Source organism: Herbiconiux dendrobii (genome assembly GCF_052048175.1).
GTDB lineage: Bacteria > Actinomycetota > Actinomycetes > Actinomycetales > Microbacteriaceae > Herbiconiux.
Window position 1 is genome coordinate 109,206 of sequence record NZ_JBLZQV010000002.1, and the last position, 101,955, is coordinate 211,160.

At 69.7% G+C, this 101,955-nt stretch carries 91 protein-coding genes and 1 tRNA gene (1 of these 92 cut by a window edge); 33 read left to right on the top strand and 59 right to left on the bottom strand.

Annotation, left to right across the window (positions count from 1 at the left end; genetic code table 11):
* The 5 genes in view from pxpA to ACN4JJ_RS05550 are tightly spaced (at most 10 nt apart) and all read right to left on the bottom strand, a layout consistent with a single transcriptional unit that may run on beyond the window.
* Positions 1-686: the 5' portion of a 5-oxoprolinase subunit PxpA gene (gene pxpA / locus ACN4JJ_RS05530; RefSeq protein ID WP_440708915.1), read on the bottom strand. It extends 94 nt beyond the left edge of the window; 686 of the gene's 780 nt are visible here — the first part of the coding sequence; its start codon is at positions 684-686; its stop codon lies off the left edge, out of view.
* On the bottom strand, positions 683-2,170 hold the full coding sequence (locus tag ACN4JJ_RS05535; RefSeq protein WP_440708916.1) for an amidase: 1,488 nt from the start codon (positions 2,168-2,170) through the stop codon (positions 683-685). The genes pxpA and ACN4JJ_RS05535 overlap by 4 nt, the downstream gene beginning before the upstream one ends.
* Before the next feature lie 10 nt (positions 2,171-2,180).
* Positions 2,181-3,179, bottom strand: a complete 999-nt coding sequence (locus tag ACN4JJ_RS05540) for an ABC transporter permease (protein ID WP_440708917.1) — start codon at positions 3,177-3,179, stop codon at positions 2,181-2,183.
* Complete coding sequence (locus tag ACN4JJ_RS05545; protein WP_440708918.1) at positions 3,176-4,768, bottom strand: sugar ABC transporter ATP-binding protein; 1,593 nt, start codon at positions 4,766-4,768, stop codon at positions 3,176-3,178. Before ACN4JJ_RS05545 ends, ACN4JJ_RS05540 begins: the two co-directional genes overlap by 4 nt.
* A 2-nt stretch (positions 4,769-4,770) precedes the next feature.
* Positions 4,771-5,859: a sugar ABC transporter substrate-binding protein gene (locus ACN4JJ_RS05550; RefSeq protein ID WP_440708919.1), complete on the bottom strand. Its 1,089-nt coding sequence runs from the start codon at positions 5,857-5,859 to the stop codon at positions 4,771-4,773.
* Between the two features lie 150 nt (positions 5,860-6,009).
* Here ACN4JJ_RS05550 and ACN4JJ_RS05555 point away from each other — a divergent pair, with 150 nt between their 5' ends.
* Entirely contained in the window at positions 6,010-6,828 is an 819-nt protein-coding gene (locus tag ACN4JJ_RS05555) for a FadR/GntR family transcriptional regulator (protein WP_440708920.1), read from the top strand.
* A 19-nt stretch (positions 6,829-6,847) separates the two neighbouring features.
* Here the strand turns inward: ACN4JJ_RS05555 and ACN4JJ_RS05560 are convergent, their stop codons facing one another.
* Entirely contained in the window at positions 6,848-7,744 is an 897-nt protein-coding gene (locus tag ACN4JJ_RS05560) for a MoaF C-terminal domain-containing protein (RefSeq protein WP_440708921.1), read from the bottom strand.
* 190 nt (positions 7,745-7,934) lie between these two features.
* On the opposite strand from ACN4JJ_RS05560, the gene ACN4JJ_RS05565 reads away from it, so the two are divergent.
* Positions 7,935-9,446 carry a GMC family oxidoreductase gene (locus ACN4JJ_RS05565; protein ID WP_440708922.1) on the top strand — a complete coding sequence of 504 codons (1,512 nt, stop codon included), beginning with the start codon at positions 7,935-7,937 and terminating at the stop codon, positions 9,444-9,446.
* Between the two features lie 63 nt (positions 9,447-9,509).
* Here ACN4JJ_RS05565 and ACN4JJ_RS05570 read toward each other — a convergent pair whose 3' ends face one another.
* The 6 genes from ACN4JJ_RS05570 to ACN4JJ_RS05595 all read right to left on the bottom strand — a co-directional run bounded on the left by ACN4JJ_RS05570 (position 9,510) and on the right by ACN4JJ_RS05595 (position 17,103).
* Positions 9,510-10,475: an AraC-like ligand-binding domain-containing protein gene (locus ACN4JJ_RS05570; RefSeq protein ID WP_440708923.1), complete on the bottom strand. Its 966-nt coding sequence runs from the start codon at positions 10,473-10,475 to the stop codon at positions 9,510-9,512.
* Between the two features lie 130 nt (positions 10,476-10,605).
* Positions 10,606-12,096 carry an NAD-dependent succinate-semialdehyde dehydrogenase gene (locus ACN4JJ_RS05575; RefSeq protein ID WP_440708924.1) on the bottom strand — a complete coding sequence of 497 codons (1,491 nt, stop codon included), beginning with the start codon at positions 12,094-12,096 and terminating at the stop codon, positions 10,606-10,608.
* Entirely contained in the window at positions 12,093-13,184 is a 1,092-nt protein-coding gene (gene hpaD / locus ACN4JJ_RS05580; protein WP_440708925.1) for a 3,4-dihydroxyphenylacetate 2,3-dioxygenase, read from the bottom strand. Before hpaD ends, ACN4JJ_RS05575 begins: the two co-directional genes overlap by 4 nt.
* 112 nt (positions 13,185-13,296) lie before the next feature.
* Positions 13,297-14,838: a 5-carboxymethyl-2-hydroxymuconate semialdehyde dehydrogenase gene (gene hpaE / locus ACN4JJ_RS05585; RefSeq protein WP_440708926.1), complete on the bottom strand. Its 1,542-nt coding sequence runs from the start codon at positions 14,836-14,838 to the stop codon at positions 13,297-13,299.
* A gap of 2 nt (positions 14,839-14,840) precedes the next feature.
* Positions 14,841-15,554, bottom strand: coding sequence for a GntR family transcriptional regulator (locus ACN4JJ_RS05590; protein WP_440709559.1), 714 nt, complete (start codon positions 15,552-15,554; stop codon positions 14,841-14,843).
* Between the two features lie 13 nt (positions 15,555-15,567).
* Entirely contained in the window at positions 15,568-17,103 is a 1,536-nt protein-coding gene (locus tag ACN4JJ_RS05595) for a fumarylacetoacetate hydrolase family protein (RefSeq protein ID WP_440708927.1), read from the bottom strand.
* A gap of 127 nt (positions 17,104-17,230) precedes the next feature.
* Here ACN4JJ_RS05595 and hpaH point away from each other — a divergent pair, with 127 nt between their 5' ends.
* Both hpaH and ACN4JJ_RS05605 read left to right on the top strand, forming a co-directional pair.
* Positions 17,231-18,016: a 2-oxo-hept-4-ene-1,7-dioate hydratase gene (hpaH, locus tag ACN4JJ_RS05600; protein ID WP_440708928.1), complete on the top strand. Its 786-nt coding sequence runs from the start codon at positions 17,231-17,233 to the stop codon at positions 18,014-18,016.
* A 53-nt stretch (positions 18,017-18,069) separates the two neighbouring features.
* Positions 18,070-18,876: an HpcH/HpaI aldolase family protein gene (locus ACN4JJ_RS05605; RefSeq protein ID WP_502263998.1), complete on the top strand. Its 807-nt coding sequence runs from the start codon at positions 18,070-18,072 to the stop codon at positions 18,874-18,876.
* Positions 18,877-18,987: 111 nt separating this feature from the next.
* On the opposite strand, the gene ACN4JJ_RS05610 is transcribed toward ACN4JJ_RS05605, so the two are convergent.
* Positions 18,988-19,266, bottom strand: a complete 279-nt coding sequence (locus ACN4JJ_RS05610; protein WP_440708929.1) for a hypothetical protein — start codon at positions 19,264-19,266, stop codon at positions 18,988-18,990.
* 240 nt (positions 19,267-19,506) lie between these two features.
* The gene (locus ACN4JJ_RS05615; RefSeq protein WP_440708930.1) at positions 19,507-19,662 is read right to left on the bottom strand and encodes a hypothetical protein; all 156 of its coding nucleotides are present in this window, start codon (positions 19,660-19,662) and stop codon (positions 19,507-19,509) included.
* 134 nt (positions 19,663-19,796) lie between these two features.
* Here ACN4JJ_RS05615 and ACN4JJ_RS05620 point away from each other — a divergent pair, with 134 nt between their 5' ends.
* The 3 genes from ACN4JJ_RS05620 (at position 19,797) to ACN4JJ_RS05630 (ending at position 21,957) form a co-directional block, all read left to right on the top strand.
* Complete coding sequence (locus tag ACN4JJ_RS05620; protein ID WP_440708931.1) at positions 19,797-20,123, top strand: hypothetical protein; 327 nt, start codon at positions 19,797-19,799, stop codon at positions 20,121-20,123.
* A gap of 142 nt (positions 20,124-20,265) precedes the next feature.
* Positions 20,266-21,042 carry an aquaporin Z gene (gene aqpZ / locus ACN4JJ_RS05625; RefSeq protein ID WP_440708932.1) on the top strand — a complete coding sequence of 259 codons (777 nt, stop codon included), beginning with the start codon at positions 20,266-20,268 and terminating at the stop codon, positions 21,040-21,042.
* Positions 21,043-21,204: 162 nt separating this feature from the next.
* Positions 21,205-21,957: a GntR family transcriptional regulator gene (locus ACN4JJ_RS05630; RefSeq protein WP_440708933.1), complete on the top strand. Its 753-nt coding sequence runs from the start codon at positions 21,205-21,207 to the stop codon at positions 21,955-21,957.
* Between the two features lie 55 nt (positions 21,958-22,012).
* On the opposite strand, the gene ACN4JJ_RS05635 is transcribed toward ACN4JJ_RS05630, so the two are convergent.
* From ACN4JJ_RS05635 to ACN4JJ_RS05650, 4 genes are all read right to left on the bottom strand, one after another.
* Positions 22,013-23,377 (bottom strand): FGGY-family carbohydrate kinase, encoded by a 1,365-nt coding sequence (locus tag ACN4JJ_RS05635; protein ID WP_440708934.1) that lies wholly within the window; start codon positions 23,375-23,377, stop codon positions 22,013-22,015.
* A 150-nt stretch (positions 23,378-23,527) separates the two neighbouring features.
* A complete protein-coding gene (locus tag ACN4JJ_RS05640; RefSeq protein WP_440708935.1) occupies positions 23,528-24,958 on the bottom strand; it encodes an FGGY family carbohydrate kinase in 1,431 nt (476 codons plus the stop codon).
* Positions 24,955-26,451 (bottom strand): FGGY-family carbohydrate kinase, encoded by a 1,497-nt coding sequence (locus ACN4JJ_RS05645; protein WP_440708936.1) that lies wholly within the window; start codon positions 26,449-26,451, stop codon positions 24,955-24,957. Before ACN4JJ_RS05645 ends, ACN4JJ_RS05640 begins: the two co-directional genes overlap by 4 nt.
* A 47-nt stretch (positions 26,452-26,498) precedes the next feature.
* On the bottom strand, positions 26,499-27,341 hold the full coding sequence (locus ACN4JJ_RS05650) for a class II fructose-bisphosphate aldolase (protein WP_440708937.1): 843 nt from the start codon (positions 27,339-27,341) through the stop codon (positions 26,499-26,501).
* A 207-nt stretch (positions 27,342-27,548) separates the two neighbouring features.
* Between ACN4JJ_RS05650 and ACN4JJ_RS05655 the strand changes: the two genes are divergently transcribed.
* The 7 genes from ACN4JJ_RS05655 to ACN4JJ_RS05685 all read left to right on the top strand — a co-directional run bounded on the left by ACN4JJ_RS05655 (position 27,549) and on the right by ACN4JJ_RS05685 (position 34,283).
* The gene (locus tag ACN4JJ_RS05655) at positions 27,549-28,622 is read left to right on the top strand and encodes a sugar ABC transporter substrate-binding protein (protein ID WP_440708938.1); all 1,074 of its coding nucleotides are present in this window, start codon (positions 27,549-27,551) and stop codon (positions 28,620-28,622) included.
* Positions 28,623-28,763: 141 nt separating this feature from the next.
* The gene (locus ACN4JJ_RS05660; protein WP_440708939.1) at positions 28,764-30,272 is read left to right on the top strand and encodes a sugar ABC transporter ATP-binding protein; all 1,509 of its coding nucleotides are present in this window, start codon (positions 28,764-28,766) and stop codon (positions 30,270-30,272) included.
* A 5-nt stretch (positions 30,273-30,277) separates the two neighbouring features.
* The gene (locus ACN4JJ_RS05665) at positions 30,278-31,321 is read left to right on the top strand and encodes an ABC transporter permease (protein WP_440708940.1); all 1,044 of its coding nucleotides are present in this window, start codon (positions 30,278-30,280) and stop codon (positions 31,319-31,321) included.
* Between the two features lie 62 nt (positions 31,322-31,383).
* Positions 31,384-31,944, top strand: a complete 561-nt coding sequence (locus ACN4JJ_RS05670) for an SIS domain-containing protein (protein WP_440708941.1) — start codon at positions 31,384-31,386, stop codon at positions 31,942-31,944.
* Between the two features lie 199 nt (positions 31,945-32,143).
* Positions 32,144-32,482 (top strand): DUF7882 family protein, encoded by a 339-nt coding sequence (locus tag ACN4JJ_RS05675; protein WP_440708942.1) that lies wholly within the window; start codon positions 32,144-32,146, stop codon positions 32,480-32,482.
* Positions 32,483-32,529: 47 nt separating this feature from the next.
* The gene (locus ACN4JJ_RS05680; RefSeq protein ID WP_440708943.1) at positions 32,530-33,555 is read left to right on the top strand and encodes a DUF4432 family protein; all 1,026 of its coding nucleotides are present in this window, start codon (positions 32,530-32,532) and stop codon (positions 33,553-33,555) included.
* Positions 33,552-34,283, top strand: coding sequence for an SDR family oxidoreductase (locus tag ACN4JJ_RS05685; RefSeq protein ID WP_440708944.1), 732 nt, complete (start codon positions 33,552-33,554; stop codon positions 34,281-34,283). The genes ACN4JJ_RS05680 and ACN4JJ_RS05685 overlap by 4 nt, the downstream gene beginning before the upstream one ends.
* A gap of 68 nt (positions 34,284-34,351) precedes the next feature.
* Here ACN4JJ_RS05685 and ACN4JJ_RS05690 read toward each other — a convergent pair whose 3' ends face one another.
* From ACN4JJ_RS05690 to ACN4JJ_RS05710, 5 genes are all read right to left on the bottom strand, one after another.
* Entirely contained in the window at positions 34,352-35,635 is a 1,284-nt protein-coding gene (locus ACN4JJ_RS05690; RefSeq protein ID WP_440708945.1) for a DUF445 domain-containing protein, read from the bottom strand.
* A 122-nt stretch (positions 35,636-35,757) separates the two neighbouring features.
* Entirely contained in the window at positions 35,758-37,098 is a 1,341-nt protein-coding gene (locus ACN4JJ_RS05695) for an MFS transporter (RefSeq protein WP_440708946.1), read from the bottom strand.
* Between the two features lie 57 nt (positions 37,099-37,155).
* Entirely contained in the window at positions 37,156-38,790 is a 1,635-nt protein-coding gene (locus ACN4JJ_RS05700; protein ID WP_440708947.1) for a hydantoinase B/oxoprolinase family protein, read from the bottom strand.
* A complete protein-coding gene (locus ACN4JJ_RS05705; RefSeq protein ID WP_440708948.1) occupies positions 38,787-40,799 on the bottom strand; it encodes a hydantoinase/oxoprolinase family protein in 2,013 nt (670 codons plus the stop codon). Before ACN4JJ_RS05705 ends, ACN4JJ_RS05700 begins: the two co-directional genes overlap by 4 nt.
* A 27-nt stretch (positions 40,800-40,826) precedes the next feature.
* Positions 40,827-41,405 carry a helix-turn-helix domain-containing protein gene (locus tag ACN4JJ_RS05710; RefSeq protein WP_440708949.1) on the bottom strand — a complete coding sequence of 193 codons (579 nt, stop codon included), beginning with the start codon at positions 41,403-41,405 and terminating at the stop codon, positions 40,827-40,829.
* 107 nt (positions 41,406-41,512) lie between these two features.
* Between ACN4JJ_RS05710 and ACN4JJ_RS05715 the strand changes: the two genes are divergently transcribed.
* Positions 41,513-42,871, top strand: coding sequence for an NAD(P)/FAD-dependent oxidoreductase (locus tag ACN4JJ_RS05715; protein WP_440708950.1), 1,359 nt, complete (start codon positions 41,513-41,515; stop codon positions 42,869-42,871).
* Between the two features lie 246 nt (positions 42,872-43,117).
* On the opposite strand, the gene ACN4JJ_RS05720 is transcribed toward ACN4JJ_RS05715, so the two are convergent.
* Genes ACN4JJ_RS05720 through ACN4JJ_RS05765 form a run of 10 tightly spaced genes read right to left on the bottom strand, consistent with a single transcriptional unit; the run spans position 43,118 to position 55,070 of the window.
* Positions 43,118-44,134 carry a sugar ABC transporter substrate-binding protein gene (locus tag ACN4JJ_RS05720; RefSeq protein ID WP_440708951.1) on the bottom strand — a complete coding sequence of 339 codons (1,017 nt, stop codon included), beginning with the start codon at positions 44,132-44,134 and terminating at the stop codon, positions 43,118-43,120.
* Positions 44,135-44,150: 16 nt separating this feature from the next.
* Positions 44,151-45,143 carry an ABC transporter permease gene (locus tag ACN4JJ_RS05725; protein WP_440708952.1) on the bottom strand — a complete coding sequence of 331 codons (993 nt, stop codon included), beginning with the start codon at positions 45,141-45,143 and terminating at the stop codon, positions 44,151-44,153.
* Complete coding sequence (locus ACN4JJ_RS05730; RefSeq protein WP_440708953.1) at positions 45,140-46,120, bottom strand: ABC transporter permease; 981 nt, start codon at positions 46,118-46,120, stop codon at positions 45,140-45,142. The genes ACN4JJ_RS05725 and ACN4JJ_RS05730 overlap by 4 nt, the downstream gene beginning before the upstream one ends.
* Positions 46,117-47,661, bottom strand: a complete 1,545-nt coding sequence (locus ACN4JJ_RS05735; protein WP_440708954.1) for a sugar ABC transporter ATP-binding protein — start codon at positions 47,659-47,661, stop codon at positions 46,117-46,119. Before ACN4JJ_RS05735 ends, ACN4JJ_RS05730 begins: the two co-directional genes overlap by 4 nt.
* Before the next feature lie 10 nt (positions 47,662-47,671).
* The gene (locus tag ACN4JJ_RS05740; RefSeq protein WP_440708955.1) at positions 47,672-48,757 is read right to left on the bottom strand and encodes a phosphotriesterase family protein; all 1,086 of its coding nucleotides are present in this window, start codon (positions 48,755-48,757) and stop codon (positions 47,672-47,674) included.
* Positions 48,758-48,770: 13 nt separating this feature from the next.
* Positions 48,771-49,877, bottom strand: coding sequence for a mandelate racemase/muconate lactonizing enzyme family protein (locus tag ACN4JJ_RS05745; protein WP_440708956.1), 1,107 nt, complete (start codon positions 49,875-49,877; stop codon positions 48,771-48,773).
* Complete coding sequence (locus ACN4JJ_RS05750) at positions 49,874-51,361, bottom strand: aldehyde dehydrogenase (RefSeq protein WP_440708957.1); 1,488 nt, start codon at positions 51,359-51,361, stop codon at positions 49,874-49,876. Before ACN4JJ_RS05750 ends, ACN4JJ_RS05745 begins: the two co-directional genes overlap by 4 nt.
* 9 nt (positions 51,362-51,370) lie before the next feature.
* Positions 51,371-52,630 carry a D-arabinono-1,4-lactone oxidase gene (locus tag ACN4JJ_RS05755; RefSeq protein ID WP_440708958.1) on the bottom strand — a complete coding sequence of 420 codons (1,260 nt, stop codon included), beginning with the start codon at positions 52,628-52,630 and terminating at the stop codon, positions 51,371-51,373.
* Complete coding sequence (locus ACN4JJ_RS05760; RefSeq protein WP_440708959.1) at positions 52,627-53,553, bottom strand: dihydrodipicolinate synthase family protein; 927 nt, start codon at positions 53,551-53,553, stop codon at positions 52,627-52,629. The genes ACN4JJ_RS05755 and ACN4JJ_RS05760 overlap by 4 nt, the downstream gene beginning before the upstream one ends.
* Complete coding sequence (locus tag ACN4JJ_RS05765; protein ID WP_440708960.1) at positions 53,550-55,070, bottom strand: APC family permease; 1,521 nt, start codon at positions 55,068-55,070, stop codon at positions 53,550-53,552. The genes ACN4JJ_RS05760 and ACN4JJ_RS05765 overlap by 4 nt, the downstream gene beginning before the upstream one ends.
* A gap of 98 nt (positions 55,071-55,168) precedes the next feature.
* Here ACN4JJ_RS05765 and ACN4JJ_RS05770 point away from each other — a divergent pair, with 98 nt between their 5' ends.
* Positions 55,169-55,930 carry a FadR/GntR family transcriptional regulator gene (locus ACN4JJ_RS05770; RefSeq protein WP_440708961.1) on the top strand — a complete coding sequence of 254 codons (762 nt, stop codon included), beginning with the start codon at positions 55,169-55,171 and terminating at the stop codon, positions 55,928-55,930.
* Between the two features lie 28 nt (positions 55,931-55,958).
* Here the strand turns inward: ACN4JJ_RS05770 and ACN4JJ_RS05775 are convergent, their stop codons facing one another.
* Genes ACN4JJ_RS05775 through ACN4JJ_RS05785 form a run of 3 tightly spaced genes read right to left on the bottom strand, consistent with a single transcriptional unit; the run spans position 55,959 to position 58,743 of the window.
* The gene (locus ACN4JJ_RS05775) at positions 55,959-57,512 is read right to left on the bottom strand and encodes a serine hydrolase domain-containing protein (protein ID WP_440708962.1); all 1,554 of its coding nucleotides are present in this window, start codon (positions 57,510-57,512) and stop codon (positions 55,959-55,961) included.
* Between the two features lie 35 nt (positions 57,513-57,547).
* On the bottom strand, positions 57,548-58,150 hold the full coding sequence (locus ACN4JJ_RS05780; RefSeq protein ID WP_440708963.1) for a hypothetical protein: 603 nt from the start codon (positions 58,148-58,150) through the stop codon (positions 57,548-57,550).
* Between the two features lie 8 nt (positions 58,151-58,158).
* A complete protein-coding gene (locus tag ACN4JJ_RS05785; RefSeq protein ID WP_440708964.1) occupies positions 58,159-58,743 on the bottom strand; it encodes a DUF6790 family protein in 585 nt (194 codons plus the stop codon).
* A 192-nt stretch (positions 58,744-58,935) separates the two neighbouring features.
* Here ACN4JJ_RS05785 and ACN4JJ_RS05790 point away from each other — a divergent pair, with 192 nt between their 5' ends.
* The 3 genes from ACN4JJ_RS05790 to ACN4JJ_RS05800 all read left to right on the top strand — a co-directional run bounded on the left by ACN4JJ_RS05790 (position 58,936) and on the right by ACN4JJ_RS05800 (position 61,137).
* Positions 58,936-59,598, top strand: coding sequence for a response regulator transcription factor (locus ACN4JJ_RS05790; protein ID WP_440708965.1), 663 nt, complete (start codon positions 58,936-58,938; stop codon positions 59,596-59,598).
* Positions 59,595-60,839: a sensor histidine kinase gene (locus ACN4JJ_RS05795; RefSeq protein ID WP_440708966.1), complete on the top strand. Its 1,245-nt coding sequence runs from the start codon at positions 59,595-59,597 to the stop codon at positions 60,837-60,839. Before ACN4JJ_RS05790 ends, ACN4JJ_RS05795 begins: the two co-directional genes overlap by 4 nt.
* 97 nt (positions 60,840-60,936) lie before the next feature.
* Complete coding sequence (locus tag ACN4JJ_RS05800; protein ID WP_440708967.1) at positions 60,937-61,137, top strand: hypothetical protein; 201 nt, start codon at positions 60,937-60,939, stop codon at positions 61,135-61,137.
* A 65-nt stretch (positions 61,138-61,202) separates the two neighbouring features.
* Here the strand turns inward: ACN4JJ_RS05800 and ACN4JJ_RS05805 are convergent, their stop codons facing one another.
* Entirely contained in the window at positions 61,203-61,460 is a 258-nt protein-coding gene (locus ACN4JJ_RS05805; protein ID WP_440708968.1) for a hypothetical protein, read from the bottom strand.
* A 172-nt stretch (positions 61,461-61,632) separates the two neighbouring features.
* Between ACN4JJ_RS05805 and ACN4JJ_RS05810 the strand changes: the two genes are divergently transcribed.
* Positions 61,633-61,989: a hypothetical protein gene (locus ACN4JJ_RS05810; protein ID WP_440708969.1), complete on the top strand. Its 357-nt coding sequence runs from the start codon at positions 61,633-61,635 to the stop codon at positions 61,987-61,989.
* 42 nt (positions 61,990-62,031) lie between these two features.
* Here the strand turns inward: ACN4JJ_RS05810 and ACN4JJ_RS05815 are convergent, their stop codons facing one another.
* A complete protein-coding gene (locus ACN4JJ_RS05815) occupies positions 62,032-62,919 on the bottom strand; it encodes an NAD-dependent epimerase/dehydratase family protein (protein WP_440708970.1) in 888 nt (295 codons plus the stop codon).
* Positions 62,920-63,077: 158 nt separating this feature from the next.
* Here ACN4JJ_RS05815 and ACN4JJ_RS05820 point away from each other — a divergent pair, with 158 nt between their 5' ends.
* Both ACN4JJ_RS05820 and ACN4JJ_RS05825 read left to right on the top strand, forming a co-directional pair.
* Positions 63,078-63,632: a GNAT family N-acetyltransferase gene (locus ACN4JJ_RS05820; protein WP_440708971.1), complete on the top strand. Its 555-nt coding sequence runs from the start codon at positions 63,078-63,080 to the stop codon at positions 63,630-63,632.
* 65 nt (positions 63,633-63,697) lie between these two features.
* Positions 63,698-65,329, top strand: a complete 1,632-nt coding sequence (locus tag ACN4JJ_RS05825) for a S8 family serine peptidase (RefSeq protein WP_440708972.1) — start codon at positions 63,698-63,700, stop codon at positions 65,327-65,329.
* A 316-nt stretch (positions 65,330-65,645) separates the two neighbouring features.
* On the opposite strand, the gene ACN4JJ_RS05830 is transcribed toward ACN4JJ_RS05825, so the two are convergent.
* The 4 genes from ACN4JJ_RS05830 to ACN4JJ_RS05845 form a co-directional block, all read right to left on the bottom strand.
* Positions 65,646-66,497, bottom strand: coding sequence for an alpha/beta hydrolase (locus ACN4JJ_RS05830; RefSeq protein WP_440708973.1), 852 nt, complete (start codon positions 66,495-66,497; stop codon positions 65,646-65,648).
* A 134-nt stretch (positions 66,498-66,631) separates the two neighbouring features.
* Positions 66,632-67,810 carry a PucR family transcriptional regulator gene (locus ACN4JJ_RS05835; RefSeq protein ID WP_440708974.1) on the bottom strand — a complete coding sequence of 393 codons (1,179 nt, stop codon included), beginning with the start codon at positions 67,808-67,810 and terminating at the stop codon, positions 66,632-66,634.
* A 58-nt stretch (positions 67,811-67,868) separates the two neighbouring features.
* The gene (locus ACN4JJ_RS05840; protein ID WP_440708975.1) at positions 67,869-68,300 is read right to left on the bottom strand and encodes a hypothetical protein; all 432 of its coding nucleotides are present in this window, start codon (positions 68,298-68,300) and stop codon (positions 67,869-67,871) included.
* A 510-nt stretch (positions 68,301-68,810) separates the two neighbouring features.
* Positions 68,811-70,112 carry an ABC transporter substrate-binding protein gene (locus ACN4JJ_RS05845; RefSeq protein WP_440708976.1) on the bottom strand — a complete coding sequence of 434 codons (1,302 nt, stop codon included), beginning with the start codon at positions 70,110-70,112 and terminating at the stop codon, positions 68,811-68,813.
* 232 nt (positions 70,113-70,344) lie between these two features.
* Between ACN4JJ_RS05845 and ACN4JJ_RS05850 the strand changes: the two genes are divergently transcribed.
* The 3 genes from ACN4JJ_RS05850 to ACN4JJ_RS05860 are packed head-to-tail and all read left to right on the top strand — an operon-like array spanning position 70,345 to position 71,937.
* Entirely contained in the window at positions 70,345-70,521 is a 177-nt protein-coding gene (locus tag ACN4JJ_RS05850; RefSeq protein ID WP_440708977.1) for a hypothetical protein, read from the top strand.
* Positions 70,518-71,183, top strand: a complete 666-nt coding sequence (locus ACN4JJ_RS05855) for a DUF1989 domain-containing protein (RefSeq protein WP_440708978.1) — start codon at positions 70,518-70,520, stop codon at positions 71,181-71,183. Before ACN4JJ_RS05850 ends, ACN4JJ_RS05855 begins: the two co-directional genes overlap by 4 nt.
* A gap of 1 nt (position 71,184) precedes the next feature.
* Complete coding sequence (locus ACN4JJ_RS05860) at positions 71,185-71,937, top strand: glutamine amidotransferase (protein ID WP_440708979.1); 753 nt, start codon at positions 71,185-71,187, stop codon at positions 71,935-71,937.
* A 36-nt stretch (positions 71,938-71,973) separates the two neighbouring features.
* Here ACN4JJ_RS05860 and ACN4JJ_RS05865 read toward each other — a convergent pair whose 3' ends face one another.
* The 5 genes from ACN4JJ_RS05865 to ACN4JJ_RS05885 all read right to left on the bottom strand — a co-directional run bounded on the left by ACN4JJ_RS05865 (position 71,974) and on the right by ACN4JJ_RS05885 (position 79,220).
* The gene (locus ACN4JJ_RS05865) at positions 71,974-73,008 is read right to left on the bottom strand and encodes a LacI family DNA-binding transcriptional regulator (RefSeq protein ID WP_440708980.1); all 1,035 of its coding nucleotides are present in this window, start codon (positions 73,006-73,008) and stop codon (positions 71,974-71,976) included.
* A 103-nt stretch (positions 73,009-73,111) separates the two neighbouring features.
* On the bottom strand, positions 73,112-74,152 hold the full coding sequence (locus tag ACN4JJ_RS05870; RefSeq protein WP_440708981.1) for a phosphotriesterase family protein: 1,041 nt from the start codon (positions 74,150-74,152) through the stop codon (positions 73,112-73,114).
* A gap of 17 nt (positions 74,153-74,169) precedes the next feature.
* Positions 74,170-75,024, bottom strand: a complete 855-nt coding sequence (locus tag ACN4JJ_RS05875) for a carbohydrate ABC transporter permease (protein WP_440708982.1) — start codon at positions 75,022-75,024, stop codon at positions 74,170-74,172.
* 2 nt (positions 75,025-75,026) lie between these two features.
* Positions 75,027-75,947 carry a carbohydrate ABC transporter permease gene (locus ACN4JJ_RS05880; protein WP_440708983.1) on the bottom strand — a complete coding sequence of 307 codons (921 nt, stop codon included), beginning with the start codon at positions 75,945-75,947 and terminating at the stop codon, positions 75,027-75,029.
* Between the two features lie 303 nt (positions 75,948-76,250).
* Positions 76,251-79,220, bottom strand: a complete 2,970-nt coding sequence (locus ACN4JJ_RS05885) for a beta strand repeat-containing protein (protein ID WP_440708984.1) — start codon at positions 79,218-79,220, stop codon at positions 76,251-76,253.
* 176 nt (positions 79,221-79,396) lie between these two features.
* On the opposite strand from ACN4JJ_RS05885, the gene ACN4JJ_RS05890 reads away from it, so the two are divergent.
* From ACN4JJ_RS05890 to ACN4JJ_RS05900, 3 genes are all read left to right on the top strand, one after another.
* The gene (locus tag ACN4JJ_RS05890; protein ID WP_440708985.1) at positions 79,397-81,097 is read left to right on the top strand and encodes a DUF4832 domain-containing protein; all 1,701 of its coding nucleotides are present in this window, start codon (positions 79,397-79,399) and stop codon (positions 81,095-81,097) included.
* A 20-nt stretch (positions 81,098-81,117) separates the two neighbouring features.
* Positions 81,118-82,644 carry an FAD-dependent monooxygenase gene (locus ACN4JJ_RS05895; protein ID WP_440708986.1) on the top strand — a complete coding sequence of 509 codons (1,527 nt, stop codon included), beginning with the start codon at positions 81,118-81,120 and terminating at the stop codon, positions 82,642-82,644.
* A gap of 110 nt (positions 82,645-82,754) precedes the next feature.
* Positions 82,755-84,503: a helix-turn-helix transcriptional regulator gene (locus ACN4JJ_RS05900; RefSeq protein ID WP_440708987.1), complete on the top strand. Its 1,749-nt coding sequence runs from the start codon at positions 82,755-82,757 to the stop codon at positions 84,501-84,503.
* A 228-nt stretch (positions 84,504-84,731) separates the two neighbouring features.
* Here ACN4JJ_RS05900 and ACN4JJ_RS05905 read toward each other — a convergent pair whose 3' ends face one another.
* Positions 84,732-85,661 (bottom strand): DMT family transporter, encoded by a 930-nt coding sequence (locus ACN4JJ_RS05905; RefSeq protein ID WP_440708988.1) that lies wholly within the window; start codon positions 85,659-85,661, stop codon positions 84,732-84,734.
* 31 nt (positions 85,662-85,692) lie between these two features.
* On the opposite strand from ACN4JJ_RS05905, the gene ACN4JJ_RS05910 reads away from it, so the two are divergent.
* Positions 85,693-86,253, top strand: a complete 561-nt coding sequence (locus ACN4JJ_RS05910; protein ID WP_440708989.1) for a helix-turn-helix domain-containing protein — start codon at positions 85,693-85,695, stop codon at positions 86,251-86,253.
* A 293-nt stretch (positions 86,254-86,546) separates the two neighbouring features.
* A complete protein-coding gene (locus tag ACN4JJ_RS05915) occupies positions 86,547-86,825 on the top strand; it encodes a recombinase family protein (protein WP_440708990.1) in 279 nt (92 codons plus the stop codon).
* On the opposite strand, the gene ACN4JJ_RS05920 is transcribed toward ACN4JJ_RS05915, so the two are convergent.
* From ACN4JJ_RS05920 to ACN4JJ_RS05955, 8 genes are all read right to left on the bottom strand, one after another.
* A tRNA-Ser gene (locus tag ACN4JJ_RS05920) sits at positions 86,807-86,896 on the bottom strand. The genes ACN4JJ_RS05915 and ACN4JJ_RS05920 overlap by 19 nt on opposite strands.
* A gap of 68 nt (positions 86,897-86,964) precedes the next feature.
* The gene (locus ACN4JJ_RS05925; protein WP_440708991.1) at positions 86,965-87,945 is read right to left on the bottom strand and encodes a LacI family DNA-binding transcriptional regulator; all 981 of its coding nucleotides are present in this window, start codon (positions 87,943-87,945) and stop codon (positions 86,965-86,967) included.
* Positions 87,946-88,049: 104 nt separating this feature from the next.
* Positions 88,050-88,952 (bottom strand): hypothetical protein, encoded by a 903-nt coding sequence (locus ACN4JJ_RS05930; protein WP_440708992.1) that lies wholly within the window; start codon positions 88,950-88,952, stop codon positions 88,050-88,052.
* A gap of 95 nt (positions 88,953-89,047) precedes the next feature.
* The gene (locus ACN4JJ_RS05935; protein WP_440708993.1) at positions 89,048-90,454 is read right to left on the bottom strand and encodes an FGGY-family carbohydrate kinase; all 1,407 of its coding nucleotides are present in this window, start codon (positions 90,452-90,454) and stop codon (positions 89,048-89,050) included.
* A 455-nt stretch (positions 90,455-90,909) separates the two neighbouring features.
* Entirely contained in the window at positions 90,910-91,677 is a 768-nt protein-coding gene (locus ACN4JJ_RS05940) for an SDR family oxidoreductase (protein ID WP_440708994.1), read from the bottom strand.
* Between the two features lie 108 nt (positions 91,678-91,785).
* The gene (locus ACN4JJ_RS05945; protein ID WP_440708995.1) at positions 91,786-92,547 is read right to left on the bottom strand and encodes an SDR family oxidoreductase; all 762 of its coding nucleotides are present in this window, start codon (positions 92,545-92,547) and stop codon (positions 91,786-91,788) included.
* Positions 92,544-93,392, bottom strand: coding sequence for a class II aldolase/adducin family protein (locus tag ACN4JJ_RS05950; RefSeq protein WP_440708996.1), 849 nt, complete (start codon positions 93,390-93,392; stop codon positions 92,544-92,546). The genes ACN4JJ_RS05945 and ACN4JJ_RS05950 overlap by 4 nt, the downstream gene beginning before the upstream one ends.
* Entirely contained in the window at positions 93,389-95,374 is a 1,986-nt protein-coding gene (locus ACN4JJ_RS05955) for a rhamnulokinase (RefSeq protein WP_440708997.1), read from the bottom strand. The genes ACN4JJ_RS05950 and ACN4JJ_RS05955 overlap by 4 nt, the downstream gene beginning before the upstream one ends.
* Before the next feature lie 197 nt (positions 95,375-95,571).
* Here ACN4JJ_RS05955 and ACN4JJ_RS05960 point away from each other — a divergent pair, with 197 nt between their 5' ends.
* The gene (locus tag ACN4JJ_RS05960; protein WP_440708998.1) at positions 95,572-96,333 is read left to right on the top strand and encodes a DeoR/GlpR family DNA-binding transcription regulator; all 762 of its coding nucleotides are present in this window, start codon (positions 95,572-95,574) and stop codon (positions 96,331-96,333) included.
* A 194-nt stretch (positions 96,334-96,527) separates the two neighbouring features.
* On the opposite strand, the gene ACN4JJ_RS05965 is transcribed toward ACN4JJ_RS05960, so the two are convergent.
* From ACN4JJ_RS05965 to ACN4JJ_RS05975, 3 genes are all read right to left on the bottom strand, one after another.
* Positions 96,528-97,508, bottom strand: a complete 981-nt coding sequence (locus ACN4JJ_RS05965) for a 1-phosphofructokinase family hexose kinase (RefSeq protein WP_440708999.1) — start codon at positions 97,506-97,508, stop codon at positions 96,528-96,530.
* Entirely contained in the window at positions 97,505-98,362 is an 858-nt protein-coding gene (locus tag ACN4JJ_RS05970; protein ID WP_440709000.1) for a DeoR/GlpR family DNA-binding transcription regulator, read from the bottom strand. Before ACN4JJ_RS05970 ends, ACN4JJ_RS05965 begins: the two co-directional genes overlap by 4 nt.
* A 104-nt stretch (positions 98,363-98,466) precedes the next feature.
* On the bottom strand, positions 98,467-100,038 hold the full coding sequence (locus tag ACN4JJ_RS05975) for an FGGY-family carbohydrate kinase (protein WP_440709001.1): 1,572 nt from the start codon (positions 100,036-100,038) through the stop codon (positions 98,467-98,469).
* A gap of 170 nt (positions 100,039-100,208) precedes the next feature.
* On the opposite strand from ACN4JJ_RS05975, the gene ACN4JJ_RS05980 reads away from it, so the two are divergent.
* Complete coding sequence (locus ACN4JJ_RS05980) at positions 100,209-101,006, top strand: DeoR/GlpR family DNA-binding transcription regulator (RefSeq protein ID WP_440709002.1); 798 nt, start codon at positions 100,209-100,211, stop codon at positions 101,004-101,006.
* A gap of 62 nt (positions 101,007-101,068) precedes the next feature.
* Positions 101,069-101,887, top strand: a complete 819-nt coding sequence (locus tag ACN4JJ_RS05985) for a class II fructose-bisphosphate aldolase (RefSeq protein ID WP_440709003.1) — start codon at positions 101,069-101,071, stop codon at positions 101,885-101,887.
* The last annotated feature ends 68 nt before the right edge of the window (positions 101,888-101,955 follow it).

Here is a 101,955-nt window from a genome sequence, read left to right on the forward strand (position 1 = left end):
AACGATTCCACCCGCACCGGCAGCGTAGCGCCCCCGACGGTGGTCGTCTCGCCGTCCTCCAGCGCGCGGCGGGCACGGGCGGTGACCTCGCCGATCGAGCGCTCGGCACCGGTGCGGCGCACGATCACGGTGTGGTCGTCGTCATAGTCGAGATCGACGTAGTACTCCGCCACGAACGCCACGCCGCGCTCGGCCGCCACCCACTCGTGCGGCGTGCCGGCGAGACCCAGCACCGGCACCGAGTACTGCAGCGCCACATCGCAGAGTGCGTGCACGAGCGCCGGGCTGCGCGACATCATCCCGAACAGCGCGCCGTGCGGCTTGATGTGGTGCAGCGGTGCACCCGCGGCATCGAGGAAGCCCACCAGCGCACCCACCTGGTACCGGATGAGGTCCCTGGCCTCCTCGGGTTCCAGGGCCATCTCCCGCCGGCCGAAACCGGCGATGTCGGGCAGGCCCGGATGCGCGCCGATCGTCACACCCGCCGTGACCGCGCGCGCGACGACCTGCCGCATGGCGCTGGGGTCACCCGCGTGCATCCCGCAGGCGACGTTGATGGTGTCCACGAATTCGAGCAGCTGCTCGTCGTGCCCGAAGGAGTGGATGCCGACCGATTCGCCCATGTCGGAGTTCAGGGTGACCGTGCCGTGCGACGCCGCCGCTGCCGCTGCCGAGCCCGTGCTCACTGCTCGAAGCGCGGAGCCCGGCGCGCCGCGGTGGCCGCTTCCGCCGCCGAGGCCGTGCGCAACAGCGTCTTCTCGCCGTAGGGCAGCGCCATCAGCTCGATGCCCACGGGCAGTCCCCCCGGCGTGAATCCGGCCGGCACCGTCGCGGCGGGCAGGTGCAGCTGCGAGGCGATGACGGTGTTGGTGGGATAGGTGAGGCAGGTCCAGCGATCGGAGAAGACGTCGGTGTGCAGCGGGGCCGGCAGCTTGGTGTCCGGGAACACGATGACGTCGAGTTCTAGCTCGGCCATCAATCCCACCACCGAGCGCTGGAACGTTCCCTGCGCCACGATCCGGTCGAGGTAGTCGGGATCGTCCTTCGGTGTGGCCGGGCCGTCGGCGATGCCCTCGAAGAGGTCGAGCTTCTCGTGGTACGAGCCACTCGCCCGGAGCGACTGGATCGACTCGATGCCGAGGGTGGGGCGGGCGGCCACGAAGGCGTTCATGTCTTCGAGCGAGCGGCTGTAGTACACCGAGGTGAAGCCCACGTAGTGCCCGAGGTCGGGGATCGAGACGTCGACGAGCTCGGCGCCCGCCTCGGCGAACGCGGCGAGCGCCTCCTCGATCACGGCGTCGACGGCCTCGCCGTCGGGATCGCCTGCGCCGGCGAAGGCCTCGCGCAGCACACCGATGCGGGTGCCGGAAAGGGAGGCGCCCTCCAGGGCGTCGCTGTACGAGCCCTCCTCGGCGGCCACCGCGTACGCGGCGGTGTACGGGTCGGCCTTGTCGTATCCGACGAGCACGTCGAGCAGACGGGCGGCGTCGGCCACCGTGCGCGTCATCGGGCCCGCGGTGTCTTGCGGCACGACCAGCGAGGACATGCCGCTGCGGCTGATCAGGCCGGGTGTCACGCGCACGCCCACCAGGTTGCAGAACGAGGCGGGCAGACGGATCGAGCCACCGGTGTCTTCACCGATCCCCACCAGGGCGAGATTGGCCGCCACGGCTGCGGCGCTGCCGCTGGACGAGCCACCCGGGTCGCGCGCGAGGTCGTACGGGTTCTTGGTGACGCCGCTCTTGGAGGAGGTGGAGAACCAGGAGGTGGCGAAGTCGGGCATGGTGGTCTTCGCCAGCACGATGGCGCCCGCCGCCTTCAGGCGGCCGATCGCCGTGGCGTCCGTCTCGGGCGTGTAGTCGCCGCTCGCGCTGCTGCCGAAGCTGGTGGGGATACCCGCGGTCTCGATCTGGTCCTTCACCACGATCGGCACGCCGTGCAGGGCGCCCCGCAGCTCGCCGTCGGCGGCGAATGCGGCGTCGAGGGCATCCGCCTCCTCGAGCGCCGTGGGCGAGACGGTGATGATCGAGTTCAGGGCGGGGCCCGAGCGGTCGATCGCGTCGATGCGGTCGAGGTAGGCCTCCACCACCTCGCGCGCGGTGAACTCTCCGCTGCGGTAACCCTCCTGCACCCGGGCGATGGTGGTCTCTTCGAGGTCGAAGCTGGTCATGGTGTTCTCCTTACTGGTGGATGCTAGCGCCCCGGGTACGACCGAATCGGCGGGAGAGCACCCGCCAGTCGACCGTCGCGAGTGCGGCGATGATGATGAGGCCCTTGATGATGTTCTGGTAGTAGGCGTCGATGTCGAGCAGGTTGAAGCCGTTCTGCAGGGTCGCGAGGATGGCGATGCCCACGGCCGTGCGCCAGATCGCACCGCGCCCTCCGCTCAGCGAGGTGCCGCCGACGATCACCACCGTCAGCACGTCGAAGACGAGGTTCGGGTTGGTGCTGGGTTGCGCCGAACCGAGCTGTGAGGCCGTGATGATGCCGGCGATGCCCGCGCACAGCCCCGAGATCGCATAGCTCGACGCCGTGACCAGCCCGGTGCGGATACCGGCCAGCCGGCTCGCCTCGGTGTTGCCGCCCACGGCGTAGATGCTCTGGCCGAACGGCGTGTAGGCCAGCACGAGCCCCGCCACGATGAGCAGCAGGATGAGCAGCATGCCCGAGAACGGGATGCCGAGCAGCCGGCCGGTGCCGAGAACGCGGAACGGCTCGAAGTCGACCACGAAGGCCACGTTGCCGGTGAGCACCAGCGTGGCCCCGCCGATCACGAGCGACATGCCGAGCGTGGCGATGAACGGATTCACGCGCAGGCCTGTCACTACGAAGCCGTTCACGGCACCCACCAGGAGGCCGACGCCGATGGCCGCGGCGAAGGCGACGAGCGGCGCCTGGGTCTGCCCGAGGGCGGCGGCCACCACGGCGCAGAGCGAGTAGATCGCCCCGACCGAGAGGTCGAAGCCGCCCGTGATCACCACGTAGGTCATGCCGATGCCCATGATGCCCACCGGCGCCCACTGGCTGAGGATGTTCATCAGGTTGCCGCCGGCGAGGAAGCCGGGCTGGGCGATCGCGATCACGGCGACCAGCACGGCCAGCGCCACGACGATTCCGTAGCGGCGGAGCACGGCGGCGAGCGGATGCGCCCGGCCCGCCGGGAGGGATGCGGCGGTCATGCTGCTGTCCTTTCCTGGTTCGGGGCGCCCGAGGCGCCGGTGCTCGCGGTACCCGCGGCGAAGGCGATCTCGAGCACCTGGTGCACGGAGCATCCGGCGGGCAGCTCGGCCACCACGCGGCCGGACGCCACCACGAGCACGCGATCGCTGTGGCTGACCACTTCGTCGAGGTCGCTGCTGGACCACACCACGGCGCGGCCCTCGGCGGCGATCCGTCGAGTGGTCTCGAAGATCTGCGCCTTCGCCCCGATGTCGATGCCGCGGGTCGGTTCGTCCAGCAGCAGGCAGCGCACCGGGCGGCTGAGCCAGCGGGCCAGCACGAGCTTCTGCTGGTTGCCGCCGGACAGCTCGCCCGCGGCGCCACGGAGCCGCTCGGGAGAGAAGCCGACGGCCGAGGCGCCGGCGCGCGCCCAGCGGGTGAGGCGGGACAACCGTACGGGGCCACCCCGAGACGCCGTGCCGAAGCGGCCGAGCGCCACGTTCCAGGCGGCGGGCCGGTCGAGCACCAGTCCCTGTGCCTTGCGGTCCTCGGGTGCCAGCGCGATCCCGAGCCGGGTGCCGGTGGTCGGCGAAGCCGGCCAGCGTACGGTGCGGCCGTCGAGCGCCATCGCGCCGCCGTCCACGGGATCGGCGCCGGCGAGCGCCCGGAGAAGCCGGGTGCGCCCGGAGCCCACCAGCCCGGCGAGGCCGACGATCTCTCCGGCGTGCACTCGCAGGTGGTCCAGGCTCACACCGGGCGCACGCAGGTCGCGCACCTCGAGCAGCGGTTCACCGAGCGGACCCGACTCGCGGGGCGCGGCGATCTGCTCGAGCTCGACCCCGCCCAGCATGGCGCGGATGAGGCCCGGCTTCGTCCAGGCATCCGCCGGCCGCGACTCCACCACGGCGCCCTCGCGGAGCACTGTGACCTCGTCGCAGACCTCGAGCACCGCATCGAGGTCGTGCGAGACGTAGACGATGCCGCAGCCCTCGGCCTTGAGCCCCCGGATGACCTCGTGCAGGTGGGCGATGTCCTCGGGCCCGAGCGAGGCTGTGGGCTCGTCCATCATCACGAGGCGGTGCCCGCTGTCGACGGCGCGCATGATCTCCAGGAGCTGCTGCGCGGCGGTGGACAGCGTGCCGGCGAGCGCCGAAGCGGGTACCGCGGTGCCGACCGCCTCGGCGGCGGCGCGGTAGCGGGCGGCGGCCCGGCGGCGGTCGACGATCCCGAATCGGGTGGGCAGGCGCCCGAGCAGCACGTTGGACTGCGCCGTCATGTCCGGGACGATGGTGAGTTCCTGGTAGATCGTGGCGACGCCGGCGGCCGAGGACCGCTTCGGATCACCCCCGCCCACGGGCACGCCCCAGACCAGGATCTCGCCCTCGTCCTCAGCGATCGCGCCCGCGATCATCTTCATCAGAGTGGACTTGCCGGCGCCGTTCTCGCCCACGAGGCCGTGCACGCGCCCGGCGCCGACGGTGAGGCTCACGCCGTCGACCGCACGCACGCCGGGGTAGCTCTTGCGGAGCCCCCGGACGGCGAGGGCGGGCACGGCGTGGGCGGCCACGGGTGCGCCCGCAGCGACCGCCCCCGGGCTTGCGATCGTCACGATCAGTACTCCGGTGTGAACTCGGCGGCGTTCTCGGTGGTGATGAAGATCGAGCCCGGCCCGTCGAGCACCACCGGCGAGTCGGCCAGGTAGGTGAAGCCGGGGGTCATCTCGCCGGTGTCCAGCGCCTTGGCGAGCTGCACGACGCCGTAGTACGACTCCTCGTAGGGGAGCAGGACGGTGGTGCCGTTCCAGGTGCCGTCGGCCACCTTCGCCACGCCGAGCTCGGTGCCACCGACGCTGTAGATGCGCACGTCGGTGCCCGGTGTCTTACCGGCGGCGACGATGGCCTGCTCCACGCCGCGGGTCATGTCGTCCCAGGAGGAGACCACCAGATCGACGTCGGGGTTGCTGCTCAGGGCGTCCTGCACCACGGTGAGCGCCGTGGCCGGGTCGAAGCTCCCCGGCTGGTCGGAGACCACGGTGACGTTCGGATACTCGGACTCGGCCTGGGCGAGCGCGCTCTCCCAGCGGGTGAACAGGTCGCTGCCCACGAAGCCGCCCACGGCGACCGCCTGGCAGTCGCCCTCGCAGGAGGCGAAAGCGTTCTGCAGGTGCTCGAGGAAGTACGACTCGGTCTGCATCGCCACGAATCCGGCGGTGCCGTCGGTGTAGTCGGCGTCGCCGCACATCGGGCTGTTGATCGTGGCGACGGGCTTCCCGGTCGCGGCGAGAAGTTCGTAGTCGGCGCAGCCCGAAGAGTCGGCGACCGGCGAGAACACGTAGCCGTCGAAGCCGCGTTGGATGGCGTCCTGCACCTGCGTCAACTGCGCACTGGGGTCGAAGGCGGCGCTGAACAGAGTGACCTCGGCGCCCACCGCGGCCGCGGCATCCTGAGCACCCTGCCAGCGGGTTTGGCAGAAGGTGTTCTCGGTGGCGCACTCGGCGATGTAGGCGATCTTCGCCCCGCCTAGGTCGGGGAGTCCGGCGTCGATGTAGTCGAGTGTGGCCGTCATCGCCTCACTGCTGGCGACGGCGGTGGCGGCCGGTGCCGAGGTGGCCTCTCCGGCGGGGGCGGGGGCGCTGCAGGCCGCGAGTGCCGCCACGGCGGCGAGGGCGGCGACCGTGGTGGCGATCCGTCTGGGGTTCACGGTGATCTCCTAAGCTGGATCCGGTTTGGTTCATAGGAATGGTGATGTGGATCGATATTGCAAATGTCTAACATTGGACATCCAACATCGGAAATATTGCACGCATGTGCCGGATATGTAAATGTTTTGTTTCGAGACCGAGAGGACAGCATGAGCCAGCGCTCCTTCGTGCCCGAGCAGCTGGAGCGCAAAGACGCCTCCGGCCAGATCGCGCGGCAACTCCGCCGTGCCATCGGCGAGGGCCTCTGGGAGCCGGGCGAGCGGCTGCCGAGCGAGCTCGAACTCGGCGAGACCTTCGACGTCTCGCGCGCCACCGCACGGGAGGCGCTGAAACTGCTCTCGGCCACCGGGCTGGTGCAGTCGGCGCGCGGGAGCAACGGCGGCACCTTCGTGGCGGTGCCTGATGCCGAGACGGTCGCCGAGCAGCTCAGCGACTCCATCCGGCTGTGGTACCGGGCCGGCAATGTGTCACTGAGAGACGTGGATGAGGCGCGCTGGGTGCTGGAGATGCACTGCGTCGAGCTCGCGGCCCTTCGGCGCACCGACGAGGACCTGGCGGCCATCGCACGGCCGGTCGAGGCCTCGCGCGACTTCGAGATGGACATCGTGGAGTGGCTCGACCTCGACCTCGAGTTCCACACGGCAGTGACTCGCGCCGCGAAGAACCAGATCCTCGAGCTGTCGATGAAGTCGGTGCACCTGATGAGGCCGGCCACCAACACGGTGTTCGTGGAGCTTCTCGACCGCGAGACGGTAACGAACCAGCACCACGCCATCTACCAGGCGATCGCTGCGGGCGACCCCGGTGCGGCCCAGGCGGCGTTCCAGACGCACGTGAGCTACCTCGACGACGTGCGCCGCGAGGCCCTCGCCGACGTCAGCTCGACCGAGGTCATCGTCGCATCGCTGCCCGCGCCACGGCCGGTCTCACGCCCGGCGCATCCGGCATCGCCCGACTCCCCGGCCTAGTCGCCCGCCCGGTCGACCTTCAGACGGGCTGCACGTCGGGGTAGGCGACGGCGCCGAGGGGGTAGATGTGGCCGCCGGCACGGGAGTGGGCCGCGGCGCCGGAGGCCGTGAGGCCGAGGAAGATGCCGGTGGTGCGCAGGTCGTAGCCGAGGTCGTGCAGCCACACGCTCGCCACGGCGATCTTGAACTCCCGGAAGCAGAAGAGGTACAGGCCCTCGTCGAACTTCCAGACGCTCGAACGGTCGACGTCGCCGTGGCCGCGCTGCACACCCTGCAGGCACTGCCACATGTAGCGCTCCGACGACATGTAGGTGTGCTCGTAGAGGTGCTCGGGGCTGTAGCGGTAGACGTTGCGCTTGCCGATCAGGTCGCGCGAGGGAGCCGGCGCGGGCCCGGAGGGGGCAGCGGCCGGGCCCGCCTCGGTGGCCGTGAGCACACCGGGGTGGAAGGTCTGCGTCACCTGCGGCTCGCCGTCGGCGGCGGCCTCCTCCGCACTGCGGATGCGCGAGTGCGTCACCAGCGCACGCCCGGTGCGGGTCGACCAGATCACCGTGATCGCCTCCCGCTCGCGGCTCGCCAGCTCGAGGTTCACGAACACGACGCCGGGGCGCACCTGCACGGCATCGTAGGGGTCGACGGATGCGGGGTCGCCGGATGCCGGGTCGACGGATGCCGGGTCGCCGTGTCCAGGATCCTCGTCGGCAGCCGACCCCCCGCCGAACGCGGGCGACGACCAGCGCGCGAGCCCCACATCCGGGAACTCGAGGCGCAGCCGATCCCCACCCAGGTCGAGCTCGACCCATCGCCCAGTCAGGTCCACGCCCGGCAGGCGGTAGGTGTCGATCCCGGCGGCGAACTCGTCGTAGCTGCGCCACTGGTCGCCCGCGGCCTCGAGGTGCTCGGAGATGTCGGCCATGGTGACCCCTTTCGTCGTCTGCGGTCGTCGTTCACGGGTGGATGCCGCCAGTTTTTCCGCAGAGCCGGGGGCCGAGGTTGTCGGGCCGGGCACGGGGATTGACTCTCAGCGAACGGATGCTCCGCCGGGAACCCACGGCCGGGCGTGCTCTGGCACCGTGGTCGCAGTGTCATCAGAGAGGAGACGCAGGATGATCGAACGTCCGGATGTGATCGTGGTCGGTGCGGGGTCGGCGGGGTCGGTGCTGGTGCGCCGCCTGGTGGATGCCGGGCGCAGCGTCGTTCTGCTGGAGGCCGGCGGTCACGACACGAATCCTGCGATCCACGACCCGGCGCGGCTCGGCGAGATCTGGCACAGCGTCGACGACTGGGACTACTTCACCGTTCCCCAGGAGCACGCCGCCGACCGCCGCCTGCACCTGCCGCGCGGCAAAGTGCTCGGTGGCTCGCACTCCCTCAACGCCATGATCTGGGTGCGCTGCGCCCCGCAGGACTTCGACCACTGGGCCTCGCTCGGCAACGAGGGCTGGGGGTGGGACGACGTGCTGCCCGTCTACAAACGGATCGAGAACTGGCACGGCGCCCCCTCCGAGCTGCGCGGCACCGAGGGCCCGCTCGACGTCACCACCTACGAGCTCGACCCCATCCAGCAGTCGATCCTCGACGCCGCGGTGCAGAGCGGTGTTCCCGAGAACCCGGACTACAACGGCGAACGCCTCGACGGCGTCTCGAAGGAGCAGGTGACGGTGCGCGACGGCAAGCGCCTGAACACCTGGCTCGCCTACGTGCAGCCCGTGATCGACAGCCCGTTGCTCGACGTGCGCACCGGCGCCTGGGTGCACCGGCTGCTGTTCGAGGGCACCCGCGTGGTGGGCGTGGAGTACGAGCAGGCCGGCTCCGTGCACCAGGTGTTCGCCGACGAGACCGTGCTCTCGGCCGGCGCCATCGACTCCCCCCGAGTGCTGCTGCGCAGCGGCATCGGCCCGGCCGACGAGCTGCGCGAGCTCGGCTTCGACGTGGTGGTCGACTCCCCAGGCGTCGGCCAGAACCTGCACGACCACCTGCTCAGCCCGGTGATCTTCTCCACCGAGCGGCGGATCGACCCGCCCACCCCGGGCAACGGCGTCACCCAGACCCACCTCTTCGCCCGCAGCCGGCCCGATCTCGAGCTGCCCGACACGCAGCCCATCCACTTCGGCGTGCCGATGTACGAGCCGTGGATGACCGGGCCCGAATGGGGCTTCACCCTGATGGGCGGCATCGTCTCGCCGAAGGCCCGCGGGCGCCTCACCCTCGCCGGCTCCGACCCGCACGCCGAGGTGCTGATCGACATCAACGCGCTCGGCCACGACGACGACCTGGCGGCCCTCGAGTGGAGCGTGCGCCAGGTGCGCGAGATCGGCCGGGCCACCGCGCTGGCCGAGGGCTGGGGCGCGACGGAGATCTACCCGGGCCCGGATGTCGACGACGACGAGGCCCTGCGCGACTACGTGCGACGCACCGCCATCACGTACCACCACCAGGTCGGCACCTGCAAGATGGGCGTCGACGAGCTGGCCGTGGTCGACCCGCGCCTGCGGGTGCACGGGGTGACGGGCCTGATGGTGGCCGACGCCTCGATCATGCCGCGCATCACCACGGGCAACACCAACGGCCCGGCCGTGGTGATCGGCGAGAAGGCAGCCGAGTTCCTGCTGGGCTGACGGTGCGGATGCTCGGCCCGCTCACCGAGAGCGCGGCCGGGCCTCCCTCACGGCGTCAGCAGGTCAGGGCGTGAGCCGCAGCGAGGCGAGCCGCAGCTCGCTCGGCGAAGCCCCGTGCGCGGCCTTGAAGACGCGCGAGAAGTGCGCGGCATCCAGGAACCCCCAGCGCGCCGCGATCGCGCTCACCGAGAGGTGCGCGTTCAGCGGATCGACCAGATCGCGGCGGCACCGGTCGAGCCGGCGCTCCCGGATCCAGGTCGACACCGTCGTGCCCTTCTCGCGGAACAGCCCGTGCAGGTGCCGGGTGGAGATGAAATGCGCGGCGGCGATCTGCGCCGGCCCCAGCTCGGGCGAGCCGAGGTTCGCGTCGATGTACCCGCGGATCTGCTGCATCAGCAGCTGGTGCGAGTCTCCGGATGCCGCCTCCAGGTCGAGCTCGCTGGCGAACATCGTGGTGATCAGGTCGAGCGCGGTCTGCACCAGCCTGGGCCCGGCGAGCCCGCCCACCCGGTCGATGTTCTGCGACACCGTGTTGAGGAAGGGGATGATCATGCCGCCGAGCCCGTCGTCGCTCGAGAAACGGTGGGCGGTGAGCTGCCCCACCATCTCCGGCGGGAGGCCGATGCTCTCGCGCGGGAACATCAGCACGAGCATCCGGATGTCCTCTTCGAAGACGAGCGAGTAGGGCCGGTCGGTGTCGTAGATGGCCAGGTCGCCGGGCTGGAGGAGCGCCTCGCGGCCGTCCTGGATGAGCAGACCGGTGCCCGAGACCTGCAGGCTGGCCTTGTAGTAGCGCGGGTCGTTCGCCTCGATCAGCAGCGGGGTGCGCTCGACGGTGTGGCGGGTGGCCTTCACCTCGGTGACGTGCACGGCGTCGACGTCGACCGTGCGCAGGCGGCCCCAGAACGGGCCGGCGCCGAGGCTGCCGACCTCCAGGGGCACGAACGATCCGGCGACGGCGTCGCGGAAGTCGCGGAATCCGTTCGACACCGTGGCGCGCACGGGGCCGGTGGGTCGGGGAGAAGCCATCTCGTTCACGTATTACCACCTTGTAACAGCGAGTCGTCGCCCGCCGGGGTTCAGGGCGGGCTGGTTGTGATTTTATCGCGCCGCGGGCCGGTGCGATCCGGTGAACCCCGGGAGGTTCACCGGATCGTGATCACGCGAAGGGGTCGGGCGTCAGCACGTACTTCGTCTCGAGGTACTCGTGAATACCCTCGAAGCCGCCCTCGCGGCCGAGCCCCGACTGCTTCACGCCGCCGAACGGGGCGGCGGCGTTCGACACCACGCCCGTGTTCAGCCCCATCATGCCGGTGTCGATCGAGTCGATCAGGCGCTGGCCGCGGGCCAGGTCCTTCGTGAACACGTACCCCACCAGGCCGTACTCGGTCGCGTTGGCCTTCGCCACAGCATCCGCCTCATCGGTGAAGGTCGTGATCGACAGCACCGGCCCGAAGATCTCCTCGCTCAGGATGTCGCTGCCCTGCTGCACGTCGGCGAGCACCGTCGGCTCGTAGAACGAGCCGGGCCCCTGCACCGCGGATCCGCCGGTCAGCAGGGAGGCCCCGCGCCCGACGGCGTCGTCGACGAGCGAGCCGACCTTGGCCACGGCCTTGTCGTCGATCAGCGGGCCGATCGTCACGCCTTCCTCGGTGCCGCGCCCGATCCGGAACGCCTTCACCCGCTCGGCGAGGCGGCGGCCGAACTCGTCGGCCACCTTCTCGTGCACGATGAAGCGGTTTGCGGCGGTGCAGGCCTGGCCGATGTTGCGGAACTTCGCCAGCAGCGCGCCCTCCACGGCCTTGTCGAGGTCGGCGTCGTCGAACACCACGAACGGGGCGTTGCCGCCGAGCTCCATCGAGGTCTTCAGCACGTTGTCGGCCGCCTGCTTGAGCAGTTGCACGCCCACCGGGGTCGAGCCCGTGAAGCTGAGCTTGCGCAGGCGGGGGTCGGCGATGATCGCGCCGGAGACCGGGCCGGTCGTCGTGGTGGTGATGACATTGACCACGCCCTTCGGCAGGCCCGCCTCCTCGAGCAGCTTCACCAGGAAGAGCGTCGTCAGCGGGGTGAGCGCGGCGGGCTTGATCACGCTCGTGCAGCCGGCCGCGATCGCGGGCGCGAGCTTGCGGGTGGCCATCGCGAGCGGGAAGTTCCACGGGGTGATGAGGAACGTCGGGCCCACCGGGCGCTGGGTGACGATCATCCGGCCGGTGCCCTCGGGGTTCGAGCCGTAGCGGCCCGCGATGCGCACCGCCTCCTCGCTGAACCAGCGCAGGAACTCGCCGCCGTAGGCGACCTCGCCGCGCGCCTCGGCGAGCGGCTTGCCCATCTCGATGGTCATCAGCAGCGCGGCTTCTTCTTTGCGCTCCTGCAGCAGGTCGAAGGTGCGGCGCAGGATCTCGCCACGCACCCGGGGCGGGGTCGCGGCCCAGTCGGCCTGCGCGGCGACGGCCGCATCCAGGGCCCGGGCCCCGTCGTCGACGCCGGCATCCGCGATGCTCGCGATGACCTCGCCGGTCGCGGGGTCGTAGACGTCGAGGGTCTTGCCGGATGCCGCATCCACCCACTCGCCGCCGATGTAGAGCTTCGTGGGGACGCCGTCGAGCAGTGTCTGCTCGGCCGGAGCGAGGCCCGTGCCGGCGGCGCTCACAGCGTGTTCCCGAGCTTGAAGCCCTCGACCGTGTCGTCCTTGCGGGTGTACGAGAAGCCGTCGGCGCCGACCGTGACGGCCATCTCGCTGGCATCGGTGCGCGCGATCACGGGCTGCGGGTTGCCGTCGAGGTCGAGCACCAAGGAGGCCTCGGTGTACCAGCTCGGCACCACCGGGTTGCCCCACCAGTCGCGGCGCTGGTTGTCGTGCACGTCCCAGGTGACCACCGGGTTGTCGGGGTCGCCGGTGTAGTAGTCCTGCGTGTAGATCTCCACTCGGTGGCCGTCGGGGTCGGTGATGTAGAGGTAGAAGGCGTTGGAGACGCCGTGCCGGCCGGGGCCGCGCTCGATCAGGTCGCTCTTGCGCAGCGCACCGAGCTTGTCGCAGATGTAGAGGATGTTGTGCTTCTCGTGCGTCGAGAACGCGATGTGATGCATCCGCGGTCCGTCTCCGCCGGTGAGGGCGGTGTCGTGCACGGTGTCCTTGCGGCGCAGCCACGCGGCGTAGGTGACGCCGTCTTCGTCCTGGATGTCTTCGGTCACGCGGAAGCCGAGGTCTTCGAGGTACTTGCGGCCGCGCGGCACGTCCGGGGTCACCTGGTTGAAGTGGTCGAGGCGCACGAGCGCGCCGGGGCCGTAGAGGTCGTAGCGCCAGGCCAGGCGCTCGACGTGCTCGACCGAGTAGAAGAACTCGTACGGGAAGCCCAGCGGATCGGTGACCCGTACGGAGTCGCCGATGCCGTTCACGAAACCGTCGCTGCGGCGCTCGGTGCGGCATCCGAGCTCCTTGTAATAGGCCTCGGCGAGGTCGACGTCTTCGGGCGTGCGCACCCGGTAGGAGAAGGCGGCGACGGCGGCGACCGGGCCCTGACGCAGCACGAGGTTGTGGTGGATGAACTCCTCGAAGCTGCGCAGGTAGATCGCGTTCTCGTCCTCCTCGGTCACCACGAGGCCGAGGATGTCGACGTAGAACTCGCGCGACTTGGCGAGGTCGGTCACCACGATCTCCATGTACGCGCAGCGCAGGATGTCCGGCGGCGTCGCCGAGGGGGTGGGGATGGGTCCGGTCAGGATGTCGTCATTCGTCATTGAACTGTCTTTCTCTGTTCGCCGACCCGTCAGTTCGTCCCGCTTCGGCGGGGTGAAAGCGGGAGAAAGTGACGGGTCGGCGGGAGGTGGGTGAGTTGGGGGGGGGAGAGGGTCAGTTGGCGCCGAAGCGGGCGGTGTGCACGGGGCCGAGGGTGATGTGCACGGCCTGCTGGTCGCTGTAGAAGTCGAGCGAGCGGTAACCGCCCTCGTGGCCTAGGCCGCTCGCCTTCACGCCGCCGAAGGGGGTGCGCAGGTCGCGCACGTTGTGCGAGTTGAGCCACACCATGCCCGAGTCCACGGCCTGGGCGAAGGTGTGCGCCCGCTCGAGGTTCGAGGTCCAGATGTAGGCGGCGAGGCCGTACTTCACACCGTTGGCGAGCTCGAGCGCCTCCTCCTCGGTGTCGAAGGGCGTGATCGCCACGACGGGGCCGAAGATCTCCTCCTGGAAGATGCGCGCATCCGGAGCCACGTCGGCGAACACGGTCGGCTCGACGTAGTTGCCGGTCGGCAGGTGCGCCGGGCGGCCTCCTCCGGCGAGCAGGCGGCCCTCGCTCTTGCCGATCTCGACGTAGCTCATCACCTTCGCGAAGTGCTCGGGGTGCACGAGGGCGCCCACCTCGGTCTTCGGGTCGTGCGGGTCGCCCACCACGATGTTCTTGGCGCGGGCGGCGTAGCGCTCGATGAACTCCTCGTAGACCGGGCGCTCGACGAGGATGCGCGAGCCCGCGGTGCAGCGCTCGCCGTTCAGCGAGAACACGCCGAACAGGGTCGAGTCGAGGGCGGCATCCAGATCGGCGTCGGCGAAGATGACGGCCGGCGACTTGCCGCCGAGCTCCATCGACATTCCCTTGAGGGTGGGCGCGCAGTTCGCGAAGATCAGCTGCCCGGTCGAGCTCTCGCCCGTGAACGAGATCAGCTGCACGTCGGTGTGCTTCACGAGTGCGTCGCCGGCCTCTTCGCCCAGGCCGTTCACGAGGTTGAACACGCCGTCGGGCACGCCCGCCTCGCGGAAGATGTCGGCCCACAGGCTCGCCGAGAGCGGCGTGAACTCGGCCGGCTTCAGCACCACGGTGCATCCGGATGCCAGGGCCGGGGCGAGCTTCCAGCTCTCGAGCATGAAGGGGGTGTTCCAGGGCGTGATCAGGCCCGCGACGCCCTTAGGCTTGCGGTTCACGTAGTTCAGCTGACGGCCGGGCACCTTGTAGGTGTCGTCGGCCTGCGCCACGATCAGGTCGGCGAAGAAGCGGAAGTTCTCGGCCGCGCGCTGCGCCTGCCCGAGCGCCTGCGTGATCGGCAGGCCCGAGTCGAACGACTCCAGCTCGGCGAGGCGGGCGTCGCGCGACTCCACGATGTCGGCGATCTTGTTCAGGATGCGCGAGCGCGCCCGCGGCAGCATCCGGGGCCACGGGCCCTCGTCGAAGGCCTGGCGGGCGGCGGCGACGGCGAGGTCGATGTCGGCCTTCTGACCGGCCGCGGCCTGCACGTAGGTCTCGTTCGACACCGGGTCGAGCACGTCGAAGGTCTCGCCGCCGACGCTGTCGACGAAGGCACCGCCGATGTAGTGCCGGATGCGCTCGGGCAGGCCCTCGGGGACGTGCGGGACGGGGGTGGCGGGCTGGGGCGCCCGGGTGGTGGGGGTTTCCTGGGTGGTCATGGTCATCGTCCTTGATTCACGGGGTGGGGCTTCTGGGGGTGGTGGGCGTTCGCTTGGTGATGGAGGAGGGCGTCGAGCGTGCCGGTGCGGTGGGCGCGGGCGGCGAGCTCGATGTCGAGGGCGGGTGCGCCGCTCTCGATCAGCTGCAGCAGGCGTTCGTGCTCCTCCACCGACTCCCGGGCGCGGCCGGGCACGAAGCCGAAGACCGAATCGCGCAGCACGGCGAGGCGCTTCCAGCCGCGGTGCACGAGGTCGAGGATGTGCGGGTTCGGGCAGTGCTCGAAGATCACGGCGTGGAACTCGCGGTTCAGCTCGGTGAAGCGGTGCGGGTCGAAGTGGTCGAGGCAGTCGCGCATCGCCGCGTTGATGTCGCGCGCCTCGACGAGGTCGAGCGGCGTCACGAAGGGGGCCGACAGCGCGGTCGCCATCCCCTCCACGAGGCTCAGCGTCTCCATCGTGTAGAAGTACTCGCGCTCGTCGACCATCGCGACCTGCGCGCCGATGTTGCGCTCGAAGGTGACGGCACCCTCGGCCTCGAGGCGGCGGATGGCCTCACGCACGGGCACCACGCTGATCTCCAGCTGCTTCGCGATCTGGCCCAGCACGAGGCGGTAGCCGGGCGTGTAGCTGCCGTTCTCGATGCGCTCCTTGATGTGGGAGTAGGCCCGCTCGGACTTGCTCTGCGCCGACTGGGCGGGCGTCACGGTCTCGGTCACGGTCTCGGGGGGTTCATTCGCCACGGTTCTCGCCCTCCTGCTGCTCGTTCGCATCCTGCTGCTCGTTCGCATCCTGCTCGGCGTACCGCGCCTTCCAGGCCGCGTTCATCGGGTAGAGCCCGTCGACCGACTCTCCCTCGGCGACCCGGGCGGCGATGAACTCCTCCTCGCGCTCCTGCACGATCGCGGCGTCGACCACCTCGTCGACCAGGTGCGGCGGGATGACGAGCACGCCGTCGTCGTCGCCCACGATCACGTCGCCCGGCTGCACCGCGGCGCCGCCGCAGGCGATCGTCACGTCGACGTCCCACGGCACGTGCCGGCGGCCGAGCACGGCGGGGTGCCCGCCCTGCGAGTAGGCCGGGATGCCGAGCGCCGACACCGCGGCGATGTCGCGGATGCCGCCGTCGGTCACGATGCCGGCGGCGCCCCGCACCTGCGCGCGGAGGGCGAGGATGTCGCCGACCGTCCCGGTGCCGGAGATGCCGCGGGCCTCGATGACCAGCACGTCGCCGGGAGTCAGCCCGTCGAAGGCGCGCTTCTGGGCGTTGTACCCGCCGCCGTGGCTGGCGAACAGATCGGGCCGGGCCGGGATGAAGCGCAGCGTGCGGGCGCGGCCGATCATCTTCTCGCCCGGATGCGTGGGCTTCACGCCGTCGATGCTCACGTCGTCGAAGCCGAGCTTGCGCAGCTGCGAGCTGAGGGTTGCCGTGGCCACGGAGGCCAGCTTCGCGCGGCGCTCCTCGGTGAGCTGCCAGGCGGGCTCGAGACCGGCGGCCTCGGCGCTGCCCCAGGCCTCGGCGCGCTGCAGGTCGTCGATCTTCGGGCCGGCGCCGAAGGCCCCGGGCTGCGACGAGCCCTCGACCACGCGCGTGACGAGACGGCCGGTCGACGGCGCGCCCACGGCATCCGGAGCGTCGACCTCGACCTCGACGGTCTGGCCGGGCCGCACCACGCTCGACCCGGCGGGGGTGCCGGTGAGGATGACGTCGCCCGGTTCGAGCGTGATCAGCCGCGAGAGGTCGGCGACGAGCTGCTCGAAGGGGAACACGAGGCCGGCGGTGGTGTCGTCTTGCACGAGCTCGCCGTCGACCCAGGTGCGGATGCGCAGGGCGGCCGGATCGACCGTGCGGGCGTCGATCAGGGCCGGGCCGAGCGGGGTGAAGCCGTCGCCGCCCTTCGAGCGCAGGTTGGAGCCCTTGTCGGCGTAGCGCAGGTCGTAGACGCCGAAGTCGTTCGCCGCGGTGACGGCCCGCACGTACCGCCACGCGCCGTCTTGGACGACGCCTCGGGCGGTCCGGCCGATCACGAGCGCGATCTCGCCCTCGAACGCCAGCAGCTCCGTGCCGGCCGGGCGCTCGATCGGCGTACCGCTGCCGCTCACCGAGGTGCTGGGCTTGACGAAGTAGGAGGGCTGGGCGGGCGTGCGGCCACGCTGCGCGATGCGGCTGGGGTAGTTCAGGTGCAGCGCGATCACCTTGCCGGGGCGGTCGGCGCCGGCGGGATCGTAGGGGATGACCGCGTCGGACGAGACTTCTTCGTACGTCATGCTGAGATCGTATACGATAAGATCGACGATGCAAACCATCATCTTCGTGCCAGCATGAGTGCGACCACGGAGGGCGACCGACATCAGGGCGGCCCATCGGCACGGAGCGAGAAGAGACGAGGACGTCATGCTCGACGAGGAGACGATCACCGCGATCGCGGACGAACTGGTGGAGGCGGCCCGCACCCGCACACCGGTTCCGCTGATCACCGCGCGCCATCCGGAGATGACCATCGAGGATTCGTACAGGGTGCAGTCGCTCTGGCGCTCCCGCAACGAAGCGGCCGGCCGCACGCTCGTCGGCCACAAGATCGGGCTCACCTCGAAGGCCATGCAGGCGGCGACCGGCATCGCCGAGCCCGACTTCGGCATCATCTTCGACGACATGGTGCTCGAGAGCGGCGCCGTGCTCGACTGGGGCGTCTACACGCATCCGCGGGTCGAGGTGGAGCTCGCCTTCCGGCTGAAGTCCGACCTGTCGGGCCCCGGATGCACGCTCTTCGACGTGCTCGCGGCCACCGAATACGTGGTGCCGGCCCTGGAGATCCTCGACTCGCGCATCGAGATGGAGGGGCGCACCATCGTCGACACCATCAGCGACAACGCGGCGATGGGCGTGATGGTGATCGGCGGGCGGCCGGTGCGCCCCGACGAGCTCGACCTGCGCTGGGCCGGCGCGATGCTCTACCGCAACGAGGGCATCGAGGAGACCGGTCTCGCGGGCGGCGTGCTCAACAACCCCGCCAACGGCGTGGCCTGGCTGGCGAACAAGATCGCGCCGCACGGCGATACGTTGAAGGCGGGCGAACTCATCCTCGCCGGCTCGTTCACGCGGCCGATGTGGGTGTACGCGGGCGACTCGGTGTTCGCCGACTACGGACCGTTGGGAGTCGTGACGTGCAAGTTCCAGTGAGCTCTTCCGGGGCATCCGGCGCATCCGGAGCATCCGCCGCCGGCCCCGGCTCCATCGACCCGGATGCCGGTTTCGCCGCCGCGCTCGCCGCCCACGACCGGCCGCTCGCCGGCATGTGGGTGTGCAGCGGCAGCCCGCTGATCGCGGAACTCTGCGCGGGGTCGGGCCTGGACTGGCTGCTGATCGACGCCGAGCACTCCCCCAACGGCCTCGAGTCGTTGCTCGCGCAGCTGCAGGCGGTGCACGGGTACCCGATCCTGCCGGTGGTGCGGCCGCCGGTGCTCGACCCGGTGATCATCAAGCAGTACCTCGACCTCGGCGCGCAGACCCTGCTCGTGCCGATGGTCGACACCGCCGAACTGGCCGAGCTCGCCGTGCGCAGTGTGCACTACCCGCCACGGGGCATCCGGGGGGTCGGATCGGCGCTCGCGCGGGCCTCGCGCTGGAACCGCACCCCCGAGTACCTGGCCACGGCGGCCGAACGCATCTCGGTGATCGTGCAGATCGAGTCGGCCGAGGCCGTGGCGAACATCGAGTCGATCGTGGCGGTCGAGGGCCTCGCCGGCGTCTTCCTCGGCCCCTCCGACCTCGCCGCCTCGATGGGCGTGCTCGGCCAGCAGGATCACCCCGACGTGATCGCCGCGGTCGAGCATTGCATCGCGGTAGCCACGGCCGCCGGCGTGCCGGCCGGCGTCAACGCCTTCGCCGAACCGCTGGCCCGCCGCTATCTGGCCGCCGGCGCCGCGTTCATCCTGGTGGGAGCCGATGTGGCGCTGCTCGCGCGCTCGAGCGAAGCGCTGGCCGACCGCTACGTCACCGCCCCGGGCCAGAGCGACGACCGGCCCGCTGCGAGCTACTAGCCGCCCGGCTCCGGCCTTCTGGCGAGGCTGGGCCGGCGAGGCTGGGCCGGCGAGGCTGGGCCGGCGAGGCTGGGCCGGCGAGGCTGGGCCGGCGAGGCTCAGGATGCCGCGTCAGCGGCGACGGAGGGCGCCCGTGATGCGCTGCCAGAGCGGGGACTTCGCGGGGGCGGTCAGGTTCTGCAGTTCGGGGAGGGCGCCGAGTTCTTGCACCTGCACGTGCTCGGTGGTGAGCACCGTGCCGGGCTCGGGGCGCGCCGCCGGTGAGCCACCGAGCGAGGGGCGGCCCTGCGAAACCCACTTGAGGTAGTCAGCGTAGGGATCGCCGTGCGGCGCGGCGACACCCGCGGGAGCCATCGCGGGGCTCGCCCGGCGATAATTCTGTCGCCCCATCGCCCGCACCTTTCGTTCAGGCCCTCACCCGCAGGCCCGTTCCCTCAGGCCCTCAGGCCCTTTCATTCAGCATCGTCCTCCGAGTGCGGATGCCGCGCATCCCCCTCCGGGATTCGTTACCAGTTCGTTTCCAACGGAGCCTGCGCCCGTCGAAAACAGACCGCTCAGGGGAGCGGCTTCATCCGTTCAGTAGTCGTGCAATGGGCAGGAGTCGTGCAGTGGTCAGGAATCGTGCGGCGGTCAGGCGGCGCGTGCCAGCACGAGCTCGCGCTCGAGGATGACGACGACACCGTCGCCGCGGCACTCGACGCAGAGGTCGACCTGGTCGAGCTCGAAGTCTTGCCGGGGGTCGGCGCCCGAGCCGTCGCACCGTTCGCATGTCTCGAAATCGTTCATGCGCCCATTGTGCGCCGCACCACCGACATCGGCGGATGCCACGCCGACTCCGCAGCCGACTCCCCGAGACGACCGCGCTCCGATGGGCAGTTCTCCCCATCGACGACCCGGATGCTCGCGCCTAGCCTCGGAGGATGACCCGCCACCGCGAAGCCCCGGACGAGAGCTCGTTCGAGGACTTCCTCTGGGAGGTGGACATCACCCGACGGCGCCCGGAGGCCGCAGGCCGAGCCCCCTCGACTCCGTCCCCTCCGGCGAAGTCCACTGCGCCGCCCGCCACCCCCGCACAGGCCGTCCCCGCGCGTCCCTCCGCGGTGCAGCCCGACTACCGCTCCTCGCAGCCACGCGCCGCCTCCCGCCGCCGGCGGCGCGTCCCCACCCGTCTCCTCGCCCAGCTGGCCGCCGGCATCCTGCTCGTCGGGGGCACCACCTGCCTCGTCGTGCTGGCCCTGATGCGCTGACCACGACACGCGACGTCACACCTCCACCCGGCCGACACCCGGCCGCTAGCCTGAGCAGGCGCACCGAACTCATGGGGGGATCGGGACGCCTCTCGGGGGTCTCATTCGCGCGCGCCCCTCGCCGCCGATGATTGGATCGACCGTGTCGTACCCCGCTGCTCCTGAGCCCTCCGAACCCTCGCTCGTCGCGAAGCTGATCGCCGAGGTCGCGGGAACCTTCCTGCTCGTGTTCGCCCTGGTGGGCGCCGCCACCTTCTCGGCCGGGTTCGACGCGGCCGAGGGCAACGTCTTCGGTGTCGGCTTCCTCGGCGTCGCCCTCACCCTCGGCCTCACCGTGATGATCGGCGCCTACGCCTTCGGCCCCATCTCCGGCGGACACTTCAACCCGGCCGTCACCCTGGGCCTGGCCGCGGCCGGCCGCTTCGCCTGGAAGGATGCGCCCGGCTACATCGTGGCGCAGCTGGTGGGTGCGATCGTCGGCGCGACCGCGATCTTCGCCCTCGCCGCGGGCGGCCCCGCGGACTTCCTCGACGACGCGATCGCCGGCGGCTTCGTCTCGAACGGCTACGGCGAGCTCTCCCCCGGCGGCTTCGGCATCGGATCGGCCATCGCCGCCGAGATCATCATCACCTTCCTCTTCCTCCTGGTGATCCTCGGCGTCACGCACGCCCGCGCCGTCTACGGCTTCGCGCCGATCGCGATCGGCTTCACGCTCACGATCATGCTGCTGGTCACCATCCCGATCGACAACGCCTCGCTGAACCCGGCCCGATCCATCGCCACGGCCATCTTCGGAGGCGGCGACTGGCTCGCGCAGCTCTGGGTGTTCATCGTGTTCCCAATCGTCGGCGCCCTGATCGCCGGTTTCAGCTACCGCTTCCTCTTCGACTCCGTGAAGAAGCTGCCCGCGCAGAACTGACCCGCGCCACCCCGAAGGCCCCCGCACGACTCCGATCGGCGGGGGCCTTCGGCATGCGACAGTGGCCGACCACCCTGCACGGCTGTTGTCCGCGCTGTCTGTACATTTAGCTCAGACGAATCCGACCAGACACAGTACGATGGCGGGCAAAGGAGAGGTGCAGTGTCGCAGACGATCGAGCGGGAATCCCCGGTCCCCTATTACGAGCAGTTGTTCGACATCCTGAAAGACCGGGTGCGCAGCGGCGACTTCCCCACCGACGAGCGGCTGCCGAGCGAACTCGAACTCTGCCGCGAATTCGGCCTCTCCCGCGCAACGGTACGCCAGACCCTGTCCAAGCTCGAGTCGGAGGGCTACGCGCGTCGCGTGCCGCGCCGGGGCGTCTTCGCGGCCGTGCCGGAGCAGTCCTCGGGCTGGATCATCCAAGACGCCCAGGGCTTCCTCGAACTGCAGCTGCGCCACGGCCAGACCGGCATCACCACGACCGTGGTGGATGCGCGATTCCGGGTGCCGCCCGCCCACGTCAGCGAGGCACTGGGCCTGGAGGCCACCGAGGAGGTCTTCGCCCTGGAGCGCGTGCGCTCGCTCGACGGCCGCGTGGGCATGTTCAGCACCAACTGGTTCCCGGCCGGCGCCGGCCAGACCATCGCCGCCGCCGACGACGTGCTCGCGGGCACCGGATCGGTGAACGTGACCCTGCGCCAGGCCGGCTTCATCACCAGCAGCGCCCGCCGCGTCATCCGCTCCCTGCCGGCGCCCGAGACGGTGGCGGCGCACCTCCAGCTGCCCCCGGATGCGCCGGTGCTGCAGGTGGGTTCGCTCTCCTGGGGCCACGACGAGCAGCGCTTCGACTACTACGAGACCTGGGTGCGCACCGACGTGGTGCCGCTCGAGGTCAACGTCGCCGCCAGCTGAGGCTCATTCCAGCCCCCACGTAGTGTCTGACCTCTGGAGTACCAGGCGGCCGGATTCAGGCCCGGCCGAGGGCCACGGCGGGGTCGGGCGCCCAGCCTCGGGCGCGCGCGGCCAGCAGGGCGGCCCCGACGGCGGTCACCTCGGGCTCGGCGATGACGGCGGTGGGGCGACCGGTGACGGCGGCCTTGATGTCGAGCCAGCCGGGCGAGCGGGTCCAGCCGCCGGCGAGCCGCACCTCGCGCGGGCCGCTCGCATCGTCACCTCCCGCAGTCTCGGCGTCGCGACCCACCGCGAGCACGGCGTCCCGCCCGACCGCGGCGAGCGCACCGAGCACCGCCGAGGCCCGGGCCAGGGGGTCGCTCGGGGCGTCGAGCGAGTACGAGGGGCGCCCGCCGCCGCGCGGACCGGGCACGAAGTAACCGGCCTCCAGAACAGGCTCGGGGTCGACGGCGCCCTGCAGCAGGAGGCGGATCTGCGCCGCCACCTCCGGATCCTGCGAGGCCCACTCCACGTTGCGCGCGAGCTCTTCGACCCGCAACAGGGTCGTGCCCTCGGAACGGATGCCCGGTGCCACGTCGACGTGCTCGTGGCGGGCCAGCCCGGGCCGCGGCGACTGCGCCACGATCACCTCGGCGGTGCCCATCGAGTCGAGCACGGCGCCGGGCACGAGCTGGTCGACACCCCAACCGCCGATCGGGTGATCGTGGCCGCCCGCGACGGTGACGGCGTCGGATGCCAGCACCCCCGCCGCGCGGAGCGCCGGGGAGTTCACCGCGCCCACCACGTCGCCGGTCCGCAGCACGGGTGGCAGCAGGTCGGCCGACCCGAGCGTCAGCGCGACCCGCTCGGCCGACCATTCCCGGTCGGCGGCGCGCCAGGCGCCGGTGCGCGAGGCGAGGGTGTCGCTGAGGAAGGGCCGCCCGCTCCAGCGCACCCCCGCCAGGTCGGCGAGCGCCACCCAGCTGCGAGCTCCGGATGCCGCGCGCCCGCCGGCCTCGAGCTCGGCGCGCGACCAGGCCCACCCGACGAGCGTGCGCACCGGATCGGTCTCGGCGTCGAAGGACTCGTCGTCGCGCAGCCCCGGGCGGAGCGCGCGGAAGATCCCGTGGCGACGCGGATCGAACCAGGCCAGCGCCTTCGTGAGCGGCCGCAAGCCGGAGTCGACGAGCACGCCGTCCTCCCCCACGCCCGCCGCGCAGATGGCGTGGATCTCGTAGTCGTCGGCGCAGGCCTCGAGCACCAGCTCCTCGATCGCGGTGACCAGTGCGTCGGCGTCGATCCACAGGCCTCCGGCGTCGCGAGGCGTCGGCCGCCCGGCCCGCGCGAGCACCGCTCCGTCCTCCCCGATCAGCACGACCTTGGCGTTGGTGGTGCCGACGTCGACGCCGCACGCGACGGCCCGCCGACTGCCACCGCCCACGCCCGCACCTCCCTAGACCCAACCGGCACCGGGACCGAACCGGCACCAAGACCGAACCGATCCTATTGCGCGACTCCCCACCCCGTCTGTGCACCCGTCCCGCTCCGGCCCGAGCCACGCCGGGCACGGCGGCCGGGCGGGAAGGCGCGCCTAGAGGGAGGCGTAGCCGAGGGCGGACTGGGCCGCCCGGTGCTGGGCGCCGATGTGCGGCTCGTGCGGGACCGGGGGCAGCGCGGTGACCGCGACCGGCCACGAGGGGAAGGCCCCCGTGAGGGTGGAGGCCGCCTGCATCGCGGCGCCCTTGGTGACGTACTCGTCGAAGGCGGGGAGGGCGACCGGCACGTCCGCCATCTGCGCCAGGATCTGCTGCACGGCCGGGCTCTGCGCCGCCCCGCCGATCAGCAGCAGGCGCGACACCGGGATGCCGCAGGAGCGCAGCGCGTCGAGCATCACGATCTGGCTGGCCAGAGTGCCCTCGATCACCGCGCGGGCGAAGTTCGGCCGGGTGAAGTTCACCAGCGAGGCGCCGAGCAGCGAGCCGCGCTCGTGCGGCAGGTCGGGGGTGCGCTCGCCCTCGAAGTACGGCAGCAGCGTGAGCCCACCCGCCCCCGGGGAGGCCTCGAGGGCGAGCGACGAGAGTTCGGTGTGCGAGCAGCCGAGGAGCCCGGCGCCCAGGTCGAAGTTGCGGGCCGCGTTCAGTGTGGCCACCAGCGGCAGGTGGTCGCCGGTCGCATCCGCGTAGCTGCAGACGTACCCGGCGTAATCGTGAACCGGCGAAGCGCTGCGGGTGTAGACCACACCCGAGGTGCCGAGCGAGAGCACGACGTCGCCCTCGGCGAGCCCCAGGGCCAGCGAGGCCGCCGCGTTGTCGCCACTGCCCACCCCGAGTGGGATGCCCGCCGGGACGCCCGGAAGACCGCCGCCCGTCACCCCCGCCGTGTCGAGGGGGCCCAGGATGCGCGGCAGCACGGCCGAGTGACCGAGGGCGTGCTCGAAGAGATCCGGCGTGTACGCCTCGGTCTCGCCCGACCAGTAGGCGGTTCCACTGGCCTCCGAGCGATCCGTCGTCAGCCGGCCCAGCCCCGCCGCGCCCGATCCGGCGCCGAAGCCCATCAGCCGCCAGGTGAGCCAGTCGTGCACCACGGCGACCGCCGCCGTACGGCGAGCGGCCTCCGGATCGACGTCCCGTAGCCAGCGCAGCTTCACCACGGTGTCCGACAGCGTGAGCGGCAGCCCGGTGCGCCGGATCCACTCCTCGCGCCCGAGCTCCTCGTTCAGCGCCACCATCTGCGGATGCGATCCGGTGTCGTTCCAGAGCGGCGAATCCGCGGTCACGGCCCCATCGGCATCCAGGAAGATCGGCGTGTGCTGCTGCCCGCTCACCGCGATCGCGGCGACATCGTGCAGCCCACCCGCCCGGTTCACGGCGAGCAGCAGGGCGTCCCACCAGCACTCGGGGTCGAGGATCGTGGCCGCCGGATGCACGGCCTTGCCCTCGCGAACCGTCCGCCCGGTGGCGAGATCGCGCACCGTCACCTTGCAGCTCTGGGTGGAGGAGTCTATTCCGGCTACCAGCGTCATGCGGGGAACCCCTTCAGGTACTCCCACTGCGCCCGGACGCCATCGGCCCACTCGGCCAGAACGGCGGTGCGCGCGGAGTCGGGCCGCACCTCCTCGGGCGAGCAGTCCTGCCACGAGGCGACGGTTCCGGATGCCAGCGCCTGCGCGCCGCGCGAGACCACTTCGGGGAACTGCGACACGCTCAGGGGGCGCCCGAGCAGGTCGGCCTTGAGCTGGGTCCAGAGCGGGTTCCGGCCGGCCGGCCCGATCACCTTCACGAGCACCGGCTCGGCGCGGAACAGCGCCAGCACGTCGCGGAACTGCAGAACCAGGCCGAGGAAGCAGCCGAACACGATGTCGTCGTCCGTCGCATCCGTCGACAGTCCGGCGATGATGCCCCGGGCGCGCGCGTTTTTCGCGGGCGGCGAACTGCCGCGGAACTGCGGCAGCACCAGCGGAGCGGTGCGCGGGTCGAGCGACCCGGCGAGGTAGCGCTCGTGCACGCGCGCGACGGTCGCCGTGAGCTCGTCGGCCGGCTGACCGAGCAGACCCTGCAAGGTCTGGAACGCGGATCCGCCCGTCGGGATCGACGCGAACAGGGCGTAGTGCCCCTCACTGCCGTCGCCGGCGGCGAGTCCGTCGCCCACGAGGCCGTTCGCGAGCTTGGAGCGTTCGGCGTGCTCGTCGAGCACCGGCGCCGCGCCGAGCAGCAGCAGTCCCTCGGTGGTGCCGGTCGAGTTGAGCAGCTCGCCCGGCGCGAGACCCGCCCCCACGGCGCCCACGATGTGGTCGTGCCCGGCCACGTGCACCACGACGTCGTCGGCCAGCCCGGCCGCCTGCGCGAATTCCGCGGTGACCTCCGAACCCGACGTGGCGGGCCGCAGCTCTGGAAAAAGGGAGACCGGCAGGCCCAGCAGTCCGCACACCTCGGCCGACCACTGACCGGTCGTCAGATCCAGCGCCATGGTGCGGCTGGCCAGCGAGTACTCCGACCAGCGCCGCCCGGTCATCCGCGCCGCCAGGTACTCCGACACGTTCAGCCACTGCAGCCCGTCGAGAGCATCGGATGCGGCGCCCGGGCCCGCCCCGTCCACCACGTGGTCAGCCGCCCACGCCGCCTTCGACAGCCCGTAGTTGCCGTTCACCGGCAGCCCGGTCACGCGGTAGACGAGCGAGCGGTCGGCCGGCGACAGGCGCGCCAGATACTCGGCGCCGCGGTGGTCGTGCCACAGGATCATCGGCGAGGCGAGCGACCCGTCCGGCCGCACCAGCCCGCCCGACTCGCCCACGCCGGTGATCGCGATGCGCTGCACCAGCGCGCGCTGCCCGGACGGCAGCGAGCGCACGAAACCGGTGACGAGAGCCCACAGGGCGTCGACGTCGTAGATCTCGCCCCAGGCATCCGTGACCGTCGGGGTGGCCTGGCGCGCCGAGGCGAGCAGGGTTCCGGCGACATCGAACAGGCAGAGCTTGACGCTCGTGGTGCCCACGTCGACGGTGATCGTAGGTAGCACTGGGGGTTTCCTTGCTTCAGGTGCGGTCGCGGGCGCGGGCGGGCCGCCTACGCGACCGAGGGGTTCAGGATGCGGATGCGGCGCTCGACCACGTCGGCGATGGCGATGACGGAGTCCTTCGCCACCCGGATCAGGGAGGTCTCGTCGGGGTTGGCGACGAAGGCCTCGCCGTAGCTGCGGATCATCGCGTTGCGCAGGTCGCTGGCCACGTTGACCTTCACCACGCCGAATTCGTTCAGCCGGCCGAGCTGTTCGGCCGGCAGGCCCGATCCGCCGTGCACGACCAGCGGCACATTGCCGGCCGCCTCACGCACCCGGGCGAGCAGGTCGAAGTCGATGCGGGCGTTCGGCGCGAAGCCGTGCACGTTGCCGACCGAGACGGCGAGCATGTCGACGCCCACGGCCTCGATGAACGGGGCCACCTGGGCCGGGTTCGTGGTGTTCGCGTACTCGGGGGCGACGTCGTCCTCCTTGCCGCCGATGCTGCCGAGCTCGGCCTCGAGGGCGATGTCGGGGCCGCACATCGCGCGGGCCTTGGCCGAGGTGGCCACGTTGTCCTCGAACGAGGCCTCGGAGTCGTCGATCATGATCGAGGTGAAGCGGGCGGCGAGAGCCGACTCCACCGCGTCGAGCGACTTGCCGTGGTCCAGGTGCAGAGCGACCGGCACCCGGGTGTCCGCCAGGCGGCGCGACACCATGTCGTAGATGTACTCGTAGCCCGAGAGCGCCACGTTGGTGGGGGCGACCTGGATGAAGGTGGGCACTCCGACCCGCTCGATGGCGTCGACGATCCCCATCGTCGTCTCGAGGTTGGTGGTGTTGAAGGCGCCGGCGACGAGGCCGCGTGACACGCATTCGTTGATTACTTCCAGGCCACTGACCAAAGCCATTGCAAGTCCTTCCGGGGTGGATCGGGTTCGGCCTTCACAGTAGCGCCCTACAGTCCGTATTGTCGAGTCTGTACGTACAGAACAGACGACTTGTGCATTTCACGATCCGAGATGTATGTTCTGTACGTACAATCCGTACTACCTGTTCGGAGACCCGGCGCACGCCGGAGCATCCGTAGTCCTGCCACTTCAGAGAGGAAGTCCGCAATGCGAACCACAGCGAAGACGGGAGTCGTGCTTGCCGGCCTGACCGCGAGCGCCCTGCTGCTCGCCGGATGCTCGAGCGAGGGATCCACCGCGATCAGCGCCGACACCCCCAAGAGCGAGATCCTGCTCAGCTACTCCCAGCCGCACACCGACCCGTTCCAGAACGCCGAGAACGTCGGCTCGATGGAGCGCTTCGCGGAAGAGGGCTACGGCACCATCCCGGCCACCAACGCCGACCGCGACGCCGCGCAGCAGCTCACCGACATCCAGACCCTCATCAACAAGGGCGCCAAGGGCCTGGTCATCTCGGTGGGCGACGCGGATGCCATCGTGCCGGCGATCGAGTACGCGAACGACGCCAGCGTGCCGATCGTGGCCATCGACGAGGCGCCCGCCTCGGGCAACATCGCCATGATCGTGCGCGCCGACAACGTGAACATGGGCGCTCTCGCCTGCGAGGAGATGGGCAGCCGCGTGAAGGCCGGCGACGCCGTCATCACGCTCGACGGCGACCCGGTCACCTCCAACGGCCGCGACCGCACCAACGGCTTCAACGACTGCATGGCCGAGAACTACCCCGACGTGAAGCTCGTGAACGTCGCCACCGAGTGGGACCCCTCGAAGGCGGCATCCGGCATCGAGACCGCGATGAACCAGTACACGAACATCGCCGGCATCTACAACCAGAGCGACGCCACGTTCTTCCCGACGATCCTCGACACCCTCGACTCGCTCGGCAAGCTCATCCCCGTGGGCCAGCCCGGCCACGTGGTGCAGGTGTCGGTCGACGCCAGCCCGATGGCGATGACCGCGATCCGCGACGGCTGGCTCGACGCCGCCGTGGCGCAGCCGATGACCGACTACATCGACTACGGCGTGGACTACCTCACCCGCGCGATCTCGGGCGAGACCTTCGAGGCCGGCGAGACCGACCACGGCAGTGTCATCGAGGAGCGCAACGGCAACCTGGTCGACCTGCTGCCGACCCCGGTCGTCACGGCCGAGAACGTCGACGACCCGGAGCTGTGGGGCAACAAGGAGTTCGCGCTCCAGGCCTTCGGCGTCGCGGAGTAGACCCGCTCGACCCCGGATGCGCGGGCCGGCTCCCCCGGGCCGGCCCGCGCATCCGGCCTCCGCACACCCCGACATCACCTTCCACGCGGCCCCTTTCCCCGCGGCCCGAACCCCGAACGAGAGATCCGACACGGAGACGTCATGACCACCCCTTCACCGAGCACCGTGCCGGCCATCCGGATCGATGGCGTGAGCAAGACCTACGGAGCGACGAAAGCGCTGCAGGACGTGTCGGTCTCGATCCTCCCCGGCCAGGTGCACGGCCTGATCGGCCGCAACGGAGCAGGCAAGTCCACGCTGCTGCGCATGATCACCGGACTCGAACAGCCCGACACCGGGTCGCTGCAGTTCTTCGGCGAACCCGCCCCCGCGGCATCCGACCCCAAGGCCTGGCAGCACCAGGTCGCCTGCGTGTACCAGCGCCCCTCGGTGTTCGCGAACCTCTCGGTCGCCGAGAACCTCTTCGCCGGCCGCCTGCCCACCGACGGGGTCAAGGTCTCCTGGCGCCGCATGCAGAGCGAGGCCGAGCGCATCCTGGCGGCCTGGAACATCCAGCTGAACCCGCGCACCCTGCTCGCCGACGCCCCGATCGAGGAACGTCAGATGCTCACGATCGCCAAGGCGCTCGAGGCCGGCAGTCGCATCGTGCTGCTCGACGAGCCCACCGTGCAGCTCGAGGGTGCCGCCATCCGCCGCCTGTTCGACAAGGTGCAGGAGCTGCAGCAGTCGGGCGTCACCTTCGTGTTCGTCTCGCACTTCCTGCGCGAGGTCACCGCCATCTGCGACTCGGCCACGGTGCTGCGCGACGGCAAGCTGCTCTGGTCGCGCACCGGCGACGACATCCGCTCCGATGACCTGGTCGAGGCCCTGCTGGCCGGCCAGGAGCAGCAGCGCCACCGCGCCGACACCAAGTCGATCTCGCTCGCCGGAGTTCCCGCGCTGTCCCTGAAGGGCGTCGGCGACAAGGCCGGTGCCTTCACCGACATCTCCTTCGACGTCGCCCCCGGTGAGCTGGTCGCCATCGGCGGCAGCGGCGGATCGGGCAAGTACTCGGTCGGCGAGGTCGTCGCCGGCCTCCGCAAGGCATCCGGCGGCGAGGTGCTCGTCGACGGCGAGCCGCTGGTCACCGGCACCGTGAAGACCAGCCAGCGTGCCGGCATCGGCTTCGTGCCCGCCGACCGGCACCGCGACGGCTACGTGCCGCAGCTGAGCGTGGCCGAGAACATGACCATGGGCATCATGGATCAGATCGCGCCCGCCGGCGTGTTCTCGCCGAAGCGCCGTACCGCCATCTCGAAGGAGCTGATCCAGGATGTCGCGCTGGTGCCGCCGAACCCCTCCCTCGCGGTCTCGGGCCTCTCCGGCGGAAACCAGCAGAAGGTCGTCCTGGCCCGCGCGCTCGCCCGCAAGCCCCGCGTGCTCGTGCTGATCTCGCCCACCGCGGGCGTGGACATCGCCGCGAAGGACGCGATCTACGCCCTGATGCTCCGCGCCCTCGCCGAAGGCGTGGCCGTGCTGCTCATCTCGGACGACGTGGAGGAGTTGCTGGTCAGCTCCCGCGTTCTCATCATGCGGGAGGGGCGGATCGCCGCCGAGCTCTCGGAGCCGATCGAAGAAGACATCGTTAGAGCCATCGAAGGCCTGGAGTGAAGACCATGACAAACACCACCGCCACCGCCCCCGCGCCCGCATCCGGCAAGGCACAGCGTCCCGGAGCCCCGAAGAACAAGGCCCTCGGCGCCGTCGTGCAGAACGTGCGCGAGCTCAGTGTGCTGCCCGGCCTCGCCATCGTGATCGTCGTCGGCGCGCTGGTGAGCCCCGCGTTCCTCTCGGCCGCCAACCTCACGCTCATCCTGCGCCAGTCGGCCGAACTCGGCATCGTCGTGATCGGCCTCACCTTCATCCTGCTCACCGGCAAGCTCGACATCTCGCTCGAGTCGACCGTGGGGCTCGCGCCGATGGTGGCCGCCTGGCTCGTCATCCCCGCAGCCGTCGGCGGCCTCGGCACCGACATCGACCCGCTGCTGGCCATCCTGATCACGCTGGCGATCGGCGCCGGCATCGGGCTGTTCAACGGCTTCATGGTCGTGAAGGTGAAACTCGATCCCTTCATCGTCACGCTCGCGATGCTCATCCTGCTGCGCGGCATCACGTTGGGCATCAGCCAGGGCAAGACGCTGGCCGGCCTGCCCGAGGCCTTCCGCTACATCGGCTCGGCCCGCTGGGCCGGCATCCCCGCCGCCATCTGGGTCACCGCGATCCTCTTCATCGTGGCCGGCCTGGTGCTGCGCTACACCTCCTGGGGCCGCGCGCTCTACGCGATCGGCGGCAACGCCGACGCCGCCAAGGCCGCCGGCATCCGGGTCGACTTCGTGCTGATCACCGCCTTCGTGGCCGCCAGCACGCTCGCCGCCTTCGCCGGCCTGATGCTCGCCGGCCGCCTCGCCTCGGTCACCAGCGGCATGGGCGAGAACATGATCTTCAGCGCCCTGGCCGCGGCCGTGATCGGCGGGGTGCAGCTCACCGGTGGACAGGGTCGGATCATCGGCGCGCTGATGGGCGTTCTGCTGCTCGGGACGCTCACCAACGTGCTCACCCTGGCCGGTGTGCCGACCTTCTGGATCAACGCCGTCTACGGCGCCGTCATCCTGATCGCCCTGCTGGTGGGCCGTTTCGGCGCTAAGCCGGGCCTGCGCTGACCGGCACCGCCGCCGCAGACGGTACGTGGCCCAGACTGTTGGAAGTAGAGAAAGGACCGGACATGTCGGAATTCCGCGAGATCAGTGCGACCGTCGTCGAGGAGCTGGGCGAGGTGTTCCGCCGGGTTCCCCTCGACTCCATCGAGGCGGCGCTCGACGCCCTGGAGAAGCACCAGCGCATCTTCGTGCTCGGCATCGGCCGCGAGGGTCTGGGCTCCAAGGCCTTCGCCATGCGCCTGACCCACTTCGGCAAGACCGTGCACTGGGGCTGGGACGACACCACGCCCGCCGTCACGGCCGACGACCTGTTCATCATGCCCACCGGCCCGGCGAACATCCCGCACCTGCACTACATCGCCGAGCAGGTGAAGAAGACCGGCGCCACCCTGCTGGTGGCCACGGCGATCCCGGATGGCCCGACCGCGCAGCTGGCCGACATCGTGCTCACCATCCCGGCCCACACCTACGGCGCCGAGGGCGACGTCGTGCCCACCATCCAGGCCATGGGCAGCCTGTTCGAGCAGTCGCTCTGGATCTTCTGGGACGTGCTCTACCTGATGCTCGTCCGCCGCACGGGTGCCCGCTTCGAGGATCTGGTCGCGCGCCACCGCAACTTCGAATAGCGCGACGGCATCCGCCATTCCGCATCGGTAAGCTGCAGGGCCACGTCGATCGGGTCGAACGGTCATTCGCATAGCACGCCCGGATTCCCGCGTCCAGCCGCGAAATCGTGACCGATGTGTGCGTTAGAGTGATTTAGCTAGACTGTCTAGCCAATGGATGCGCGAGCATCCGGGTCTCCTACGGATCGAGGGTGTTGCAGTGGGGAAGTTCATCTACGGCGCGGGCGGTCTCGAGATCGAGCTGGACGACCGCACCCTCGCCCACGTCAAGGTCGCGATGTTCTCGAAGCTGCGCCGCAACGAGTCGTTCTCGTTCTCCTGGCAGGTCGATCTGGAGGGCGGCAGCGGCCGGCACTCCATCTGGATCAGCCCGGCCTCGCTCGTGCACTTCCACTTCTTCGGCAGCCGCCCGCCGGCATTGAACCGCGCCTGGATCCGCCAGATGGTCGTCGCCGCCAACGACGGCGACCTGCGCCTCACCTCGGAGCCCGCCGAGACCGACGCCCCACAGGTCGACCCCTCCCGAGGCCGCTGGTAGCCCGCCGCCTCGCGCCGGGCGACGGCGCCCTCTGCGAGACTGACAGCATGAGCAGCAGTCGGCGGGAGATCGAGGCGCGCATCGGCGCGGTGGAACGGGCCTGGGGGCCGCGCAGCGTGCGGGCGCAGAACGGGCCGGAGGGCGGGCGGCGGCAGATCGACCTGCGCGGGCTCGGCGCACTGGTGGTGACCGTCGAACCCGACCAGTTCCTCGACCTCGGGCTCGCCCTGTGGAACGGCGACGCCGTCTCGGTCACGACCCCCTCCACCTCCCCGCGCGCCGAGAGCTGGGGACGCCGGTGGCTCGGTGGGCTGCTGACCACCTGCGGGCTCACCGCGGTGGGCCGGGCCTCCGTCGAGGAGGGCGGGATGCACGGGCGCGCGCACCTCGTCGCCGCCACGGTCACCCGGGCCGAGGGGCGCTGGAACGGCGACGTCTACGAGCTCGAGGTCGCGGGATCGATGCGCGAGGGGGCGATCTTCGAGCAGAACCTCACAGTCGATCGCACCATCACCGCCGAGCACGGCGTGAGCCGCATCACCGTCTCCGACGTGGTGCGCAACGAGGGGTTCGCGGCGGTTCCGGTGAAGCTGCTGTACCACATCAACCTCGGCTGGCCGCTGCTGGAGGCCGGTGCGCACGTGCAGGCCGACGCGAGCCCGGCCGCATCCGGAACCGACGCCGGCACAGCGGCATCCGGAACCGACGCCGGCAGCACCGCCGATGCCCGCTGGAGCCGCGAGCTGGGCGCACCCCAGCCCGGGAAGCCCGAGAACGTCGACGCTCTGGTGGCGATCGCCGGGGACGACGGATGGAGCGTGGCCGAGCTGCACGCCGCCACCACCGTCGTCTCGGTGCGCTACCGCACCGAGGAACTCCCCTACCTCACCATCTGGCGCAGCGAGGCGGCGGGCTCCTACGCCCTCGGCATCGAGCCGGGCACCTGCTGGCCGAGCCACGCCGAGGGCCCGGACGAGGGCAAAACGGGCCGGATGCTCGACCCGGGCGAGTCGTTCACCACCCGCCTCGAGATCACCTTCACCACCCGCGACGACGAGAGGAGTCAGTCGTGACCGAGGATCTGAACGGGCGGGTCGTCGTCGTCACCGGCGGGGGTGGCGGGATCGGGAGCGAGATCGTGGCGCAGCTCGTGCGCTCGGGCGCCGAGGTGATCGCGGCCGGCCGCACCGAGGAGGAGCTCGACGGCGTACGGAGTGCGCACGGGGTTCGCGGCCTGGTGTTCGACGTGTCCGACGAGGACGGCGTGGAGGCGGCGCTCGCGGGTCTGGATCTGTACGGACTGGTCAACTGCGCCGGTTTCGGGGGTCTCGTGGCGCCCTTCGTCGACGCGGGAGCCGACATGTTCGATCGCGTCATGAGCGTGAACGCCCGCGGTACATTCCTCGCCACCAAGTACGCCGCCCGCTCGATGATCCGCGTCGGCCGGGGCGGGTCGATCGTCAACATCTCCAGCCAGGCGGGCCTCGTGGCGCTGCAGGGGCACGCGTCCTACGCCGCGTCGAAGGCGGCCGTCGACGGGATGACCCGGGTGGCGGCCCTCGAGCTCGGACCGCACGGCATCCGCGTGAACAGCGTGAACCCGACCGTGGTGATGACTCCGATGTCGGCGTCCTACTGGGGGCAGCCGGAGATCGAGCAGCCCTTCCTCGCCGCGATGCCGCTCGGGCGGTGGGCCACCGAGGCCGACATCGCGGCGCCGGTGGTGTTCCTGCTGGGTGATGGTGCCCGCATGATCACCGGGGTGTCGCTCCCGGTGGACGGCGGCTACACCGCGCGCTGATCCGACGCCCGGTGGCGCCCGTCGGCCCCACCTCAGGACGCGCCGCGGGACGCCCTCGGGACGCCCTCTCAGGCGAGCAGCGCGTGCACGCCCGTGGCGATCGCGTAGATGCCCACGCCGGCGATCGCGCCCACGACCGTGCCGTTGATGCGGATGAACTGCAGATCGCGGCCCACTTGCAGCTCGATCTTCTGCGTGGTCTCGCGGGCGTCCCAGCGCTGCACGGTGTCGCTGATCACCGAGGCGAGGTCGTGACGGTACTTCTGCACCGCGTAGCCCGCCGCGTCGGCGATCCAGGCGTCGATCTTCGCCGAGAGCGCCGGGTCGTTCGAGAGCCGCACGCCCACGTCGACCAGAGCGGATGCCGCGGCCGTGCGCAGCTCGCTCGCCGGATCGGCCAGCGACTCGGCGAGCGTCGTCTTCACCGCCTCCCACAGCTGCCCGGCGAAGGAGCGCAGCCGGGGACTCTCCAGGAACTCGGCCTTGATCTCCTCCACCCGGTCGGCCATCGCGGGGTCGTTCTGCAGCCGGTCGGTGAGGTCGGTGAGGTAGCCGTCGATCGCCAGGCGCAGCGGATGCTCCGGGTCGTCGCGCACCGCGTGCAGCAGACCGACCGCCTCGCGATGCGCGCGCTCGTCGGCGAGGCCGCCGACGAACCCGGGAACCCAGCGGGGCATCCGGGTGGACACGACCTGGCCGAGCGCATCCGGATGCTCGATCAGCCAGGACTCCGCCGCGTCGACCAGGGCGTCGACGATCGCGCGCTGCTGGTCGGCGGCCACGAGCTCCGACCCCACCCGGCCGAGCGTGGGCGCCCACTCCCGGTCGAACAGGTACTCCCGGGCGAGGCGTTCGATGAGGCTCTCGACGTCGCTGTCGCTGAAGAAGCGCAGCACGCCCTGCGCCACCACGGCGCCCTCGGCACTCGCCCGCTCGGCATTCGCCGGATCGGCGAGCCACTCCCCCAACCGGTCGGCCACGCTGAAGGTGGCCAGCTTGCTGCGCACCACCTCGTCGGAGAGGAAGTTCTGCTCGACGAACTCGCCGAGGCTCACCCCGATCTCGTCCTTGCGGTTCGGGATGATCGCGGTGTGCGGGATGCGCAGGCCGAGCGGATGCCGGAACAGCGCGGTCACGGCGAACCAGTCCGCGAGCGCCCCCACCATCGCCCCTTCGGCCGCCGCCCGCACGTAACCCAGCCACGGGTACCGGTCCTGGAGCGCGAAGGCGACCGCGAACACGATCGCCGAGAGCACCAGCAGGGAGGTCGCGAGCAGCTTCATGCGCCGGAGCGCAGCCCGGCGCTCGAGGTCGGCATCCGTCAGCAGGGTGTCGCGCGTGGTGGTGCTCATCATGTTCCTCCCGGGACGACGCACTCACCACCGTAGGTCACCCCGGCCCGCGCCGCTGCACGACGGCGGCGGCGCTGGCGGCGCTGCCGGGATCACGGACAGGTCCTTGCCGGCGACGGCGGCTACACCGCGCGCTGAGCCGACGAGGAGGGTGCCGATCCGGCTGCATCCGCATCGTGGCTGTTCCGCCTGGGAAGCGACACACACGCCCACAGCATGATCGCGGAGACGACCACCGCCATGATGGCGACACCCCAGATGTTGCCGCTCCAGCTCAGCATCAGGGTGGCCAGCACCGGGGCGACTCCACCGCCCAGAGCGCTCGAGACGTTGTACGAGAGCGAGAGTCCGGTGTACCGGAAGTGCGTCTTGAACATCAAGGCGATCTCCGCGGCGATCACTCCATAGGGCAGTCCCAGTGCCGTCATGCTCACGGCGGTCGCCAGGTAGAGCGCCCAGGGCTGCCCGGTGCTGATGAGCATGAAGCTCGGCACCGCCGTCACGATGAGTGCGACGGCCCCGATCACCGCGATGCGCCGGCCGCCGTATTTCACGGACAACCAGGCACCGAGCATGAGGGCTCCACCCTCGCAGACCGCGGCGATGAGGTTGGCCGGGAGGGAGATCGCCTGCGGCATACCTAGGGTGTTCTTCGCATACGCCTGGACGAAGGTCACGAACAGGTAATAGGTGACGAAGATGCCGCTCGCCACACCGACTCCGATGATCAGCTGACGCCAGCTGGTCTGGAGCACCTCGAGCAGCGGGATCTTGTCGGATCGCTTCTTCTTCAGCTGCTCCTTGAACTCCTCGGACTCCGAGATCCGGCTCCGGATGAACAGGCCCACGGGGATGAGAACCGCGGAGACCAGGAACGGGAGCCGCCATCCCCACGACTCGAGCCACTCCGGTGAGCCGTAGGAGACCCCCAGGAACGCGAGGGTCGACAACACGAGAGCCAGAGGCGAACCGAGTTGGGCGAACGATCCGAAGAGCGCCTTCCGCGACGGTGCGGCATGCTCGACACCGATCAGGACGGCGCCTCCCCACTCTCCGCCCACGGCGATGCCCTGGATGAGGCGCAGGACCACCAGCAGGATGGGCGCCAGGACACCCACGGTCTCGAAGGTGGGAAGCAGCCCGATCACGACGGTGGCGATTCCCATGATGAGAAGGGTCATGACGAGCGTCTTCTTGCGCCCGATACGGTCGCCGATGTGACCGAAGATGATCCCTCCGAGCGGCCGGGCGACGAGACCGACGCCGAAGGTCGCGAACGACAGGAGCGTGCCGGTGAGCGGGTCGAACGTGGGGAAGAAGATGGTGTTGAACACCAGGGCCGAAGCCGTGCCGAAGATGAAGAAGTCGTACCACTCGATGGTGGTACCGATGATCTGGGCGGACGCGATGCGAACCGGTGAGTTGGCGCGTTTGGCGACGGTCTGTGTTGGCGTAGCAGTCATGGGTACTCGCTCATTCCTGTTGGGTCGCGATCTCTCGCAGAGAGGGTGTGGAGCCGGTCAGCCGAGGAAGCCGTCGGCGGTGTCGAGGACGCGGGCGTCGGCGGAGCGGTCCGCGGGAGGCCCGTACCCGCCGCCACCGCCGGTCTGGATCTCGATCCGGTCGCCGGTGTGCAGGATCCGGCTGAACGCGCAGTCGAGGACCTCGCGCTCCCCGCCTGCTCGCACCACCACGAACGACCCGGTCCCGCCGGAGTCTCCGCCGTCCCAGCCGGCCGCGCCCGTGCGGTGCCGGTCGGCATAGCCCGCGATCTTCACGCCGTCGTGCAGCGCCTCGTAGACCCGGCGGATGCCCAGGCCTCCGCGCTGCCGGCCGTCTCCCCCCGTCGCCTCGTTGAGGGAGTACTCGGTGATGACGAAGTGACTGTAGTCGGTCTCGAGGGACTCGATCGGCGCGTTGGCGCAGTTGGAGATCGGGTTGTCGAGCGCGTCGGCGCCGTCGTGGTCCGAACAGGCACCCCACCCCCCGCCGAGGATCTCCATGACGACCTGGTACCGGCCCGAGTCGACGGAGAGGTGACTGATGGCGAACGCCGTCGTGGTGTCGAACCCGGTCGCGACGGCGTTGTCGGGTCGTGCCGTGCTGAGCGCCCGCACCACCACGTTGAAGGCCCGGCTCGCCGGCGTCAGCCGCGCACGCACGGCGGCGGGCGCGTTGGGGTTGAGGATCGAGCCGAGCGGCGCGGAAACCGTGATGGGACGGTTGCAGCCCTCGTTGAACGGGATCGACCTGTCCTCCAGCATGCACCGCACGGCACTCTGCACCGCCGAGATGGTGGAGGCGAACGGGCAGTTCACGTTGCCCGCCACCTGGGCCGCCGACCCGGTGAAGTCGACGTCGATCGAGGAGCCGGTGACGGTGACGGTGGCCTTGATCTCGAGGTCGCCGAGGCCCCACGGCGTGCCGTCCATGGTGTCGACGGCCGAGTAGACCCCCTCGGGGATCGTGCCGATGGCGGCGCGGAAGCGTCGCTCGGCGTAGTCCTGCAGCTCCGACATCGATTCGAGGGTGCGTTCCGCGCCGTACCGCTCGACCATCTCGCCGAACCGCGTGCGCGCGGTGGCGTTCGCCGCGAACTGGGCCTCGAGGTCGCCGATCACCATGTCGGGAACCCGCACGTTGGCGGCGATGATCCGGCGCACGAAGCCGTGCTCGGCCCAGTCGCGCGACACGGAGAACGCCGAGACCGGCAACCTCAGTCCTTCCTGGTACACCTCGGTCGCATCGGCGCTGAGCCCGGCGTGGGCCCCGCCGATGTCGACGTGGTGCGCGGTCGTGGCGGCGAAGGCCACGAGCTTTCCGTCGACGTGGATCGGTGTGAAGAGATAGATGTCCTGCAGGTGCTGACCACCCGCAAAGGGGTCGTTGAGCAGCATCGCGTCGTCCGGCGTCAAGGAGTCGGCGTCGATCGTCTCGAGCGCGGTGCGGAGGGCCAGCGAGATACCGGCCGTCATGATCGGGATGCATTCGGCCTGAGCCACGACCTCACCACGGGCGTCGGTCAGGGCGACGGCGAAATCCCGGGCCTCGCGCACGATCGACGAGAACGCGGCCCGCCGCAGATCGACGGCCATCTCCCGGGTCAGCGATTCGAACGCCGACTTCATGACTCCGAGCGGCACTACTGCGGTCATCGTGCTCTCCTTTCGAGAACGAGGTTGTCCCAGGTGTCGAGGGTCGCCGTCCAGCCGGGCGGTACGAACGTCGTGGCGGAGGCGTCGGTCACGATCGCCGGCCCGGTCAGGTCGGCCGAGGAGGCCAGGGCTCCGCGTTCGACGATCACCGCGTCCAGCGGAGCCCCCGCGACCACGACGGTCGAGTTCCGGGGTTCGCCGCTCACCCTCGGTGTGCGAGGCGGGTCCAGCTCGGGGGCCGGCGAGGTGAGGCGCAGCCGCAAGGTCACCAGCTGCACCGCGCGCGACGTGCTGCTGTGCCCGAACTGGCGGGCGTGCGTCTCATGGAACCGCGCGGAGATAGCGGTGCCATCGCCCGTCTCGCCGAGATCCAAGGGGACAGGGATCTCGAACCCCTGGCCCCGGTACCGCATGTCGCCGTGCCAGGAGACCCGGAGGTCGTCGACCGGGATGCCCTGCTCCGCCACCTCGCGCACGCTGCCGGCGAGCAGGGCGTCCATCTCCTCGGCGATCTCGTCGATGGTCAACGAGGCCACGTCGTCACGGAACCAGGTGCGGGAGAAATCTCTCCGGAACGCGGCCGTGAGCAATCCGTAGGCGGAGGTGAGGCCCGAATAGGGAGGCACGATCACGCGGGAGATGCCGGTCTCTTCGGCGACGGATGCCGCGTGCAGCGCTCCGGCGCCGCCGTACGCCACGACGGTCGCTGCGTCCAGCTCGTGGCCGCGCTCGAGCGAGACCTCCCGGATCGCGCCGGCCATCGCCACGTTGGCCAGCCGGATGGCGTCGCTGGCGACGACCTCGACGGAGGTGCCCAGTTCTCGCGCCAGCGGTTCGAAAGCGGAGGTCGCCGCCTGCACGTCGAGGTCGAACCTCCCGGCCAGTTTCGTGCCGGCGGGGATGACACCCGTGATCACGTTCGCGTCGGTGATGGTCGGCAGGGTGCCGCCCTTGCCGTAGCAGGCAGGGCCGGGCTCCGCGCCCGCACTGTCGGGGCCCACGGTGAGAAGGCCGCCCGAATCGATCCGCACGATGCTCCCTCCGCCCGCCCCGACGGTGTGGATGTCGATGAGCGGTACGCGCAGCGGCAGCCCGTCGATCCAGGTCTCGGACTTCAGTTCGGGCTCGGCCTGGCGGATGAAGGCGACATCGGTGCTCGTTCCGCCCATGTCCATCGTCACGATCTCGTCCAGACCGGCACGGGTGCCGATCGTGACGGCTCCGGCGACACCGGCGGCCGGTCCCGACAGCAGCATCGTCACGGGCCGGTCGATGACCGACTCCGGCGGCACGATCCCGCCGTTGGACTGCATGACCAGCAGCGAGCGGAGACCGAGCGACGAGATCGACTCCTGCAGGCGTGCGACGTAGGTGCTGACCCGGGGACGGATGAAGGCCTCGACGGTGGTCGTGGTCGTCCGCTCGTACTCACGGAACTCCCGGGACACCTCGTGCGAGAGCGAGATCGGGACCGTGACGCCCGCCTCGCGCAGAAGCTCGGCGACCCTGATCTCGTGATCGGGGTTCGCGTACGAGTGCAGCAGGCTGACGGCGACGGATTCGACGCCCTCCTCGACGAGACGGCGCGCGACGACGCGCACCGACTCCTCGTCGAGCCGGATCAGCACAGCGCCCGACGGAGTCGTCCGCTCGCGCACCTCGAACACGTGCCGGCGCTCGACGAGCGGTCGCGGCTTCACGTAGGCGAGGTCGTACATCGTGGCGCGATCCTGGCGCTGCAGGTAGATGACGTCGCGGAATCCCGCCGTCGTCACAAGCCCCACCGGCCCGCCCTTGCGCTCCAGCAGGGCGTTGGTGGCCACGGTGCTCCCATGGAGCAGGTCGGCCCCGTCCCGGTGTTCGGGGCTCAACGCCTCCAAGGCGGAGATGACGGCCCGGGAGGGGTCGTCGGGAGTCGAGAACACTTTGTTCGTGGCCACGATGCCGCCCTGATCGTCGACGACGACGAGATCGGTGAACGTGCCGCCGCATTCGATGCCTATGCGCATGGGGTTGCTCCTGTCTCGGGTGTCATGTCAATAGCTCGGAGGCGACATCGTCCAGAGCGCGACGGCCCGTTCGCCCTTGATCTCGCGGGCCCGGTGGCCGGCCGAACTCCGGTACGCGATGCTGTCGAGCGGGCCGAGCACGAGGGACTGCGTCTCGATCGTCACCTCGACCGTCCCGGAGATCACGAGCAGCACCTCCTCCGAGTCGCCGTGGGCGTACAGCTCCTCGCCGGTCGTCCCGAACGGGTCGAACTCGCCGATGAAGGACTCCAGCTGACGGTTGGATGTCGGGGTGATGCGCACCTTCCGCGCACTGCTCCCGAAGGGGTTGAAGTGGGCGTCGGCGAAGCGGTGCACGCGGGTGACCTCCGGCTCCACGAAGAGTTCGCCGACCGTCATCTCCAGGCACTCGCAGATGCGCTGCAGGGTCGCGATGCTCGCGCTGCTCCGGTCGCGCTCGAGCTGCGAGAGGAAGCCCTCACTCACCCCTGCCTGCTGGGCGACGTCGGCGAGGGTCTTGCGAAGCGCTCGCCGACGCGAACGGATGCGCGCCCCGAGCGAATGCGGGTCCGGTGCCACGCCGGAATCGGACGGTGAACTTGACATGTCCGGAACCGTACAGGAAGCATTACCGATAGGCAACTTTACTTTTTCACTACTAAATTTTTCTTTACGAGACGGATGCCATGATTAACGGACAGCTTTCCCACTGGATGACGACGTCGGGGTCCGTGCTGCCGGAAGGGCGGCCGCTCGAGAGCGACCTGGAGGTCGACGTCGCCATCGTGGGCGGTGGGCTCAGCGGCCTGTGGACCGCCTGGGCCCTGACCCGAGCCGATCCGGGGCGGTCCGTCGCCGTCCTCGAAGCCGGCCCCCTGGGTTTCGGCGCATCCGGGCGTAACGGCGGTTGGCTGTCGGCGAAACCGGTGGGGCTGCGGAAGGTGCTCGCTCGTGAGTCGGGCGGGCGGGAGGGCGTGCTCCAGGTGGACGCCCTCCTGCGGGAATCCATGCACGACGTCGTCGGGATCCTGGGCGCCGAGGCCATCGGTGCCCGGCACGGGGGCTGGACCCAGATCGCCCGCTCCCCATCCGAAGTCCAGAGGATCGAGAGCTACCTGAGGGGAAGCCGGGCGTGGGGTGTCACCGAGGAACAGCTCGAGCTGCTCGACCGTGACCAGGCGCTGGAGCGCGTCAGAGTGGCCGGAACCCTGGCCGCCCTGCACTCCCCCGACAACTACTGCGTCGACCCCGCAGCCCTGCTCGCGCGGCTGGCCGAGATCGTGACCGAGGCGGGTGTGGTCATCCATCCGCACTCCGAGGTGACCGAGATCTCGGAAGCCGGCCTCCGGATCGGATCCGGATCGGGATCCCGCCGGGTGCGCGCCGACCGGATCGTCGTCGCCACCGAGGGCTACACCTCCCGGCAGCCCGGCAGGGGGCGTGCCATGCTGCCGCTGAACAGTTCGATGCTCGTCACCGAACCGTTGTCCGACGCGCAGTGGGCCGCGATCGGCTGGTCGCACGCCGATGGCATCTCCGGCTCGGCGCACACCTACTTCTACGGGCAACGCACCCCCGACGGCCGGATCGCGATCGGCGGGCGAGGCACCCCCTACCGGTTCGCTTCCGGGTTCGACCGCCGCGGCCGGGTCGACGCCCGCACCGTCGATGCCCTGTCCGCGGTGCTCCGCGATCTGTTCCCCGACGTCGAGCTCGAGCCCGCGCACGCCTGGTGCGGCGTGCTCGGGGTCCCGCGCGACTGGACCCCCTACATCCATCGGGAGGAGGGTTCGCGGATCATCCGTTTCGGCGGCTACGCCGGCCAGGGCCTCACCGCGGCGCACCTCGCCGGCCGCATCGTCGCAGACCTCCTGCTCGACCGTTCGACCGCGCTCACAGCGCTGCCGTGGGTGCGCCGCCCGCCACGCTCCTGGGAACCCGAACCGCTACGCTGGCTCGGCGCGAACGGCCTCTACGCCGCCTACGGGATCGCGGATCGCCTCGAAGCACGGGGGCGCTCGGGCCGCACCTCCGTCGTGGCGAAGGCGGCGGATGCCATCGCGGGACGGTGAGGCCCGGAACATCGCTCGCCGGCCCTTTCGGCCTCCCCGCCGTGCGCGGCTCGAGACGCCGTAGCCCCGTCGGTGCCACTGGGGGTACCCGATAACAGCAGAAGGCCTAACTGTCCACTGAACGCCTATCGGATACCCCCACAAACACCGATGGCTTGGTGCCGATGGATGACGCCGCGGCGACGATGTCCTGCCGAACCGAGAGCTTCGGCAGGACATCGGCCACGAACGGTGGCCGGCGTGGCGCTAGATGCCTGCGTTCGACTCGCAATCCGCGATGTTCTCGGCCGTGACCGGCGGGGTGGGGATGTAGTTGATGCTGTCGACAGCCTCGCCGCCGGCCACGGCGGTGACCAGGTCGATGAGTGCCTGCGCATCGATGAGCGGGTCCTGCAGGTTCGTGGCGAACTCCTTGCCCGCCTTCACGCTCGCATAGCCCGCCGCGTCGCAGTCCGAACCGGTGACGACCAGGTCGACGCCGGGCGCGAAGCCGGCTCGCTCCGCAGCGACGATCGCGCCTGCGACCATGCCGTCGGAGTTCCCGAACAGACCGACGATGTTGTCGTTCGCGTACTGCGAGAAGAGCTGCGCGGCCGCGGTGGTCGCTTGGGTCTGGTCCCAGTTGCCGGGCTGCGAGCCGGCGATCGTCAGCCCTGGCGCGATGTCGGCGATGGTGTCGGTGAAGCCGTCGGTGCGACCGATGGTCGAAGCCGCCCCTGGGGTCCCGGTGACGACCACGATGGAACCTTCGGCGGGGATCGCGGCAGCCTCGAGGCCGGCCACCATCCCCTGCGCCGACTGGACTCCCAGCTGGTAGTCGTCGGGCCCGATCCAGGCCGTCCACAGCGAGCTGTCGTCGGTCTCGGGCAGATACGTCGTGACGACCACCGGGATGCCCGCCTGCTTGATGCGTTCCAGGGACGGGATGATGGACGTCGTGTCGCTGGGCCAGATCACCATGAGATCGGGCGAGGTGCTGATGGCCTGCGTGACCTGCTGCGCCTGTTCCGCCGCGTCGAACTCGTTGACCGACATCGTCACGTCCGCTCCGGCGTCTTCCATGGCGGAGACGAAGCTGTCCGCTTGACGGGCGCAGTAGTCACAGGATTGGGAGACCGTCAGGAACGCGATCTTCGAACCGTCGAGACCATTCATCGACGCGGTGTTCGGCGATTCGGAGGAGGGCGAGGAACTGCACCCTCCGAGAACGAGCAGCAGGGCTGCCGCTGCGATGACGAGTGCTGACTTCCGGCGTGTGATCATGATTGCCTTCCAGGGTTCAGTGGTGGACTAACTCAGGACTGGTGCGGGACGAGGCGGTCAGGCCTCTGTCGATGAGCCGGTTGAGCGGCCTGTCGACGATGACGACGACGAAGAGGATCGCGCCGTTGACGAGCTGGATCGTGGCGGAGTCGGCACCCATCAGGCTGAGGCCGTTCGAGAGGGTGGTGAGCAAGAAGGCGCCACCGATCACCCCGACGAGGTTTCCCTTTCCGCCGGTCAGGGCGACGCCACCCAAGATCGCCGCTGTCGCTGCTTGGAGCAGGATCCCTTCGTTCGGCCCGGCTTGACCCGTCGCGAGGCTGATCCCCTGCAGCGAGCCGCCGACCGCGGTGAGGGCACCGCAGATGACGAAGATCAGGATCGTCGTCGAGAGCACGGGCAGGCCCGACGCCCGGGCACGAGCGTTGTCGCCGCCGATCGCGTAGACGTTCTTGCCGAACCACGTGTAGTGCACGAGGAGGAGGGCGACACAGACGAGCACCAATTGGATGATCGATTGCAGCGAGAAGATCGCCCCGATGCGATCCGTGAGGAGCAGGCCCGGCCGGAAGTCCACGGCCTGGACGATCTGGCCGGATGCGATCGCGAATCCGACACCGATGGCGAGCACCATCGACCCGACCGTGACCGCGAGGGAAGGAAGTCGGAAGACGGCCGTCACCACCCCGTTCACTGCGCCGAACAGAGCGCCGACGAGGATCGCGACAGCCGTTGCGGCCCCCGCTCCCAGCCCGTCGCTGAGTTTGACCGCGATCAGTGCGGCGAGGGGGAAGACGCCGACGATGGAGAGGTCGAACTCGCCGGCGAGCATCACGAGCCCCAGTGCGACTCCCATCAGAGCGAGCACCGCGAAACTCTGCAGGAGGGCGAAGAGGTTGCCGGGATTGAGAAAGCTCGCGTTGCTGCCGGCCAGCACGACGACGCTGATCAGCGACAGGAGCCAGGCGGCTATCGTGCGGAAATTCCAGTACAGGAATGTGGCGCTCATCGACGCCCTCCCATCCTCGTCGAGGCGATACCCGTCACGCAGACCGCGAGAAGGACGAGAATGCCCTTGGCCACCAGCTGGACCTCGTAGCTCAAGCCCGCCAGGGCCAGCACGTTGCCGAGGAGTCCGACGAAGAGCGCTCCGATCGCCGCGCCGATCGGGCTGCCCTTGCCGCCGTTGATGGCGACACCACCGACGATCACCGCGACGATGACGTCGAAGCCGAACGTGCCTCCTAGCAACAGGTTGCCCTGGCCGGACTGCGCGGAGAGGAGCCCTCCGGCCAATCCGGTGGCTGCGCCGCAGATGACGAAGCCGAGCAGGATGTACGGCCAGGCGCGAAGACCGGTCACCGCGGCGGCACGCTCGTTCAATCCGATCAGCGAGATCCGTCGGCCCGCCGTCGTGAACCGCTGCCAGAGGAACAGCAGCGCGGCGAAGACGACGAACGCGAGCACCTGGAACGGCAGCACGCCGAAGAGGTTCTCGTTGAAGACACCCGAGTCTCCACGGCCGGATACCGTGCGGCCACCCGTGAGCACCTGCCCCACACCGAGCAGGATCGCGGAGAAGGCGATCGTGGTGATGATCGGGTTGGCCTGCAGCCTGCCGACCACGATGCCTTGGATCGCACCGACCACGCAGCCGAAGAGAACGGTCGCGCCCAGCGCGGGCCAGGGACCCCAGGCGAGCGCCGTGGCGAACACGATGGTGCTGAGCGCAATGGTGGAGGCGATCGACAGCGAGAAGATCCGCCCGGAGAGGGTGATGAAACTCAGGCCGACGGCGGCGATCCCGGTCAGCGACACGGAGAGCAGCAGAGCCCGGATGTTGGACGCGCTGGCGAAATTCGGAACGAGGATGGCGCTCAGGATCGCTAGCACGATCGTGATCAGGCCCATGATCCCGGTCGCGGTGAGGTGGGAGAGCGGCCTCGGGCGCCCGGTTCGGGTTCGGGTGTCGACTGCGGCCGTCATGTGGGCTCTCCGCTCAGGATCTCTGTCAGCAAGTCGCTGTCCGTGACGCGATCGACCTCGTGCTCGCCGACCATCCGGCCCCGATACATCGTGACCACGCGGTCGGCGAGTTCCCGAATCTCCAGCACGTCGCTGGAATAGACGACGACCACGACGTTCTGTGCCGACAGAGCCCGGATGCTCCGGTAGATCTCCGAGCGGGCTCCGATGTCGACGCCGCGGGTGGGCTCGTTGAGCACGAGCACCTGGGGCTCGGTGGCGAGGGCTCTTCCGACGGCGACCTTCTGCTGGTTCCCGCCGCTAAAGGCCGAGACGGGCTCACGGATGCGGCGAGGGTCCAGAGCGACGGACTCAGCGGTCGAGCGAGCGAGGTCGAGCTCACGGCGACCGCTGATGACTCCGGCGGAACTGACGCGCCCGAGGGCTCCGGCACTGATGTTCGTGGCGACGCTGGCATCGAGGAAGACCCCCTCGTGCACCCGGTCCGGCGAGATGTAGGCGATCTTCTCGCGCTGCGCGGAGACACGGTCCCGCAGCCGCAAGTCGGTTCCGTCGAGGGCGACCCCTCCCGTCGAAAGTTCGGACAGTCCGGCCAGGGATCGGGCGACGTCGCCCGCTCCGGAACCGATCTGGCCGAACAGCGCGAGTACTTCGCCTCCTCGGGCTTCGAACGACACGTCGGCGAACACGCCGCGCACGGTCGCGAGGTCGACCCGCAGGGAACGCGGATCGTCGTGGGCCCGGGCGGAACCGACCTTCTCCACGGGCACGTGCTCCGACCCGAGCATCTGGTCGACGACGCTCTTCATGGTGAACTCTGCGGTCGGACCCGTTGCGACGACCCGGCCGGCGCGCATGATGGTCACCCGATCGGCGAGCTCGAAGACTTCGCCGAGACGGTGGGTGATGTACGCGATCGAGGTGCCGCCGCGGGTGAGCGATCGGATGATGCCGTGGATCTTCTGGATCTCGACGTCCGAGAGCGTGGCGGTGGGCTCGTCCAGAATCAGGACGCGGGCCTCCGCGATGAGCCCTCGGGCGATCTCGAGCAGCTGCCGTTGCGCGAGCGAGAGGGCCTCGACCGGCAGGTCGAGCGGAAGACCACCCAGTCCAGCCTTCTCGAGCACGTCCCCTGCTCGCTTACGGATCGAGCGGAACGGGATGACGATGCCTCGCCGCTTCCTCGTGGCGAGGGCGAGATTGTCGAACACCGACATCTCGGGCACGACGGAGAGCTCCTGGAACACCATGGCGACGTCTCCGTCGTCGTGGGCGGGCCCGAAGAGCCTGCCCGAGTCGGCCGCGATGATCCCCGAGACGATCTTGACGAGTGTGCTCTTGCCTGCCCCGTTCTCGCCGACGACGGCGTGCACCTCGCCGGCCCGGAACCCCGTCGACACCTCGACGAGGGCCGGTGCTCCGCCGTAGGACTTGGAGACGCTGTCCACGCCGAGAAGCAGCTCCGGTTCGGCGGTCGTGTGGGATTCGGAAGACGATCGCGCCCGGCCGGGAGGGGGTCGATCTTCGTTGATTCGATCCATGGGGGAGCTCCTATTCGGCGGCGTCCGAGCCGACGAGCGCCCGGGCCGGATTGACGACGGTGATTCGGTCGTGCCAGTCCAGGTCCAGCCCGACGGACTCGAACATGTCCCGGTACTTGGTCAGGACGTGCGCGTACCCCCAGCCGCCGTATTGCGTCAGCGGGTACTTCATTCCGATGTCCTGGGCGATCAGGATCCGGTCCCCGTATCCGTCGGCGACCAGCCGGGCGATCGCGACGATGCGCTCGCGGTCCGACGGCAGCCACCAGGAGTTGGTGCCGTCCGAGAAGTAACCGGAGTCTCCGCACAGGTCGTACTCGATGTATGCCCCACGATCGGCGAGCGACTCGTGGTACTCCACCGCCTGCGACAGGTCGATGTCCGGATGCACGAGCGACGGGTCGAGATGACTCAGGATCACCCGGTCGAGGTCGGCGCCCTCCTCCGCGAGGATGTCGAGGATCTCGTGCCCTCGCCGCGCCGGTGGGTGCACGTGGACGGACACCGCCAGACCCGTCTGCCGCTGCACCCGGCCGGCGGCTCGCAACGTCTTCTCCTCGTTCGGATGGATCGTCGCCGACGTGCCGATCTCGCCGATGATGCCTGGGCGGATGCCCGACTCGTCGAAGCCCTCGCGGATCTCCTTGAGCAGGCGGGCCTCGATCGACTCCACGGTCTGCTCGTCCATGTCCGGCGAGTGGGCGATGGTGATGTAGTGGCCGCAGCCCGCGACGATGTGCACGCCCGTCGCTTCGGAGACCTTCCTGAGCAGCTCGTGCTGAGGGCCCAGGTCGGCGTTCGTCAGTTCGACGATCGTTCCGCCGCCGGCCTCTTTGAACCGGCGCACCTCGCGCTGCATCGTGAGGTAGTCGTCCAGCGCGCAGTTGTCGTAGCTGCCGTAGGGGTTGAACTTGTTCTCGTTCAAGGTCGCCATCGTGACCGGCTGGTTGAGCAGAGGGCCCGTCTCGAAGCGGGCCAGTTCGTCCACGTAACAGCTGACGTCGATGAAGATGTGTTCGTGGGGCGAGATGCGTCCGAGTTCGGCGACCGGCACAGGCCCCCTGACCGTCATCACCGTCGCGTTCCGTTCCGTCATGGTTGCTCTCCTTTCAGATCGTGGTGCGGAAGACCGGCTGTCCGAGAAGCGCCTCATCCACCTGAACGCCGAGGCCCGGGCCGGTGGGAGACTGGCCGAGCCCTTGCGCGTTCTTGCGAGGCGGCTGGGCGATGTCCGGTGTCGTCCACTCGGAGAAGAAGCTGGTCGTGAGGAGCGCATTGGCCGGCGTGCTGGCTGCCAGATGGCTGAGCATCGCGGTGACCAGGGCTCCACCCCACGTCTCGTCGATCGTGACCATCATTCCGAGGGCGGCCGCGGTGTCGCGCAACTTGATGGCGGCCGAGGGGCCGCCCACCCGGCCCGGCTTGATGTTGACGCCACCCGCATGCGCTTCGGTCTTCGCCCGCACGAGGTCGTCGATGGTGTTCACGCACTCGTCGACGATCAACGGCAGCGTGGTGCGCCGTCTCACCTCGCCGCAGTCCGCCAGGCTGAGGCAGGGCTGCTCCAGGTAGAGGCGGAAGTCGCGCAGCTCGTGGGCGGCCTGGATCGCCTGCTGCACGTTCCAGCCTCCGTTGGCATCCGCGATGACGGTGCAGGTGTCGTCGGTGACGTCCATCACCGCAGCTACCCGGGCCGCATCCTCGTACGGGTCGTTTCCGACCTTGAGCTGGAAGTCGATCGTGCCCTTCGCCCTCTCCGCACTCACGTAGTCCCGCATGTTCTCCGGGGTGTCGAGGGCCACCGGCACGAACACCCGGAACTCCTCGCGCACCCGTCCGCCGAGCAGGGACGTCATCGACAGCCCGGTCGTCTTGCCGAACAGATCCCAGCAGGCGACGTCGATCGCACTCTTGGCAGCCATCCCACCGACCAGCGTGCGGCTCATCGCGGCGTGGACGATGGCGGGCTCGGTGGCATCGAGTCCGATGACGGCCGGGGCCAGCAGTTTGACGGCCTCCCGTTCGCCCTCGAAGAAGGCCGGGAGGTAGGTCCCGCCGTGCGGGCAGGTCTCGCCCCATCCGGTCGTCCCGTCTTCCGCGGTGAGCCGCACGACCAGCGACGGCTCGTGCGTCTGGGAGCGCCCGTGGGACATCACGTACGCCCCGTGTGCGTACTGCAGCTGGTATTCGAACACATCGACAGCGGTGATTTTCACGCTTTCAACTCCATCCAGATCGCCTTCAGTTCTGTGTACTGGTCCAAGGCTTCGGTTCCCTTGTCCCGTCCGCCGAATCCCGATTGGCGGAAGCCCCCGAAGGGCGTCGAGATGTCGCCCTCGCTGAACCCGTTCACGGAGACGGTTCCGGCCCGAACGGCACGCGAGATACGGAACGCCGCGTCGAGGCTGCCGGTGTAGACGCTGGCGTGGAGGCCGTACACGGTGTCGTTGGCCATCTCGATCGCCTCCGCTTCGGTGCGGTACGTGAGCACCGACACGACCGGGCCGAAGATCTCGTCCCGCGCGACATCCATGTCGGCGCGCACATGGGTGAGGATGGTCGGCTCCACGAACCAGCCGCCGCTCTCCGCCAGGATCCGCCCGCCACCGTGCGCGACGGTCGCGCCGTCTCGCCGGGCACCGTCGATGTGTCCGAGGATCCGGGTCAGGGCGGCTTCTTCGATCATCGGGCCGATACGGGTCGCCGCGTCACGCGGGTCACCGACCACCCACTCGCCGGTGGCCTGGATGAGGGCGTCGACCAGGTCGTCCCGCATCGATTCGTGCACGAGGATGCGTGAGCCGCAGGTGCAGTTCTGACCACCGTTCCAGAAGGCGGCCGTCGCCAGATGGGAGGCGACCGAGGCGAGATCCTCGACGTCGGGCAGCACGATCTGCGGACTCTTGCCACCCATCTCCAGAACGATCTTCTTGAGGTTGGACGCGGCCGAATAGCCCAGGAAGGCCCTTCCGACCTCGGAAGATCCGGTGAAGGTGACCATGTCCACCTCCGGGTGGAGCCCGAGAGCGCGGCCGGCGATCTCGCCCCGGCCCGGAACCACGTTGAAGGTTCCCGCCGGGAGCCCCGCTTCCAGAGCCAGCTGGGCGATCCGGATGGTGCTGAGCGGCGCGAGCTCCGGCGGTTTGACCACCACGGAGTTGCCGGCCGCGAGCGCGGGCCCGATCTTCCACGCGAGCATACTCGCCGGGAAGTTCCACGGCAGCACTGCACCGACGACCCCGACCGGTTCCCGCACGGTCAGGCCGAGCTCACCCGGCCCGGTGGGCGAGACCTTGCCGAACTCCTTGTCGGCCAGTTCGGCGTACCACCGGAGGGTGTGGACGACGTCGGGGAGATCCGTCTCCGTCGTGTCGACGATCGGCTTTCCGGCATCGACGGTGTCAAGCAGGGCGATCTCGGGCGCGTTCGCCTCGACGAGATCGGCGAAGGCCAGCAAGGTGGCTTTCCGCTCTCTCGGACTGCGGCGGCTCCAGACACCGGAATCGAACGACGTGCGAGCGTTCTGCACGGCGCGGTCGACATCGCTCGCGTCGAGCTCCGCCACCTCGGCGAGCACACGGCCGGTGGCGGGGTTCAGGGTCTCGGAGACGTTCTGATCGCGACCCGGGATCAGCTCGCCGTCGATGACGGCGAGAGCGGGGGTGGCGAGGTGAGCGTCGGATGATGCAGGTGTGAGCACGTTGATTCCTTAGTTGCGGAGACCGAGAAGATCGGTGAGGGAGGGGTTCGAGAAGACACCCTGAGGGTCGAATCCGTCGCGGATGGAACGGAACGACTCGAGGGCCGGAAATGCTCGAGCGATGTCCTCGCCGGTGAAGTAGTGCATCTTTCCCCAGTGCGGTCGCGGTCCGAACGGCATGAGGGTGTCGTGGACCGCGTGGAGGAAGCGGTCGTAGTCGCCCTCGCGGTCGCTGACCAGCGCCAATGAGACCGTGTCGGTGCCGTGCTGTGCGGAGAGGAACGCGTCATCCGAGGCCTGCCATCGAACCTGGACCATGCTGATCTCGTCGGGGAAGTCCCGGAGCATGAGAGTCCTCAGCGCATCGAACGCCTCTTCCCAGCGATCGGCGGGCAGCATGTACTCGAGCTCGACGTGTTCGGGATCCTGGTCGGCCCAGTCGGGGTAGATCAGATAGGAGCGACCGACGCGACGACCGGCCTCGCCACTCACCCCGGAACCGGAGACGAGCGCCTCGTGATCCGGTGCGACGGTCGTGAGTCTCTTCACCCAGCAGGAGTTCGCCGGGGTCGGCGGGAGCGCGAACCGGGTCGCCGTCTCACTGCTCGGGCACCAGCAGAAGGAGTAGTGCCGGACGTCCTGCGATTCGCTCTCGAAGGAGTCGAGGACGACGGACAGCGGATCGATCGAGTTGTGCTCCTCCAGTCCGTACGCCGCATCCGCCCGCAGACCGACTCGGGTGACGATGCCGAGCAGGCCCAGGCTGACCTGTGCCGCGTGAAGCGAGTCGGCACCGGTGTCATCCGCTTCGACTCGGCGCACGTCGCCGTGGCCGTCGACGACGGTGAGCGATCGCACCTCCGAGGAGATGCTGCCCAGCTTCCGGCCGGAGCCTTTCGTCCCGGTCGCGGTCGCTCCGGCGATCGTCTGAGCGTCGGTGTCGCCCTGGTTGCGGAGTGACAGTCCGTGATCCCACAGCTGCGGTCCGATCTCACGCAGCGGGGTGTGCCCCCAGATCTCCGCGACCCGGCTTTCGGGATCGGCCTGGATCACCCCTCGCGGGCCGGCGAGGCGCAGAAGGGTGGTCTTCGGCTCCACGATGGGCGTGAAGGAATGACCCGAGCCGGCGACGCGCACGCCGCCTCCGGCCTCGATCACCCGTCCGACCACCTGCTGCACGTCGGACTCGGAGAGGGCCGTGACCGATTCCGCGCGGAACGACTGGTTCTGCGCCCAGTTGTGCCAACGGACCGGATGGATGTCCGTCACGCGAGGCTCGCCGTGCTGGTGGTGAGGTTGAAGGTCTCGATCACGTCGTCGAGGCGTTCGATGATCGCGGCGAGCTCCGCCCGGTCGTCCTCCGGCAGGGGCAGGATCGGCTTCCGCGGCTGCCCCACGGACACCCCACGGATGTTCGCACCTGCCTTCGTCGAAGCCATGTAGTTGTGGCTCTCGAGGAAGGCCTGCAGCGGATAGAGGTCCTTCCACAGACGCAGCGCCTCGCTCGCGCGACCCTCACGGGCGAGTCTCCACAGGGTGACGCACGCCGCCGGATGTGCGTTGGGCGCACCCCAGACCGCCGCATCCCGGCCGGTCAGGAAGGCGTAGATCGTGCTGCTGTCATGTCCGCTCAACACGTCGAGCCGCCCTTCGGTGAGCAGGTCGATGGCGAACAGCCGCGAGAGCTCGGGGGTGGTGTCCTTGATGGACACGACGTTCTCGATGAGGCTCAGCTCGTTGATGAACTCCGGCGTGAGCGATACTCCGGTTCCGCCCGGGTTGTTGTAGATCATCAGCGGCAGTCCGACCGAGGCGATGTCCGCGACGAAGCCGGAGAGCTCGTCGTCGGAGAGCGGCTCGTAGTAGGGCATGACGAGCAACCCCGCCTTGGCGCCCGCTGCTGCCGCATGCTCCGCGTGCTCCTGCGCCTCTCTCGTGGTCATCGCGCCGATTCCCACGATGACCTCGGCGCGGCCCGCGCTGGCCTCAGTCACCGCCTCGACGCTCGCTCGCCGCTCGTCCGTCGTCAGAGACGGGAATTCTCCGGTGGACCCGTTGACCACCAGGCCGGCGACTCCTCCGTCCACTTGGTCGTCGACGAGACGACCGAATCCGTCGAGGTCGAGGCGCTCGTCCTCGAAGAACGGTGTGACGAGTGCCGTGTAGATGCCGGACATGGGGGTGTAGCTCATGCTTTTTCCTTCGTTTCTGATTCGTAAGCAGCATTCAGAGGTGACGTGATGCCCTGGACCTTGCCGCGCCGAGATGCAGGGATGAGCAGGTAGATGACGACTCCGACGGCGATGACGACGAGCATGCCCCCGCCCACCGCGAGCGGATCCGTGAGGATGATCGCCGTGCAGAGCACGACCGACCACAGAGCGGCGATGCCGAAGACCACGGGCCAGAACCGTCCGGTGGTGAACGGGCGTGCCGGTACTCGCTTACGCATCAGGGCCCAGAAACCCACGAAGACCGCGATCGTGTAGGCGAGGGCCCAGGAGAGGGCCACCATCGCCGTCAGGACGGAGAGGGCGGACGACCAGACGGCGAAGACGACCGCGAGCACGAAGCAGACGATGGTGGCGTTGGCCGGCACGCCCCAGCGGTTGACCTTCTTGAGCCACCGCGAGCCCGGAAGCTGCCCGTCCCTGGCCTGCGACCACATGACGCGCACGCCGGTGAGCTGGATGATGCAGTTGCAGGCGAAGAGGGCGACGACCGCCAGGACTTCGAAGATACCGGTCAGCACCGGGCCGATCGCGCTCTCCAGGATGAGGCGCCCGGGGAAGCTGTCGGCCATGACCGCTCGCACATCGGGGATCGAGATCATCAGGAGGAAGAGGAAGATCGCTCCGAACAGCCAACCGGCGCCGTTGGCCAGCAGCTGGCCGAGGGGCGCGGTGCGAGAAGCGTTCCTGGTCTCCTCGCTGGCGTTTCCCGTCGCGTCGAACGCCGAGATGATGAAGGCCGGAAGCACGAATGCGAGCAGGAGCGGCAGGATGAATCCGCCGTCCGTCGTTCCGGCCGTATCGAACAGGATCGACGCCGGCTGGGTCGGGTGCGGCACCGCGATCAGCGCGACGACGACCACGGCGGTCGCCACGAGCTCGCAGATCACGCCGACGTTGTTGACAGCAGTCGCGATCCGCACGTGGACGATGTTGACGATCGTTCCTGCGACGATGATGCCGAGAACCCACGGCAGGGCGTCACCCGGGCTCTGGAAGTCGACCCCGAACCATCCTGCGACGGCGGGGGCGATGGACACGGCGATCGCCGGGACGGAGACGATGTGGGCGATGACGATCCACCACCCGGTCTGCCACCCGAGCCAGGGCTTCTTCGTCAGTCGGGAGACGATCTGATAGACGCCGCCCGAGAGCGGATACGCCGACACCAGCTCGGCGATGGCGACTCCCACGAAGAAGACCTGCAGTGCACCGCCGATGACGAACGACCAGAACGACGCGGGACCGAAGTAGCCGAAGCCGACTCCTATCGTGGTGAACAGGGCGGAGGCCACGGCGATGGCACTGAACTGGATCCCGAAGGACGACACCAGACCGAGAGCGCGTTTCAGCTCCTGTTTGTAGCCGAGCTGGCCCAGGTACTCCGTATCGGTGTTCGTGCCGGAATCGAGAGAAGCGTCCCCGTGCGTGACAGCAGGTGAGGATTTGGAGCGGCGGGGCGGGTCTTGAAGCGTCATTGCGAACTCCCATCGGATAATGGTCCGAGCATTCACTATTCGGAGGAATCCGTCAAGCATCCGTTTTCGGGAGGGGATTCCGCATAGGATTCGCGAGTGTGACCACCGATCACGGAAAGCTGCTCATGGAGAATTCTTCGGATCCGACCAACCAGGTGTTCAGGCATGCGCGTCGGTCGTTCGACGACATCGTCGCGCAGATCCAGCACGCGATCGATCAGGGAACCTACCGGGGTGGCGAGCGGCTCCCCGCCGAACGCGAGCTGATGCAGGTCTTCGGCGCGAGCAGGGGCACGGTGCGCGAGGCGCTCAGACTCTTGGAGGGCATGGACCGGGTGACGATCCGCCGTGGGGCTCATGGCGGGGTCTTCGTGAAGGATCCCGACGCGCTCGGTGTGGCATCCGCGCTCGAATCGCTGATTCGATTCCGACGGGCGGGGGTGTCGGAACTCGTCGAATTCCGGCCTGAGTTCGAGGCGGACAACGCCCGCTGGGCAGCACGGCGAGCGACCCCCGAACAGGTCCAGAGCCTCCGCAGAGTGGTGGAGGCTTATTCCGTTCAGAAGTCGGGCGAGTGGTCCGTTCTGGTGGAACTCGATCTGGAGTTCCACCAGGTGGTCGCGGCTGCGTCGGGGAACGAGATCCGCGCCGCGATCTCGCTCGGCATGAATCGCATCGTCCGCGGGGCTTCCCTCGCCCTGGAATCCACGAGCGTCGATCGAGACGATGAAGCCCGGCAGCTCGGCGACGTGGTCGACGCGATCGCCGACGGCGATCCAGAGCGAGCGCACGCGGCGATGCTCAGGCACGTGAACGTCAACAGCGCCATGGAGCTGAGGGCTGAAGAGCCGCGCCAGTAGACCGCCTGGGAGGCGGAGATGCCCGGCTTCAGCCTCGGCGGACTCGCGCGCCGCGGCGCACCACGACGACAGCGAGGCCCGCGAGCAGGAGTGCCAGCGACCCGAGTCCGGGGACGATCACGTCCGCACCCGTGTTCGCCAGGGCCGGATCCGGCACCGGGGACGGCGTCGGTGTCGGCGTGGGCGTCGTGGCCGGGACCGGCGGCGGGGTGGCCTGGCCCGGAGTGGTCTGGTGCGCGATGAGCAGGGACAGAATGCGGGGCGCGAGCTGCTCGATGCCGGCCCCGTTCTGATTGAACATCGACGTCACTCCGATCCGCAGGCTCGGAGCCAGCAGCGTGTCGGTGCTGCCTCCGGCGGTGCCGCCGTCCTTGTGCGCGTACGGAACGGTGATGCCCGTGGTCTGCGCCGGATAGCGCTCCCAGCCGAGGCCCATGTCGAAGTCCTTGGTCGTGCACGTGTTGCCGGGTGGCGTACTCGGCGGGATGGTGGGGGTGCAGGACTGCGTGATGGGCAGAACCGGGGACACGATGTCCGCCACCGCCTTCACCCCGGGCGATGCGTTCGCGGGGAGGTACCCGAGGCTCGCCGCGACGAAGGTGCCCATGTCGTCGGCGGTCGAGATCAGACCGCCGCCGCCGACGTAGGCGTCGTAGTTGTTCCACCGGTGGATGGGCTCGTCGCCGTCGTAAGGCGTCGCCGGATCGGTGTCGGGGAACTCGACCGTCGTCGAGGTCATGCCGAGCTCGTTCAGGAACGTCGTCTCGAGCGAGTCCTGGAACACCTCCCCCGGCCCGGTCTCACCGGGCGGCACGGTCCCGGGTGTGACGAGTCCGGCCACGATGTCGCCCAGCAGCGCGAAGCCCCAGTTCGAATAGTTCCAGGCGCTGCCGGGCTCCCACAGCGGGCACGGGCGGGTGTCGGCGCAGTCCGTTTCGAAGGAGTCCCAGAGCATCGTCGGCGTGTACCGGGGCTTCGGGTTCGCGCAATCGGGGTTCGCCGCCGGGCAACCGTCCTGGAAATTCGGCGGGGCGTCGGTGAGCCCTGCGGTGTGGGTCGCCAGATCGAGCAAGGTGATGGGGGTCTTGTCGTGCGTGTCCGGGTCTTCCCACTCGGGTATGACGACGCCGCTCGGCGCGTACTTCTGGAGGGGATCATCGAGTGACACGGTGCCGGCGGCGACGAGGGAGGCGAGCAGGCCGGCGGTGAAGACCTTCGTCTCCGAGCCCAGCTCGAACTGCGTGGTCGACTGCACCGGGACCTCGCTGACGAGATCCTCCACACCCGCGGCGAAGGTCGTGACCACAGGATCCGCTCCGGCCGGATCCGGGGTGACGACGGCGACGGAGATCCCCGGCACGGTCGGGTTGTCGGCCAGGAACGTCTCGACCATCCGCTGAATCCGCGTCTGCAGCTCAGGCGTCATCGTCACCGTCACCGAGGACTCGCCGGAACGCGCCGGCGTCGCCGTCACCGTAGCGGTCGCCGCAGCGGGAGCCATCAGCACGAGCGCCCCCGCGATACCCGCCGCCGCAACGGCCGCCATCCGCCGGCGGCGATACCGCCCGATCGTTCCCGTCACCGCTGACTCCCTTTCCCGTCGCACCGCGGATCCTCTCACTGTTCGTCCTGACATGAGGGGTCGCTCACGGCGCACTGCTGCACCGAGGTCGACGGTCCCGGCACGGCGAGCGGGTCGATGTCGCCGATCGTGAACGTGGTGCCGTGATAGCCCGGCTCGTAGGGCAGGCCCGCGCGGTCGTCGGGGTAGACCTGTAGCTGGCACGAGATCGACTCGAGCGGATAGCCGTTCGCGAGTTGCGTGCACAGTTGTTCGTCGAGGATCTCCCAGTACGGGTTGTCGGCGGAGTCGACCGCATCCATGAAGTCGATCGCGTCGGTACGCAGGTCGATGTAGTTCGGGATGTCCTTCGCCTGGATGCCGCGGTCGTAGCGGTAGTGGAAGTACATGTTCAGCGTCTGCCCGCCCTGGTTGGCGGTGTCGTACCCGATGACCTGGAAGAAGAAGTCGCGTTCGGGCAGGTCGGCGCCGGGAGTGGCGCTCGGGGCCACGTCGGCGGATGCCGCGGCGCCCCGGGCGGGCCCGGCGAGCAGCCACCCGGCGATGCCGCCGACCACCAGCAGCACGAGTGCGGCCGCCACCGCCGTCACCACCACGAGGAGGGGGACGGATGCGCGGGGCGAGCGGGTGTCGGTCATCGCCGGCGTCACACGTTCGCGCCGGCGGTGACCCGCGGCGTGGTGGCGTCGGTGCTGTGCAGCGGCTCGCGGCGGCGGGCGATCGCGTGCCAGATCACGAAGACCAGGCCGACGACGTTGATGACGATGTCGCCGATCAGCAGCAGGCCGGTGTTGTTCACCGCGTAGTCGGCGTTGACGACCGTCTGGTAGATGTGCCCGCCCGCGGCACCGAAGCCGAAGATCACGGCCGCCACGATCACGCCGACCTTGGCGCGGAACTGCGCCTTACGGCTGTACACCAGAAAGCACACCAGCGCGAAGCCGAGGCTCGAGAACGCGAGCTCCAGCTGGAACGGCGACTGCGCCCATCCGATGGTCTTCGCCACGTAATCACCGAACACCGAGTGCATCACGAAGTTGACGGTGAACGCCACACCGAGCGCGTAGAAGATGAACTCGTTCACGAAGAACCCCGACACCACCGCTGCCGAGCGGTGCCCCTTCCACCGCAGCACCTTGACCGCGGCCACGATGAGACCGAGCACGAAGCAGCTGATGAGATAGTTGCCGATGACGGCGGTGAGGACGGTGGAGATGATGTCGGAGATCATGACGTCGCTTTCAGGAGGGACGGAGACGCCACTGGCCGCGCCCCCGGCTCGACGATAGGGGCAGGCGCGGCTCCCGTCTGCCGGGCGGTCGGGCGTCAGCCGATCGGACGACATCCGGTGTCATCCGGTCGGTCGGTGCTGGACTCGCGGATTGATCGACGACCGGCGAGAGAAGATGATGGTGATCGGGGCATGATCGGGCCCGGGGCGGGGGTGCGGGTGAAGATCACGGTCGCCGTCGGCGACGACCACCCCGTCGTGCGGGCCGGTCTCGTGCACATGCTGACTGCGTCGGAGGCCGTCGACGTCGTCTCGGAAGCCGACGACGGCACGCAGCTGCTCGACGCCATCCGCGCGCTCGAACCCCAGGTGGCCCTCTCCGACTTCCGGATGCCCGGCTTGGACGGGGCGGCGCTGGCCCTCGCGGTGGCGCAGGAGCAGCTACCCACCCGGGTACTCGTGCTGTCGGCCTACGCGGATCCCGCGATCGTGTTCCGATGCCTCGAGAACGGCGCCGCCGGCTTCCTCTCGAAAGACGTCGACCGCGACACCCTGATAGCCGCCATCCGTACGGTCGCCTCGGGCGCCGATGTGCTCCCGCCCGAGTTCGTCGGCGACGTGCTCGATCAGGTCCGTCGCCGCCGCGCCGCGCCGGCGGCGGTCACCTTGAGCCCCCGTGAGCGGCAGATCCTGGTGGAGGCGGCCGCCGGCAAATCCGCGCCCGAGATCGCCCGGTCGATGCACCTCTCCACCTCGACCGTGAAGACCTATCTCCGTCGCCTCTACGAGAAGCTCGGAGTCGGCAGCCGCGGCGCGGCCATCGCCGAGGCGATGCGCCAGGGTCTGCTGCGATGACACCGGCCGAGCCCCTGGCCGCCGGGCGTTCCCGCTCGCTCGGGGCCCGCATCCTGAGCTCCGTCCACCGCGTCACGGCGCTTCTGCGCCTGGTGCTGATCGCACCCCTGATCGTGCTCGCCGCGTTCCTGACCGAGACCACGGATGCCGGTGCCACAGTGTTCTCGGTCTGGGTGGCGTTCTTCGGGGCGTGGGCGCTGTTCACCGTGTGGTGGTCGTTGCGGCGTCCGGTCCCGTCGTGGGCGGGGGCTGCGAGCATCGTCGTCGATCTGGCGTTCTTCATCGGGATGGCGGCGAGCTCGGCCGGCGCGACCTCCTACATCACACCGGTCTTCTACCTCTATCCGGTCTTCTCCGTCTTCTACTACCGGCCGGCGCTCACGGCGGTCGTCGGAGGTTTCGTGGCGGGAGGATACGCTGCGGTGTGGCTGCAGAACCTCGCCGTACGGGGTGGGCCGGACGAGCCGGGGATCGTCTGGATGCACTTCCTCCTGCTGACCTGGATGGCGCTGACGACGACCGCCCTGTCCCTCGTGCTCGCCCATCGCGCGCGGGACGACGCCGAGGCCGACATCGTGCGCAGCAGCCTGATCGCGCAGGTGCTCGCCGCCGATCACCGCGCCAGCACCCGCCTCGCGAACGACCTGCACGACGGCCCTCTGCAGGACGTGATCGCCGTCCGGCGCCTGCTCGAGCAGATCGCCGACACATCACCCGAACCGGAACTGGTGGAAACGGCGGCCCGCCTGCTCGAAGAGACCACGGGCCGACTCCGGGGGACCGTTCAGACCCTCCACCCCCAGGTTCTCGCCGAGCTCGGTCTGGCGGCGGCCGTGACGGAACTCGCCCGCACGGCGGCGGCACGAGGTACCGTGCCGGTCTTCGCGACGGTCGAGGCCCTCCCCCGGATGGACTCCGACAGAGCCGCCGCGCTGTTCGGAGCCTGTCGCGAGTTCGTGGCCAACGCGCAGCGGCATGCCGAAGCGAGCCGGATCGACGTGACGCTCACGCAGCGCGGCGACCGGGTCGTGCTCTCGGTGACCGACGACGGGACGGGCTTCATCGCCGATCCCTCCGCATCGAGCGATGCGATCCGCACAGGCCATGTCGGTCTCGCCTCGCAGCAACTGCGCGTGCACAGCCTCGGTGGGACCATGACCGTGGACACCCGTCCAGGTGCCGGCACGGCGGTACGGGCGGCACTCCCGCCCACCGATGAGGCGGCGACCCGCCGGCACTGAACCGCGCGCCGGGACGGCGACGCTGAATCGAAGCGTCGTGCCGCGGGTCGGCCCTGCACGGGGCGCGTCTCGGGCCGAGCCGGGCCAGAGTGGAGGCATGACCAGCGACGACGACAAGGCCAAACTCGGTGAGCGCCTCACCGGACACCACGACCCCCAAGACCCCGACGGCCTGCTGACGGTGGACGACGCTTCCGTCGAGGCCGAGCCGGGCCACGAGGTCGCGAGTGACGACTATCCGCCGATGCCCGGCCGGTTCAAGTCCACCCCCCACGATCGGAACAACGACCCCGTGTGACGCCGGGACGTCGCCGGCGCGTCCGTTCCGGAACCTGATCCCGGCGAGCGTTCCCGCCGCCCGGACTAGATCCGCGGGAGCTTCGCCAGGGCGGCGTCGGCGTTCGCCTCGCTGACACCGAGCTCGTCCACGAGGAGTGCTCGCGCGGGTGCGGTGTCACCGCGCTTCAGCGCCTGGTACGCGGCGTCGGCGTCGCCGGCGAGGGCGGCGGTCGGCTGCTTCGTGACGCCGAGCTGGTCGGCGAGCTCTTGCGCCGTGGCCGCCCCGTAGGCGTTCGTGATGCTCGCGGGGAGGGGGTAGTTTCCGAGGGGTCCGAGGTCCATGGTGAGCATCCAACTCTCTTTCCGGCGGTTCCGCGACGCCGGATGCGGCACACCGTCGTCGTAGCTCGCCGAGATCCCGGCCGTGTCGACGGTGGAGCGTGCTCGACCGCCCGCCCGAGACGTTGACAACTCGCAGGGTGAGGGTATGTATTAGAGGACCGAACACGCACCGATGGTGGTGGACCTGCAGGAGGCCGCAGTGCAGAAGCTGTTTTACGCAAGCGGATACGCGCTCCTGGGAGACGAGGTCTGCGAGGCCGTGATGGAGTACGCCCAAGCACTGGCGGATGTGGGGAAGTCCGACCTGGTCACGGTGCCCGTGCTCTCCGACGAGGGCTTGCGAGGCAGGTCTCGACTGCTGCTCGGTCCGGCGAGTCAGCTCTTCACCGTCCCCGCCCTGGACCGGGGCGTCGATCTCGACGATCCGGTCGCGGTGCGCTCGATGCGGGACAAGGCGGCGCGTCTGCGTCCCGGCCGCGCCCAGCACTTCACCGAACGGATCGACACGGGCCACGACGAGGCCGTCTGACGCCGAGCCTCGACCCCACCTCGCCCGCGTGACCGCCGGCGGTCAGGGGCGCGGGAGGGCGCGGCCGTCGGCGTCGAGGTAGTCGCGCCAGGAGCGGGTGGGGGTGAAGCCGAGCAGCGCGCGGGCCTTGGCGATCGAGATGCCCGAGGCATCCGTCCGGTCGAGGTCGCGCAGCTCGACCCGGTCGCCGTAGTAGCGGTGCAGGATCTCGGCGAAGTCGTGGCCGCCGGCGTTGTCGGGCGAGGCGATGTAGAACACCTCGTGGCCCGGGAGATCGGATTCCGTGGCCAGCACGATGGCGTCGGCGAGGTCGTAGACGTCGATGTAGCTCCAGAAGTTCTCGGTGAGCACCGCGGGGTCGCGCACCTGCTTGCCGAGGTTCGACTCGTAGTTGTCCTCGTTGTGCACGGTGCTCGGGCGGAGGGAGATGGCGCGGATGTCGGAGCGGCGCACCGCGGCATCCATCAGCTGCTCCCCGAACGCCTTCGAGAGCGCGTACGGATCCTGCGGCAGCAGGCGGTGGTTCTCGTCCATCGGCACGTAGTCGGGCAGGAACGGGCGCTCGGGGAAGAAGTTGCCCACGATGCTCTCGCTCGAGATGTTCACGAAGCGCTTCACCCCGAACCGCACGGCGGCCTCGATCAGGTTGAACGTCGACATCAGGTTGGTCTGCATCACCACGTGCGGCGGGTTGCCGGTGGGCTGCGGGATGGCGGCCACGTGCACCACCGCGTCGGCGCCGGCCACCACCGCGTAGGCGGAGCCGGCATCCGTGAGATCGGCCATCTGGTAGCGGCCCGGCACGATCTCGCCCGCATCGAACACCGGGCGCACCAGGTCGACCCCGAGCACCTCGTGCCCCGCCTCGACGAGCGCTACGACGGCCGCGCGGCCGACCTTGCCGCGGGAACCGGTGACGACGACCTTCATGGGTGATGCTCTCTGGCCTGTCGGTGGCGGATGGGGAACCTGCGGGCCGGAGGACGGCGAGCGGGTCGACTCACTCACGCTACGTCGGTCGGGCCGCATCCGCTCAGAAGATCCCCCGACGGGCCGATCGCCGTCACGGATTCTGTCAAGATCAGCTGATGATCCTTCGCAGCACACGTGTAGCCCTCGAGTCGATCTCGCCGGACCTCGCCCGGCGCATCGCGGCACGACAGGAGCTCCCCGGAGACGACTGGCACGCCGAATACCCCTTCGCCGATGAACTCGATCCGCTGCGATCGCTTGCGGAGGCGACGGATCCGGATCCCCACTTCACGATGTACGTGATCCGGCGGAGCTCCGACGGTCAGGCAGTCGGGGGATTCGGTTTCTTCGGTCCCCCCGACGAGCGGGGTCGCGTGGAGTTCGGCTACGGGCTGGTGCCGAGCGCTCGGGGCGCCGGGCTGGCCACCGAGGCGGTGACGCTCGCCGTCGATCACGCGAGCCGGCACGGCGCGATCCTCGCCGCCGCAGACACCGATCTGGACAACCGGGCTTCGCAGCGCGTGCTCGAGAAGAGCGGCTTCGCTGAAGTGAGGCGTAACGACTCGCTGGTCTGGTTCGAACGCGACCTGAGCGCCGGTCAGGCGGTCGCGACGGCGGCAGCCGAAAGCACCCCGCTCCCTTCTGACCGGGGCGCGACTTATCGGTCATGATGGGTGAAGAGGGGTGAAGGGGGTACGACCAGATGGGTATCCGGCGGGTATGCGTGGGGATCGCTGTGACTGCGGTGCTGCTTTTTCTCGGCACCACCACCAGCGCGGCGGCGACGTCTGAGCGGTGTGGGCCGGCCGGAGATGCGGCTCAGCGTCTTCTTCACGCCGACACCGCGGGGTCGCAGTTCGGTGTGGACGGTGCCGGGGTGAAGGTGGGCATCATCTCGAATTCCTTCGCGTCCAACGGTCAGGGTGAGGTCGATGCGGATGTGGCGGCGGGATGGCTGCCGGGCCCGGGGAACCCGTGCGGGTACGAAAGCCCGGTGGTCGTGCTGACCGAGGGACCGGATGCTCAGGACGACGAGGGCCGCGCCATGGCGCAGGTCGTCCACCAGGTGGCGCCGGGGGCGGAGATCTTCTTCGCGGCTTCCGACAGCGATGTCGGCTTCGCCGGCGCTGTGGCAGATCTGCGCGCGCAAGGCGTGTCGATCATCGTCGACGATCTCGCCTCGACCGGGGACCGCCAGTACCACGTCGGTGCTGTGGGCCAGGCGATCCAGGCCGCAACCGATGCGGGCGTGTTCTATGTCACCGCCGCCGGCAATTTCGGGGTGCCCGGGGCCGCAGGTTATCCGAGCGAGGGCTACCCGATCGGGGCGTGGTCCACGGTGGAGTATCGGCCGACGGAGTGTCCGGACGACGTCGCCGGCCTCTACCCGGGCGACACGATCGACTGTCTCGATTTCGACCCGGGTCCCGGCGAGGACGCCACACTGTCCGTCACCCTTCCGGCGGGCTCGCTGATGACCGGCTCCGTCGACTGGGCCGAAGACGACGGCGACGTCACCACGTCGTTGGACTACGTCCTCGGTCTTCCCGGCAACACCATCAAATCCGTGCCCGCAGACCCCGAGGTCGCGTCGACGTTCGCTGAGATCGGCAACCTGACATCACCCGATGCGATCCAGAACGAGGTCAGTGTGGTGCGGCATGTGACCCCCACGGCCGGCTTCCCGCCTGTGGCGATCACCTGGGGGCAGGCGCCAGGCAAGGAAACGCTCGTCGACCAGGAGTACTACCGGAGCACCGACACCGACACCGTCGGCGCGACGCTGTACGGTCACCGAGCAGACCCGGCCGCATTCTCCGTCGCCGCCCTGAACGCCGAGGACTCCACTCTCGAGACGTACTCGTCTCTCGGGCCTGCGCCCCTGTACTTCGGTGTTCCGGAACCGATCACGGTTCCGGGTCCGACCGCGGTCGGTGTCGACAATCTCCCCACCTCCACCACGGTCATAGACGACACGGGACGGTTCAGAGGCACCTCGGCTGCGGCACCCACGATCGCAGCGTCCGCCGCTCTCGTGCTGGACTACGCCCCTGATCTGGGCCCCGCCGAACTCCGCGAGGCCCTGACCGATCACGCCAGCACGGAGTCCGTCATCCAGCCGTGGAATCCGGCCGTGGCGCCGGAACGCTCCGTCGGCGCGGGACTCATCGACGTCGCCTCCACCCTGACCGCACTCGCGCCCGCACAGCCTGCGCCTCAGCCGCTGCCCGATACGTCGGAGGCCGGCCCCGCACTCGCCGCGACCGGCCAGCGCACTCCCTGGCTTCTCGCACTGTTCGGGATCGGTATCGCCGCCGTCGGAATCTCGATCCGCAGCTCGCGTCGAGCATCCGAGGCCCGACGGTAGAACGCCGGCCTGAAGGTGACGCCCGACGGTCGAACGCCCGTCTACAGGCGATGTTCGTCTGACATTGCGGAGACGGTGGGATTTCACCAGACGACGCAGCCGAAACCGAGAACGTGCGTTATGTCAACAGCGGTCGCTTGGCGCCGAGTTTGCACAGGGCTCGCTGGAGCGCGTGTCGGCGTCAGCTCCGGAGCCGGTTGTAACGTTTTCTTAGAGCGCACTACGTCACCTTGCACGCCTGCAGGTACCGCCGCATTAGGACATCCTCTTGTGCCGTGCCATGTCGTGCCAGTGCCTGCAGGCGCATCCTGCAGACCTAGTTGATGGGAAGTGTCCGTCGGATAAAGTCGAGTGACCCCTTAGCGACGTCAGACCAGCCGTGGTCAATGACGAGCGAGTGGCCGCGGTCGGGGATCTCGGCGATTTCTGTGAGTCCGGGGTTGCGCTTCTGAACGTCGAACATCGCGTGAGTGATTGCGAGCGGAACCGTGTTGTCCTTTGTGCCGGCAATGATAAGCAAAGGACCACGGTCGGGGTTGCGGGTGTCGACCTTCGCCTCCGTCCACGGGTTGAGGTTCGCCGTCGCTGCCTGGAAGATCGGTGCGCCCGATGCAGCGACGTGGAAAGTGTCGTACAGATCGCGCGCTTCGTCGGGTTGGAGGTTGTTGGCCCAGCCATAGGTGAACTGCTCGAACGTCAGAGCGACCGCGCGACCGGCGTTGGCCGGGTTGCCCAGTACGGCAGAAGAGGATTTCAGGGCCGAGAAGGGTAGCGGCAAGACTCCGCGGAACGGTGCGGCGTCGATCGCCACCGTGCTCGACGCGACTCCCTCCCCCGCGATCTTCTGAGCGATGAGGCCACCGAAGGAGTGTCCGACGATTGCCGGCTCGGTCGTCAGAGCGGCGATGGCCTGGAGGTAGTGGTCCGTGACGACCCCGATCATCTTGTGCGCGAAGACATCCGGAGCCTCCTTCGCCGCGGCGACGGTTTCGGGGTCGTCGGGCCAGCCGGGGGCGATGGTGGCGAAACCGCTCTCCTCGAACAGGGTGCGCCATCGGTCCCAGCTGCTGGACAGGAGCCAGAGCCCGTGGATGAAGACGACAACGGGTTTCCCGGAGGCGTTGGCGGCGTTGATCTGATCAAGTTCTGCGTGGGTGAGTCCGGACACGAGGGTCTCCTTCATATGAATCCAGCGGCTGTCCGCCGGCTGGATTCATCCTCGGTATCAGCGCGTCATCGCGGGACTCGACTGGAGAAAGCCACACCAGCTGCGAGTCGGGACTGGGGGTTCGCCCAGGCAGATCACATCACGATGCCGCGCCCCGATAGCGCGAGAAGCAGCTCCGCTGCGTCTCGGGGCCGCATCGGGTCCCGTCCGGTGATCGTTCTGACCCTGCTGAGGCGGTTGCGAACCGTGTTCTCATGGACGGCGAGCAGGGATGCGACGTCGGCCACGGATCCATCGGAGTCGAAGAAGGCGGCCAGAGTCTCGACGATGACTGTCCGGTCGCTCTCGGAGATCGCCGACAGACCGCCGAGAACCGTATCGACGATGCGTTCGGTGACGTCAGGCGATCCGGCAGCAGCCATAGCCACCGGCGAATCATCGAAGGCGACGACGTTTCCAGGGGATGCAGTCGCCCGAGCGATCCGAGCCAAACGCACCGCCAGCCCTATCGACGTGAAGGTCGGCATGACGGGACTGACTCCGGCAGTCGAACCCCAGGTAAGAGCTTCGGCCGTCACCAGTTCGAGCCAGGAGTCGGCCGCGGAGCTGACGATGCCGAGTTGAACGTCGGCGACCATCACCCATGCGGAGGCCACTCCTGCAGCAGCCAGGGTCTGCTCTACCCGGGGTAGCGACAACCGTCCGGCCGTCGCCGTCGTCGCGGCGACCACCACGAAGCCCTCGGTTCTCGAGAATCCCAGGCGATCGACGGCATCCCACGGAGATGCCGCCTCCCGCCCCCGTGCGGTCAGGAGACCGTATACGAGGCCCAGGCGCTCCTGTTGCCGGCTCAGGAGCACCCGAGAGTACTCCTCCCGGTAGCCCGTCGTGAGGTTGCGCACGTACGAGTCGTGCATGGTCCAGATCTCGGAGGCGAGATCCACCAGCTCGGTGTCCGTGGCGCTCGTCGTTCGCCTGGCGTACTCGACGATCTCGTCCCAGAGGAAACTCGTGCTCACTTGCAACGCATCCAGCACGTCAGCCAGTTCGGTCCCGTCTCGGGCTCGCCTCTCCCCCAGGGCCCGCGGAGCGGTGTCAGGGCCGTCAGGGGCCGAGGCGTAATTCACGAGCGCCTCGATGTGTTCTCGGGTCGACTGATTGATCGCCTCGACCGAGATGTGCGCTTCGGAGCGGTAGAACGGCACATCGGCTCGAATGCGATCCGCCATCCGCTTTGCCAGGTCGGGTTTCTCGCCCGCCAGTCCGCGGCTCAACCGTAGGAGAAGCGGCCACCTTCCCTCGTCAGCACTCATTCCGTCACGCTAGTGCTGCTGAAAGATGGGTCATAGGGGATTGCAATGATTTCGCCGGCTACTGAGAGGTCTCGAGGTTCTTCGCGTCGGCTTCACCGCGTGCCTCAGCGGCCTCCAACACGGCCCACTCAGCTTCCTGGATGGCGTACACCGCGAAGTCGACGGCGTCCATGGCTGCGATCTCCGCATCATCCGCTGCCCGACCGGCACGCCGAGCCGACCACTTGGCCCGCCGCGACTGTGCTCCTGACCGCAGGGACTGAAATGCGCCGGCGACTGACCTCTGTGCGTCGTTCCAATCAGCAGCCAACTCGTCGTCAGCATGAGCAGCTCTTGCCCCAAGCTTCATGCGCGCAGTGGCGAGTTGACCCTCGAGTTCGGCTCGCCGCTCGGCCAGCTGATCGTGCTCCTCGTTCTTCGCGGCAACCACAGACTCTTCGAGCTTTCGAGACTGATCAGAGAGCTTAGACAGTTCGTCGGACAGCGCCATGTTGGACTCCTTCGATCACCCATGCCCCGATCGCTCACCTGTCGAGGGCCGACCATTGATGGCCGACCTCAGAAGAATGCAACGCCAATTCGGACTCGACGACCGACATGGAGAAATTCACAACCCGTCGATCTCAGCAATGTGCCGCCCACCAAGATGCCGCGACACCTGACTCGAACGCGCTCCTCTCCAAACGCATCATCGAGTACCACGCCAGCAACATCCTCCGCCTACTCGGTGGCAGCAACCGTCGAGGATCGGTGTGCCGTCAGATTCCGGGGCCACCGATCGGTCCCGAAAACCTAAGGAATTATAATTCATCAAACCGATTTGACAGTACTTAGTCGCAAGTCTCGGGCGATGCTGCGTGATTCTTATGACAGCGAAGAGTCCCTCGAAGCTGCAATGGTGCGCTCGAGCGCACGACGAAGCCCCGCCGAGAATCGCCGCGTCGTCGACAGCGCCGGCCCACCCGCCCTCGGGCGGTGGGGCCGGCGCTTCGCCGATGGGCTATTCCGACAGGCGGCTCAGCTGCCGCTCCAGTTCGGCCTGCGTCGACTCGAGGGTCTCGGCCACGTCGGCCCCGTTGCGGATGTCATCGAACGACTTGTTCATAAGGGTCTCGAACTGCACGTACCCCGAGCTCACCGGGCGGTGCACCGCGAACTGCTCGTCGGCCGCGAGCAATTCGGTCAGGTCGGCGGTCTGCGTCGGAGCCAGCTCGGCGAGATAGTCCTCGTAGGCACCGGTGCCGACCGAGGCGACGGGCGGGAACGGCAGGTCGTTCGTGACCGTCGCGATGCCGGCCTCGTTCATGGTGAGGAACTGCACGAAAGTGCGCGCGGCGTCTTTCTGGGTGCTGAAGGCGCTGATGCCGAACGCCCACGAGTCGGTGGGCGTCACCACGTTGCGACCCGCGAAGTACGGGTGCGGCGCGATGCCCCACTCGTCACCGAGGCGCTCCTTGACGTCGTTCAGGATGACCGGGTTGGCCAGGAGGTAGCCGATCTGACCCGACATGAGCAGGTCGGGCATTCCTGAGGTGTCGACACCCTTGGGCGACAGACCTTCGGCGAACAGGTTTTGGTACCAGGTGCCGAACTCGTTCCACTCCGGGGTGTCGACGGCGGGGGTGAGATTGCCGTCGCCCTCGAGGCCGGAGCCCGCTCCGAGCCCCATGGCGATGGGCTGCAGCGCGTAGTACCGGTCGGGCTGCTCGATGCCGAAGCCGTACGGCGCCGCTCCGGAGTCGACGATCTGCTTCGAGTCGGCGAGCACCTGCTCGAAGGTCAGGCGGTCGGCGTCGGTTCCGCCGGGGATGGCGACGCCGGCCTTGTCGAGCACCGTCTTGTTGTAGAAGAGGAAGTTGTCGCTCGTCCACATCGGGTAGGCGTACGGCTTTCCATCGATCTCCACCGATTCGAGGCCGACCGCGCTGAACGCCGACTCCATCTCGGGCAGTGCGTCGCTCTCGTCGGTCAGGAAGTCCTGGCTCACCATGTTGGCGATCCGCGGCGGATCGGCGGCGAGCACATCGATGCTCGTGTCGCCCCGGGAGAGACGCGCCTGGGTCTGCGACACGAGCTCGTCGTAGGGAACGCTCTGCTGCTTGATGGTGATGTCCGGGTGCTGCTCCTCGAACTCGGCGATAACGGCGTCGTATTTTCCCGTGTGCGGGTTGAGGAAGTTGATGGTGACCGGGCCGTCGGCGGTCTCGCTCGACGCCGCACAGCCGCCGAGGGCGAGCACGATCGCCGGGACGAGCACGGCGATGCCCGCGACCGTCGCCCGGCGTGCAGTTGGTTTCTTCACGGTGAACCTTTCTTCATTTGTCAGACCCGTGGGTCGCAGTAGCGGTGTGGGGATTGTCTACACTAGAAACGTTCTATTAGCGAGAGGCCTCGGAAGAGGGGATGCAGAGAACGGGGAGAGCCGGTGGGGTTCGCCGGCACACCCCGCGGAGAGGTGAAGCCCGCGGCATGTCATCTCAGGGCCTTGGATAATGCAACTGAAATGCCTGGTTGAAGGGCATTTTCCTCGTGATGTGAATTTCATCCGCGAGACGACGGGCGGGGCGGAAGCGGCTCGGTCGGAGATCGACTCCAGCGATGAGGCGACCGTGATGGCGGGCAAGAAATCGCAACATAGAAGTAACAAACAAGAAACGTTTCTGGTAGGCATGACCCACAGACTGAGTGAGCAGGAGGAGGCCACGCCATGACGCAGAACGCACCACGACTGCCCCCCGGGGTGGTCGTCGATCACCGCGAGACGGTGGCCCCGGGGTCACCCTGGTCGCGCCGTCTCGAGACGGGTCAGCATCTCACCATCGTCGATGTCGAGGGTCAGCAGGCCGTCGACTTCCTTTGCATCGGAGCCGAACTCCCCCTCGACCGGCTGAACGTGCCCAACACCGTCAAGCTGAACCGATCGTTGTATGTCACGGAGGGCACCGTCGTGTACTCGGATCGCGCACGGCCCCTGTTCACGGTGACCAAAGACACCTGCGGCCTGCACGACACCCTCGCGGGCTGCTGCAGCCGCGAGATGGACGAGCTGCGCTACGGCGTCGACACCGGCCGGAGCTGTCGCAGCAACTTCACGGCCGAACTCGCCACCTGGGGCCTCGGCCCGGCGGAGATCGTCTCGAACATCAACTTCTTCATGCGGGTGCGCTTCGACACCGACGGGGCCGTCGAGATCGTCGACAGCATCTCGAAGGCGGGCGATCACGTCACCCTCCGGGCCGAGATGCCCGTCGTGGCTCTGCTGTCGAACTGTCCGCAGCAGAACAACCCCTCGGCCGGCTTCGCGCCGACGCCGATCGAGGTCGTCGTCTGGTCTCTCCCGACGGTCGACCGAACCCCCCAGAAAGGCACCTGACATGGCACGCGTCCTCCTGCTCGGCGAATCCTGGTTCGTCTATTCCGTTCACCAGAAGGGGTTCGACAGCTTCACGACCTCGGAGTACACCGAAGACGGAGATGCCTTCGTGACCGCACTCACGGATGCCGGCCACGAGGTCGCCCGCATCCCCGCGCACCGCATCAGCACCGACCTGCCGGCGACCGCCAAGGGCATTGCGGCGATCGCCGACGTCGTCGTGGTCTCCGATGTGGGGGCGAACACCTTCCTGCTCGGCAAGGACACCTTCGTGCGGTCGATCCCCGGCCCCGATCGCATCCTCGCCCTCAGCGACTTCGTCACGGCGGGTGGCGGCCTGCTCATGGTGGGCGGCTACCTGAGCTTCTCCGGCATCGACGCCAAGGCCCGCTGGGGTCGGAGCCCCCTGGCCGAGGTGCTCCCGGTCACGATGCTCGACCGCGACGACCGCATCGAGCTGCAGAGCGGCCCGGGAGCGACGGTGACGGGAGAGCATCCGATCACGGCGGGCCTCGATCCCGAGTGGCCCGCCCTACTCGGCATCAACGAGGTGATCGCCCGGGACGGCAGCACCGTGCTGGCCGAGGTGGCGGGACATCCGCTGCTCGTGGTCGGAACCGCGGGTGCCGGCCGTGCCGCAGCCTTCACTTCCGACCTTGCTCCGCACTGGGCTTCGCCGGCTTTTATCGCCTGGGAGGGCTACGGCGCGCTGTTCGCCCGCACCGTGGCGTGGCTCGACGGCGAGGCCGTCTGAACGTCTCGTCGGTCCGCTTCGCTCCAAACCGCTCCGTCAGTGAGGGTCGGTCGCGCGGGGCGGCACGACGGAATCCCGGATCTTGAGCTCGGTGGGCATCGCCTCGAGAGCCGAGGTCTCCATCTGCTCGAAGGCGTCCAGAAGTACGGATGCCGCTCGAAAGCCCATCTCCCGCGCCGGCTGACGAACGCTCGTGAGCTGCGGGGTGAGCATGGAGGCGATTGGCAGATCGTCGAAGCCCACCACGCTAACGTCATCCGGAACCCGGAGCCCCACCTCCCGGCAGTACTCCATCGCTCCGATCGCCATGAGGTCGTTGGCGCAGATCAGCGCGGTCGGCGCGGGGGTCGCCGCCAAGGCCTTCTCGGCGAGCTCGTAGCCCGAGGCCTGGCGGTAGTCGCCCGTGAAGATGGGCACCGAGTCGGGGTCGAGACCCGCGCCGGCCAGCGCCTCGCGGTAGCCGGCCAGACGCTGCTGGGCGGTCCAGAGAGCGGCGGGTCCACCGATCACGGCGACCCTGCGGTGACCGAGCTCGAGCACGTGGGCGGCCACCTCGCGAGCGCCCTTGCGCGACGAGGCCACCACGGCGGGCAGGTCGAGCCCCGGGATCTGCTCGTCGACGAGCACCACGGGCCCAGAGCGTGCCAGATCGTAGATGGCGGCCGGCATCGACCCGGTTCCCGTGAGGTAGACCACACCGTCGAGACGCTGGCTGCGGAGGAGCCTGGCCTGTTCCTCCTCCGATGCCTCGGTGGCCTCGGGCACCACCAGCACCACGAGCACGTCGCGAGCGGCGGCCGCGGCCTGCACGCCCTCGGTGACCATCGCGAAGAACTGGTTCGTGAGCTCCGGCACCACCACACCGATGGTCGCGGCGCGCTGACGCTTTAGGCTGCGCGCCGACTCGTTCGGGGAGTACTCGAGAACCCGGATGGCGTCGAGCACGCGGTTGCGCCGCTCCTCGGCCACGGGGCCGGAGTTGTTGAGCACGTAGCTCACCGTGCTCACCGACACCTGGGCACGCTTGGCGACCTCTTTGATGGTCGGCCGCTTGCGCGGCGGTTCGGACATCGGCACCGTGAACCCTCCTGTCTATCCGACCCCACCCCCGGAGCCGCAGCACCGCTCCCGCGCAGGCCTGGGGCGCTGGTGGAAACGTTTCAAGATAGCATCCTCACCCCACGGAGCGATCGGCCGCCTCGAAAAGGGCGCGCGGATTGTCGACCAGCAACGACTCCGTCACCGCGAGATCGACACCGGCCTCGACGAGTCGCGGCAGGAAGGCGCTCGGCACGAAGCCGTAGCCGTTGCCGCCGTACCTCGTCCACATGGTCTTCATGCCGACGTCGTGGCTCAGCAGCAGTTGCCGCGCGTAGCCCGCGGAGACGAGTGCGGCGACCGCCTCGACCGTCTGACCCACGGAGGGAGACTGGCCCTCCCCCGGGTAGTTGTTCGGCATCCCGATCATGTCGAACTCGAGCCAGGCCCCGCGCTCGGCGACCGACAGCTGATAGGCCGGGTCGACACCCGACGGGTCCATATGGCAGAGCACGACGGCGCGGGGGTCGACCCCGGCCTCGAAGACCTCGTCGAGCACCCGGTGCGCGAGGCGGCGCCAGCCCGGCAGGTGGATCATCAGGGGAACGCCGAGCGCGGTCTGCGCGATGGCCGCGGCCCGCAGACCGAGCAGTTCGGCGCCGGTGAACTCGGGCCCCACCCCGATCTCGCCGATGACGCCGGGTCGCACGGTGCGCCCGTCGGGCAGCGCGACCCCCTCGGTGTGCTCGGCGATCAGGAGGTCGACGTAGCGCTCCACGTCATCGCCCTGAGTGGATGCCTCGGTGCCCCGGGTCACCGACCAGCCGCTCCCCATCACCAGGTTCAGCCCGGTCGTCTCGGCGAGCCGCACCATCAGGGCCGGGTCGCGCTCCGGCCCGTTCGAGTTGTCGACGATGGTGCGCCCGCCCGCCTCGGTGAAGCGGGCGAGCTCCTCGGCCACCACCTCGAGCTCGACGAGCGCGCGGTTGTTGAGGCTCGCATAGGGGTCTTCCCGCACGAGCCAGGCGTTCTCGGCCGTCACGGGGGCGTGCCGCAGGTTCGGCGAGAATTCGCGCACGCCGCGATAGGGCAGCTCCGGGGGTGAGCGCACGGTGTGCTCGTGCATCAGGGTCATGCCGAGCTCGTCGACGCCGATGGCGCCGAGAACGGTCTGCACGGTGCATCCGTCGAATGTCACTCCTTGCCGCCCGTCGACGACATCGGGTCGGTGAACTGGCGCTGGAAGATCAGCACCAGGATGAGGGGGATGATGACGGTGAGGATGGTGGCGGCGAACATGGCGCCGAAGTCCACCTGATCCTGCCCGGCGAAGTCGGCGATGGCCACGGGCGCGACCGCCCGGTCGGGCGTCGGCGCGATGAGCAGCGGCCAGAGGAACGACTGCCACTGGAACACGAAGATGATCAGGCCGGCGCCCACCAGCGGAGCCTTCGACAGCGGCAGGTAGATGCGCCGCAGCACACCGAACCAGCTCAGGCCGTCGAGCCGGGCGGCTTCGCTCAGCTCGACGGGGATACCGAGGAAGAACTGGCGCAGCAGGAAGATGGCGAGACCGTTGCCGATCGCCGGGAGGATGAGCCCCGGGTAGCTGTCGGCGAGACCCCAGTCACGGAACGACTGCGACAGCGGGATGGCGATGGCCTCGAACGGGATGAGGAAGCTCACCACCACGACCGCGAACACGATGCGCCGGCCCGGGAAATGGAGCACCGCCACGGCGAAGGCCGCCATCGACGCCACCAGCAAGCCGAACACGACGCTGAAGAGGGCGACGATGATCGAGTTCATGAGGGCCAGGGGGAACGACCCCGACAGCACGGAGGTGTAGTTGTCGAGGGTGAGGGTCTCAGGGAAGACGAGTCGCCAGCTGAGCGGGGAGAGCGAGCTGAAGATGTCGTTGGCCGGCCGGAGCGACGCGAGCAGGGCCCAGGCGAGAGGAACGGCGGCCAGCAGAGCGACCGGGATCGCGACGACGAGGCTTCGGCGACCGGCGCGGCGGTCGCGGCGGGATACGGGAGCGGCGGTCATGGTCAGTCCTTTCCCGGCAGCAGCCGGAACTGCACAGCGGTGACGACGATCACGATGGCGACGAGGATGAGGGTTCCCGCCGCCGCGGTCTGGGTGTCGCCGAGGGTGTAACCGGTCTCGAAGATGTAGTGCATCACCAGGTTGGTCGAGCCGCCCGGCCCGCCCTGGGTCATGATGCGCACCGGGGCGAACACGAGCAGGTTGGCGACCGTGTCGGCGACGAGCACGAAGAGCAAGGGCCGTCGGAGTCCCGGCAGGGTGATGTGCACGAAGCGCTGCCAGGCATTCGCGCCGTCCAGCGATGCGGCTTCGTAGTGCGATTCGGGGATGTCTTTCATGCCCGTGATGAGGAACGTCATCCAGAAGCCGACGCCCACCCAGGAACACACGATGATGATCGAGAACAGAGCCACGTCGGGGCTCGTGAGCCAGGGCACCGGCGGCAGTCCCACCGCTGCGCCGATGGCGTTCAGCGGGCCGTCGGGTCGCATGAATACCATCCAGATGAGCGCCGACACCGTCTGTGGCACGGCGGCCGGAAGGAGCACGAGCGCTCTCCAGAGGCCGACCGCCGGCATCCTGCGCGCCAGCAGAACGGCGAGCCCCAGCGCCAGCGCGATCTGCAACGGGTTCACCACGATGCTGAACAGCAGGGTGACCCGGAGCGAGTCGATGAAGTTGGGGTCGGAGAACAGGTAGGCGAAGTTCGCGAGCGGGTCGAGGCCCGAGCCGAACGCGAACGCGGTCTCGAGCGAGCCGAGCATGGGGATGACGCGCAGCATCAGCACTGCGAGGAGCGCCGGGGCGAGGAGGACGGCTGCGGTGAACCAGGCGTTGCGCCGTATGGTGGTGCGCCGTTGGGGGCGGCGCCGCGGGGGCGGGGGCGCCGTGGTGGTCTCGCGTCTGGTCAGTGTCGTTACCATCATCGTTCCTTCGATCACCGGCGGGGGGCGACGCCGTGTCGTCATGTCTATCCTAGAAACGTTCCGATTAGAACAAATCGGTGTTTCGGCCGTGTAAATGCCCGCGAATGCGCTGGCCAGCCGACTTTTGCGCTCGGAGCAATAGAAACGTTTCTGTGGTACTCGAGCGCGAGTCTCGTCAGGGAGCTGCCATGCGCAAAACATGGGCTGGGGGCAAAGAAGAAGCCCCCTGCGTGAGCGGGGGGCTTCTAGTGCGGAGGTGGTGGGATTTCTTCCCTGGGAAAGGACGAGGGTCGCCGTCCTCTACCGGGATCGAGGATTCGTGCGTCGGAGCAGTAGGAGTACGCCGGCGACGAGCAGGCACGCAAGCGCTGCCCCGCCGGTCAGGCCGGCCGCGCTACCGTCGAAACCAGTGTTCGCGAGGCTGGCCGGGGTGGGACCAGGAGACGGGGCCGGGCCGGGCACGACCTCGATCGTGACGCTCGCCGAGACCGAGCCGAGCGTGGCGGTGACGGTGTGCGGGCTGGCGTGGGGGAACGTGATCGCGAAGCCGTTGACGACGTCCGTGGTCACGGATGAGGTGAGGACGGCATCCGAGGTGTCGACCGGGTTGCCGGCGGCGTCGGTGCCGGTGACCGCGAAGTCGACGGTGCCGCCCTGATCGACGCTGCTCGACGACGGCGTGATCGACAGGGAAGCGAGCGGACCGGGCGATACCGTGATCGAGGCCGAGCCCACGACCGATCCGAGGGTCGCGGTGACCGTGTGGGCCCCTGCGCCGGAGAAGGCGATCGTCCGGCCCGCGACGGTGTCCGCCGCAGCCGAGGAGGTGAGAACGGCATCCGAGGTATCGACCGGATTGCCGGCGGCGTCGGCCCCCGCCACGACGAACTCCTGCGTGCCGCCCTGCACGACGGACGCCGCCTCCGGGGTGAGCGTGAGCGTGGCGAGGGGGCCCGCCACGACCTCGACGGAGGCCGTGGTCGTGACACCCGCGAGCGCCGCGCTCACGGTATGGGCGCCGACGTCGGAGAAGGTCACCGCGCGCCCGTCGATCGTGTCGGCCGCATTGGACGAGGACAGCACGGCGGCGGTCGCGTCGACGGGGTTGCCCGCCGAATCCGCGCCGGAGACGGTGTAGACGACGGTACCGCCGTGCACCACCGAGATGGTGGGCGGCGTGAGCGACAGTGTCGCCAGAGGCCCGGCGACGACCTCGACCGTCGCGCTGGTCGTGACCCCGGACAGGGTCGCGGTGACGAAGCGCGGGCCCGCTTCCGAGAACGTCACCGAATCACCGGACACCGAGTCGGTGTCCGCGCTGGACGTGAGGACCGCATTCGACGTGTCGACCGGGTTGCCTCCGGCGTCGGTGCCGGTGACCGTGAAGTCGACGGTGCTGCCCTGCACGATCGTCGCGGTCGTGGGCGTGATGGAGAGCGAGCTCAGCGGTCCTGCGACGACCGTGACGGCCGCCGTGGCCGTGAGCGATCCTAGCGAGGCGGTCACGGTGCGGTCACCGGCGCCGGAGAAGGTCACCGACCGGCCGGAGACGGAATCGGCCGGCGACGACGAGGTGAGCACGGCGGCGTCGACGTCGACGGCGTTGCCTTCGGCATCCGACCCCGTGACCAGGAACGCCACCGATGCCCCCTGGGCGACCGTGTCCGAGGCGGGGGCGATGGCCATGGAGCTGAGTGGACCCGGCGCGACCTGGATCGTGAAGGTCTTCTGCAGCAGCGCGCCCTGAACGGTGGTGGACGCCGTGATGCTGCACGAGCGAGCGACGGCGAAAACCCCGCCGGCACCGATCGTGCAATCGGCGGAGGCGTAGTCGACCGCGGGCTGCGGGACCAGCGGTGAGCCGGCGAGCCCGTTCACGGTGACCGGGAAATCGTACGGTTCGCCCGCCGTGGCGGTCAAGGCGGCGGGGTCGGTCGAGACGGCGATCGATGCCGGCGCGACCCCATACAGGTCGAGGGTTCCGGAGCCTGCCGTCGACGAGGTGCTGGTGAACCAGTCGCCCGACCCGTCCGGGGCCGTGTTCCACAGCGTGCCTGCCGGCGGGGCGGGTACCGTCCGGGCACCGTCCGTGAACGAGGGCGCGAACACCCGCACGCTCGGGACGGCGGGGCTGAAACGCACGAGACGGTTGTTGCCTGTCACGGAGCTGTTCATCGGGTTGAGCGTGATGGTGCCCTGGTTGTCGATCGTTCCCGGACCGGTGATGCCGGCTCCGGCAGCGGGGTCGGCGACCGATCCCAGGATGCGGCCGGTGGGGCCGACCGTGATCTCCGGCCCCGCGGCGGCATGAGTGCCCACGTAGAGCTGACCCGAAGGAAGACGCAGGATGCCGTCGACCGTCACCGAACCGAAGTCGTTGGTCGGCTTGGCCGCAGCCCAGCCCCACCCTGCGCCGATGGCGTTGCGGGGCCCGGTGACCACGACCTCTCCGCCGGCGCCGATCGTCAGCGAACCACCCGCGCCTCCCAGGTCACCTGGGTTGAATCCGGAGATTCCTCCTCCGATGGCCGTGCCGGGGCCCGACGAGGTCGACGCCGTCAGCACGCCGCCGGTCACCGTGACCTGCGCTCCCGCGCCACCGGAGCCGAAGGCCTGACCGGCTCCGCCGACGGCGACCGTGAAGGGCTCCTCCGCATACGCATTCAGCGCCCCGGACGTGACCTCGACGGTTCCACCCGCACCCGACGGATAGCCGCCGCCGACGGCCGCGCCGTATGCGTTCGAATAGGCGTTCACGATCCCGCCCGCGACGACGAGTGCCCCTCCCGCAGTACCCCTGGACCCGCCGATCCCGGCCCCGAACGACTCGGCACCACGAGCGACGACCGTGCCCCCGGTCACCGTGAGGGTCGCCCCCGACGTCTGGATGGCCGGCGTAGCGCCGCCCGCGCCCGTGGCGATCGCCGCGAGGGTGCCGCCCGTGCCGTCCGTGGGGCCCTCCACGGTGAGGCCCTTCCCCGCCGCGATCACGACGTTCAGTACGGACAGGTCATGCGTGCCGAGGTCGATCACGGTGTCGCACGGCACGTTCACGGCGGTGCGTGGCGCCGAGATGTCCGCTCCCAGCACGATCGTGTTCGGGGCCGTCGCGCAGTCGGCGAGAGCGGTCTGCAGCTGCCCGATGGTCGAGACCGTCGCGGCCTCCGCGAAAGCCGGAGCGACCGGGGTCGCGATCAGCGCAGCAGCAGCCAGCGCGACACCGGCTCCCCCAGCGTGGATGCGGCGACGAACGGAAAGCGAGCGAGTCATGCAACACGCGAACGACACTGACGTCTCATTTCTCTCCCGTTGGTGCTCGGGCCTGCTCCCAGCCCACTCCGCTATTAGCCCATGGGAGCTTCCGCCGCCTACTCGTATCGAGTACCAGTCCCCCGGAGGGAGTCAGGCGGATAGCGTGTGGGCGTTGCAGGTCTGAGGAGGAGTTCGTGAGAAGAGGTTTCGGGTCTGCGCTCCTGGTTGCGGCCGCCGTGATCTCCGGCCTCGGGTCCGGTGCCTGGCCGGGCCCGGCCGTCGCTCTGGACGGGAGTGACACCCGATCGGCGGTGAGCACCACGGCGGGCTCGCCGGTCGCGGAAACACAGCGCATTGCATTCGAGCCGGACCCCACGCCCGGCATCCCCAATCCGGAACGCGGTCTGAACTCCGTCGTCTCCTCCTTTCAGACCATCGATCAGCACGCCATCGACAATGCGTCCCAGAACGGATTCACGCTGATCCGCACCTACGTCGACCTCGCCGAGTACACGGATCAGAGTTCCCTGCCGGCGCAGCTGCTCGAGCAGGTAGATTCCGCCTTCTCGTTGCTCCGATCGAACGGGATGAAAGCGATCCTGCGCTTCAGCTACTCCCCCGGCGGTGTCGGCGAGTGCAGCTCACCCCCGGGCTCAGCCCAACCGGACCTGCCCTCTGATGCACCGCTCGACATCATCCTGGGCCACATCGACCAGGTGGCCGGGGTCGTGGCCTCGAACGAGGATGTGATCTCGTCGATCGAGGCGGGCTTCCTCGGGGAGTTCGGTGAGTGGCACTGCAGCACCTTCAACCGCGTGGACCAGGGTGACCTCAAGTCGCCTCTCACGCCTCAGTCGATGGCGGAGGTGGTGCAGCGAGAACTCGATGCGTTCCCTCCGAGCCTGCAGATCGCGGTGCGCTATCCACGGGACATCGCCTTCCTGCAGTCGATCACGTCCGTCGCGGACAGCAACCGGATCGGGAACCACCAAGACTGCTATGCCTCGAACCAGTGGGACTCGGACACCTGGGACCAGCCCGTGGCCACGATGGATGCCGAGAAGACCGCCATCAGTGCGCTGGGTGTCGGGCACGTCGTCGCGGGAGTCGCCTGCGCGGGGGGACCGGGCACGCGTGTGACCTGCGGCACCGATGCTCCGTCACCGGGGCTGGAGCCGGGCAACCCGGAGGAGATGGCGTCCATGCATTTCTCCTACCTCGCCGGAGAATTCAACAAGACGGCCCTCGACCTGTGGAGGGCAGGGGGCTGCTGGGACGAGATCGTCGCCGGGCTCGGCTATCGCCTCCGCTTGATCTCGGTAGATCTGCCGACCTCGGTCGAACCAGGGGGCCGGAGTGTCATCGATATCAACCTCCGGAACGACGGGTGGGCCGCGCCATTCGCCGAGCGGCCGTTGTACCTCACCCTGACGGATACCGAAGGTGAGGTCACACCTGTCCTGCTGGATGCCGACCCGCGCGGGTGGGCTTCGGGTGCCGACATCGCGATCTCGACAGAGGTCGCGTTCCCGGCCGGCCTGGCACCCGGCAGCTACACGCCCGGGCTGTGGCTGCCCGACGCCTCCCCCGTCATCCAAGCCGATCCGCGATATGCCATCCGATTCGCCAACCTGGGGACATGGGACCCGGTGACCGGAATCAATGCGCTGCACTCGACGATCACGATCGGTGCGCAAGCCGGGCCACCGACTCCATCCAGCCCCGGACCGGACGTTCCCGGTCCGCGCGAAACGTCCTCGGCCCTGGCGGAGACGGGCACGGACGGCACGCTTCTGCTCGGACTGCTTGCGGGCGGACTTGCTCTGGCGCTCGGCGGAACATCGGTGGCGGCCATCTCCCGTCGCCGCTGTCGCTCGCGATCATCGCGAGCGTGACACGAACGAAGGAGAGTCGAATGGTCACCCAGGATGTCGCGGTCCTGATCGTCGGAGCAGGACCGGTCGGACTGGCCGCCGCGGCGGAATCGGCTCGTCACGGTCTCGCCGTTCGCGTGATCGATGAGCTGCCCGCTCCGAACGAGCAATCTCGCGCAGTGGCTCTTCAGGCTCGCACGCTCGAGTCTCTCCACCCTCTCGGTGTCGTGGATGAGCTGCTCGCGCGGGGACGACCCCAGAACCGCGTCGACATCGTCGGTCGAGCGGGTCGAGTCGAAGCCAGCCTCGATTTCACGACGATCGCCTCGACGTACGCGTTCGTGCTCGATCTGCCCCAACCCGTGACGGAGGGTGTCCTGCGTCGCGCTGTGGAGTCGTCCGCAGTACCGATCGAGTACTCGACGAGCTTGCGGTCCCTCGTTCAGGACGAAGACGGGGTGACGGCGACGGTCGCCACGCCGTCAGGTGAGTCCACGATCCGGGCGATGTATGTGATCGGCGCTGATGGGGCTCGCGGTAGGACGAGGCATCTGGCCGGTTTGAGGTACGACGACTACCTCGAGGGCGACGTCGCGCTGCTCGCCGATGTGGAGGCCGACGTCGACTTCTCCCGCGATGTGACGACTCTCCTCAACGACGAGCGGGGAGAACGCAGTATCCACCCCATGCCCGGAGACCGGGTGCGGCTCGGGTTCGCCGCCCCCGGTGCCGACCCCTCGACGACTCCCACCCTCGAAGAGGTGCAGGCACGTTGCCTTCAGCTGTACGACGGCAGGGTGCGCGTGCGCGAGGCGCACTGGCTGAGCTACTACCGCTCTCGCAGTGGCCTCGTGCCCCGACTCCGAGCCGACCGGATCCTCCTCGCGGGAGACTCCGCGCACGTGCACCCTCCGGCGGGCGGGCAGGGAATGAATCTGGGGATACAGGACGCGATAGCCCTCGTCTGGCGTCTCGCGCTGGTCACATCAGGCGACGCAACCCCTGTCCTCCTGGACGACTACGCCGTCGAGCGTCACGCAGTCGCCGCGGAGGTCGTGGACGGCGCCCGCCGGCTCAGCCGCCTGATGCTCTCGACGAGCCGCGTGGGGGCGGAGAAGAGGCGACTCGCGCTCTTCGCCCTCGGGCATCTCGGCAGCGCATCCGCCCACCGGGCCGCAGTGACCGCGCAGCTCACCGTCGACTACTCGCCTCTGGGCACCGTGGTCACCGATCACCATCACCTCGCCGGCCGACGGCTCCCCCCTGTCACGGGCATCACCCACGACGGGGTCGCCACGAGCGTGGAAGAGATCATCTCCGGCCCCGTCCACACCGTCATCGTGTTCAGGTCACCGGACGACGACTCACCGCCCGCTGCGCCCGTATTGCGCCACGGCGTGGCCACGAGCATCCCGATCGTCGATGGCGACGGCGGGCTCGCCGAACTCACCGGGCACCGATCGGGGATGATCGTGGTCCGTCCCGACGGCTACGTCGCCGCCAACGTCGATGCCCGCGGAGGGCGGATCGTCTCGATGCACCTCGATCGTCTCCTCCGGCGCGGCTGAAACCGCGGCCTCACCCTCCTCCGGTGACGCCTGGGCCGTCGACACCGGTCGAGCGGTGTGCGGTGAGCGTCCTGTCTTGCCAGACTGAACGGTGATCGGAAAGGACGGGGATGCCGGGAGAGAGTTTCGTCGCCGAGGCGTGGGAGGCGTGGAAACGCCGCGACACCGAGGTCTCGGTGCGGCGGGCTCTCGACGCACACAGCGCGTCCCTGCGCGCCGAGGCGCTCTCCGGCTCGGGTTCGACGGCGGGGGCGATCGACCGCGGCGACCGAGGCCCTCTGCGTCTGGCATGCTACTTCGCTCTGCGTGGACGTCGAGTCGGCCTCCTCCTCCCCTACCTCGACGCCGTCAGGGACCTCCCCGTCGGGGTTCTCCGCGACGGGGCCCTGTCCGCGGCGGCGGTCGGCCGAGGGGATCTGACTGCGGCCGCGGCCCTCGCGCTCTCGACGTCGACAGCACCGGACGACGTGGAGCAGGTGAACCCCGACGACTCCGGGGCGGGACTGCGGGCCGCCCTCCTGGCCGAGGTGACCCTGGCGAGCGTCGCGAGTGGGTCGTGGACGCTCGCTCGCGAGTGCGCCGAGGCCGCCCGGGAGGTCCTGAACCGGATCCATCCCGTCGCGCGGGACCCGGAGACCACCTACGACCTGCTCGGACTCGACGCGATCATCGAGTTCCACACCGCGTCCGGAGAGACCGCCTTCACCGCTCTCGTCGACGCCGTCGGTTCGCTGCGTGCCCGCAACAGCCTCACCGGGGTTCACGCGCTCGCACTGATCGGCCTCGGTGACCTCCAGCACATGAAAGGCCGCCTCGGTGAGGCCGCCCTCGACCTCACCCGGGGCGCCAAGCTCGCCGATCCCGCCCGCCCAGGCCTCGCCACCCATGCCCTGATCGAGCTCGCATTCGTGCGCGTCCGGCAGGGTAGGTGGGCGGACGCCGCGGACGTGGTCCGGAAGACCATCGTGCCCCTGGGAGCGATCGACCACGACTGGCTCGAGCCCCAGGTGCTGTCCATCCACGGGCTGCTGCTCGCCCTGAGCGGCGACCTCGACACCGCCGCGCCGATCCTGGAGCACGGCGCTCTGCTCGCCCGCGACATCCCCTCGTACCTCGCCTCCATCGTGCTGCTTCACGCGAGGATCGCCACGGCAATCGCCCGAAACGACTGGCAGGAGCTGAGTCACGCCCTCGACGACGCAGGAGACCCGGGGTACAGGCATCCCTATCCCGCGGGCGAGTGGAACGCGCTCAAGCTGCTCGCGGCCTGGCACCTGGGCAACCGAACCGAGTTCGGGCGCCGCCTCACCGAGTGGTCGCTCACCGCGGAGTCGGGCGACAACTCCTACTACTGGGCATTCGCTGCCATCAAGGCCGAGCACGAGCGGCGGTACGCCGACGGCATGCGAGCCGTCGAGCGTGCCCTCGAGTCGGTGTCACCCGACGACGACCCTCTCGGTCGCGCCTGGGTGCGCATCGTGGCCGGCACGTACATCAGCCGTCACGGCGACGGCGGCGGCCCCGATCCCGTCCGCGCTCTGGGCGTCTACGAAGAGGCCAACGCTGAACTGCGGCAGCTCGGAGCCGCCACCTACGCCCGACTATGCGAAGGCATCATCACCCGCACCACCGCCGAGCTCGAACGCGCACGCGAGATACACCCCTCGGCAGTCCTCACCGAGCAGCAGCACCGCATCGCAATGGCCGTCGCCCAGGGCTACACGAGCGATGAGATCGCGTCGATCCAGCACCTCTCCAAACGCACCATCGACTATCACGTCACCAACATCCTCCGCCGCCTCGGCATCAGCAACCGCCGAGAGATAGCGCGCGTGCTGGCGCACGATACCGACCTCTGAGGCGCGATGCCCCGGCTCGATGTAGCTATCCGGATCTGGGCCCACCGACCTGTCTCGCAAAGCTGAAGATCTACGAGACAACCGGGGGGGGGTGGACACGGCCGGCCACTCCCGTCCCCCGGCTTCCCGGTCGTCCTCGATGTCTCGCGAAGTCATCTCGTCGAGCAGCGTGTAACCGATCAACTTCGCCAACGGAGCTCCGGTGTCTCGTAACCCACGGTGAGAAGGTTACGAGTCGGTTGTGGTGTGGTGAGGCGCAGAGTCAGCGGCATTCTCCGCCTGATGGGAAGCCTGTTTCGGCTTCAGTTCGCTCACGATCGTTCCTGCGACGATGAGGGCGGCTCCGAGGATGGCGAGGGCAGGGAGTCGGTCGCCGGCGAGGCGTCCGATGATGCCACCCCACACCGGTTCGCCCGCGTAGATGATGGTCGCGCGGGTCGGAGAGACGGAGCGTTGTGCCCAGTTCATCGTGAGTTGGATGAGGCAGCTGCTGGCGCCGAGGGCAAGGGCGGCGACGAGCCACACCCAGGAGAAGGCGGGGATCGCCTCGCCGGCGACGGGCATGAACGCGAAGGAGAACGCTCCGGCGACAAGCAGCTGCACCACGGTCACTCGGCCGAGGTCGACCCGGCCGGCGAAGACGCTGATCAGAATGATCTCGACCGCGATCGGAATCGTGCTGATGAGGGTGGCGATTTCGCCGGTCCCCATCGCAACTCCCGATTGCGGGCCGGCGATGAGAAGGAGCCCGACGAACGCGAGCGCAACGCCCGCGAAAGTGAGCACACCCGGCCGCTTGCGGAAGACGATCCACTGCAGAAGCGGCACGAGCGGAACGTACAGGGCGGTGATGAAAGCGGAGGTGCTGCTCGGAATCGTCTGAAGACCGTACGTCTGCAGGCCGTAGCCCAGGAAGATCATCAACCCGATCGCGACGCCGGCACCGACATCGATACGCCGCATTCCGCGCAGCGTCCGGTGGAACACCAGCGCGCTGATCACCCCGGCGGCCAAGAAGCGCACTCCTACGAAGAACAGCGGGCCGCTGTGATCCATCGCGAGGTGAACGGCGAGGAACGTGCCACCCCAGATCGCGGTGATCCCGATCAGCGCCCATTCCGGTCTCGTGAACCGGACGACACTGGGAAAGCGCAACATATTGCACACCCTAGAGTGCAGAATAGTGCGCATGCAAATCATGTCGTCGTCCGCCGTACTCACGCATGTCGGCAGCAACCTCCGCCGCGCGCGACAGGGGGCGGGGCTGAGCCAGGCGGCTCTCGCCGAACGCTCCGGCATCAGCCGGCGAACGATCGTCAACGCCGAAGCCGGCGAAGCGAACATCAGCTTGACCGGCGTCGACCGGCTCGCCGAGGCGCTCGGCACCACCTTCACCGTCCTCGTCTCCGCACCCGACGCCCACCCGGTGGCCATCAACGAGGTGGCCTGGCGCGGCCAGGACGCCGCGAGCGTCGCCGTGCTGCTCTCCTCCGTTCCGGCCCGGGCGGAGACACAGCTCTGGACGTGGACGCTGGGACCGGCCGACCGGTACGACGCGCAACCCGATCCGGAAGGGTGGCACGAGATCCTGCTCGTCGCCGCCGGGTCCCTCCTTCTCGAGCGCGGACCGGAGAACGTCGAACAACTGGACGAAGGGCGGCACATCGCCTTCTCAACCGCTCAGCCCTACTCATATGTGAACGCGAGCAACAGCGACCCCGTCACCTTCACACGCATAGTCGTGAACTGACACCCGCATTCGAGCACATAGCGGGTCGCGATCATTTCGACGGGTTCGCGAGATGTCTCGTAAAGCTAAGGATTTACGAGGCAACGGGGGTGGACACGGCCGGCCACTCCGGTCCCCCGGCTTCCCGGTCGTCCTCGATGTCTCGCGAAGTCATCTCGTCGAGCAGCGTGTTTCGATACCGACTGTTGGGATTTGTGAGACATCGATTGCCTAGTGAGGCTTCTCGGCCATACCCGCGTCAGCACAGCCGGGCATGACGCTCAGCTCCGTGTCGATTCAGCCCTGTTTACAGGGTGCGGAAGCGAGACATTTTCGCCGACATCCACGTGCGGTCTATTTCTGTCGGGATCGACCCGGCGATGTCGATGGGTTGGCTGTTGCTGAACATGCTCGCGACCCTCGCCGAGAACGCGCGTGAACCGATCGCCGAACGCGACAACGCCGGCATTCAGCCAGTCGACCGCGGCGCCCGAATCGCCGGCCGTTGCCGCATGAAGTGGGGCAAACGGTTGGCAGTCACCGCTCGAATCGAGATTGACCAAGGCTATGAGTGCGGAGACGGTGGGATTTGAACCCACGGTACCCTTGACGGGTACTCCACCTTAGCAGGGTGGTGCACTAGGCCGAACTATGCGACGTCTCCTTGGCTTTCGCCTCCGCCATCATAACCGATGCACGGGGGCTGTCATCACAGGGGGCCGGCGACCGGGGTCACGGGCATCCGCAGCTGGTGCGCACCGTGAGCGAGACCGGCACGACTGTCGCGGGCTCGTAGCGAGCATCCGGAGCCGCGAAGCGCTCCAGCGCGCGGGCCGCGGCCAGACGGCCGAGGCGCGCCGGGTCTTGGTCGATGACGCTCACCGACGGCGTGAGACGGTCGGCCATCGGGAAGTCGCCGAAGCCCACGAACGCCGTCGCGGACTGCTTGAGCGCCGCGAAGGCGTGCATGGTGACGCGGGCGTTCGAGGAGAACGCGGCGGTCGGCGGATCGGCCAGGCGGCGCAGGCGGTCGAGTTCGAGGGCGGCACCGGATTCGCTGCCGGCGTCGAACGCGATCAGGCGCTCGTCGAGCGGCAGGCCCGCATCCGCCAGCGCCTCGGTGTAGCCCTCGAGCCGGCGGCGGGTGCTGGGCGGATGCGTCTGGTCGGCCAGGAAGGCGACGCGGGTGTGCCCGTGCTGCAGCAGGTGCTGGGTGGCGAGGTAGGAGCCGTGCCGGTCGTCTTCGACGAAGGAGTCGGCGTCGAGATCGACCGGGCCGCGGTCGACGAACTCGATCGGGGTGGTCTCCATCCACGGGGCGAGCCAGGCGTGGTCGGCGGCGACGGGGGCGAGCACGAGGCCCATCAGCTGGGTGCGCAGCAGCGCCTCCAGCACGGGCCTCTCGCGCGCCGGGTCGTCGCCGATGCTCGTGACCAGCGTGGTGAGGCCGCTCGCCGAGCAGACCCGTTCGACGGCGCGCACGACGGCCGCGAAGAAGGGGTCGACCACATCCGGGACCGCTACGCCCACACTCGACGACCGGCCGGCCCGGAAGGTGCGGGCGAGCACGTTGGGCACGTAGTTGAGGGTGCGCATCGCCTCCTCGACCCGTTGCCGGGTCTCGGGCAGCACGTGCGGGTCGTCGTTGAACACGCGCGAGACCGTCTTGGCGCTCACGCCGGCGAGCTCGGCCACGTCTTGCATCGTGGGCATGCGCTCTCCTCACTGCCTGGCGGACAGCAGCGCGGGCCGCCATCCGACCGAAAGTCTAGGGCGACCCGCGCATCCGGCCCGACGGGGACCGGCCGGCAGACGGATTACTCGCGGTTGGCGAGCACCTCGTCGATGATGGCGGCGAGCTCCTTCAGGCGGGGAACGGCCTTCGTGGTGAGCAGCTCCTCGCGGGTGTCGGAGGAGATGGACAGGCTGTCCTTCCAGAGCGAGCGGCCGGCCATGGCGCCCTGGGCGCCGTTCACGACGGCGGTGCGCACCTGGTCGACGAAGGTGGCGTGGTCGACACCGGCCGAGAGCACGGCCCACGGCACACCGGCGGCGGCCGCGGTGACGGCGGCGGAAGCTTCAGCCGAACCCGGGTACTGCAGCTTCAGCACCTTGGCGCCGGCCGCGACGCTGAGCTCGGCGGCACCGGAGATGAGCGACGGGAAGACCTCGGCGTACGCCTCGTCCGACTCGTCCTCGAGCTGGTAGGTGAGGATCTCGACGATCAGCAGCACACCCTCGGCCTCGCACTCGGCGGTGAGGCGCGCGATGTCGTCGAGCACGACCTTCTCGTCCTCGCGGCGGTCGGCACGCAGGTACCAGAGCATCTTGGCGGCGTCGCCACCGAGCTCACGGATGCGACGGGGCGTCATGCCCTCGACGTAACGGGTGCGCTTCAGGCCGTTCTCGGTGGCGAAGCCCGACTCGTCGAACGCGACGACCAGACCGGTGTCGCTGTCGAGCGTTCCGTCGTCGACGACGCGGGGCAGCGCGGTGGAGGGGTCGAGCAGGATGGCGGGGGCTTCGTTGCCGAGGAACTTCAGGAGGTCGCTCTTGGCATCGGCGAGCTCGTCCTTGCTGATGCCGGCGGCGCCGTTCGGGGCATCCTTCATGACGGCCTTCATGCCGTTGCGCTGGTCGGCGGCGACGATCAGCATGCCGCCCGCAGGGGTGCTGATCTTGGCGAGCGCGCGGCGCTCGAGGGTGGTGAGTTCGGTCACGGGGATGTCTCCTTGGTGAGGGTGGTGCTGGATGGATGGTCGGTTCGGGGGCGCCGAGTGGTGGAGCTGCGGCGAGTGGGTCGGCGGAGGGTAGGTCAGCGGAGGGTCGTAGTTGCGGATGCTCGGGTGGGGGCTTCGGGTGCGCCGACGGAGGCCGCATCCGGAGCCAGAAGGCGGGTGGCGAACACCGCGGCGCCGTAGGCGGTGTCTTGCGAGCGGTCGGAGACACGCACGCCGGCCAGCACCTCGGACCGAGCGCGCTGCACCGAGCGCATGCTCGCCCAACCACCGGTGAGCAGGGCCGAGCGGGCCGGCGCAACCTCGCGGTCCATGGCCTCGACCAGCAGGGCCAGCTCGTCGTTGCCGTGCCGCAGCACCGCGCCGAACAGGTCGGCGGGGCCCGCGCCGTCGGCCCGCACCACGAGGCGCAGCACGCCGTCGTCGTTGCGGGCACCGGCCACCTCGACATCACCGGGCTGCAGCACGCCTTCGTAGGGCTGCTCCATCACGGCGGCATCGAGGGCATCGCGGCCGGCGCGGTCGTTCACGCCCACGAGCTGCAGGGTGCGGCGCATCAGCAGGCCGGTCTTGACGCCGGCGACGAGCACCCACTTGCCGGGGACGACGTGCCGCACGCAGTTGATCAGCCAGTCGGCGAGGCGGTCGCGGGCCTCGAACGGCAGCGGGGCATCGAGCACACGCAGCAGCACCTCGGCCGTGCCCATCGACACGTGGTAGCGGTCATCCGGGAACTCGCCCGTCGAGACGGCCGACACCAGGTGGTCGTGGCCCGCGACGGTGAGTCGGGCGCCTTCGAACGAGGCCGGCAGCCAGTCGACGGATGCCTCGCCCAGCGGGGTGCCGGCATCCACGAACGGGGGCAGGAAGTCGGGGGTGACACCGAGGTGCGCCAGCAGCTCGGGCCAGGGCGCTCCGGTGTCTTGATCGAGCAGGCCGGTTCGGGAGGAGAGCGAGTACTCGGCCGCCTGCTCGCCGCCGAGGGCCGCCACGACGAATTCCGGCAGGTTGAGCCAGCGTGCGCCGCCGAGGTCGAGTCCTTCGTCGCGCAGGTGCAGGATCTTGATCACCGAGACCTGCACGCCGAGCGGCAGGCCGGTGCGGCCGGCGAATTCCTCACGGATGCTCGTCGGCAGCGCGTGCACCTGCTCGGCACCGCGCGGGTCGAACCAGGCGATCGCGGGGGCGACGGGTTCGCCGTCGGCGCCGAGGATGACGCCCGACTCCCCCATGCCCGAGACGGCCACGGCGCCGACGCGGGCATCCTGACCGCGCAGCTCGCGCAGGTCGGCGTCGACGAGCTCGATCAGTGCGCGCACCGTGGCGACGAGGTCGGCGGCCTCCATGGTGGTGGTGCCGGCGGCGCCCGCGCGCCACGGCGTGGGCAGCTGGCGGATGAGCACCTCGGCGCCGGCGTCGTCGGCGACGAGGATCTTCACGCCGGTGCTGCCGAGGTCGAGGCCGGCGACGAGGGTGTTGCTCACGGGGAACTCCTGGGGGTGATGGGACGTAGCGCGTCTCTGCGGCCGCCCATGTCATCGATGTCATGCTCACCCTAACACGCCCATGTCATCGATGTCACGCATCGGCCTGCGCGACTGTCCACGCCGTCGTTCTGCCGTCCGTGTCCGCCCGACGCGGTAGTCGCAGGCGCGCCCTCGACGATGAGGAGAAATTGCTCCTGCGCACCGATCGGACGCGTACCGGCTGCGGTGAGGCCGGCCGGCGCCAGCGACGGAGCTCTGGACTCGATTCGGACCGAGACTCCGTCGTAGGCCACGAACTGCCCGGGACTCCGTCGTAGGCCACGAACTGCCCGGAACTCCGTCGTACGCCACGAACTGCCCGGAACTCCGTAGTTGGCCACGAACTGCCCGGTACCCCGTCGTTGGCCTCGGAACGCCCGGGACTCCGCCGTCGCGGAGATGGCCCGAGCGGGTCAGACGGCGGTGTAGCCGCCGTCGATGACGATGCTCTGGCCGGTGAGGTAGGAGGAGGCGTTCGAGGAGAGGTAGACCACGAGGCCGTGCAGGTCGGCGGGCTCGCCCATGCGGCCGGCGGGGATCGTGCCCACCCAGCGGGCGGCGAGGTCGGGGTTCGCCTCGGTGAACTCGCGGGTCATGTCGGAGAGGAAGTAGCCGGGGGCGATCGCGTTCACCCGGATGCCCGACGGCGCCCACTCCACCGCGAGCGACGACGCGAGGTGGCTGACCGCCGCCTTCGACGAGTTGTAGGAGGCCTGGAACTGCGGCTGGTTCACGATGAACCCCGACATCGACGAGATGAACACCGCCGACGACGGGATGCCCGCCGCGAGCGCCCGCCGCGCGAACGACTGCGCCGCGAAGAACGTGCCGTCGAGATTCACCGACAGCACCTTGCGCCAGGTCTCGGGCGGCACGTCGACGCTGTCGCCCCAGATGGTGATGCCCGCGGCGGTCACCAGCAACGAGGCGGTGCCGAGCTCCTGCTCGGCCCGGCCGAACACCGCGTCGAGCGCGGCGCAGTCGGTGACGTCGACCACGTAGCCACGCGCCTCGACGCCGAACTCCGCGGCCAGCGTCGACGCCGACTGCTCGACGGTCGGCAGCAGGTCGACGAGCGCGACGTTCACGCCCTGACCGGCCAGCGCCGTGGCGAGTGAGTAGCCGAGCCCGCGGGCTCCTCCGGTGACGACCGCGGTGCGGCCCTTCAGATCTTCGAACATCAGCTCAGCTCTCTCTCGACTTCGACTTCGGCTTAGGCGGGTCAGGGGGAATTTCAGGATGGTGGGGCGAAAGGGGCGGCACGACGAGCATCCGTCGGCCGGCCGCGCTCAGATCTCCTGGTCGGTGGGCAGGATGACGAGGTCGCGGATGGTCACGTGCCGCGGCCGCGTGAGCATGTAGAGCACGGCATCCGCGACGTCGTCGGAGAGGATGCCCGTGCGGTCGCCCACCTTCTGGTCGACGCCGTCCGCCCCCTCGGCGAACCCCCACAGCTCGTTCAGCACCACGCCGGGCGCCACCGCTCCGGCGCGCACCCCCGTGCCCACCAGCTGGCGGCGCAGGGTGTGCACGAACGACTGCATCGCGTGCTTCGTGGCGGAGTAGACCGGCTCCCAGTGGATGTCCTGGTGCCCCGACACCGAGCTCGTCACCAGCACGTCCCCGGTTCCGGCCGCGATCAGGTGTGGCAGCGCGGCCCGCACGGTGGCCATGGCCCCGAACACGTTCACCGACACGAGCTGCTCGATGGCGAGCGGATCGGTGTCGACGAAGTCGCCCCCGGTGTACAGACCCGCATTGGCGAGCACGTCGTCGAGCCTGCCGAACTCGGTGAGGGCCACGCGCACCGCCTCCTCGGAGGTCTGCGGATGCGCGACGTCGCCGGCCACGATCCGCGCCTCCCCGGGCAGGCCGTCGGCCACCTGGCGCAGACGCTCCTCCGACCGCCCGACCAGCACGAGCCGGGCACCCTCGGCCGACATGGCCTGGGCGTAGGAGCGGCCGATGCCCGAGCTCGCCCCGGTGATCAGGGCGACCCGGCCGGCCAGGCGGCCGGTCATGGGGGTGGTGCGGTCTGCGGCGTTCGTCATGCGGTGGCTCCGTTCGGCTGGGGTTCGCTCGCGGCGGCGGCGGCCGACGCGGCGGCGAGCGCCTCGCGGCGCAGCAGTTCGTCGGGGCGGGTGTCGATGCGCGCCACGTCGGCCGCGCTGAGGAAGACGGGGCCGCCCGCCGCGAGCGAACCGACGATCACCTCGGCCACCTTCACCGCCATCTCGGTGATCTGCAGCACCTCGGCCGGGCTCGCCCCGAACGCGAACATGCCGTGGTTCTGCAGGTAGACCACCTTCGGAACGCGACCGGTCGTGCGCAGCCGTTCGCGCAGCATCCGCCTCACCGCCCGGGCCAGCTTCAGACCCGGGTCGATGTAGGGCACGAGCAGCGGATCGGTGCCGAGCACCACGATCTGGTCGGGGAAGAGCGAGCCCTCCACGAGCAGCGAGGCCCGCGGCGAGCAGAGCAGGGCGTTGACGGCGATCGGATGCGTGTGACCCACCGCCTCGACGCCCGGCAGGTCGAGGCACACGGCGTGCAGCAGGGCCTCGACCGAGGGCCGCCGGCCGCCCGTGGAGGCCGCCGCGAACAGGGCGCGCACGGCCTCGTCGCCGGCCGCGTCGGCGGCGGTTGCACCGCCGTCGCTCTCGGGCGCATCGACCAGGGCCAGCACGTCGGCCACGCGCACCGGCACGAAGTCGCCCGGCTCGGCGACGGCCATCGAGGCGCCGGAGGCCTTGACGAGCATCCGTCCCCCGTCGACGGCGACCGAGGTGTTGCCCTCGGCCAGCACCGCCCAGGCGCGGTCGGGCCGGCCGAGCTCGCGCGAGAGCTCGACGAGCTGCCGCCGGGCGCCGGCCGATCCTGAACTCGCTTCGGTCATGCCGGTGAACCTTTCAGACGGGCGGCCGAGGGCTCGTACCGCGCGATCTCTCCCCCGGCCTCACCGCCCGCCGCGTAGACCTCGGCGAGCGAGGCGAACTCGCCCGCCGCCACGAACTGCACCGCGAGGTTGCCGAAGGCCGAGGCCTCGGCCGGGCCCGCCACCACCGGGAGTCCGGTGAGCTCGGCGGTGCGACGGCAGAGCAGGTCGTTGCGCGAGCCCCCGCCGACGATGCGCACCGAGCGCACGCCGAGACCGGTCGCCGCGGCCAGCACGTCGACCGACTCTGCGTAGGCGACCGCGAGGCTCTCGACGATGCTCCGCACGGTGCCGAGCACGCCGTCGGGAGCGGGTTGTCCGGCCTCCGTGCAGAGCCGGGCGATCCGCTCGGGCATGTCGCCGGGAGCGAGCAGCCGCCCGTCGCCGACGTCGAACACCGGCGTGGCCAGCTCGGGGCGCGCGATGGCCTGACGCACCAGGTCGACCGGGTCGAGCATCCGCCCCGCCTCGTGCGACCACTGGCGGGAGCACTCGACCAGCAGCCAGAGCCCGGCGAGGTTGCGCAGCAGGAGGGTCGAGTCCCCGGCCCCGCGTTCGTTCGTGAGCCCGGCCGCGAAGGCCTCGTCGGTGAGCACGGGCGCCGAGAGGCTGAGGCCGGCGAGCGACCAGCTTCCGCTGGACACCAGCAGCTGGCCGTCGTCGGGCTCCGCGAAGGCGAGGGCCGACGCCGTGTCGTGCTCGGCCACGTGGAACACGGGCACCGGATGCGCGGCGCCGATCCGCTCGGTGACCCAGGGCAGCGTGACCCCGGCCCGGGCGCCCGGGGCCACCGTTCCGGGAAGCGTGAAGGAGCCGAGGCCGAGGGCGTCGACGAGCTCGGCCGACCAGTCGCCGGTCTGCGCGTCGAGCAGCTGCGTGGTGGAGGCGATCGTGCGCTCGGCGCTCGTGGCCCCCGAGAGTAGATGCACCCACAGATCGGGCACGAGCAGCACGGTGCCGCCGGGCTCGGCGCTGTCGGGCTCGGTGGGGTCGGACTCGGCGGGGTCGGGCTCGGCGTAGTCGGGCTCGGCGGGGTCGGACTCGGCATAGTCGGGCTCGGCGCGGTCGGGCTCGGCGCGGTCGGACTCGGCGTGGCCGGACTCGGCGTGGCCGGACTCGGTGCTGCCAGATTCGGCGCGGTCGGACTCGGCGTAGTCGGGCTCGGCGGGGTCGGACTCGGCGTAGTCGGGCTCGGCGGGGTCGGACTCGGCGTAGTCGGGCTCGGCGCGGTCGGGCTCGGCGCGGTCGGACTCGGCGTGGCCGGACTCGGCGTGGCCGGACTCGGTGCTGCCAGATTCGGCGCGGTCGGACTCGGCGTAGTCGGGCTCGGCGGGGTCGGACTCGGCGCGGCCGTCCTCGGCGCGGTCGGGCTCGGCAGCGCGCGCTGCGCGGACAGCGGCGCGCAGGCGGTACGACGTGTTGATGGGCTGCGGCGGGATGCCCGACAGCGTGTAGGAGCGGGCGGCGGTGACGACGGACTCCGCCTCGGCGGGACCCGCGGGGTCGGCTCCGCGGTAGTGGTCGACGGGTGGGATCGGGCGGGAGTCCGCCGAAGCGGCCTGCGCCTGCGGGTCGGCGGATGCAGCCGGTGACCCGGCCCCTGCGCCTCCGGGCGGGAGCAGCGCGTAATCGACGCCCCAGCTGTCGACGCCGATGCCCGCGAGTTCGCGCCCGTGCTCGGCCGCGACCCGCACGGCGGCGGCGAGGCCGGCGAGCGTCTCATCGAAGAGCCGGTCGACGTCCCAGCGCAGTGTGGCTCCCGGCGCGAGAGACTCCGGATGCGGGCCGTTCGCGAACCGGTGCACCTCCGTCATCCGCACCTGGCGCTCGCCCTCCGCGCCCGCACCGGAACCGGCACCGGCCTCGACGAAACCGAGCATCACGCGGCCGCTGGACGCACCGAGGTCGACGGCGGCGTAGGCGGCCGGCGGTCGAACGCTCATCGGCGGTGTCACTTCCTCGTGCCCGGGCGGCAGCGCGTCGCATCCGGTCGCGCTGAATGTTATTTCGTGTGAAATGTAGCATTGGCGAACAGGATCGGGCAAGGTGGATGCGGATGTCTCGCGCGACAGGATCCGCGAGAGAACCTGCGGCCAGACCTGCGGCCGGAACGGTCACGGCATCCGGGGAAGGATCGGTGATGGCGCTCAAGGGAACCCTCGACGGCGAGAGCCGGCGGGCCGCCCTGCTCGAACTCGCCGAGGAGAAGGGTGGCCTGCACCTCTCCGAGGCGGTCGAGCTGTGGGACGTGCATCCGATGACCATCCGCCGCGACTTCGAGCTGCTCGAGAGCGTCGGCCGCGTGCGCCGGGTGCGGGGCGGCATCGTCGCGGTGCAGGCCGACGCCTTCGCCACCCGGCAGAGCCGCAACCTGCGCGCCAAGGAGCGCATCGCGGCGAAGATCCTCCCCCTGCTGCCGGTCGACGGGGCGGTCGGGCTCGACTCCTCGTCGACCGCGTTCGTGCTCGCCGACGCGCTCCCGGGCGACAGCCGCTTCACCGTGGTGACCAACGGGTTGAGCGCGTTCGAGGCCCTCGCCCGCAAACCCGGGGTGCGCGGCTACCTCACCGGCGGTGAGCGGGAGGAACAGAACCTCAGTCTCGTGGGCGCACTGACCGTGTCGGCGTTCTCGGCGTTCCACTTCGATCTGGCGATCATGTCGGCGCTCGGCGTGCACGGCGAGAGCGGCACGAGCGAGAGCACGCTGGCCCAGACGGCGGTGAAGGATGCGATGGCGCGCGCCTCGGCCGAGGTCGTGCTGGCCGTCGACGCCTCGAAGCTGCAGTCACGGGCGCGCGTGCGGGCGCTCGCCCTCGACCGCGTCGACGTGCTCGTCACCGAGCTCGACCCCGCCGACCCGCGCCTGGACCCGTACCGCGCGCTGGTGCCGCGCATCCTGTAGCCCGCCCCTCCCCCGCTCCCCTACGCCGACCCGTCACTCAGTCCCGCTTACGCGGGCCCATAACGGGACGAACTGACGGCTCGGCGGGTGGGGGTGGAGAGGATGAGGGCCGACCCGTCACTCAGTCCCGCTTTCGCGGGGCCATAGCGGGAGGAACTGACGGGTGGGGGGTGGAGGGGGCGGGGAGGGGAGGATCAGGGGCGGGCGGGCTCGGTGAGGGGGGTCGCGGGGTCGGGGTCGAGGTCGAGGCGTGCATCCGGAGCCTCGTCCAGCGCGGAGAGGAGCGTGGTGGGCTGCATCACCGCGAGCGCTCCCCACGAGGCGGCCCGCTGCACGCCCGCGGCGACGTCGACCGTGCCGTCGGCGCGGGTGGAGCCCACCAGGAAGCCGGCGAGCGAGGCATCCCCGGCCCCCGCGGTGTTCACCACCCGAGCGCTGGCCCGCGCCAGCTGCACACCGGCCGCCGACACGGCGAGCGCCCCGTCGGCGCCCATGCTGACGTAGACGATGTCACAGCCCGCTTCGTGCAGCCGTCGTGCGGCGGCCACGACGTCGCCGACCGTGTCGAGGGCCGTTCCGGTGAGCTCGGCGAGCTCGTGCGTGTTCGGTTTGATCAGCCAGACCGGCGCGAGGTCGGCGGCGAGCGCGGCGAGCGAGGCCCCGGCCGTGTCGACGGCCACGCGCACACCGCGATCGGATGCTCGCCGCACCAGGTCGAGGAACGGCACCGGGCGATCCGACCCGGCCAGCGCGGGGATCGACCCCGACACCACGAGCCAGTCGGCGTCGAGCCGTTCGAGCTCGGCCTCGGTGCGCTCGACCAGAGCCCGCCAGAGCGCGGCCGAAACCGGAACCGGGTTCTCGTTGACCTTCGTGGTGGCGCCCGAGGCGTCGAGCAGGGTCGTGTTGATGCGGGTGCGGCCCTCGTCGGCGACCCCGGCGAGCAGCGTCTCGAATCCGCCGTCGCGCGCGAGGGCCGTGCCCTGGGCGCCGAGTGCGAGCACCGCCGACACGGGCAGCGGCGAGAGCGCGACGGCGCGGGCGACGTTGACGCCCTTGCCGCTCAGCTCGGTGTGCACGGCCGTGGCCCGGTTGACCTCGCCGAGGTCGAGGTGGCCGAGGTGATAGGTGAGGTCGATCGCCGGGGCCGGCGTGAGCGTGACGATGCCGGTCATGCCGCCACCCCCTCCTTCTGCTCGTTCGCGTGTTCGTCGGCGCCCGCGGGCGAGGGCGAGCCGGTGCTCGGGCTCGGGCCGGACGCGTCTCCGGCGACGAGGACGTCGACGCCGGAGCCGGCGAGCAGCGCCGACAGGACCGGACCGGGGGCCTCCGTCAGCACCGCGAGGTCGACCGCGGAGAGCGGCGCCGACGCCACGGCGCCCCGCCCACCGGCGCCGAGGAGCGCGGGGGTGCCGACCAGCACCACCCGGCGGGCGGCCTCGACGACGGCCGCGACGAGCCCCGCCGCATCCGCCGTCTCGGCGAGCAGTCGATCGCCAGCGCCGAGACCCTCGGCCCCGAGCACGGCGACGTCCAGCCGGAGCCCGCCGGCGAGGTCGCGCGTCCACTGTCCGCCCGCCCGGCCGTCCGCCCCCACCTGGCCACCGAGCAGATGCACGGCGGGAGGATCGACTGCCCGCGCCGCCGCGAGGGCGATGGGCACCGAGGCGGTCATGATCCGCACCCCTCCGGCCGCCGGCAGCAGGCCCACCAAGGCCTCGCCCACTGCACCGCCGTCGAGGTACACCGCGTCGCCGTCGGCGATCGTCCCGGCCACCGCGCGGGCGACGCCGAGCGCCGTTCCAGCCGGCCACTCGTCCTCACCCTCGGCAGGTTCCGGATGCTGCGCCCCCACGTCGCTCGGGATCGCACCGCCGTGCGCGCGCCGCAGCCGGCCCGCCGCCTCGAGCTCGCGCAGATCGCGCCGCACCGTCTCGTCGGCCACGCCGAGCATCCGCGCCAGTTCGGCCACTTCCACCCGCCCGGCCTCCGCCAGCGCCCGCACGATCGCGTCGCGTCGAGCGGCCACGGCGCCCCCTTCGCGGCTCACGCGTCCGGTGGGTCGCCCGCCCGCCCCGCCTTCGCCCCCGGGCACCCGGGCGCCACCTCGCGCCACCGCCCCGCCGCCCCGGCTCATGCGCCCGACCCCTCGCCCTGCGGCGATGCCGGCTCCGGTGCCGGCTCGGCCGCCCGGGCGCTCCACCACGACCCGAGGGCCTCGGTGGCCTCGTCGAAGGCGCGGACGACCCCGGCCCAGTAGCCGGCCGACTCGGGCGTGGGCTGCACCGGCTCCGACCGCGCCACCAGCTCCTGCGCCGCCTCCACCGACTCGAACACGCCGACCGCCGCTCCCGCCACCGCCGCGGCCCCGAACGCACCGGCCTCCTCGTTCTGCACCACGGTCACCGGCGAGCGCAGCGCGTTCGCCACCAGCTGCACATAGAGGGGAGCGCGCGCGATGCCGCCCCCGAGCACCACCGGCTCGTCCCAGTCGAACTTCTCGCCGAGCGCGCGGGTGTGCCACACGTGCATGAGCGCGATGCCCTCGAGCGTTCCACGCAGCACGTGCGCCGGCGTGTGCCAGCCGCGCACCCCGGCGAGCGCCGCCGAGCTCGAGGCGCCGAGCGGCGAGTCCACGAGGAAGGGCAGCACGAGCGGCACCGGCTCCTGCGGGTCGAGGGCCGCCGCCTCGGCGAAGAGGCGGTCGCGGGCGGCCTCACCCTCCACCGTGGCGAGGTCGATGCCGAGCAGCCGCAGCATCCAGTTCAGCGCGGGCGAGGCGGTCGCCGAGGTCGACATCGCGATGCGTAGCTCGGGCCGGATCGACAGCCGCGACTGCCAGCGCACGTCCACGTCGGGCCGTGTGGTCGTGACCCCGTTCGTGCTGAACGAGCCGGCCACCAGGGCGAGTCGCCCGGGCACGAGCGCGCCCATCCCGATCGAGGCCGCCTGCACGTCGTGCATGCCGGCGGTCACCGGCGTTCCGGCGGCCAGGCCGGTGGTCTCCGCCGCCGACGGCAGCACCTGGCCCACCACGTCGCCACTGGCGTACAGCGGCGGCAACAGGCGCCGGATGTCGGCCGGCAGCCCGTAGGCCTCGATCACCTCGGGGCTCCAGGTGGCCGTCGCGGTGTCGAGGAAGGAGGCCGTGGCATCCGAGTAGTCGGTGGCGATGACGCCGGTCAGTCGCAGCCGGATGACGTCCTTGCAGAACAGCATCGCCGACGCCGCCCGCACCCGGTCGGGGTCGTGCCGCAGCAGCCAGCGCAGCAGGTTGCCCGCCGCCCCCGGTGTCGGCTCCTGGCCGGATCGCTCGAGCACCACGCGCATCCGCTCGTCGTCGGCGGCGAGCTCGGCCGCCTCGACGTACGCCCGCGAATCCATGGCGGTGATCGCCGGACCGACGGCCTCTCCCGACGCGTCGACGAGGTGCAGTCCGTCGCCGTGACCGGTGATGCCCACCGCCACGATGTCGCGCGGGTCGACCCCCGACGATTCGACGGCCTCGGCGATCGCGCCGGCCGCGGCCGCCCACAGCTCGTCCTGCGAACGCTCCGCGTGGCGCGGCGTGCTGCGGTCGACCGGGCTCGATCGCCGCCCGATGCCCAGCGGCCGCAGCCGTTCGTCGTGCACCACGGCCTTCACCGCGGTCTGGCCGGCGTCGATGCCCAGCAGATAGCGGCGGCCCTCGATGGGTGTAGCCATGGCGATCCTCTCCGATCGAAGACACCGGATGCTCGCACGGCTCCGAGTGCACACGAGCGCCCGAATCTGCCCGCTTCGGAGATCATATCAACTCAAGCGGACGTTCTGACTCCCCGATTCGGGCGTATTCGGGTAGAGTCACCCCGAGACGACCCTGATCGGCGGAGCAGATGTACCCAGCGGAGCGGCACGCCGCCATCCTCGCTGCGGCGCGCGCCTCGGCGGGCGAGGTGGGCGTGCAGCAGCTGAGCCTCGAGCTCGGAGTCACGGCCGAGACCGTGCGCCGCGACCTCACCGCCCTCGAGCGGCGCGGGCTCGTGCGCCGGCGCCACGGTGGCGCACGGCTGGTGTCCCGGCCGCCGTTCGAGCCGACGCTGCACCAGCGTTCGCTGGAAGACGCCGCCGAGCGCGCGGCGATCGCCGCCGCGGTGGTGGAGCTCCTGCCCGAAGAAGGGGTGCTGCTGCTCGACAGCGGCTCGATGACGCTCGAGGTGGCCTCCCTGCTCGCCCACCGCAGACCGCGGGCCGCCGCATCCGCTGCTCTGCTCGTCGTCACCAACAGCCTTCCCGTCGCCCGGCTGCTCGGCGGCCACCCCGCCTTCACCGCGTACGTGCTGCCCGGTTCGGTGCGCGGCGTCACCCAGGCTGTGGTGGGGCCGTGGGCCGAGGAGCGCCTGGCCGGCCTCCGCGCCGACGTGGCGGTGGTCGGCGCCAACGGGGTCGTCGCGGGCGAGGGCGCCTTCACCACGCTGCCCGAGGAGGCCGCCCTGAAACAGCGGATGCTCGCCGCGGCCGCCCAGCGCATCCTCGCCGTCACCGCCACCAAGTTCGGCAGCACGTCGTTCTGCCGATTCGCCGGGCTCGACGGCTTCGACACGGTCGTCACCGACGACCGCCTCGACGCGGCGACCGCCGATCCGGTGCGCGCCGACGGCCCCGAGCTCGTGCTGGCCCATCCGACCGGCTGACGAACCGGCCGATCGCGCCCCACCGACCACATCCCGACATACCACCCGAGAGGAACCCACCCATGACCCTCGTCGCATCCGGCGGCATCCTGGCCGAGCACCGTGCCGTGCTCGCCTTCAACGTCATCCAGCTCGAGCACGCCGAGGCGATCGTGAGCGGCGCCGAAGCCGCCGGCCGCCCGGTCATCCTGCAGATCTCCGAGAACGCCGCCCGCTACCACGGCGGCCTCGCGCCGGTCACGCTCGCCACCCTCGAGCTCGCCCGCCGCTCGGCCGTCGACGTGGCCGTGCACCTAGACCACGCGGAGGACGAGGCGCTCGTGCTCGAGGCCGTCGAGCTGGGGGCGACCTCGGTGATGTTCGACGCGGCCACCCTCCCCTACGACGAGAACGTCGCCCGCACCGCCGCGATCGCCCGCTCGGCGCAGGCGAAGAACGTGTGGGTGGAGGCCGAGCTCGGCGCGATCGGCGGCAAGGGCGGAGCCCACACGCCCGGCGTGCGCACCGACCCGGCCGAGGCGGTGGCCTTCGTGGCCGCGACCGGCGTGGACGGCCTGGCCGTGGCGGTGGGAAGCTCGCACGCCATGACCTCCCGCAGCGCCTCGCTCGACTTCGAGCTCATCGCCGAGCTCGCGGCGGCCGTGCCGGTCCCGCTCGTGCTGCACGGCTCCAGCGGCGTCAGCGACGCCGATCTGGTGCGCGCCGTCGAGCACGGAATGCGCAAGATCAACATCTCCACGCACATCAACGGCATCTTCACCCGGCGCATCCGCGAACTGCTCGAAGCGGATGCGGCCCTGGTCGACCCGCGCAAGTACCTGGGTCCGGCGCGCGACGCCGTCGCCCTCGAGGTGCAGCGCCTGCTCGAGCTCGTGGCGTAACGCAGCCCCGGTGCGAACACCGCACCGACAGCAACGCAGAAGCGGGGGCGGGGTTCTCCCCCGGCGCC

Bases quoted from the DNA above. Each gene is read 5' to 3' on its own strand.
- ACN4JJ_RS05535 (WP_440708916.1), bottom strand. From the start codon at position 2,170: ATGACCAGCTTCGACCTCGAAGAGACCACCATCGCCCGGGTGCAGGAG.
- ACN4JJ_RS05540 (WP_440708917.1), bottom strand. From the start codon at position 3,179: ATGACCGCCGCATCCCTCCCGGCGGGCCGGGCGCATCCGCTCGCCGCC.
- ACN4JJ_RS05555 (WP_440708920.1), top strand. From the start codon at position 6,010: ATGAGCCAGCGCTCCTTCGTGCCCGAGCAGCTGGAGCGCAAAGACGCC.
- ACN4JJ_RS05560 (WP_440708921.1), bottom strand. From the start codon at position 7,744: ATGGCCGACATCTCCGAGCACCTCGAGGCCGCGGGCGACCAGTGGCGC.
- ACN4JJ_RS05565 (WP_440708922.1), top strand. From the start codon at position 7,935: ATGATCGAACGTCCGGATGTGATCGTGGTCGGTGCGGGGTCGGCGGGG.
- ACN4JJ_RS05570 (WP_440708923.1), bottom strand. From the start codon at position 10,475: ATGGCTTCTCCCCGACCCACCGGCCCCGTGCGCGCCACGGTGTCGAAC.
- hpaD (WP_440708925.1), bottom strand. From the start codon at position 13,184: ATGACGAATGACGACATCCTGACCGGACCCATCCCCACCCCCTCGGCG.
- hpaE (WP_440708926.1), bottom strand. From the start codon at position 14,838: ATGACCACCCAGGAAACCCCCACCACCCGGGCGCCCCAGCCCGCCACC.
- ACN4JJ_RS05595 (WP_440708927.1), bottom strand. From the start codon at position 17,103: ATGACGTACGAAGAAGTCTCGTCCGACGCGGTCATCCCCTACGATCCC.
- hpaH (WP_440708928.1), top strand. From the start codon at position 17,231: ATGCTCGACGAGGAGACGATCACCGCGATCGCGGACGAACTGGTGGAG.
- ACN4JJ_RS05610 (WP_440708929.1), bottom strand. From the start codon at position 19,266: ATGGGGCGACAGAATTATCGCCGGGCGAGCCCCGCGATGGCTCCCGCG.
- ACN4JJ_RS05615 (WP_440708930.1), bottom strand. From the start codon at position 19,662: ATGAACGATTTCGAGACATGCGAACGGTGCGACGGCTCGGGCGCCGAC.
- ACN4JJ_RS05620 (WP_440708931.1), top strand. From the start codon at position 19,797: ATGACCCGCCACCGCGAAGCCCCGGACGAGAGCTCGTTCGAGGACTTC.
- ACN4JJ_RS05640 (WP_440708935.1), bottom strand. From the start codon at position 24,958: ATGACGCTGGTAGCCGGAATAGACTCCTCCACCCAGAGCTGCAAGGTG.
- ACN4JJ_RS05650 (WP_440708937.1), bottom strand. From the start codon at position 27,341: ATGGCTTTGGTCAGTGGCCTGGAAGTAATCAACGAATGCGTGTCACGC.
- ACN4JJ_RS05655 (WP_440708938.1), top strand. From the start codon at position 27,549: ATGCGAACCACAGCGAAGACGGGAGTCGTGCTTGCCGGCCTGACCGCG.
- ACN4JJ_RS05660 (WP_440708939.1), top strand. From the start codon at position 28,764: ATGACCACCCCTTCACCGAGCACCGTGCCGGCCATCCGGATCGATGGC.
- ACN4JJ_RS05665 (WP_440708940.1), top strand. From the start codon at position 30,278: ATGACAAACACCACCGCCACCGCCCCCGCGCCCGCATCCGGCAAGGCA.
- ACN4JJ_RS05670 (WP_440708941.1), top strand. From the start codon at position 31,384: ATGTCGGAATTCCGCGAGATCAGTGCGACCGTCGTCGAGGAGCTGGGC.
- ACN4JJ_RS05680 (WP_440708943.1), top strand. From the start codon at position 32,530: ATGAGCAGCAGTCGGCGGGAGATCGAGGCGCGCATCGGCGCGGTGGAA.
- ACN4JJ_RS05690 (WP_440708945.1), bottom strand. From the start codon at position 35,635: ATGAGCACCACCACGCGCGACACCCTGCTGACGGATGCCGACCTCGAG.
- ACN4JJ_RS05695 (WP_440708946.1), bottom strand. From the start codon at position 37,098: ATGACTGCTACGCCAACACAGACCGTCGCCAAACGCGCCAACTCACCG.
- ACN4JJ_RS05700 (WP_440708947.1), bottom strand. From the start codon at position 38,790: ATGACCGCAGTAGTGCCGCTCGGAGTCATGAAGTCGGCGTTCGAATCG.
- ACN4JJ_RS05705 (WP_440708948.1), bottom strand. From the start codon at position 40,799: ATGCGCATAGGCATCGAATGCGGCGGCACGTTCACCGATCTCGTCGTC.
- ACN4JJ_RS05710 (WP_440708949.1), bottom strand. From the start codon at position 41,405: ATGTCAAGTTCACCGTCCGATTCCGGCGTGGCACCGGACCCGCATTCG.
- ACN4JJ_RS05715 (WP_440708950.1), top strand. From the start codon at position 41,513: ATGACGACGTCGGGGTCCGTGCTGCCGGAAGGGCGGCCGCTCGAGAGC.
- ACN4JJ_RS05720 (WP_440708951.1), bottom strand. From the start codon at position 44,134: ATGATCACACGCCGGAAGTCAGCACTCGTCATCGCAGCGGCAGCCCTG.
- ACN4JJ_RS05725 (WP_440708952.1), bottom strand. From the start codon at position 45,143: ATGAGCGCCACATTCCTGTACTGGAATTTCCGCACGATAGCCGCCTGG.
- ACN4JJ_RS05730 (WP_440708953.1), bottom strand. From the start codon at position 46,120: ATGACGGCCGCAGTCGACACCCGAACCCGAACCGGGCGCCCGAGGCCG.
- ACN4JJ_RS05735 (WP_440708954.1), bottom strand. From the start codon at position 47,661: ATGGATCGAATCAACGAAGATCGACCCCCTCCCGGCCGGGCGCGATCG.
- ACN4JJ_RS05740 (WP_440708955.1), bottom strand. From the start codon at position 48,757: ATGACGGAACGGAACGCGACGGTGATGACGGTCAGGGGGCCTGTGCCG.
- ACN4JJ_RS05760 (WP_440708959.1), bottom strand. From the start codon at position 53,553: ATGAGCTACACCCCCATGTCCGGCATCTACACGGCACTCGTCACACCG.
- ACN4JJ_RS05765 (WP_440708960.1), bottom strand. From the start codon at position 55,070: ATGACGCTTCAAGACCCGCCCCGCCGCTCCAAATCCTCACCTGCTGTC.
- ACN4JJ_RS05780 (WP_440708963.1), bottom strand. From the start codon at position 58,150: ATGACCGACACCCGCTCGCCCCGCGCATCCGTCCCCCTCCTCGTGGTG.
- ACN4JJ_RS05785 (WP_440708964.1), bottom strand. From the start codon at position 58,743: ATGATCTCCGACATCATCTCCACCGTCCTCACCGCCGTCATCGGCAAC.
- ACN4JJ_RS05790 (WP_440708965.1), top strand. From the start codon at position 58,936: ATGATCGGGCCCGGGGCGGGGGTGCGGGTGAAGATCACGGTCGCCGTC.
- ACN4JJ_RS05795 (WP_440708966.1), top strand. From the start codon at position 59,595: ATGACACCGGCCGAGCCCCTGGCCGCCGGGCGTTCCCGCTCGCTCGGG.
- ACN4JJ_RS05800 (WP_440708967.1), top strand. From the start codon at position 60,937: ATGACCAGCGACGACGACAAGGCCAAACTCGGTGAGCGCCTCACCGGA.
- ACN4JJ_RS05805 (WP_440708968.1), bottom strand. From the start codon at position 61,460: ATGGACCTCGGACCCCTCGGAAACTACCCCCTCCCCGCGAGCATCACG.
- ACN4JJ_RS05810 (WP_440708969.1), top strand. From the start codon at position 61,633: ATGGTGGTGGACCTGCAGGAGGCCGCAGTGCAGAAGCTGTTTTACGCA.
- ACN4JJ_RS05815 (WP_440708970.1), bottom strand. From the start codon at position 62,919: ATGAAGGTCGTCGTCACCGGTTCCCGCGGCAAGGTCGGCCGCGCGGCC.
- ACN4JJ_RS05820 (WP_440708971.1), top strand. From the start codon at position 63,078: ATGATCCTTCGCAGCACACGTGTAGCCCTCGAGTCGATCTCGCCGGAC.
- ACN4JJ_RS05835 (WP_440708974.1), bottom strand. From the start codon at position 67,810: ATGAGTGCTGACGAGGGAAGGTGGCCGCTTCTCCTACGGTTGAGCCGC.
- ACN4JJ_RS05840 (WP_440708975.1), bottom strand. From the start codon at position 68,300: ATGGCGCTGTCCGACGAACTGTCTAAGCTCTCTGATCAGTCTCGAAAG.
- ACN4JJ_RS05855 (WP_440708978.1), top strand. From the start codon at position 70,518: ATGACGCAGAACGCACCACGACTGCCCCCCGGGGTGGTCGTCGATCAC.
- ACN4JJ_RS05860 (WP_440708979.1), top strand. From the start codon at position 71,185: ATGGCACGCGTCCTCCTGCTCGGCGAATCCTGGTTCGTCTATTCCGTT.
- ACN4JJ_RS05865 (WP_440708980.1), bottom strand. From the start codon at position 73,008: ATGTCCGAACCGCCGCGCAAGCGGCCGACCATCAAAGAGGTCGCCAAG.
- ACN4JJ_RS05875 (WP_440708982.1), bottom strand. From the start codon at position 75,024: ATGACCGCCGCTCCCGTATCCCGCCGCGACCGCCGCGCCGGTCGCCGA.
- ACN4JJ_RS05880 (WP_440708983.1), bottom strand. From the start codon at position 75,947: ATGGTAACGACACTGACCAGACGCGAGACCACCACGGCGCCCCCGCCC.
- ACN4JJ_RS05885 (WP_440708984.1), bottom strand. From the start codon at position 79,220: ATGACTCGCTCGCTTTCCGTTCGTCGCCGCATCCACGCTGGGGGAGCC.
- ACN4JJ_RS05895 (WP_440708986.1), top strand. From the start codon at position 81,118: ATGGTCACCCAGGATGTCGCGGTCCTGATCGTCGGAGCAGGACCGGTC.
- ACN4JJ_RS05900 (WP_440708987.1), top strand. From the start codon at position 82,755: ATGCCGGGAGAGAGTTTCGTCGCCGAGGCGTGGGAGGCGTGGAAACGC.
- ACN4JJ_RS05905 (WP_440708988.1), bottom strand. From the start codon at position 85,661: ATGTTGCGCTTTCCCAGTGTCGTCCGGTTCACGAGACCGGAATGGGCG.
- ACN4JJ_RS05910 (WP_440708989.1), top strand. From the start codon at position 85,693: ATGCAAATCATGTCGTCGTCCGCCGTACTCACGCATGTCGGCAGCAAC.
- ACN4JJ_RS05925 (WP_440708991.1), bottom strand. From the start codon at position 87,945: ATGCCCACGATGCAAGACGTGGCCGAGCTCGCCGGCGTGAGCGCCAAG.
- ACN4JJ_RS05940 (WP_440708994.1), bottom strand. From the start codon at position 91,677: ATGTTCGAAGATCTGAAGGGCCGCACCGCGGTCGTCACCGGAGGAGCC.
- ACN4JJ_RS05945 (WP_440708995.1), bottom strand. From the start codon at position 92,547: ATGACGAACGCCGCAGACCGCACCACCCCCATGACCGGCCGCCTGGCC.
- ACN4JJ_RS05950 (WP_440708996.1), bottom strand. From the start codon at position 93,392: ATGACCGAAGCGAGTTCAGGATCGGCCGGCGCCCGGCGGCAGCTCGTC.
- ACN4JJ_RS05955 (WP_440708997.1), bottom strand. From the start codon at position 95,374: ATGAGCGTTCGACCGCCGGCCGCCTACGCCGCCGTCGACCTCGGTGCG.
- ACN4JJ_RS05960 (WP_440708998.1), top strand. From the start codon at position 95,572: ATGGCGCTCAAGGGAACCCTCGACGGCGAGAGCCGGCGGGCCGCCCTG.
- ACN4JJ_RS05965 (WP_440708999.1), bottom strand. From the start codon at position 97,508: ATGACCGGCATCGTCACGCTCACGCCGGCCCCGGCGATCGACCTCACC.
- ACN4JJ_RS05975 (WP_440709001.1), bottom strand. From the start codon at position 100,038: ATGGCTACACCCATCGAGGGCCGCCGCTATCTGCTGGGCATCGACGCC.
- ACN4JJ_RS05980 (WP_440709002.1), top strand. From the start codon at position 100,209: ATGTACCCAGCGGAGCGGCACGCCGCCATCCTCGCTGCGGCGCGCGCC.
- ACN4JJ_RS05985 (WP_440709003.1), top strand. From the start codon at position 101,069: ATGACCCTCGTCGCATCCGGCGGCATCCTGGCCGAGCACCGTGCCGTG.